This window comes from Agrobacterium pusense (assembly GCF_900102105.1).
In the GTDB taxonomy this organism is placed as follows: Bacteria; Pseudomonadota; Alphaproteobacteria; order Rhizobiales; family Rhizobiaceae; genus Agrobacterium; species Agrobacterium pusense.
Genome location: NZ_FNBB01000011.1, coordinates 57,672 through 159,062, shown reverse-complemented (window position 1 = coordinate 159,062; position 101,391 = coordinate 57,672). Strand labels below are relative to the sequence as shown.

Genomic DNA, 101,391 nt, shown 5'->3' with positions numbered 1-101,391 from the left:
CCAAACAAGCAACCAGCTCATTCCTTGATTTATTTAGAACGAAAGACTTCGTCGCCAGCAGCGCCGCCGCCCTCGTTCAGTGAGCGGACTTATAAATCCATCACCTCAAACAAGTCAACACACCTACCGTCAAAAAACTGACATTTTTGGTAAGTTGTTGAAATATATGAGGATAATTAGCCATTTATGCGAAAACCCACAGAATGCGCCAAATCCCGCGAGCGTTTTGCTGCGCACCGGCCATCTGCGCCTTTTAAAACGTCCGAGCCTTCCCGCGGCGACCGCCATTTTGCCGGTGGCATATCTTCGAAAGCGGCGTGGCCGGCTGTCAAACCGTCGTGTCGTGCATTAAAACAACAAGAAGACGCTCATATGCTACCCTAATACCAGGCTCCTTTGCATGACCAGAACACCAGCGCCAATAAAGACCGACTTACCTGAACTTCCCGTCAGCGCTGTTCTCGCGGAAATCGCAGGTGCCTTGTCGGGGGCGAGACGTGCGGTTCTCTCGGCCCCTCCCGGGGCGGGCAAAACGACGCTGGTGCCGCTTTATCTCCTACAGCAGAGGTGGCGGGGCGACGGAAAGATCATTCTTCTCGAGCCACGCCGGCTTGCGGCCCGCGCAGCGGCGGGACGCATGGCCGATCTCCTGCATGAAGATGTCGGTGACACCGTCGGATACCGCATGCGGCTCGACAATCGTATTTCATCAAAAACCCGGATCGAGGTGGTAACGGAAGGCGTATTTGCCCGGATGGTTCTGGATGATCCCGAGCTTTCCGATGTCTCGACGGTGATATTCGACGAATTTCATGAGCGCTCGCTCGACGGAGATTTCGGGCTGGCGCTGGCCCTCGACGTCCAGGCCGGTTTGCGTGAGGACCTGCGGATCCTCGTCATGTCCGCAACTCTCGACGTTGAACGCATCAGTGCGCTTATGGGTGGCGCTCCGGTCATTCAAAGTCTTGGAAGGACCTTTCCGATCGACATTCGTTACGAGGAACGCTGGCAGGGCATGCCGGTCGATGAAAAGGTGGCAAGGGCGATTAGGGAAGCCCATGCATCGGAAACAGGGTCCATTCTGGCCTTCCTGCCCGGACAGTCGGAAATTACCCGGACGGCTGCAAGGCTGGAAGGACATTTCCCCGACGATACGGATATCATCCCACTTTACGGCAATCTTTCTCAGAAGGAGCAGGACGCCGCGATCAAGCCGGCAGCCTCCGGGCGACGGAAGATTGTCCTTGCAACATCGATAGCGGAGACCTCGATAACCATCGATGGTGTGAGGGTCGTGGTCGACAGCGGTCTGCAGCGGTTGCCGGTTTTCGAACCGGCGACCGGCATCACCAGGCTTGAGACCGTGCGGGCATCACGCGCCTCGGCCGATCAGCGCGCCGGTCGCGCCGGCCGAACCGAGCCCGGTGTTGCCATTCGCCTCTGGCATCAGGGGCAGACGGCAGCACTCAGTGCATTTACGCCGCCGCAAATTTTGGCGAGCGATCTTGCCGGCCTTGCGCTCGATCTTGCCCATTGGGGTGTTCATGACCCCTCGTCTCTCGCCTTTCTGGACGCGCCACCTGAGGCTGCCCTCAAAGAATCGGTCGCACTCCTGAAAAATCTTGGCGCCCTTGATGAAAGCGGCGCACTGACGTCGCAGGGCCGCCTGATGCGAGGCCTCTCCCTGCCGCCGAGGCTCGCAGCGATGGTGATTGCAGCCGCAGGCGAAGGCTTGGGAAAAAAGGCGGCGATGCTTGCGGTCATGCTGACGGAACAGGGCCTGGGCGGAAATGATATCGATCTCGATGACAGACTGCGGCGCTTTCTTGCCGATAGAGGTGAAAGGGCGCAGGCGGCGCGCAAGCTGGCTTTCCGCCTTCTCGACACAGTCGGTGATATGCCGGCGGCAAACGACCTGCCGAGCGAGGCAGGACCGCTTCTGCTGCACGCATATCCGGACAGGATCGCGCTTCAGCGCGGCGCGCGCGGCCGGTATGTCATGGCGAATGGCCGCGGGGCTGAACTGGCTGAAACGGAGCGGCTGGCGGCGAGCCGAATGCTTGTTGTCGCTGACATTACGGGACGGGCCGCGCAGCCGCGCATCCTTGCGGCGGCTGGCATCGACAGGGCCGATATAGAAGAGCGTATGCCACATCTTATCGTTCAGCAGGATCAGCTGCTGTTCGACAAGGCGAGCGGACAGGCGCGGGCGCGCCGGGTAGTGCGTCTGGGCGCTATCATTCTGGACGAAACGCCCCTGCCCCGTCCCGACGGTGAGCAGGCAGCGCAAGCGCTCGCCAACGGCGTTCGGGATTTCGGCATCGGCATACTTCCTTTTTCGAAAGAGACCGCGCAATTGCGAGATCGGATCGGATTTCTGAATGCCAGCATCGGAGAGCCCTGGCCGGATGTCAGCGACGAGGCGTTGCTTTCGCGGCTCGACGAATGGTTCATCCCTTTTCAGCATGGCGTCCGGAGCCTTCAGGACATCCGGCCCGGCAGTCTTTCCGAAGGGATTCTGTCCCTGGTGCCACATGAGGTCGCCCGAGATCTCGGCAGGCTGGCGCCGACCCATTTCGAAGCGCCGACGGGCCAGCGGCATCCCATCCGCTATGACGCCAGCGAGCCGACGCTTTCCATTCGCGTGCAGGAGCTTTTCGGGCTGAAGGCGCACCCGGCCATTGCGCAGGGGCGGTTGCCGCTGCTCCTGGAATTGACGTCGCCGGCGCACAGGCCGATACAGACGACGCGTGATCTTCCCGGCTTCTGGGCGGGATCGTGGAAGGACGTGCGGGCAGATATGCGTGGTCGCTATCCGCGTCATCCGTGGCCGGAGGATCCCGCCGATGCCCTGCCGACCAGCCGTGCGAAACCGCGCGGAACGTGATGATGACAAGGGTAAAGGAGACGAAGGTGGCTGGCCATCCGATCGAAACCACCAGGCTTGGCCGCGCCAGCCGCAGGATAAGGTTGCAGACCATTGTGTGGCTTCGCTGGCTGGCGGTTGCGGGACAAACGGCGACGATCCTGCTTGTCGCCTTCGGGCTGAATTTTCCGCTGCCACTTTTGGCCTGCGGCCTTTTGATCGCGGCGCTGGCGCTCGCCAACCTTTTTCTCACGGCCCGTTTTCCCTCCACCTACCGGCTGGAGCCGTGGGAAGCGACATTGCTGCTGGCCTTTGACCTTTTGCAATTGACGGCGCTGATCTACATCACAGGCGGACTTTCCAATCCTTTCGCGCCGCTGATCTGCGTGCAGGTCATCATTGCCTTTGCCTCCCAACCGTTGAGGCATTCCCTCATTCTCCTCGGCTTTGCCGTCATCTGCTCGACGGCGATCGCCTTTTCGCCCTTTCCGGTTCCCTGGTATCCCGGTGAGGTCTTGCCGATCCAGCTTCTGCTGCATGTCGGCACCTGGGTGGCGATCATTGCCACCACGTCTTTCGCAGCTTTTTATGCCTATCGCGTTTCCCACGAAGCCAATCAGCTCGCGGATGCGCTGGCTGCGACCGAACTGGTGCTGGAACGGGAAAAACATCTTTCACAGCTCGACGGCCTGGCGGCCGCCGCAGCGCACGAGCTGGGTACGCCCCTTGCGACGATCAGCGTCGTCGCCAAGGAGATGGAGCGGGAACTTGGGGATGATGAGAAATATGGCGAGGACATAGCGCTGCTGCGCAGCCAGAGCGAAAGATGCCGCGACATTCTGCGTCGTCTCACCTCCCTGTCCGCCGACAATGAGGAGCACATGCGCCGCCTGCCGCTTTCATCGCTGATCGAGGAGGTAATGGCGCCGCATCGCGAATTCGGCATTCGTCTGGAACTGGTTGAAAAGAACAATCGCGCCGACGAGCCGGTCGGAATCCGCAATGCCGGCATCATCTACGGCCTTGGCAACCTCATTGAAAATGGCGTGGATTATGCGCGCGAAAAAGTCACCGTAACGGTGGATTACGATCATCAGAACGTCGCAGTCATCATTGAAGACGATGGGCCGGGTTATGCCCATGACGTGCTTGCCCGTATCGGCGAGCCCTATGTGACCGAACGTCACAATGACACACGTGCAGGTGGGCTCGGGCTCGGGCTCTTTATCGCCAAGACCTTGCTGGAGCGCTCCGGCGCCACCGTCGCGTTCGAAAATCGCGGTACAAGCGGAACCGGCGCGCGGGTCACAATCGTCTGGCCTCGGGCGCTCATGGAGGATAAAAGAAGCCGTTGACTTTACCATTCACGCTGAAGCGGCAATAAGAACAAGAAAAGCTGATGACGTTGCCGGAAGGCCGGAGACATGAAGACAGAAGACCAGACCTCATCCACAAGCGCGCCGGCGGACGATATCGATCCTATCGGACCTGACAAATCTCTGCTGATCGTTGATGACGATGGCCCTTTCCTGCGGCGGCTTGCCCGGGCCATGGAGACACGTGGCTTTATTGTCGACACTGCCGAGACCGTGAGCGAAGGCATCGCGCGTTCCAAGGCTGCGCCGCCGAAATATGCGGTTGTCGATCTGCGGCTTGCGGATGGCAACGGGCTGGAGGTGATCGAAGCCATCAGGCAGAACCGCGACGACACGCAGATCGTCGTTCTGACCGGCTACGGCAATATCGCCACCGCTGTTACCGCCGTAAAGCTGGGGGCGCTGGACTATCTGGCCAAGCCTGCCGATGCCGACGACGTGTTCAACGCCCTGACGCAGCGCAAGGGTGAAAAGACGGAAGTGCCCGAAAACCCGATGTCAGCCGACCGGGTTCGGTGGGAGCACATTCAGCGCGTTTATGAGATGTGCGAGCGCAACGTCTCGGAAACGGCGCGGCGACTGAACATGCACCGAAGGACGCTGCAGCGTATTCTCGCGAAGCGCGCGCCCAAATAAGCGCCTATTCGCCAAAGCTGCGCCCGGTGGTCCATTCCGCCAGCATAAGCCGGGTCGCAGCGGTTCTGGAAAAATCCAGCATGACAGATTTGCGGGTCGCCGGCGGCAATTTATGTTCCGGCGCGTCGCGAAGCATGTGAGCGCCATACCCATCCGACAGTATCAATCCGCATTCCTCCGGGAATATATCGGTCGGAACTTCCGGATGGGTGGCAAAAAACAATCGATCGCAATGCAGGCGGTATTCCGGCCATTTGCGATCGACGCGGAAATCCTCGATCGAGGATTTGATCTCGATGATCCAGATTTCACCCTTGACCGACAGGCTGATGAGATCTGCCCGTCGCCCGCTTGCAAGCGGCAGTTCCGGCAAGACCGAGTGGCGCATTTCGTGCAACAGCACCTGCACGCCGCGGCGCACCAGCATCGCCTTGTCCGACTGGCGGCCGTCGATTAACGGATTATTGTTGGTAACGGAAAGAATAGTCATGGATAAAGGCTGCTGAAGCGTTTGGCCTATTGTTGCAAAAAAGGCAATCAACCGGCAATTTTAAATGCGGTGCCGTTTCGCGGCTGCACAACGGCTTGCCAAGAGCGGCTGAATGGAAAATAACCGATTTATCCTATTAAGCCTACTCCTTCGCACAATTTGGCGAATTTTCCGCGAGAACGACATGCGCATCCGTACCCCATTGACCATACTCGGTCTGACGGCAGCACTGGCACTGGCCGGCTGCGCCGAAACTACCTCCCAATCCGCCACTCCAACGTCAGGCAAGATCGCAGCCTCCGTACCGGTTGCTGATCCCGTTCCGGCGAAAGTCGAGACGGTGCAGATCTTCAATGATGTTTATGGTCCGGTGACCGATGCGGGCTATGCGCTGCCGGCCATTCCGATCAACCGTGTGAATGAGAAGTACCGTCGCCAGATCGTCGAGTTCCAGACCAACGAGCGTCCCGGCACGATCATCGTCAATACGCGCGATCGTTTCCTTTATTATATCCTCTCCGGCAACCGCGCCGTGCGTTACGGCATCGGCGTCGGCAAGGCTGGTTTCGCCTGGGCCGGTGAAGCCTATGTGGCCTGGAAGCAGGAATGGCCGATGTGGCATCCGCCAAAGGAAATGGCAGACCGCAAGCCGGAAGTGGCGAAATATGTCGAGGCCGGCATGGGCCCCGGCCTTTCCAACCCGCTCGGCGCGCGCGCCATGTATCTCTTTAACGAAAAGGGACAGGATACGCTGTTCCGTATCCACGGTTCGCCCGAATGGGCCTCGATCGGCACTGCTGCTTCTTCCGGCTGCATCCGCATGATCAACCAGGATGTGATCGACCTTTACAGCCGCGTCCGCCCAGGCCGCAGCACCAAGGTCGTCGTGATCCAGTAAGGGCCGCAACAGCAGATCAAGAAAAAGCCGCCGGGAAACGTCCCGGCGGCTTTTTTATTGATGAAAAGGGCGGAGATTACGCCGCCTGCTTTGCCTTCAGCTCGAGGCGGCGGCGGTGCAGGACCGGTTCAGTGTAGCCGTTCGGTTGCTCCCGGCCCTTCAACACCAGTTCGATAGCAGCCTGAAAGGCTACCGATCCTTCAAAGTCGGACGCCATCGGCAGATAGGCCGGATCGCCTGCATTCTGCGCGTCGACCACAGCGGCCATGCGCTTCATGGTCTCGACGATCTGCGCCTCTGTCACGACGCCGTGGCGCAGCCAGTTCGCCATGTGCTGCGCTGAAATGCGAAGCGTCGCGCGATCCTCCATCAGACCGATATTGTTGATGTCTGGTACCTTGGAGCAGCCGACACCCTGATCGACCCAGCGCACCACATAGCCGAGAATGCCCTGCGCATTGTTGTCGAGTTCACGCTGGACTTCTTCCGGCGTCCAGTTGGGACGCGGCGCAACCGGCACTGACAGAATGTCGGAAAGCTTCGCACGGCCGCGGCTTTTCAGCTCTTCCTGAACGGCGGCGACATCGACCTTGTGATAATGCGTGGCATGCAGCGTCGCCGCCGTCGGCGACGGCACCCATGCCGTGTTGGCGCCGGCCTTCGGATGCGCAATCTTCTGCTCCAGCATCGCTGCCATCAGGTCCGGCATGGCCCACATGCCTTTGCCGATCTGCGCATGGCCGGAAAGACCGCATTCTAGCCCGATATCGACGTTCCAGTTTTCATAAGCGGCGATCCAGGCGGCCTGCTTCATGTCGCCCTTGCGGATCATCGGACCCGCTTCCATGGAGGTATGGATTTCGTCGCCGGTACGGTCGAGGAAGCCTGTATTGATGAAGACCACACGATCCTTCGCTGCGCGAATGCTTTCCTTGAGGTTAACAGTGGTGCGGCGCTCCTCATCCATGATGCCCATCTTCATGGTGTTTGGCTGCATGCCGACAAGCTCTTCGACCCGCGTGAAAATCTCGTTGGCGAAGGCCACTTCTTCCGGCCCATGCATCTTCGGCTTCACCACATACATGGAGCCGGCCCGAGAATTCTGGCGTCGCCCGGAAGGGCCGACGTCATAGAGTGCAATGAGTGCCGTGACGACGGCATCCATGATGCCCTCGGGTACTTCACGCCCATCCCGATCAAGGATTGCCGGATTGGTCATGAGATGACCGACATTGCGCACCAGCATCAGCGACCGGCCCGGCAGCGTCAGCGCGGAGCCATTGGGCGCTGTATAATAGCGATCCGGGTTGAGGCGGCGTGTGAAAGTGTGGCCGCCCTTCGAGACCTCTTCCGTCAGGTCTCCACGCATCAGGCCGAGCCAGTTACCGTAAACCAGAACCTTGTCCTCGGCACCGACTGCGGCAACCGAATCTTCGCAATCCATGATGGTCGTCAGGGCGGATTCAAGAATGACATCAGAGATGCCCGCCCTGTCGCCCTTGCCGATTTCGGTCGAGGGATCGATCACGATTTCGGTATGCAGACCGTTCTTGCCGAGCAGGATCGTCGCGGGCTTTGCCGCTTCCCCGGTGAAACCCTTGAATTGCGTTTCGTCCTTGAGACCGGTCCCGCCATTGCTGGCAACAAGCTGCAGCAGCCCATCGACGATCTCGAAACCGGTGACATCAGACCAGCTGCCGCTCAAAAGCGGAACGGTTTCATCGAGGAAGTTGCGCGCCCAGGCGATGACCTTTTCACCGCGCTTCGGGTTATAGGCCCTGCCCTTTTCGGCACCATCGGCATCGGAAATGGCATCCGTGCCATAGAGTGCATCGTAAAGCGAACCCCAACGGGCATTGGCGGCGTTCAACGCATAACGGGCATTCATGACGGGAACAACGAGCTGCGGACCGGCGACGGTAGCAATTTCCGGATCGACGTTGTTGGTTTCCACCTTGAAATCAGGACCTTCCGGCAAAATGTATCCGATTTCCCTCAGGAATGCCTCGTATACATCGAAATCCGAGGGGGCACCGTTCTCTCGGTACCAGCCGTCGATTTTTTCCTGCAGCGCATCGCGCTTGGCGAGCAGTTCACGGTTCTTCGGAGAAAGCTCGTGAACAATGGCCGAAAAGCCTTCGAAGAACGCCTCGCTGTTTAGACCCGTGCCCGGCAGGACATCTTCAGTCAAAAAGGCATAAAGCCTGTCATCGATGGAAAGGCCGAATTTATTCGTGCGGCTCACATGCGCCTCCTCTATTCTGGAAACACAGATTGGACGCGGAGGCGGGCGCTCGTCAATTGCGGCAGCCAGCCAAATATTATTTCCTTTTTGGAAACAATGCAGCCGATAGTCGCCGTTTTCTACAAAAGCGCCTGGAGATCCTTGATGCGGTCATTCACCAGCCAGCCGTAATAATTTTCCTCCGGCAACAGTGGCTGTTCCCCGCCTGCGGCGCGCTGGCGGTTCTTTTGGGCCAGAATAGCAGCGCGCTGTTGCGACCCACCGACATTATAAAGCGTAGAGGTCACGCCCGGATTCTTCGAAATGTCCATATCGGCAATCGACCGGTAATCATCGATCGATTTGCGGATAGAGGCCGCCATGAAAGCCAGCGAGCGGTCGGGGTCCATGATGGCGGTGTAGACCGCGGTGGCGTCGTTCTCGTCCAGCTTCTCATAACCCGACGTTCTCGCCACCATGTCGGACAGCATCAGCGCCGTCAGCGGATTTATCTGGCCGAGGCCGAAGGTCTGGCCGGCATAAAAGGGCTGGAAGAACACAGCACTGAAACGGTTGTTCGGATAGGTCACGCCATCGACGGTCTTGCCGCGGAAACTGTCATCCCATACATCTTCCCGGCAGTTCCAGAGACTGTAGGAATCCTTCTTCGACTGGCATTTGGAAAATTGCGAATGCGTCAGAAACTGCGCAATCGTTTCATCCTTATAGCCGAAACGGAAGCTGCTACCCGCGTAAGAAGCTGCCTTGACGTAATAAGACTGCAGCCGGTCATAGGCATCGACATTATAAGTGTGTTCGCCAACGATCGCGCCGATCATATGGATCGGATCAATCCCGTAACGCCCGGCCGTCGACTTGATCTTGGCGATCAGCGCCTTGTCAGAAGACAAAAGATCGATGACCTTCTGGTATTTGCGCTCAAAAGACGTGTTGGACGCCTTGGTTCTTTTGGCGGAAGCACCGGGAACACCCGGTTGCTCGGCATTGCGATTGCCCGGCGGCACGACCGTTGCGGCCTGCACATAAGAAGACGCGGTGACGGTAAACGTCAAAGCAGCGGCAAATGCCAGAAGAGTTTTGCGCACGAGCGAATGCCTTTTCTCAAGCCTGCGGCTTCTGCCAGCGAAAGGTGCTGGAAAACCTGATCATTCCACTAAAACGGTTCCAACCGGAATGCAGCCCTTCCCATAAACAAAATGCGGGCTGAATGCGAGATGAGGCAGATAAAATAAAAGAGTGCGGCAAATATGGCCGCACTCTTCTTTCCTCGATCCCTGAAGTCTTCAGAGAATATAGCGCGAGAGGTCCGTATCGGCGGCGAGGTCGCCGACGTGTTTACGGACATATTCCTGGTCAATCTTGACGGCGGAACCGCCACGATCCGGCGCGTTGAAGGAAATTTCGTCCAAAACACGCTCCATTACCGTCTGCAGACGGCGGGCACCGATATTTTCGACCGACGAGTTGAGATGAACGGCCACATCAGCCAGAGCATCGATGGCGTCGTCGGTGAAGTCGAGATCCAGTTCTTCCGTCGCCATCAGCGCCTTGTACTGGCGGATGAGGCTTGCTTCCGTCTCCGTCAGGATACGGCGGAAATCTTCCCTCGTCAGTGGCTTCAGCTCAACGCGGATCGGCAGGCGGCCCTGAAGCTCAGGCAGGAGATCCGACGGCTTCGCCACATGGAAGGCGCCCGATGCGATGAACAGGATATGGTCGGTCTTGACCGGCCCATATTTGGTCGAAACCGTCGTGCCTTCGACGAGCGGCAGCAGGTCGCGCTGCACGCCTTCGCGCGAGACGCCGGCGCCCATGCCGCCATCGCGGGCCGCAATCTTGTCGATCTCGTCAAGGAAGACGATGCCGTCATTTTCCACCGACTTGACCGCTTCGCGCTGGATCATCTCATTGTCCAGCAGCTTGTCGGATTCGTCGCGGATAAGGTCGGCATAGGATTTCGACACCGTCGTGCGCACCTTCTTGGTGCGTCCGCCCATGGCTTTGCCGAACATTTCCGACAAGTTGAGCACGCCAATATTGGCGCCCGGCATGCCCGGGATTTCGAAACCGGGCATGCCCGATCCGCTATCGGCCACCTCGATGTCAATTTCCTTGTCGTCCAATTCACCATCGCGCAGCTTCTTGCGGAAGCTCTCGCGCGTGCCGGGTGACGCGGTTGAGCCGACCAACGCGTCGAGCACGCGCTCTTCGGCGCTCTGATGCGCCTTGGCCTGCACTTCGGCGCGCTTCTTTTCGCGCACGAGGCCGATACCAATCTCGACAAGGTCACGAATGATCTGCTCGACATCGCGGCCGACATAACCGACTTCGGTGAACTTGGTGGCTTCAACCTTGATGAAAGGCGCGCCGGCCAACTTGGCGAGGCGGCGCGAGATTTCCGTCTTGCCGACACCGGTCGGCCCGATCATGAGAATATTTTTTGGCATGACTTCGTCGCGCAGGCTCTCATCGAGCTGCTGGCGACGCCAGCGATTGCGCAGCGCAATAGCGACCGCCCGTTTTGCATCGTGCTGACCGATGATGTGGCGGTCCAGTTCCGAGACGATTTCCCGGGGAGAAAAAGTGGTCATTCTGTCCTCTCGGCTTTCCTGTTCCGGCCGGCCATTCGGCCCGGCCCACAGGACCCATTGGTGAGAAATACGCTTACTCGGCGTCGAGCGTTTCCACGACGAGATTGTGATTGGTATAAACGCAGATATCGGCGGCGATATCGAGCGCCTGCCGGGCCACGTCTTCGGCCGACTTGTCGGTATCCATCATGGCGCGGGCGGCAGCGAAAGCATAATTGCCGCCGGAACCGATGGCGATTGCGCCGTGCTCGGGCTCCAGCACATCGCCATTGCCGGTAATGGCAAGCGTGGTGGATTTATCGGCGACCAGCATCATCGCTTCGAGATTGCGCAGATATTTATCCGTGCGCCAGTCTTTTGCGAGTTCCACGGCGGCGCGCATAAGCTGGCCGGGATATTGCTCGAGTTTCTTCTCGAGGCGGTCAAGCAAAGTAAAAGCATCGGCCGTCGCGCCTGCGAAACCGGCAATCACTTCACCCTTGCCGATGCGGCGAACCTTGCGGGCGTTGCCCTTCATGACGGTCTGGCCGAGGCTCACCTGCCCGTCGCCAGCCATGACGACCTTGCCGCCCTTTCTGACTGTAATGATTGTTGTCATCAAACACCTGTCTGCCCTGCCGGGCCTGGAGTTAACGGGCCGGGTTGCGGCCCTTTCGGGTTCTATGTAAGTCTGGTTTTTGCGATTGCAATCATCGGGATCACACCGGGTTTTCCGCAGGTCAGCCAAGACGATGGAACAACTGGATATTTGTGTCCCGTGCTGATAAGGAACGGCGACATTTTCACGGAGCGGCCAAAATGGCAGAACGTAAAGGCGAGATTATCCGCAAGACCAACGAAACCTCGGTTTCGGTGCGTGTGGATATCGACGGCACCGGCAAATCGAAAATTTCCACCGGCGTGGGATTTTTCGACCATATGCTGGACCAGCTGAGCCGCCATTCGCTGATCGACATGGAGATCGAGGTTCAGGGCGACCTGCACATCGATGATCATCACACCGTGGAAGATACTGGCATCGCCATCGGCCAGGCGATCGCGAAGGCGCTTGGCGACCGGCGCGGAATTACCCGCTACGCCTCGCTCGACCTTGCCATGGACGAGACGATGACCAAGGCCGCCGTCGACATTTCCGGCCGGCCGTTCCTCGTCTGGAACGTCAATTTTTCCGCGCCAAAGATCGGCACCTTCGACACGGAACTGGTGCGCGAATTCTTTCAGGCACTCGCCCAGAATGCCGGCATCACGCTGCATATCCTGAACCATTACGGCGCCAACAACCATCATATCGCCGAAACATGCTTCAAGGCCGTTGCCCGCGTTCTTCGCACGGCAATCGAGATCGACCCCCGGCAGGCAGGCCGCGTTCCCTCGACAAAGGGCATGCTGGCCTGACGCCAAAGCCGTCAGGAAGCCCATGACAAGCTATCTCGTTCTGGAAGCCCCCAACGGGCCGGACAGGGACCACAAGACGACCCGATTCATTGCCGATCGTTTCGTCTGGCTGGCTCTCTTTGCGCCATGGTTATGGCTTGCGATCAACCGGCTGTGGCTGGCGACGGCCATCGTTGTCATCGCATTCGTTGCGGCCGGACAAGTCTCGATGTTAGCCGGATTCGAACCTGCCGGAATTCTTGTTGGTTTCACGATTGGGCTCATAACAGCGCTGGAGGGACGCAATTTTCTCGTCCGGCACCTGATCCGCAAAGGTTGGACGCTGAAGTCAGTCGTTTCCGCCCCTGATCTTTCGAGCGCCGAAGACATATATTTCTCCGGTCTCTCCGAAAACGCTGACGCCGAAGAACAGCTGTCGCACCCGGTCTGGACCCCTTCGCCGCAAAAGAGCGGCGGCAAAAACTTCGTCAACGATCCCGCCGGATCGTTTCTTTTCGACTTGAATGGAAGGCGCTGACATGCGTGTCGCGATCATCGACTACGGCTCGGGCAACCTGCGTTCGGCCACCAAAGCTTTCGAGCGTGCCGCGCGTGAAGCCGGCATCAACGCAACCATTGATTTGACCGACAAGCCGGATCACGTCGCCTCGGCAGACCGCATCGTGCTGCCTGGTGTCGGCGCTTATGCCGACTGCCGCGCCGGTCTGGATGCCGTTCCCGGAATGCATGAGGCGCTCCTTGAAGCCGTCGAGAAAAAGGCGCATCCCTTCCTCGGCATCTGCGTCGGCATGCAGCTCATGTCCTCGCGCGGGCTGGAAAAGACTGTTAGCACCGGGCTCGGCTGGATCGAGGGTGACGTGGTGGAAATGACGCCTGCCGATAAGAACCTGAAGATTCCGCAGATCGGCTGGAACACGCTGGAAATCCGCCACGCCCACCCGCTGTTCGACGGCATCAAGACGGGCGCGGATGGCTTGCACGCGTATTTCGTGCATTCCTATCATCTGGCGGCCAAGCACTCGACGGATGTCATCGCCACCACAAATTACGGTGGCGCGATGACGGCTTTCGTCGGTCGCGACAATATGGCCGGCGCGCAATTCCACCCGGAAAAAAGCCAGACGCTCGGCCTTGCCCTGATTTCCAATTTCCTGCGCTGGAAGCCCTGACATGATTCTTTTTCCCGCAATCGACCTTAAAGACGGTGAGTGCGTTCGCCTGAAACTCGGCGATATGGACCAGGCCACCGTCTATAATACCGACCCCGGCGCACAGGCGAAAGCTTTCGAGGATCAAGGCTTTGAATGGCTGCATGTCGTTGATCTCAACGGTGCGTTCGCCGGCCAGACGGTCAATGGCGCCGCGGTTGATGCCATTCTGAAGGCGACGAAAAACCCGGTGCAGCTGGGCGGCGGCATCCGCACGCTCGATCATATCGAGGCCTGGCTGAGCCGTGGGCTTGCTCGCGTCATTCTCGGCACCGTGGCGGTGCGCGATCCGGTTCTGGTCATTGAAGCCTGCAAGCGTTTTCCCGGCCAGGTCGCCGTCGGCATTGATGCCAAGGGCGGCAAGGTTGCGGTGGAAGGCTGGGCGGAAGCCTCCGAACTCGGCGTGATCGAGCTTGCCAAACGTTTCGAAGGCGCTGGTGTTGCCGCGATCATCTATACCGATATCGATCGTGACGGCATTCTGGCCGGTATAAATTGGGCCTCAACGCTGGAACTGGCCGACGCCGTCTCCATCCCGGTCATCGCGTCCGGTGGTCTCGCCTCCATCGACGACATCAAGCGCATGTTGCAGCCGGATGCGGCAAAGCTTGAGGGCGCGATTTCCGGCCGCGCGCTTTATGACGGCCGTATCGATCCGGCGGAGGCGCTCGCCCTCATCAAGGCCGCAAAGGAGGTACGCGTATGACCCTAAAAGCCCGCGTTATTCCCTGCCTGGACGTGAAAGACGGCCGTGTCGTCAAGGGCGTGAACTTCGTAGACCTGATCGACGCAGGCGACCCGGTCGAGGCAGCGAAAGCCTACGATGCGGCAGGGGCGGACGAACTCTGCTTCCTCGACATTACCGCCTCTTCGGATAATCGCGACACGATCTTCGATGTCGTTTCACGCACCGCCGATCATTGCTTCATGCCACTGACCGTCGGTGGCGGCGTTCGCGCCGTCGCCGACATCCGCAAGCTGCTTCTGTGCGGGGCCGACAAGGTCTCGATCAATTCCGCAGCGGTCAAGGATCCCGACTTCGTGGCGCAGGCGGCCGACAAGTTCGGCAACCAGTGCATCGTCGTTTCGATAGACGCCAAGCGGGTTTCGAAGGATGGGGAAGAAGGCCGCTGGGAAATATTCACCCATGGCGGACGCCAGCCGACCGGGATTGACGCCGTGGAATTCGCCATCAAGATGGTCGAACGCGGCGCCGGCGAATTGCTTGTCACCTCGATGGACCGCGACGGCACAAAGAGCGGTTACGATATCGGCCTGACGCGCAGCATTGCCGATCAGGTTCGAGTCCCCGTTATCGCTTCGGGGGGCGTCGGCACGCTGGAGGATCTGGTAGCAGGCGTTCGGGATGGCCATGCGACTGCGGTGCTTGCCGCTTCGATCTTCCACTTCGGCACTTATTCGATCGGTGAAGCCAAGAACTACATGGCCGAGCATGGCATCGCCATGCGTCTCGACTGATTGCAGGATTCCTCCATGAGCGCATTTTCCCTTTCCGATCTGGAGCGCATCGTCGCAACCCGCGCCGCTGCGTCTCCTGACGAATCCTGGACGGCCAAGCTGGTTGCGGCCGGCCAGGAGCGTGCGGCAAAGAAACTCGGCGAAGAAGCCGTGGAAGCCGTCATTGCGGCCATCGCAAAAGACCGCGACGGGCTGAAGAACGAAGCGGCGGACCTGCTTTACCATCTGCTGGTGGTTTTGAAGATCGCCGACATCCCGCTGAATGAGGTTTTCGCCGAGCTGGAGCGCAGGACCGGGCAAACCGGTCTTGCGGAAAAGGCAGCGAGGCCGACATCATGAAGATCGAGGCAGGCAGCGGGGAGAGAGGCATGCCGAGCACACTCGATCATTTCCGACCGGATGAATATTCGCCCTACCACTTCTTCAGTTCGGAAGAATGGTCGAAGTTTCGTGCCGACACGCCATTGACGCTTTCTGCCGACGAGGTCAAACGGCTGCGTTCGCTGGATGATCCGATCGATCTGGATGAGGTGCGGCGCATCTACCTGTCTCTGTCGCGCCTGCTGTCTTCCCATGTGGAAGCATCGCAGCTGTTGTTCGAGCAACGCAACCGCTTCCTCAACATGGCTGACGTCAACAAGACGCCCTTCGTCATCGGCATCGCCGGCTCCGTTGCCGTTGGCAAATCCACGACGGCACGTATTCTGAAAGAGCTTCTGGCGCGCTGGCCTTCCAGTCCCAAGGTCGACCTCATCACCACTGACGGATTTCTCTATCCGAACGAGGTATTGCGGCGCGAGAATCTGATGGAGCGTAAAGGCTTCCCGGAGAGCTACGATATCGGCGCGCTCCTGCGTTTCCTGTCGGCCATCAAGGCAGGCCAGCCCAATGTCAAGGCGCCGCGTTATTCGCACCTGACCTATGACGTTCTGCCGAACGAGTTCACTGTCATCGACCAGCCGGATATTCTCATCTTCGAAGGCATCAACGTGCTGCAATCGCGCGACCTGCCGGCAGGCGGGAGGATCGTGCCGATCGTTTCCGACTTCTTCGATTTCTCGATCTATATCGACGCTGATGAAGGCCTTATTCACAACTGGTATGTGAACCGGTTCATGAATCTGAGAAAAACCGCCTTCCGCGATCCTAATTCATTCTTCAACCGTTATGCCTCGATCAGCGAAGAAGCGGCGCTCAGCATTGCTGAAGGCCTCTGGCAGAACATCAACCTGAAGAACCTGCGGCAGAACATCGTGCCGACCCGCCCGCGCGCCGACCTTATTTTGCGCAAGGGCAAAAACCACCTGATCGACACGGTCGCGCTTCGCAAATTGTGAAAGATGCCGCGAAGGCGGCATCTTCGTCGCAGCGATTACAAGGCGTTATCAGGCAAGGTCTGGAATGCGCAGAACCTGGCCGGGATAAATCTTGTCGGGGTGCGTCAGCATCGGCTTGTTGGCTTCGAAGATGATGTTATTCTTCGCGCCATTGGCCTTGCCATATTGCGCTTCCGCAATCTTCCAGAGATTGTCACCCTTTTTGACCGTATAGAAGACCGGTTCTTTCGCCGGCGCTTCGGCCACTTTTAACTCGCCGGCCTCGACCTTGGAAATGCCGAGCGTGTTGCCGACCGCGATGACCGCCTTTTCGAAAATCGATTGATCGGCCACTTCGCCCTTCAGGACAACCTTGTCATCCACCACCTCGACCTGAACCTTGTCGGTGCCGAGATCGTGGGAAGCGAGTTCCTTCTTGACCGCTTCGACATCCGGCGCGTCGTCGCCGCCGATACCAAGCTTCTTTCCCGCTTCCTTGATGAAATTGAACAGACCCATAGCACCCTCCTTGGTTGTAGGGAGGCTTACCAGACGATATTTGAAGCTCTATGACAAGGGCGAGAGATTCGTCGCCTGATCGTCGCTTATTCGCCCGAAGGTTTGCCGCGCATCTTCTTGATATCGGAGCGACCGGACTTCGCCTTGAGGCGGCGCTCGACGGAGCCCTTGGTGGGTTTCGTAGCCTTGCGCACCGGCGGCGGGGGGGCGGCGGCTTCGAGGATCAGTTCCTTCAGGCGCTCGCGCGCATCCTCACGATTGCGCTCCTGGCTGCGAAACCGGCTCGCTTCGATCATCAGCACGCCTTCTTTTGATACGCGCCTGCCACCGAGCCGCAACGCATTGACCTTCACCCTTTCCGGAAGGGAGGGTGAATTCGCAATGTCGAAAAATAGCTGAACCGCTGTCGAAACCTTGTTGACGTTCTGGCCGCCCGGCCCGCCGGCCAGCACGAATTGCTCCGTCAGCTCCCAGCCGGCAATGGTGATGCGGTTATTGATGTAAAGCGGGTCGCTGGCCATGTTTTCTCTCCGCGCCGGTGATGCCACAGATCGTGAAAAATGAAAACAAGGACAAAACGAAAGAACCCGGCAAAAAGAAACCCGGCACTTGGGCCGGGTTCCCCTCCTCCTCATAAACGAGGCTTATTCATTCTGCCGCGAGCAAAAGGCCCGGTGCTGCGTCACGAACCTTGCTGTCGACGTGGTCTTCGAACTTGGTGAAGTTCGTGACGAACATCGAAACCAGCTTCTTGGCTTGCGCGTCATAAGCTGCACCATCGGCCCAGGTGGAACGCGGATCGAGGATCGCGCTGTCGACACCCTCAAGTGACTGAGGGACGGCGAAGCCGAAATTCGCATCGGTGCGGAACTGTGCGTTCTTCAGATCCCCAGTGAGAGCGGCGGTCAGAAGCGCGCGGGTGGCCTTGATGGGCATACGCTTGCCGATGCCGTAAGCGCCGCCGGTCCAGCCGGTATTGACCAGCCAGCAATCCACACCGTGCTTGCCGATCAGCTCACGCAGCAGGTTGCCATATTCGGCCGGATGGCGCGGCATGAAGGGGGCGCCAAAGCAGGTAGAGAATGTCGCTTCCGGCTCGGTCACGCCCTTTTCCGTACCGGCGACCTTGGCGGTGTAACCGGAGAGGAAGTGGTACATGGCCTGCTCCGGTGTCAGCCGGGCAATCGGCGGTAGCACGCCGAAGGCGTCAGCCGTCAGCATGATGATCGTCTTCGGGTGGCCGGCAATGCCCGTCTCCGATGCATTCGGAATGAAGTGTAGCGGATAGGCGCTGCGGGTGTTTTCCGTCAGCGAATTGTCGTTGAAATCAGGAACGCGGTTTTCGTCCAGCACGACGTTCTCGAGAACCGTGCCGAAACGGCGGGTCGCGGCGTAAATTTCCGGCTCGGCTTCCGCCGAAAGCTTGATCGCCTTGGCATAGCAGCCGCCTTCGAAATTGAAGATGCCGTGTTCGCCCCAGCCATGTTCGTCATCGCCGATGAGCGTGCGCGACGGATCAGCCGACAGCGTGGTCTTGCCGGTGCCGGAGAGGCCGAAGAAAACGGCAGAATCACCCTGCGGACCGACATTGGCCGAGCAATGCATGGGCATCACACCCTTGGCCGGCAGCAGGTAGTTCAGCACCGTGAAGACCGACTTCTTGTTTTCACCGGCATAGGACGTGCCGCCGATGAGAACGAGGCCGTTGGTCAGATCGCAGGCGATGACTGTTTCCGAACGGACACCATGACGGGCCGGATCTGCCTTGAAGCTCGGCAGATTGATGATGGTGAGCTTCTGCTTGAAGCCCGCCAGTTTTTCCTGCTTCGGACGGATCAGCAGATTGCGGATGAACAGCGAATGCCAGGCAAGCTCGGTGACGACGCGTGTCGGCAGAGCGTTTTCCTCATCGGCGCCGCCGATCAGGTCCTGAACATAGAGCGTCTTTCCGGCGGCATGGGCCAACATGTCCTGGCGCAACAACTCGAAGTTTTCCGGCGACAGCGGCTTGTTGTTGTCCCACCAGATGGTGTTCTCGGTGGACGCGTCGCGCACAACGAATTTGTCCTTCGGAGAACGGCCCGTATGCTGGCCGGTGACGGCGCGCAGCGCACCATCAATGGTCAGCTCGGCCTCGCCGTTGCGGATTGCCTCTTCGTATAGTTCGCTCTCATTGAGGTTATAAAAGACGCGGGAAGCCTTGCCCAATCCGAGTTGTGCAACTCCGTTGGCAGGATTATGAACCCCAATCTCGGTCATGACGCGTTCCTTGTTAATGACGATAAGGCCGTTGAAATTTTCACGGAAAATACGTGGCGCCTCTTGGAAACGCAAGAGCTGAAGTTTAAAAAACTTAGTAATTTCAATATATTAATCGATTTAAAAGATTTTATTTCTTTTTAAATCGGTTGAAGACGCATTAAAATTCAGCTGCGGCGTCTCTACGAAATCTCCTCGTCCTGCCCTTGCGATTTTGGGGTGAGTTTTCCTTTGCCACAATTTGTTCCACCTTTATACTCAAGAGAGTGGCTCGCGGCGCACAACCTGGCTGGGTGAATGTCGGGAGTTACGAGAAAATGACGATGGAGACCAACTACATGCAGACGATCGCGCTTGTCGACGATGACCGGAATATTCTCACTTCGGTATCGATCGCGCTCGAAGCCGAAGGCTACCGGGTCGAAACGTATACGGACGGCGCTTCCGCGCTTGACGGGTTGATCGCCCGTCCGCCGCAGCTCGCCATTTTCGATATTAAGATGCCCCGCATGGATGGCATGGAGCTTTTGCGGCGCCTTCGCCAGAAGTCGGATCTGCCGGTCATCTTCCTCACCTCGAAGGATGAAGAGATCGACGAATTGTTCGGCCTGAAGATGGGCGCGGACGACTTCATCACCAAGCCGTTCTCGCAACGCCTTCTGGTGGAACGCGTCAAAGCCATCCTGCGCCGCGCCAGCAGCCGCGAAGCATCCGCCGCAACCGGCAACGTTCTGAAGCCGACGGCAGACCAACAGGCGCGCACACTGGAGCGCGGGCAGCTCGCCATGGATCAGGAACGCCACACCTGCACCTGGAAGGGCGAACCGGTAACACTGACGGTAACCGAATTCCTCATCCTGCATTCGCTGGCACAACGTCCAGGTGTCGTGAAAAGCCGCGACGCGCTGATGGATGCCGCTTATGACGAGCAGGTCTATGTGGACGACCGCACCATCGACAGCCACATCAAGCGTCTTCGCAAGAAGTTCAAACTGGTCGATGGCGACTTCGATATGATTGAAACGCTTTATGGCGTAGGATATCGCTTCCGCGAAGCGGCTTGAACGAGCCGACTCACGCAGAAGGGACCGCCCGGTATGGGGTGGTAAGGACTTGAATACGTGTTGAAAAAAACGCCGGAAACCGTCTCGGACAGTGACGATGCCGAAGAACGCGGCAGCGAACGCCGCCATCGTATCCATCCGCTGACGATCATCCGGCGTATTTTCGGCAATGCGGTGTTTTCCAGCCTCACGCGCCGCATCCTGTTCTTCAACGTCGCCGCGACGGTGGTTCTGGTCGGCGGCATTCTCTATCTCAACCAGTTCCGCGAGGGGCTGATCGATGCGCGCGTGGAAAGCCTGCTGACGCAGGGCGAAATCATAGCCGGCGCGGTTTCCGCTTCCGCCTCTGTCGATACCAACTCGATCACCATCAATCCGGAAAAGCTGCTCGAATTGCAGGCGGGCCAGAGCATCACGCCCGCACCGAACGATGAGGATTTGAGTTTCCCGATCAATCCCGAACGGGTGGCACCAGTGCTGCGGCGGCTGATTTCGCCGACGCGCACCCGCGCGCGGCTGTTCGATGCCGATGCCAATCTGCTGCTCGATTCCCGACATCTTTATTCGCGCGGTCAGGTGCTGCGCTTCGACCTGCCGCCAGTAACGCCCGAGACGCAGACCTGGGGCGACTGGTTCACCAGCATGTTCAACCGCATGCTGCAGCCGAGCAGCCTGCCGCAATACAAGGAAGCGCCTGGCGGCGATGGCTCTATCTATCCGGAAGTGATGAACGCGCTGACCGGCGTGCGCGGCGCGGTCGTGCGTGTCACGGAAAAGGGTGAGCTGATTGTTTCCGTGGCCGTACCGGTACAGCGCTTCCGGGCCGTGCTCGGCGTTCTGCTGCTTTCGACACAAGCGGGCGATATCGACAAGATCGTGCATGCCGAGCGCCTCGCCATCATGCGCGTCTTTGGCATCGCCACGCTGGTCAACATCGTGCTGTCGCTGCTCCTCTCCTCCACCATCGCCACGCCGCTGCGGCGGCTGTCGGCGGCCGCGATCCGCGTGCGCCGCGGGGCGAGAACCCGTGAGGAAATACCGGATTTTTCGGCGCGCCAGGATGAGATCGGCAACCTCTCTATTGCGCTGCGTGAAATGACGACGGCGCTTTACGACCGTATCGATGCGATCGAAAGTTTCGCCGCAGATGTCAGCCACGAGCTCAAGAACCCGCTGACCTCGCTGCGCAGCGCCGTGGAAACTCTGCCGCGCGCCAAGACCGAAGAGTCCAAACAGCGCCTGACGGAGATCATCTTCCACGATGTGCGCCGTCTCGACCGCCTGATCAGCGATATTTCGGACGCCTCACGGCTTGACGCCGAACTGGCGCGCGCCGACGCCGCGCCGCTCGATCTTGATGTGCTGATGAAGGGTCTGGTGGATATATCCCGCCAGATAAGCACCAAGAAGAAAAGCGTGACGATCGACTATGTTGTCGACCGGAAAGCGGGCGCAAAGACCTCCTTCGTGGTGAACGGCCACGATCTGCGTATCGGCCAGATCGTCACCAACCTCATCGAGAATGCGCGCTCCTTCGTTGCCGAAGAAAGCGGCCGCATCACGGTACGCCTCTCCCGTCACAAGGATCGTTGCATCGTGCAGGTAGAGGACAACGGGCCCGGCATTCAGGCCGAAGATATCGACCGGATTTTTGAGCGTTTCTACACCGACCGGCCGGCGAGCGAAGGTTTCGGACAGAACTCCGGCCTTGGCCTTTCCATCAGCCGCCAGATCGCGGAAGCCCATGGCGGCAGCCTGCGGGCAGAGAACGTCGTCGACAAATATGGCGTGATATCAGGCGCGCGCTTCACTCTGTCGCTGCCGGCGGCTGAAACCCATGAACGCTGAACGCTTCAACCTGCACGCAACCGCGATCGTTGTTCAAAACACCGGCATCCTATTCACGGGGCCGTCGGGCAGCGGCAAAAGCGAACTCGCCTTCAGCTTCCTGACGGAGGCGGAACGGTGCGGATTGCCGGCCGCATTGATCGCGGACGATCAGATTTTCGTGTATCGCGATGGCGAGACCATCATCGCCGAACGGCCGGAAGCCATCGCCGGCCTGTTGGAATTACGCGGCAGCGGCATTGTTTCGCTTAAAAACATTGCGCGCGCGCCACTACATTTCGCCGTCACGACAGTTGTTTCACCCGAAAATCCAAGACTTCCCGAAGATGACGAGATGTTATCGCTGCCGTGCGGCGGGCATCTTCCGCTTCTGCGTATTCCGCTTTCAAGTCTCATGCCCTATGGAAAATTTGCTGCACTTGCTCAGAATCTTTTCAAAACGAATGTGAAGTGACGATGATTCGGGCGATTTTAGGCTTGCGATTCGCATTTTCCTCATCAAGATGAAATCCCACCGATGGACAGGATTGCCGCGTTGCGATAGTCGGCAATGAGAGTGCGTGTGCAAGGGAGCATTTCATGATCGGACTAGTGCTTGTCACCCATGGCAAGCTGGCTGAGGAGTTTCGTCATGCGTTGGAGCATGTCGTCGGTCCCCAGAAATTGATCGAGACGGTCTGTATCGGTCCCGAAGACGACATGGATCAGCGCCGGCAGGATATCATCGACGCTGTCGCGCGCGCCAATGACGGCAATGGCGTCATCATCCTGACGGACATGTTTGGCGGCACGCCTTCCAATCTTGCGATTTCGGTCATGAATAACGGCAATGTCGAAGTCATCGCCGGGGTTAACCTGCCGATGCTGATCAAACTTGCCGGCGTTCGCAGCGAAGACAATATGGACAAGGCCCTTCAGGACGCATCCGATGCCGGCCGCAAATATATCAACGTCGCCAGCCGCGTTTTAAGCGGCAAATAAGAAGTCAGCCCATGTCGCCACTCTCCCGGGAACTACCGATCATCAACAAACGCGGTCTCCATGCCCGGGCATCAGCGAAATTCGTTCAGATGGTTGAAGGCTTCGACGCGACCATTACGGTTTCGAAAGACGGCATGACCGTCGGCGGCACCTCGATCATGGGTCTCATGATGCTGGCGGCCAGCCCCGGATGCAGTGTCTATGTCGAGGCGAGCGGCAATCAGGCCGAAGAGGCGCTCGCCGCACTTGAGGCCCTGGTCGCCGACCGGTTCGGCGAAGAAGCCTGAGCCGGCGCCATATAAAGACATAAAGACTTCTTTATATCATTATTGCCAGATCGCTCGTGGCCTGCTAAACCGCTGCTACGTAAAAAGCCGGGCCGCAATGTGCGGCGCTTCTGATCTGGAGAATCTCATGAGCCTTGAGAAGGACTACATCGTCGCCGATATCAACCTTGCCGCATTCGGCCGCAAGGAACTCGACATCGCCGAAACCGAAATGCCGGGCCTGATGTCCTGCCGCAAGGAGTTCGGTGAAAGCAAGCCGCTGAAGGGCGCCCGCATTTCCGGTTCGCTTCACATGACGATCCAGACCGGCGTTCTCATCGAGACGCTGAAGGAACTCGGTGCAGACATTCGCTGGGCCTCCTGCAACATCTTCTCAACCCAGGACCATGCTGCAGCGGCCATTGCGGCAGCCGGCATTCCGGTCTTTGCCGTCAAGGGTGAGAGCCTGACGGAATATTGGGAATATACCGACAAGATCTTCCAGTGGACCGACGGCGGTCTCTCCAACATGATCCTCGACGATGGCGGCGATGCCACCATGTACATCCTGCTGGGCGCACGCGCGGAAGCGGGCGAAGACGTGCTCTCCAATCCCGGCTCCGAAGAAGAAGAAATTCTCTTCGCGCAGATCAACAAGCGCCTCAAGGCTTCGCCCGGCTGGTTCACCAAGCAGCGCGACGCCCTGAAGGGTGTCACCGAAGAAACGACGACCGGCGTGCACCGTCTCTACGACCTCAGCAAGAAGGGCCTGCTGCCTTTCCCGGCGATCAACGTCAATGACAGCGTCACCAAGTCCAAGTTCGACAACAAATACGGTTGCAAAGAATCGCTGGTTGACGGCATTCGCCGTGCAACCGACGTGATGATGGCCGGCAAGGTTGCCGTGGTCTGCGGATACGGCGATGTTGGCAAGGGTTCGGCCGCTTCGCTGCAAGGCGCCGGCGCCCGCGTGAAGGTGACCGAAATCGACCCGATCTGCGCACTGCAGGCCGCCATGGACGGTTTCGAAGTCGTTCGCCTGGAGGACGTTGTTTCCTCCGCCGATATCTTCATCACCACGACAGGCAACAAGGACGTCATCCGCATCGAGCACATGCGCGAGATGAAGGACATGGCGATCGTCGGCAATATCGGCCACTTCGACAACGAGATTCAGGTCGCATCGCTGCGTAACCTGAAGTGGACGAACATCAAGCCACAGGTCGACATGATCGAGTTCCCGAAGGGCAACCGCATCATCCTGCTGTCCGAAGGCCGTCTTCTGAACCTTGGCAACGCCACCGGTCACCCCTCCTTCGTCATGTCGGCCTCCTTCACCAACCAGGTTTTGGGCCAGATCGAACTCTTCACCAAGCAGGGCGAATACAAGAACGACGTTTACGTGCTGCCGAAGCACCTCGATGAGAAGGTCGCACGCCTCCATCTCGAGAAGCTTGGTGTGCGCCTGACTGAACTTTCCGACGTTCAGGCAGATTATATCGGCGTCTCGAAGCAGGGCCCGTTCAAGGCAGACCACTACAGATATTAATTTCATGGTTAATATCCACTGAAATTACACAATATCTAGATGCCGCGCGCTTGACAAAGCGCGCGGCATCTTTTTTGCGCGCTCCCTTTTCGCAGATTTATGAAGGCGGTATTGTCATCAGACTTGATTCGGACGCACCACAGGGCGGTGCGGACGAAATGGGATGTCTTGTCGAAGATGCGGCACATAGGACGGAGACAGACCGGGGATGTCGGTTCAAAATTCGGATCTGCGCGAGCAGACAGTTCAACGCGTTGAAAACACGCAAGCGGGCGTGGCATTGAGCGCACAGACTCTGGTGCGTTTTGGCGCATCTGCGGACGGAAAACCGGTGTTCACTTTTCCTGGAAACGCTCTGGCACGTTGCCGGCTGGCAATCCGTGCGATCCGGACCGGCTTTTCACGGCTTCCCTTCCTGCTTTCCGGCACGTTTCTGGCCGGTTCAGCCACCGTAGCGCTGGCGCAGGATGGACTTGCGGCCAAAGCCGGCGCTCGGCTGTTTTCATCAGGTGAAACCATAACCTATTCGCTTTTCGTGGGTATGCTTTCCGCGACGCTGTTTTCAGTCGTCTGGCTGGTGCGCCAGCGCGGCAATATAGAGGCGGAGAGCAGCGAATTTCGCCAGGCGCTTGCCCAGTCTCACCACAAGATCGCCAAATACGAAGCGCTGATTTCCGACAAGAGCCGCCGCATCGTCATCTGGGATGGCGCAGAAAACCGTCCGGAATTTCTGGGGCAGCTGCCGGCCGAGACAGGCGTGCCGCAGGCGGACCAGGATTTTCTGGCCTTTGGCCGCTGGCTGAAACCGGCATCCGCCAGTCAGCTTGAGAAATCCATTGAGAAACTTCGTAGCCACGCACAGAGTTTCGATCTCACCATCGAAACGCATCGCGGCGAAGTTATCGAGGTTCAGGGCCGGGTTTCCGGCGGCAATGCCTTTGCACGCTTCATCGCCCTCAACAATCTGCGTGCGGAGCTCGCCGAACTGCAGGTGGAGCGTGAACGGCTGATCGCTTCCGTCTCGACTTTTCAGGAACTTCTCGATTCCATCGAGCAGCCCGTCTGGCGTCGCAATGGCGAAGGCGAACTTATCTGGGTGAACCATGCCTATGCACAGGCAGTGGATGCGCGGAACGCTGAACAGGCCATTCAGGAGAAACGAGAACTTCTGAACACGGTTACCCGGCAGAAGATACGCGCGGCCGCGACCCCGGAATCGCCCTATCACGACCGTATTTCCACGGTGGTTGCGGGTAATCGCAGTTTCTTCGATGTCGTCGACATCAAAACGGCGGGCGGGTCTGCCGGTATCGCCATCGATGCCACCGAGGCCGAAACCATCAGCGAGGAACTGAAGCGGGTTCTGAAGAGCCACGCCGAAACGCTGGATCATCTGGCAACGCCCGTCGCCATTTTCGACGGCCGGCAGCGGCTGCAATTCTATAATCAGGCTTTTGCGACCCTGTGGGGCCTCGACCTGGTGTTCCTCGAATCCGGGCCTGACAATTCAGAGCTTCTCGACAGGTTGCGCACCGCCGGCAAATTGCCCGAGCAGCTCAACTGGAAGAACTGGAAGGAGACGGCGCTCTCCGTATACCGTTCGCTCGATACCAAGACCGATCTCTGGCACCTGCCCAACGGGCAGACACTGCGGGTGATTGCCACGGCTCATCCGCAGGGTGGCGCAACCTGGGTTTTCGAAAACCTGACCGAGCAGGTCGATCTGCAAATGCGCTACAACACATTGGTGAAAGTGCAGGGCGAAACCATCGACCATCTGGCCGAGGGGGTCGCCGTGTTCGGTGCGGACGGTCGTATTCGCCTGTCGAACCCGGCATTCCGGGCGCTGTGGGGCGTGACTGCCGAACAGGCCGAAACCGGAACGCACATCCGCGCCATCGAAACCGCCTGCGCACCATCCTACGACGGGCCGGACGGCTGGCGCGCCTTCAGCCAGTTCATCACCAGTTTCGATGATGAGCGGCCATCCCGGCAAGGCACACTGGAACTGCTTTCCGGCCTCGTCCTCGATTATGCGATCATTCCGTTGCCGGATGCGCAGACCATGCTGACCTTTGTCAACATGACGGACAGTGTACGGGCTGAGCGCGCCCTTATGGAAAAGAACGACGCTCTTCTCAAGGCAGATGAGCTGAAGAATGATTTTGTGCAGCATGTTTCCTATGAGCTGCGTTCGCCGCTGACAAACATTATCGGCTTCACCGATCTCCTGAAGACCCCGGGCCTTGGGGAATTGACGGAGCGGCAGGCGGAATATCTCGACCATATTTCCACATCCTCCTCGGTCCTTCTGACGATCGTCAATGATATTCTCGATCTTGCGACCGTCGATGCCGGCATCATGCAACTCAATTATTCGGATAATGACCTGAACGAATTGCTCGAAGATGTTTCGGTGCAGATCGCGGACCGGCTGCAGGAAAGCGGCATTTCACTTCAGATCGTCGCCCCGGCTCATCTCGGCAGCCTGGTGGCAGACCACCAGCGCCTGAAGCAGATCCTCATCAAGCTCCTGACCAATGCGATCAATTTCGCGCCGGAAGGGTCTTCAGTTACGCTTTCCTGCCAGCGCAGCGAAGGTGACTTCATATTCTCTGTGGCGGACAAGGGACCGGGCATCCCGGAAGACATGCTGAAAACGGTCTTCGATCGGTTTTCGACCCGCGGCAATGGCGGCCGGCGAACCGGCGCCGGGCTTGGCCTTTCCATTGTCGAAAGTTTCGTCAGTCTCCACCACGGAACGGTTAGCATAGACAGCCGGCCCGGCAACGGCACCACCGTCACCTGCCGCATTCCTTCCGCCACGCGTCCGCATTCCATTGCCGCAGAATGAGCGAAAATGTCTTTCCGATCACTATTCCTCTTGCGGGGGAAAAGGACACCATCAGGCTCGGTGAAGACCTCGCGCTGGCGCTGAAGCCCGGCGATTGTCTGGCGTTGGTCGGCGACCTTGGCGCCGGTAAATCGACGCTTGCCCGCGCCTTCATCCGGGCGATGGCAGACGAGCCGGATCTCGAGGTTCCGAGCCCCACCTTCACCATCATCCAAACCTATGCCACCCGCATTCCGGTCGCCCATCTCGACCTCTACCGGCTTTCGGATGTTTCCGAACTGGATGAGCTCGGCATCGATGAGATGCTGGAGGATGGCATCTGCCTGATCGAATGGCCGGATATAGCAGGAGAGATTCTGCCACCCGGCCAGACCGTAACCCTGACGTTGACGCATTCCGGTGAAGGGCGGATCGCCTCCATCGAGGCTCCGGCAAATCCGAAAGCGCGGCTTGAGCGGGTTTTTGCCATCCGGGAATTCCTCGTCAGAAATGGCAGAGGTGACGCGGTCCGCCGCTTTCTGAGCGGCGATGCTTCCACCCGTGCCTATGAGACCATCTCCAACGATGGCCCGGACCTTATCCTGATGGATTGGCGCCGCCCCTTGAAAGGCGCCATCGTCGCCGACGGCAAGACCTATGCGGAGATTGCCCATCTCGCCCAGGATGCCCGCTCCTTCGTGGCGATCGGTAATTATCTGCGGAATCGCGGCTTTTGCGCGCCGGAGATCATCACGGCGGACATCGACCAAGGCATTCTCCTGTTGCAGGATCTGGGGCGAGATGGAGTGTTAGCCGCCGATGGCGCCCCAATCGAGGAGCGCTATCTGGAAAGCGTTGCCTTTCTGACGGCACTTCATCAAGCGTCACAACCCGGTCCCCTGCCCGTGGGTGATGGCAGCACCTATGAGGTTCCACCCTTTGACCGGCAGGCGATGAAGATCGAGGTCTCGCTGCTGGTGGAATGGTATCTGCCCTATAAGCGCGGCAGGCCACTGTCCGATGGCGAGAAGCAGGAATATTACGCCATCTGGGACGCTCTGATCGACTCGCTTGCAGATTGCGAAAACGGGCTGCTGCTGCGCGACTTCCATTCGCCAAATATCCTCTGGCAACAGCAGAACGCCGGCATACGACAGGTCGGCCTGATCGATTTTCAGGACGCGATGATTGGCCCGACCGCCTATGATCTCGCTTCCATTGTTCAGGATGCCCGGGTTACAATCGAGCCCGGATTGCAGGCACGCCTGCTTTCGCATTATCTCGAGAGCAGGCGGCACACGCCTTCTTTCCATGAGGCTGCTTTTCTCAAGGCTTTCTCCATCATGTCGGCGCAGCGCAACTGCAAGCTTGCCGGTATCTGGGTCAGGCTGATGGAACGGGATGGCAAACCCGGTTATATGAAGCATATGCCGCGGACGTTCCGCTATCTCGCCGCAGCGCTTTCGCATCCGGAACTTGCGCCGCTCAGAGACTGGTGCCTGCGCATGGGCATGGACTTTAACAACTGAAAGACGGTTGACCACGATGACGATCAAAAACGCGATGGTGCTGGCCGCCGGGCTCGGTACTCGGATGCGCCCGATCACCGATACGATCCCGAAGCCACTCGTACAGATCGCCGGCAAGCCAATGATCGATTATGTGCTCGACGCTCTTGTGGAAGCCGGTGCCGAAAGAATTGTCGTCAATGTGCACCACCACGCCGAGCAGATGGTCGCCCATCTTCAGCGCCGCGCCGATGCCGAAATCCTGATTTCCGACGAACGCTCCCAGCTGATGAATTCCGGCGGCGGTCTCGCCAAGGGTCTGAAGCTTCTGGAACCCGGCCCGGTCTTCGTCATGAATGCCGATCTCTTCTGGATCGGTGAGCAGCTGCACGTGGCCAGCAATCTGCGCAAGCTCGCACAGTTCTTCGATCCCGGTCGGATGGATATGGCACTGCTCTGTGTCGACATGGATCGGACCACCGGCCACAATGGCAAGAGGGATTTCAACCTCGCCGGGGACGGAAGACTGACCCGCCATCGCGAGGGCGATACGAACCCCGTCGTCTATGCCGGCGCCATCGCCATGGACTCGCGGCTGCTTGACGATGCACCCGCGGACGCTTTCAACCTGAATATTTACTTCGATCGCGCGATTGAAAAGGCCCGGCTTTACGGGCTGCCGCTGGATGGTCACTGGATTACCGTCGGCACGCCGGAGGCCATAGACGATGCTGAGAACATCATCCGGCAATTCAGGGAAAAACGCTCTGCATGACGGGCTCCCACCACGCAAAGCGCGTTCTGACGATCGCTGCGGGAACACCGTTCCTCAAAACGCTTGCGGAAACGCTGTGCGACGGAAGACTGGCGGCAGGCTATCGATATGACCCGGCCGATCCCCTGTCGCTTGCCAAGGTGACGATATATGTGCCGACGCGGCGTTCGGCCCGCGTGCTGCGCTCGGAATTCGTCGATCTTCTTGGCGGCCGTTCCGCCATTCTGCCGCTCATCCGGCCCCTTGGCGAAACGGATGACGACAGCGGTTTCTTCGATGTCGAAAACCCTGAGATCATGGATCTCGCGCCGCCGATTTCCGGCACCGGCCGACTGATCGAACTCGCGCGTCTCATCCTTGCATGGCGCAACAGCCTGCCGGACGCCATCCGGGCGATCCATTCCGATTCGCCGCTGGTCGCCCCCGCCAGCCCGGCCGACGCGATATGGCTCGCGCGTGCGCTGGCAGAGGTGATCGACGCGATGGATACGGAAGAAAAAGATTGGGAAGCACTTCAGCATCTCGATACCGGTGATCACGCTCAATGGTGGCAGCTCACGGCCGATTTTTTAAAGATCGCCAGCATCTTCTGGCCCGCCCGGCTTACCGAACTCAACAGATCTTCGACCGGACGGCACCGAAACGCCATCCTCCGGGCAGAAGCGAACCGAATTGCCACATTGCCGGACACCGGTCCGATCATCGTCGCTGGCTCGACAGGCTCCATTCCGGCCGCCGCCGATCTCATCGCCGCGGTTGCAGCTTTACCGCAAGGCGTGGTGGTGCTTCCGGGGCTTGATCTTGCCATGCCGGAAGAGCAATGGCAGGCGATCGCCGAGGACCCCACCGATCCTTCGAGCCGCACTCACTCCCAATACGGGCTTTATGTCCTGCTGCAGAAACTGGGCATCCTGCGTGACGATGTGGTTCCGATCGGTGTCCTCGATAACGATCTGGAAAAGCGCGCCGCGGTATTTTCGGCAGCGCTTGCGCCGGCCAAATCCACCAGTGACTGGAACCGATGGCGTGAAGACCGGGATTCCGCAATTTTTAACGATGCCTTTGCAGCGGCCACGCTGATTGAAGCTGCCAACGAGCGCGAAGAGGCCACCGCCATCGCAGTGGCGCTCAGGCTTGCGCTCGAAGCACCAGCCTCGGAACGGCCTTCGCAGGCGGCCCTGATAACACCCGACCGCGGGCTGGCGCGGCGCGTGGCAACGGAGTTGCAACGCTTCGGCATCGAAGCCGACGATTCCGCCGGCACGCCGCTTTCGGCAACGGCCCAGGCCGGCCTCACGCAACTCGCGCTGGAGGCGATCCTGAGACCCGGAGACCCGGTGCCGATCATTTCCCTTCTGAAACACCCGCTCGCCCGTTTCGGGCTCTCGAGCGAAGCTTTCACCAGAGCTTCGAAGGCGCTTGAGCTGATTGCGCTGCGAGGCGGCCGCGTCGAAACTGAAGTGGGCAATCTGGAAACGGTTCTTGACACCCAACTCCTTGCGCAACGCGAGGACAGACATCCGCCCGCCTGGCGGCTGGCCCTGCCTGACGGAAGCGTTGACGCCGCGCGCGATCTGGCGCGACGAATTGCAATGGCCACAGAGCCGCTGCGCTCCGCCTTCGTCCGCCGCGACCGATCTGGCCGGGCCTTTACCGACAGGTTGCCTCTTTCCGACTGGGCGGAACGGACCGGCCGCGTGATGGAAGCCATCTGTGGGGATGAAAATACAGATCTTGCCGCTCTTTGGTCCGGCGAGGCCGGAGACAAGCTTTCCAGCCTCTTTGCCGAACTGATGGAAAGCGGAGATATTCTCGACGCGGACGGTCCGCAATGGATCGATATATTCGCGGCGCTTGTGGCAGGGGAATCAATCAAGCCAAGATCGATGCGCCATCCGCGCATCTTCATCTTCGGCGCGCTGGAAGCGCGGCTGCAAAGTGTCGATACGGTCATCATCGGCGGTCTCAATGAAGGCCTCTGGCCGGGCCAAACGGCGAATAATCCGTTTCTTTCCCGCACCATGAAGACTGCGATCGGGCTGGAGCCGCCGGAACGGCGTATCGGCCAGCTCGCGCATGACTTTGAGATGGCCAACGGCACGCGACACATTTTCTACACCCGGGCGCTCAGGCAGGGCTCCACGCCTGCCGTCGCCTCACGCTGGCTGCAAAGGCTGCTGGCCCTGGGCGGCGAGGATTTTGCCAAAGTCCTTAAAAAACGTGGCGAAACATATCGTCATTGGGCGGGTCTGATGGATGAGAGCATCGAGCAGGAGGCGGCAAAGCGCCCTTCCCCGAAACCGCCAGCTGAATTGCAGCCGACGCGTTACTCCTTCAGCGAAGTGGGCCGCCTGCGCCGCGACCCCTATTCGATCTATGCGCGGCGCATCCTGAAGCTCGACGCGCTTGACCCGTTCAACCGCGACCCGAACGCAGCCGATCGTGGCACGCTCTACCACACGATCATCGAGCGCTATTCCCGTGAGGGGCACATTCCCGGTACGTCGGCCTCGCTTTCGGCCATGCAGCGCATTCTCGACGAATGTTTCGATGCTGAAAACCTGCCTCCCCATGTGGATGTGATCTGGCGACCACGTTTTGCAGCGGTGGCGCGCGCCTTCATCGACTGGGAAAAAGAACGTCATCCATCCATTCGTCACAGCTTTTTCGAGGCGCGCGCGGGCCAGGAAATCGTCGAAGCAGGCATAAGGCTCACCGGCGTCGCCGACCGCATCGACATCAAGACAAACGGTCAGGCGGATATTATCGACTACAAGACGGGGCTCGCGCCTTCCGTCAACCAGGCGCGGGCGCTGCTTGATCCACAGCTTGCGCTGGAGGCGGCGGCCTTGATGCGCGGCGCCTTCCGCGAGGCCGGTTCACCCACGCCTGAAAACCTCATCTATGTTCGCCTGCGGCCGGGCGAGCGTTTTTTCGGCGATCAGGTCAATAACGAACATTCCAGCCGAAGCGGGAAAAGACCGCCAAAATCGGCAATTGAGCTCGCGACGGAATCGATAGGACAGCTCACCAAATTCGTTCATTCGCTGCGCAACGGGGAAAACGGCTTCGCCTCGCGGCTGGTGCCGGAAGAACAGCAATCCTACGGCGGGGAATATGATCACCTCGCCCGCGTTTCGGAATGGTCGACGGCAGAACCGGGAGACGGCGATGACGATTGATCCCTTCGATGCCGGTCCTGCCGCCGACACACCTGAAAGCTGGATCGACTGGACCAGCGCCCGGCAGCGGCTTGCTTCCGATCCCGCCAGCTCCGCCTGGGTGTCGGCCAATGCCGGTTCCGGCAAGACCCACGTACTGACCCAGCGCGTCATCCGCCTGCTTCTGGCTGGCTGCCGGCCTTCGGCGATCCTCTGCCTCACCTATACCAAGGCTGCAGCATCGGAAATGTCGAGCCGCGTCTTCGACCGTCTGGCGGAATGGGCTACTTTGCCGGATTCCGATCTCAAGGACCGCATCGCCGCCATCGAAGGCAAGGCGCCGGATCGCATCAAGCTCGCCGAGGCTCGCAGGCTCTTCGCCAAGGCGCTGGAAACACCGGGCGGTTTGAAGATCCAGACAATCCACGCCTTCTGCGAGGCATTGCTGCACCAATTTCCGCTGGAAGCCAATGTCGCCGGCCATTTCTCCGTTCTCGACGACCGCGCCGCAACCACGCTGCTGGCTGAGGCGCGCCGTTCGCTCCTGACCGCGGTTTCGACGGAAAGCGATGCGGACCTGGCGCAGGCGCTGGCCTATGTTCTCGATCTCGCCGATGAAAGCGGGTTGGAAGCGCTGCTTTCCGCCATCATCGCCAATCGCAGTGCCCTGCGGGCCTTCCTTCTGGATGCCAAACAGTCAGGCGGCATCGATGCCCGGTTGCGGCAGGCGATGCAGATTGCAGATGGAGAGACCGAAGAAACTGCCGCGGCCGCTTTCTGGCCTCTGCCCGGCCTCTCCGGCCTCGCGCTCGATACGTACCTCACCCTTGCCGACGAGGTGGGTGGATCACGCGTCATCGATGTCGCCTATGCACTCAGGGAAGCAAAACGACAACCAGACCCCGTGCGGCGGATGGAATTCATCGAAGCCGCCCTGTTGACGGCCAAGGGCGAAAAGAAATCGGATGCCTATGTCATCAACAAGGGCATGCAGAAATCCGCCCCCGAACTTCTCGACGCGCTGACGTTGGCGCGGGACCATGTCGTTGCCTGCCGCAACCGTTATCGTCTGGTGCGAATGCTGGCGGCGACCAAATGCGCCCTTGTTCTGGCGGAAAGGCTGATCGGTGATTTCGAAGACCTGAAGAAACAGCGAAGCCAGCTCGATTTCGAAGACCTGATCGAGCGCGCGGCCAACCTCCTCAACCGCGATACGGCGGGTGCGTGGGTGCATTACAAGCTGGATCAGGGCATCGACCATATTCTGGTCGATGAGGCGCAGGACACGAGCCCGGTGCAATGGTCGATCATCCAGTCGCTTGCGGCGGATTTCTTCACTGGCGAGAGCGCCCGCATGGGGCGGCGTACGCTGTTTGCCGTGGGCGATGAAAAACAGTCGATCTATTCATTCCAGGGCGCGCGGCCGGAACGGTTTTCGCAGGAGCGCGAAGAGACCAAGAGACGGGTCGATTCGGTCGAACAGGCCTTTCACCGCATTCGCCTGCCGCTATCCTTCCGATCCACGGAGGATGTGCTGGCGGCTGTCGACCAGGTGTTTTCGGACCCGAATAACGCAAGCGGCCTCAGTGCCGATAACGAGCCGGTGGAGCACCGGTCCAACCGCGCTGGCCATCCCGGCACCGTGGAAGTGTGGGATATGGTGGCACCGGAAACCACCGAGGACGAAGAGGATTGGACAGCCCCCTTCGATGCGCTGCGGGAAAGCGCGCCGGCCACCATAATTGCCCGCCGGATCGCCGCGCGCATCGCCGATATGATCGGACGCGAGACCATCATCGAAAAAGGCGTGGAGCGCGCAATCGAACCGGGCGACATTCTGGTGCTTGTCAGAAAACGTCATGCCTTCGTCAATGCACTGACCCGGGAGCTGAAACGGCGCAAGAACATACCCGTTGCCGGCGCTGACCGCCTTCGTTTGACCGACCACATTGCCGTGCAGGACCTTCTGGCGCTCGGTCATTTCGTTGTCCTGCCCGAAGACGACCTTTCCCTTGCCGCACTTTTGAAAAGTCCACTCTTCAACCTGACGGAAGACGACGTTTTCGACATTGCCGCCATGCGATCGGAAACGGAGAGCGTCTGGAAACGGCTGCAAATCCTTGCGCAGGAAGATAATAACCATCTTTCCAGCGTTACCGCCAAGCTGGAAGGTTTTATCGCGCTTTCTAAAACGGCCACCGTACATGATTTCTTCGCAGCGGTGCTTACACTGCATGACGGACGCAAGAAATTTCTCGGCAGGCTTGGCAACGAGGCAAGCGACGTTCTGGATGAATTCCTGTCCTTCGCGCTGGATCACGAAAGGACCGGCCTGCCCGGCCTGCAGGCCTTTCTCTCCGTTCTGGAAACTGACTCACCGGAGGTGAAGCGGGAGCAGGACAAGGATCGCGGCGAAGTTCGCATCATGACCGTGCACGCCTCCAAGGGGTTGGAAGCACCCGTCGTTTTTGTCGTCGATGGCGGTTCGAAGGCCTTCAATCACAGCCATGTGCCTAAACTGCGTTTTGTCGAAGCGGGTGAAGACGCCTTCCCGGTCTGGTTGCCCGGCAGCGGATTTTCAAACCACCTTATCCGATCGGACGAAGAGCGGCTGAAGACCGTCGCCGAAGATGAATATCGGCGGCTGCTTTATGTGGCCATGACGCGCGCCGCCGATCATCTCGTCGTCTGCGGTTATCGCGGCCAGAAGGAAAATCCCGAATGCTGGCATGCCATCGTCAAAAAGGCGCTTGCCAACAACGAAGACCATTGCAAGCCCCAGCTTTTCACGGCGGATGTTGAGGAATGGCAGGGGCTTGTCTGGCGCAAATCCGAACCGCGCTCGACACCTGTCCCACAAAGGCCGTCGGAAACGCCGCAGCAGGAAGACTATGCCCTTCCGGCGGGACTTCTTACCCCTTTGCCTGCCCTGCCCTCTCTACCGAGACCGCTCAGCCCTTCCGGCGCGGGCACCATCATCGATGACGGTGCGGATGATCTCGCCGTGCGCTCACCACTGTTCGGGGGGAAAGCCGAGGTCTCTTCATTGGCGCTGCAGCGCGGACGGTTGGTGCATCGCATGCTTCAGGCGCTGCCCGATTTTCCGGCGGTCGAACGGGAAGAGGCGGCGCGCCGTTATGCTGAACGCGCGGCGCGGTTCTGGCCTGTTACCGAGCGCGAGCAATTGGTACGGGCCGTTTTGCGTGTCATGTCCGAACCCGCGGTTCAGCCGGCCTTCTCTGCCAACAGTCGCGCGGAAGTGTCGATCATGGGCACGATGGCCCTCGGCCGGCAGCAATATGCCGTCTCCGGCCGCATCGACCGGCTGGCGGTCGAGGGAGATCGCGTCATCCTGATCGATTACAAGACCAACCGAGTGCCGCCCCGCGAAGCGCGTGAAATACCCTTCTCCCATACGGCGCAGCTTGCCATTTATCGGGAAATTCTGGCACCGCTTTATCCCGGCAAGGAATTTGTCTGTGCGCTGATTTATACGGAAAATGCTGCCTTTATAACGGTTGGCGACGATGCGATGAGAGAGGCCCTTGCCGCAATAAAGACAAAGTGAGATACCGGGGCATTGAAATTTCGACGCGCCCGCATCACATCGATAGTGGAAAAGATTTACTGAAAGGAGAGCCAGATATGGCTACCGTAAAAGTCGATGCCGCCAACTTCCAGTCCGAAGTCCTTGAATCCTCCGAACCCGTCGTGGTGGATTTCTGGGCCGAATGGTGCGGCCCGTGCAAGATGATCGCGCCGAGCCTTGAGGAAATTTCCTCCGAGTTGGCCGGCAAGGTCAAGGTCGCAAAGCTGAATATCGACGAAAACCCGGAACTGGCCGCTCAGTTCGGCGTTCGGTCCATCCCGACGCTCGCCATTTTCAAAAGCGGTGAAGTGGCTGACATCAAGGTTGGCGCTGCTCCCAAGACAGCGCTTTCGGCCTGGATTTCCGGCGCCGCATAAGCAATATCAATGGAATGAAAGAAGCCCGGCAGCGATGCCGGGCTTTTTTATTGCGGCACCGTGCCGTTGAGGGCAAGTGCATTGCCAGCAAGGTAAAGCGAACCGCCGATCAGGATGCGCGGTGCCGGTCCTTCAGGGTCGAAGCGGCGCGACAACTCTTCCAGAGCATGTGTCAGAGACGATGTTGGCGCTGCAACGAGGCCAGCATCGAAGGCGGCATGGGCGAGTACCACAGGGTCGATCGCCGCATCCGTGCCGCCGATCGGCACGGTAAAGACATATTCGGCAATATCGGCGAAGGCCTTGAAATAGCCCACCGGATCCTTGGTGTTGATGAGGCCGGCAATGATGAAGAGCGGCCGCGGCGTCTTTTCCTCAAAACCCGCCATTGCCTCTGCAATCACTTCACCCGCACCGGGGTTATGGCCACCGTCGATCCAGATTTCCGCATCTTTCGGTGCCATTTCAGCGATTTTTCCAGTCAGGATGCGCTGAAGACGACCGGGCCATTCCACCGTGGTCATGGCCTTTTCGATCATCCGCTCCGTCACCTCAAAACCGGCAGCCTTGACGGCGCGGATCGCGGCGGCGGCATTGGCGAGCTGGTGACGGCCCGGGAGCCGTGGCAGCGGCGCATCCGTCAGTCCGAACTCATCCTGATAGACCATGCGGCCGAATTCTTCATGGGCGGAAAAATCCTGGCCATAGACTGACACGGGGCAACCGAGACGCTCCGCCGTGGCGAGAAGTGTTTCGAGCGCCGCATCATATTCCTGATGGCCAATGACGACGGGTGAGCCCTTTTTCATGATTCCCGCCTTTTCGGCGGCAATCAGTTCCACGCGATCGCCGAGATAAGCCTGGTGATCAAGCGAAATCGGCATGATGACGGAAACCGCCGGGTTATTGATGACATTGGTCGCATCGAAACGGCCGCCCAAGCCAACCTCAACGACCGCGGCATCGGCGGGCTGTTCCGCAAAAAGCACGAACATAGCCGCAGTCAGGATTTCGAAAACCGTGATTGTCTGACCTGCATTGGCAGTTTCAATGCGGCGCAGCGCGTCCGCAAATATCTCGTCTTTGACGTAACGGCCTTTATCGCCCGCCACGCCGATACGGTATCGTTCGTGCCAATTTACCAGATGCGGTGAGGTATGAACGTGGACGGAGAGCCCTGCAGCCTCGAGGAGGGCACGGCAAAAGGCAGTAACCGAACCCTTGCCATTGGTGCCGGCTACATGGATCACCGGTGGCATTCTGTTTTGTGGATTGCCGAGTTTTTCGAGAAGACGGGAAATTCTGTCGAGTGAAAGATCAAAGCCCTTGGGGTGGAGCTGCATTAGCTCTTCAATGATCTTTTCTGCCTCACCGATCGCGGGCTTCGTCATGTCTTCCGTTCGCCTTTCAGGCGTTTTGCTTGTCATTTGTCCGCCGCCCCAAAAATGAAATCAGGCAACGTATAACATCATCCCGGAGGCAATTTATGCCTCCGGGCGACATATTTTTTTTCTCAGGCCGAAACGGCCAGGGGGACGACGGCGTTTGCGTTGTCAGCGGGCGCCTTGGTCATGATTTTGAGCAGATTAGCCAGCGTGTCCGGGATTTCGCGACGATCAATGACCATATCCACCATGCCGTGCTCCAGCAGGTATTCCGAGGTCTGGAAGCCTTCCGGCAGCTTTTCGCGAATGGTCTGCTCGATCACGCGCTTGCCGGCGAAGCAGATTTCAGCGCCCGGTTCGGCAATATGCACGTCGCCGAGCATGGCGTAGGACGCCGTGACACCGCCCGTGGTCGGGTTGGTCAGAACCACGATGTAAGGCATGCCAGCTTCCTTCAGCATGTTTACCGCAACCGTGGTGCGCGGCAACTGCATCAGCGAAAGAATGCCTTCCTGCATGCGGGCGCCACCGGAGGCCGGGAACATGACAAGCGGGCAGCGCTCGGAGATGGCACGCTCAAAGGCCTTGACGATCGCTTCGCCGGCGGCGATGCCGAGCGAGCCGCCCATGAACTGGAATTCATGCACGACGGCGACGATCTTCAGGCCCTTCAGCAAGCCAACGCCGGCAAGGATCGTATCCTCCTGCTCGGTCTTCGCGCGGCTATCACGCAGGCGATCGGTGTATTTCTTGGAATCGCGGAACTTCAATGGGTCCTGCGCCACCTTCGGCTGCGGCAGAGCCTCATAAACGCCGCCATCGAAAAGATCCGCAAGACGCGCCTTGGCCGGCATCTTCATATGATAGCCGGACGCCGGAATGACCCACTTGTTGTCTTCCAGATCCTTGTGGAAGACCATTTCACCCGTTTCCGGGCACTTGATCCACAGGTTTTCCGGAACCTCCGGGCGGCGGCCGAGCATGGAATTGATCCGCGGCCGAACGTAATTGGTGATCCAGTTCAACTGTCTACTCCTGACTGGGCCGCGCGCTTATTCTGCAGCGGCGAGGCGTGATGCACGCACGCCCGTTGAAAGTCCTTTTACCAGCGTCGTAACGGCCGGCACGGTATCTGCGGTCGCCTGTCCATCCTTGGTCAGGCTGCCGGCAATCTGGTTGACGATGGCGGAACCCACCACCACACCGTCCGCCACGGCACCGATTGCCTTGGCATGATCAGCCGTCTTGACACCGAAACCGACACAGACCGGCAGTTCCGTATGCGCCTTGATACGACCGACAGCGCCCGAGATCAACGACGGATCGGGAAGCGCTGAACCGGTGATACCGTTCATCGAGACGTAATACACGAAACCTGAGGTATTTTTAAGGACGGTCGGCAGGCGTTTGCCATCGGTGGTCGGCGTTGCGAGACGGATGAAGTTGATGCCGCGCGCAAGCGCCGGAATGCAGAGCTCATCGTCCATTTCCGGCGGCAGATCGACCACAATCAGGCCATCGATGCCTGCCGCCAGTGCGTCGTCCAGAAATTTTTCGACGCCATAGATATAGATCGGGTTGTAATAGCCCATCATTACGATCGGCGTTGCATCGTCTTCCTTGCGGAACTCCCGAGCAAGATCGAGCGTGGTTTTCAGCGTCTGTCCGCCCTTCAGCGCGCGCTGGCCAGCGAGCTGAATGGCCGGGCCGTCCGCCATGGGGTCGGAAAACGGCATACCGAGTTCGATAACGTCGGCACCGGCTTCCGGCAGCGCCTTCATGATGCCAAGCGAGGTCTGGAAATCCGGGTCGCCGCCCATGAAATAGGTAATCAGGGCCGGGCGATTTTCCGCGCGCAGATCGGCGAAGCGCTTGTCCATACGTGCAGTCATGATCTTATACATCCATTCCAAGGAACTTGCTGACGGTGTGGACATCCTTGTCGCCGCGGCCGGAGAGATTCATCAGGATGATCTCGTCCTTGCCCATTTTCGGCGCACGCTTAATGACCTCGGCCAATGCATGGCTCGGCTCCAGAGCCGGAATGATGCCTTCAAGGCGGGTCAGCATCTGGAAGGCATCCAGCGCCTCATGGTCCATGATCGGCACATATTCGACGCGGCCGATGTCGTTCAGCCAGGAATGTTCAGGGCCGATACCGGGATAATCGAGGCCTGCGGAGATCGAATGGCCTTCCTTGATCTGACCATCTGCATCCTGCAGCAGATAGGTGCGGTTGCCGTGCAGCACGCCCGGCGAACCGGCAGTGATTGAAGCGCAATGCTCTTCGCCCGAAAGGCCCTTGCCACCCGCCTCGACGCCGACGATGCGGACGCTCTTGTCATCAAGGAAAGGATGGAAGATGCCGATGGCGTTAGAGCCGCCGCCAACTGCCGCAATGACCATATCTGGCAGACGGCCTTCCGCTTCCAGCATCTGCGCCTTGGCTTCCTCGCCGATAACGGCCTGGAAATCGCGGACCATTTCCGGATAGGGGTGCGGGCCCGCGGCAGTACCGATCAGGTAATAAGTGTCGTCGACATTGGTGACCCAGTCACGCAGTGCCTCGTTCATGGCATCCTTCAGCGTGCCGTGGCCGGCCGTGACCGGCTTTACCTCGGCGCCGAGAAGCTTCATACGGAACACGTTCGGGGCCTGACGCGCGACGTCCGTCGCGCCCATGTAAACGACGCAGGGCAGACCGAAACGTGCCGCCACCGTGGCCGAAGCAACGCCGTGCTGGCCGGCACCGGTCTCCGCGATGATGCGGGTCTTGCCCATGCGCTTGGCAAGCAGGATCTGGCCGAGGCAATTGTTGATCTTGTGTGAACCCGTGTGGTTCAGTTCTTCGCGCTTGAAGTAAATCTTCGCGCCGCCAAGTTCCGCCGTCAGCCGCTCCGCAAAATAAAGCGGGCTCGGACGACCAGTATAGTGCGCGCCGAGATGCTTGAGTTCCGCCTGGAACGCGGGATCGGTTTTAGCCTTGTCCCATTCCGCCTGCAAATCCAGAATGAGTGGCATCAGCGTTTCAGCAACGAAGCGACCTCCGTAAATGCCGAAACGTCCGTCCTCATCAGGACCAGCGCGAAAAGAATTGGGTGTTGGCGCGTCGTTCACTTCAAGCTCCCTTTGGGCCTTTCGACCAATCATTCACCACATCGAAAAAAGCGTCGATCATGGACAGATCCTTGACGCCCGGCGCGCTTTCGACGCCAGATGACAAATCTAGTCCGCTCGCCCGGGTTTCTGCCAGAGCCTCGGCGACATTGTCCTTGTTCAGTCCCCCGGAAAGCATGTAATCGATGCTTCCGTCAAGGGAGCGCAGGATGGTCCAGTCGAAGGAAACACCGTTGCCGCCCGGAAGCTCCGAACCAGCGGGCGCCTTGGCATCCAGCAGAAAACGATCGGCTATCCCGTTATAAGGGCCAATTTTGGCAAGATCAGCGGCATCGCGAATGGAAATCGCCTTCATGACCGGCAGGCCGTAAAGCGCCTTGATGGTCAACAGCCGCTCCGGGCTTTCACTGCCGTGCAGCTGCAGAATGTCAGGTTTTACGAGATCGACGATTTCATCGAGATAATCATTATCGGCATTGACGGTGACGGCGACCACCTTGGCTGCGCCACGGGCGGCTTCGGCCAGCTTACCGGCTAAATCGGGCTCGATGTTGCGTGGACTTTTTTCAAAGAAAATAAAACCGACATGCGACGCGCCGCGCCTGATGGCGCGCTCCAGCGCTTCCGGTGTCTTCAATCCGCAAATCTTGATATCCGGTTTCATATCCGCGACCTGACACGAAATGCGACGAGAGTCGAGCCAAATCGCATCCGTTATTGATGGAATGTTTCACGTGAATCCAGATGGCGATTGACGCCCTAAGTTTCAATCGAAATCGATGGCGTGGAGTTTGAAGCCATTACGTTTCAGCCAGTCCTTGGCTTCATCGGTGTGCGGGCAGAGTTTTTCGCACAAAGCCCAGAATTTCGGTCCGTGGTTCATTTCCCTCAAATGCGCGACCTCGTGGGCGGCGAGATAATCGATGACCTTTTCCGGAGCCATGACTATGCGCCAGGAAAAGCTCAGGTTTCCATCATGGGAACAGGAACCCCAGCGGCTGCGTGTATCCTTCAAGCTGATCGATCGCACCGGCCGGCCGGCCGCTCTGGCATGAACGGCCACAAGCCGCTCCAGGTCGGCCTTCGCCTCCTTTTTCAGGAAGGCCGCTATCCGCCGTCTCAGATGCTCGGGCGCGCCGCTGACTTTCAGAACGGGCGCGCCATCGGCGTCTTTCGCGACATGCGTCAGGCCGCGCAGGCTGCCCGTATGGTCAATACGGTGGGCTACTCCCCTGATATCGATGGTCGTGCCGGAACGCAGACCGTCATCAGGACTGAACTTCGGAAGCCTGCCTTCCAGCCAGCCCTGATGTCTCTCGAGAAAATCATCCACCTGGCGATGATGCAGACCCATCGGGATCGTCAGCTTCAGCGCCCGGCCGCCCGGCTCGATGCGCAAGGTAATGCGCGTCGCCCGCGGGTTCTCCCTGACCGTGATCGGCACCTGCCGGCCTGCCACCGAGACGGTGCGCTGGCTCGGCACGACCTTCTTTGGCGCCGGGGACTTCAGGGATTTTCTGAGGAGCGAAAACATGAAGCCTTCATAACCGATTCGTCCATCCCTTGGCCACGCAAATGCGCGGCGTCACCTACCGTTCTGCCGTTAGGTCGTCTTGTGTTTACCAATGAAATCCAGCATACGCGGCACGATTTCCTTGCGGAAGCGCGAACCGTTGAAGACACCGTAATGCCCTACATCCGGCTGCATGTAGTGCGCGCGTTTATGTTCAGGGATGTTGCGGCAGAGATCGTGCGCTGCCTTTGTCTGGCCGACGCCGGAAATATCGTCATTCTCCCCTTCGACAGTGAATAATGCGACCTTGCGGATGGCAGCGGGATCGACCGCCCTGCCCCGATGCAGCATGTTTCCCTTCGGAAGCGCATGGTCGATGAAGACGGTTTCCACCGTCTGCAGATAAAATTCCGCCGTCAGGTCCATGACGGCCAGATATTCATCGTAAAATTCGCGGTGTTTTTCGGCGGAATCGCCGTCATTCTTGACCAGGTTGAGGTAAAAATCCTTGTGCGCCGTCATGTGCCTGTCGAGGTTCATGGACATGAAACCCGACAGCTGCAGGAAGCCCGGATAGACATTTCGGCCGAAGGCTGGCTGCGGCCACGGCACCTGCATGACGACATTGTCGCGGAACCATTCGATCGGCTTGGCCTTGGCGAGACCGTTGACGGCGGTGGGGTTGATGCGCGTATCGATCGGTCCGCCCATCAGCGTCATGGAAGCGGGTGCAAACACATCGCCATCCGCCTCCATCAGGGAAACGGCAGCCAAAACAGGCACGGATGGCTGGCAGACAGCAACCACATGTGCGCCCGGCCCGATCTCGCGCAGCATCTCGATTATATAGCTGATATAATCGTCGAGATCGAAAGTTCCTTCGCTCACCGGCACCGTACGGGCATCGGCCCAATCGGTGATATAGATATCCGCAGATGGCAGCAGGGCCTCCACTGTCCCCCGCAACAGGGTGGCGTAGTGACCGGACATCGGAGCCACCAGCAGTATCTTCGGATCGAACTGACGGGGCGTATCGAACTCTCTTTCGAAATGAAGAAGATTGCAAAACGGACGAGACCAGACGACCTCTTGAGCAACATTTATGCTCTGGCCATCGACAATCGTGTTGCCGAGACCGAATTCCGGCTTCGCATAACGGCGCGTCAGGCGTTCGAAGACCTCAAAGCCGGCATCCAGGCTCCTTCCCAAAGCGGTGCTGGAAAGCGGGTTTAAAGGATTGTTGCAGGCCTGGCGCATCATATCGGCACCGGCACGCAGCGGCGCCATGGCCGCATGGTTCATTTCATAGAGGTGGTAGAACACCGATGACGCCTCCCTCGCGATCACGCTCTTTTTTTCAACCATAGCAGCTTTTCGCAGGTGCACAAAATCGAAGGCGCCGGCGGTTTCCCGCCAGCGCCTCACTTTCCGTTGAACGCCGTTTAATCAGATGTCGGCGACGAAGGTCTGCTTCTGGGAACCGAGACCCTCGATACCGAGTTCCACGACATCGCCAGCCTTCAGGTAACGCGGCGGCTTCAGGCCCATGCCGACGCCGGGAGGCGTGCCAGTGGAAATGACATCGCCGGGATGCAGCGACATGAACTGGCTGAGATAGGAGACAACGTGGGCCACGCCGTAAACCATGGTCTTGCTGGAACCGTCCTGCATGGTCTGGCCGTTGACCTTCAGCCACATTCCGAGGTTCTGCGGGTCGGTGATTTCGTCCTTCGTCACCAGCCACGGGCCGATGGGGCCGAAAGTGTCGCAGGACTTGCCCTTGGTCCACTGACCGGCGCGCTCCGTCTGGAAGGCGCGCTCGGAAACATCGTGCGAAACGCAATAACCGGCGACATAATCGAGAGCATCCGCTTCGGAGACATATTTGGCGGTCTTGCCGATGACGACGCCAAGCTCGACTTCCCAGTCGGTCTTTTCCGAACCGCGCGGGATGACGACATTGTCATTCGGACCAACGATGGCCGAGGTGGCCTTCATGAAAATGACCGGTTCCGGCGGTACGGTGGCACCCGTTTCAGCGGCATGGTCGGAGAAGTTAAGGCCGATGCAGATGAATTTCCCCGTTCCCGCAACGCAGGCGCCGATGCGCTCTTGGTTCAGCACCGGAAGTGTGCCGACATCGATCGCGGCGATCTTTTTGAGACCCTCGGGAGAAATGGCTTCGCCGCCGATATCTTTGACATGGGCGGACAGATCGCGGACTTTTCCTTCCGCGTCGAGGATTGCAGGTTTTTCCTGGCCGGGCTGGCCGACACGCATCAATTTCATGGAACTCTCTCCCGGTTGTCAGACAAGGTGATGCATATATGAACGATGCATTCATACTTGTCACCCCTTGACTGCGCCAAGTTTCGAAAAATACCTTTTCCTTCCCGTCAATCAAAAGGACATGGCCCGTGACGAACAGCAATAACCGGCAATCAGAATACCCCGTTGATCCCCTCTTCCTCGATCGCTGGTCTCCGCGCGCCTTCGATGGTCACGCCATGCCGGCGCAGCATCTGATGACCATTCTGGATGCGGCGCACTGGGCGCCCTCCGCCTCCAATCATCAGCCGTGGCGGTTTGTCTATGCACACAAGGACAGTAAAGACTGGCCGCTCTTCGTGGAACTGCTGATGGAGGGAAACCAGCGCTGGGCAAAAAACGCCTCCGTGCTGCTTTTCGTCATTTCCCGGGACCACAATATCTCGCATGACGGCGAGAAGAAACCGTCAGCAACCCATTCCTTCGATGCCGGCGCCGCCTGGTTTTCACTTGCCATGCAGGCGCACCTGCTCGGTTACCATGCCCACGGCATGGCCGGCATATTCAAGGACAAGATCGTCGAAAAACTGAATGTACCGGAAGGCTACAAGGTGGAGGCAGGGGTCGCCATCGGCACGCTCACCGACAAGTCCGTTCTTCCTGATGATCTGGCTGAACGGGAGGTGCCAAGCAAACGCCTGCCCCTTTCCGATGTTGCCTTTGAAGGTCGCTTCACCGGTAAGGCTGACTGATCTCCATTATCCGCATAAAATCAAAAGGCCCGGCGGAGATTACCGCCGGGCCTTTTGTTAAAGTTTCGTTTCACGTGAATCGTTACGCGAAACATTCCCCAAATTTAAATATCCAGGTTAGCGACGCTGAGTGCATTTTCCTGGATGAAGTCGCGGCGTGGTTCGACTTCGTCACCCATGAGGCGGGCAAACAGGCCGTCGGCATCAGTCGCGTCACTTACCCTTACCTGCAGCAGCGAGCGAACGTTGGCATCGAGTGTGGTTTCCCAAAGCTGCTCGGCATTCATTTCGCCAAGACCCTTGTAGCGCTGCATGGAGAGACCCTTGCGTCCGGCAGCGAAAATCGCATCCAGAAGCGCGCGCGGGCCGGCCAGCTCCATCGTGCCATCCTTGCGTTGCAGAACCGGCGGCGTGGCGTAGATATCACGCGTGCGGGCTGCAAGCTGATCGATATGCCGGGCATCGGCCGAACCGAGCAGGCCCATATCCAGCGTCGAGACTTCCTTGACGCCGCGCACCATGCGTTCGAAGCGCAAACCGCCGTCTTGCAGCACAGTGCCGGACCAGCCGCGTTCGGTCTCTTCAGCAATCATGTCGAGACGCCGGGCCACTTCGGCAACGGTTTCCTCCGCACGCGCTGCGTCGGCGGAAAGCTCGGGGTTGAGTGCGCCGGCAATGGCCGCCTGCTCCACGATGGAACGGCTGTAGCGGGAATGCAGCCCGTCGATCAACGAGCGCATGCGCAGCGCATCCAGAATGACTTCGCGAAGATCGGCGCCAACACGCACTTCGCCAGAGCCGAGCGTCAAAGATGCTTCCTCGATACCCATGGAAATCAGGTACTCTTCTAGAGCTTTTTCGTCCTTCAGGTACTGAACGGATTTACCGCGCGTCACCTTATAAAGCGGCGGCTGGGCGATATAGAGATGGCCGCGTTCGATCAGTTCCGGCATCTGCCGGAAGAAGAAGGTCAACAGCAGTGTACGGATGTGGGCGCCATCGACGTCAGCATCCGTCATGATGATGATCTTGTGGTAACGCAGCTTATCGGCGTTGAACTCGTCCTTGCCGATGGAGGTGCCGAGCGCCGTAATCAGCGTGCCGATTTCCTGGCTGGACAACATCTTGTCGAAACGGGCGCGTTCGACATTGAGGATCTTGCCGCGCAGTGGCAGGATCGCCTGGGTTTCGCGCGAGCGGCCCTGCTTGGCCGAACCGCCGGCGGAGTCACCCTCGACGAGGAACAGTTCTGATTTTGCCGGATCGCGCTCGGAGCAGTCGGCGAGCTTGCCGGGCAGAGAGGCAATATCGAGCGCTCCTTTGCGGCGTGTCAATTCGCGCGCCTTGCGGGCGGCTTCTCGGGCGACAGCGGCTTCAACCACCTTGCCGACAAGGATTCTCGCGTCGGATGGATGTTCTTCGAGCCAGGTGGAGAGTGCTTCGTTGACGAGGCTTTCGACAACCGGACGCACTTCAGACGACACAAGCTTGTCTTTCGTCTGCGAGGAAAACTTGGGATCTGGCACCTTGACGGAAAGGATGGCCGTCAGACCTTCACGGCAGTCCTCCCCCTGAAGGCTTACCTTTTCCTTTTTCAGGATGCCGGAGGTTTCAGCATAGGAGGTGACCTGGCGGGTCAGCGCGGCGCGGAAACCTGCCATATGGGTGCCACCATCGCGCTGCGGAATGTTGTTGGTGAAGCAAAGCACGTTCTCGTGGTAGCTGTCGTTCCACCAGAGTGCGACCTCAACCGTAATGCCATCCTTTTCACCCTTGATGGCGACCGGCTTATCAACCAGCGGCTTCTTGGCACGGTCGAGATACCGGACGAAGGCCTCGAGGCCGCCATCATACAGCAGTTCTTCCTGCTTGACGTCGGAATGGCGCTTGTCGGTGAGGAGGATGCGCACGCCGGAGTTCAGGAATGCGAGTTCGCGCAGGCGATGCTCCAGCGTTCCATAATCATAGTCGGTCATGGTGAAGGTTTCAGGGCTTGCTAGGAAGGTGACTTCCGTGCCCGAACGGCCTTCATATTCGCCGATAACGGAAAGCGGCGCGTCGGCGACACCATGAGTAAAGCCAATCTCGTGCACCTTGCCATTGCGGCGGATGCGGAGCTTCAGCCAGACGGAGAGCGCGTTGACCACCGAAACGCCGACACCGTGCAGACCGCCCGACACCTTATAAGAATTCTGGTCGAACTTCCCGCCCGCATGCAGCTGGGTCATGATGACCTCGGCGGCAGAAACGCCCTCGGAGGAATGGATGTCAGTCGGAATGCCGCGTCCGTTATCGGTCACCGTCACGGAGCCGTCGGCATTCAGGGTCACCGTCACCAGGTCGGCGTGGCCCGCAAGCGCCTCATCGATGGCGTTGTCGACGACTTCGTAGACCATGTGATGTAGGCCGGAACCGTCATCGGTATCGCCGATATACATGCCGGGCCGTTTGCGCACGGCATCAAGGCCCTTGAGGACCTTGATCGAATCGGCTCCATATTCCGCGTTCGCGCCGACTTCGCTTGACGATGTTTCGGTCATAAGTACTCTTTCCAAAGTTTTCCTGGCCAGGTTTCAAGTGAGAGGGCCTGAAGCCAGCGAATCACTCAAATCCGACATGCGACTATAGAAATTCTATACCCAATCCCAAAGGCCGCATGCTTCAGGATGCTGCATAAAGCAGGGGATAGAGGGGTTTCAATCGCAAGAACGGCTTTTTTGCAGCACGGCTGACAGTTCCTCTACCACACTCGGCGGCAGCTTGCGAATATCCCGTGCCAACCGGTTGGCGAAAGCCGTATATTGCGGCGGCAGGCCGACTGTGTCGATCATCACCTTCGGGTCGGATGAGCCGGCAAGGAAGAACAGTTCCTCGGCCTCGTCCCAGATGATGTTGAAATATCCGGCAATGCGCTGGAGGAGATCGAAGCTCGGCTTGCCGCGCTTGCCATGCTCAAGCGCTGAAAGGTAGGCCGGAGAGACGCCAATGGCGGCGGCCATTTGCTTCTGCGTTACACCCTTGCGCTCACGAAGCTGCCGCACGGCCAGCGCAAAGGGCGTCATGACTTTTCACCTCGCCGGCGCGAAAGCCGCACATAAAGCGCGCCATCGCCGCCGTGATTGGCCGACGCATCCTCATAGGAGGAAATCAGGTGGCGATATTCGGGTTTGGAAAACCACATGGGCACCGCCCTTTTCAAAGCCCCGTCACTGCCAATCGATCGACCCTTGCCGGTAATGACCAGCACATGTCTTAGACCCCGCTCATGCGCGCGCAACAGAAAATCGAGCAATACGGCGTGGGCCTCGCTCTGGAACATGCCATGCAGATCGATCCGTCCTTCCAATGGCAGGCGGCCGCGGGTCAGCTTACGCTTGACCGGTTTTTCCATCGGCTGGTGGATTTTCGGCTTTTTATCCGGAGCTGGAGGTGGCGGCTCAGCCGGCTCCGCAAGGATGCGCGGAAAGGTGTCTTTACCGGTCAGAGAAACATCTGGTTCCCCCGCAGGGTCCTCCACGTCATCGAAAGCCAGCAAGTCTTCGAGCCTGCCGGAGATCGGCCGTGTGGTTTTTGCGACCTTTCCCCACAGAACGCGTTCTTCCTTGCCGAGCTTGCGACTGTTCTTCATCGCCGATACCTCTGCGCAGCAACCCGCGGTATCAGTATATAAAAATCTGCCTCATTGCGCACCGTGCCGGCAAGTTCTCCGGCTTCGAAACCCGAACCGGTAAAGATATCGCCGCGGGCGGGGCCAATGATGGCCGACCCGGTATCGAGCGCCAGCATCAGCCGCGCAAAAGGCTTTCCATCATCGAGATGGGTAAGCGACGGCGAATGGATGAAGAAGGGAAGCCCGAACGTGTGGATGAGCCTGTCCACAGCAAGCGAGCGCCCGGCGACGAGCGGTACTTTTGCGGCGGCCACCGGTCCCATATCCTCGTCGGCAACATCCGCCTCCCGGAAAAAAATGTAGGAGCGGTTATGCCATAGTACTCCATCCACCTGATCGGGATGGTCAGCGAGCCACTTGCGGATCGTCTGCATCGACACGGTTTTCGGATCGAGTTCTCCGCGATCGAGAAGCAGACGTCCGATCGGTGAAAAAGCATGGCCTGCCTTGGCCGCATAGGTAATGCGCTTTATCGCACCATCGGGAAAAACCAGACGTGCCGCGCCCTGCACATGGACAAAAAACAGATCGACCTTCGATTTCGCCCAGGCGATCTCAAGCCCCCTGCCCTCCAGATAGCCTTCATCGATCGCGCGGCGATCGGGGAAACAGGAAATCCCGTCTTCATCCTGCCTGCCGAAAGCATAGGATGTATCGAAGCCGACGGGCCGATTGGTACCGTCGATATCCACTAATTCGGGTGGTCGGCGGTAAATGGGATAACGCCAGATGTCGTCAGGTTCAGACGAGACTTCCAGTTCAGGCTCGTAGAAGGCGGTCACAAAACCGCTTTTTCCCTGCGACGGAAAAATCCTGAAAGGAACACAGTTGGTTTCAAAGAACCGACGCGCCTGTTCGGGACTGTCTGCCTCGCATTTCTCAGCGACCTCCAGCAGCGACACCAGTTCCGCCGCCGTGACGCCGAGTGCGCCAGTGCGATAGGGTTTTGCGCTCCGAAGATGTGACAGAATTGCGGTCATTGCCGGAAAAAGGCTAGCGGGATCGTCTTGCCGCCACCCGGGCAGGTCGCTGAAAGAAACTTCTTCGATCGAAAAGGGCGCGGTCATTGCTCGGATTCGGTGGCGATCAGCTTCCAGTTCGGATCGCGTGAGCGGATATCGCGCGAGAAGGTCCAGATGTCATCCACCTCCGCAACCGCATCCGGATCACCATCGACCAGCTTGCCATCCTTGTCATAGGTCGCCGAGATGAGCTGGCTGACGATCCGGAGCGTTATCTGCACCTCGGAATCGCGAATACCCGCCTGGGTGATATCGGCTTTCTCAATGCCAACAAAAGTCGATTTCACCACCTCGCCGCGGCCTTCCCTTTCGGAAATCGCTGCGTCGAAACCTTCAAACACCTCTTTGGACAGCAGGTTCTTGAGCGTCTTGCGGTCGCCATCGGCAAAACCCATCACGATCATCTCGTAGGCCATGCGGGCGCCGTTCAGGAATTCCTTCGGGCGGAAGGACGGATCCTTCGTCATCACCTCACGCAGGGAGGCATTGAGTGCGCTGTCTGCAGGCGCCAGTGCATCCACCTCGGCGAAGCGGTTTTCATCTTCCGCCTCGGCGCGCTTCGGCAGTGTCACGACCTTGTTATCGTCAGTGACGGGACCCTTCGTGACATCGCGCGGGCTATAAGGATCAAAAGGCGGCTTTTCATTGCCCGTGCGACGACCAAGGACGCTGCGCAGCTGAAAGAAGATCAGCACCGCTGCAACGAGAAAAAACAATGTGATAAAGTCGCTGAAGCCCATCTTTTACCAAAACCGCCATTTAAATTCGAAAACCACACCATCATATAGTCTGCATCTTACCATCATTCAAATATGCAGATTCAATCATCGGTGTCCCGGGAACCGGCAATCTGCCAGAGATGCACACGCAAGGCTAGAAGATGCGTTTTTCCTTTCTCCCAATCATCGTCCTGATGATGCCCATCCTTGAAATTGCCGGTTTCATTATTGTCGGCAAGGCAATAGGCCTGTGGCTGACACTGGCTCTCGTCCTGTTCACGTCTTTCCTGGGATTGCTCATATTGCGCCTGGGCGGTCTCGGCATGGTGAGAAATCTTCAGGATGCGGGCCGCACGGGCGCACAGCCTGCGGACGAACTCGTCAATGGCGCGATGCGCGTCGTGGCGGGCATCCTGTTGTTCATTCCGGGTTTCATCACCGACATTCTCGGCCTCCTGCTTCTGTCGCCGGCCATTCGCCGGTTTTTCTGGAAAGCCTTCGGACCGCGCGTCGTCGTGGCTGGTTCATTCAGACAGCCCGGCGCCCGGCCGGGCGATTATTCCGGTTTCAGCAATGGCCCGGGATCTCATGGCAATTCGAAGGTGGTGGATCTGGACGAAGAGGAGTTTCACCGCGACGGGCCGAAAGACTCTCCCTGGTCGAACAGGCCCGATGATCGCGACCTGCCCAAGCCCTGACGCCGCGTCGATCGCATGGCGACGACCCGATCACGAAGGGTTGTAAGCCCGGAGTCGAAATGATAGACCGCCTTCCACGAATTCACGCCGCGAGGAACCGTAATGACCGCTGAAAATGGCGCACAGGGCGCAGCTAGCCCTTCTCTCAACATTCTTGCCCAGTACATCAAGGACCTTTCCTTTGAAAATCCGGGTGCTCCTCGTTCGCTGCAGGCCCGTGAGAATGCGCCGTCGATCAACATCAATGTCAACGTCAATGCTAATCCGATTTCCGGTTCGGATTTTGATGTCGTGCTGACACTGAATGCCGAAGCCAAGGATGGCGATAAGGTTCTGTTTGCGGCCGAGCTGGTCTATGGCGGTGTCTTCCGCATCGCCGGCTTCCCGCAGGAACACATGCTGCCGGTGCTGTTCATCGAGTGCCCGCGCCTGCTCTTCCCCTTCGCCCGCCAGATCATTGCCGACGTTACCCGCAACGGCGGTTTCCCGCCGCTCATGATCGATCCGATCGATTTTGCGCAGATGTTTGCGCAGCGCGTTGCCGAGGAACAGGCAAAGGCTCAGGTTCAGGCTGTCCCGAACTAAGCAGCGGCCATCTTCCATTACAGACAAACAAAACCCGGGTTCTTGGCCCGGGTTTTTCTTTACGCAGATTTGCGATTTAAGTATCTGAGCAGGCTTCAGTTCTGGTACCGGTTCCAGATCGCCTTGTCCCCCATGCCGAGAACGAGTTTGCCGTGGGCGGCAACCGTCTCTGCATCCAGCCGCGATGGCAGGGGGCGGGGCCGTCGCAGGGGCTCCAGCGGAATGTCTTCCTCAATGACAATGGTCTCCTGCCTGGCGGCAGAGCCGAAGCCGAGCGCGGTCTGGCGGCCGCCGATCATTTCGATATAGACTTCGGCCAGAAGCTCGGAGTCAAGAAGCGCGCCATGCTTGGTGCGATGGGAATTGTCTATTCCATAACGGCGGCAAAGCGCGTCCAGCGAATTCGGTCCCATGGGGTGCTTGCGGCGGGCAAGCGACAGCGTATCCGTCACCAGATCAGCGGCGATCGGTTCGATCCCGAGACGGGCGAATTCCGCGTTGATGAACCCCATATCGAATGTCGCATTGTGCGCCACCCAGCGCGCACCTTCGAAGAAATCCCGAATCTTGTCGACAACTTCAGCGAATTTGGGCTTATCCTGCAGGAACTCGTCGGTAATGCCGTGAACGGCAAGCGCATCGGGATGAACCTTGCGATCTTCGGGATTGATATAAAGATGCAGGGTGCGGCCAGTCGGGAAGTGGTTGATCAGTTCCACGCCGCCGATTTCGATGATCCGGTCCAGCTTCGACTCCAGACCTGTGGTTTCCGTATCGAAAATGATCTCACGCATGCATCTCTCCACGGCGCGACTCAGCGGTCAGCTTCTGCAAAATGTCTCTTACCTGATCCCGGGCCGCTTCGACACCATTTCCGGAATCGATGATAAAATCGGCACGTCTACGCTTCTCCGCATCGGGCATCTGCCGGGCAAGGATCATTTCGAATTTTTCTTCGGTCATTCCTGGTCGTGACAGGACTCTTTCGCGCTGGATCTCTGGTGCACAACTCACCACAACGACTTTATCGACACGTTTTTCCGCACCCGTTTCGAACAGCAGCGGAATATCCAGAAGCGCAAATTTCCGGCTGTTTTTCCTTGCTTTCGACAGAAAGGTTTCCTGTTTTTTCCGAACCAGTGGATGGACGATTTCTTCAAGCCTTCTGAAATTAGCCGGATTCTTTCTCAAGATGTCACCGAGCTTTTCCCGGTCTACGACACCGGAAACGGTGGTGCCCGGAAAAGCTGCCTCGATCTGAGCGACGGCCTCCGCCCGATAAAGACCATGAACGACCTCGTCCGAGTCCAGAACCGGAACGCCTTCTTCGGCAAACAATTTCGCGGTTGTCGTTTTTCCCATTCCAATCGAGCCGGTGAGACCGATCACAATCATCAATGTTTCTCCATGTCCGCGATGATCAGAGAACGCAGGGTCTCATCCACCTCCGGCATTTTGCCGAACCATCGCCTGAACCCTGGTTTTGCCTGATGAAGCAACATGCCGAGACCATCGACGGTCGTGATACCCTGCTCTTCCGCCATCTGAAGGATCGGTGTTCGTAATGGCACGTAGACGATATCGGTCACCACCGCCTTGGCAGCGAGCTGCGAAAAATCGAGATGCGGCGCCTCAGCGCCATCCATACCGAGCGATGTCGTATTCACGAACAGCCCGGCGCCCTGCATGACCTCCTGCAGCGCTGCCTGGGGATGGGATAAGACGCGTGGGCCAAAACGATCAGCCAGTTCGCGAGCACGTTCGAGGGTCCTATTCAGGACGTGGATTTCCGCGATACCCCGGTCGCGCAGCGACTGAATGACGGCACGGCTTGCGCCGCCGGCACCAAAAACGACCGCCCGGTCCGTTTTGTCCCAACCGGGATGCCGCTCATCCAGGTTAGACACGAACCCGTAACCATCGGTATTGGTGGCATGGAGTTTACCCTCCTCCATCCAGATGGTGTTGGCGGCACCCAGTTCTTCCGCCAGAGCATCAGGACGATCCGCCAACCGGTAAGCGGCCTCCTTGTGAGGGATGGTGACGTTGCCGCCCACGGCCGTACCGGGCTTACCTTCCTTCACGGTTGCAATGAAATTCGCAAAATCGTCCGATGCGACCTCGACTGCCTCATAGTTACCGGTGATACCGAATTTCTTGAGCCAGTATGAATGAATGATCGGCGACCGGGAATGCTTGATCGGGTAACCAACAACGAAAGCGTTTATGGTTAATGTTTCACGTGAATCAGCCATCGATGACATCCAGGTCGCGCAGTTTAGATAAAAGCGGCAGAAGCGGCAGGCCGAGGATCGTGAAATAATCGCCTTCAATCGAAGTGAATAGCTGGATTCCCTCTCCCTCGAGCTGATAGGCGCCCACGCTGCTTAGAGCTTTTTCACCCACTCTCTGGAGGTGACGGGAGACAAATTCGGGGCTCAATGTTCGCACGGCAAGTTCAGCACTGGAAACCACCTTCCATATCACCTCCCTGCCGCGAACGAGGACAGCCGCGCTGTTCAAGCGGTGAACTTTACCGGACAATGACAGCAGATGTGCTTCGGCCTCGGCCATGGTCTTCGGCTTGTGATAAACACGCGCACCGAGTGCCATGGTCTGATCGCAGCCCAGAACCAGTGCGTCCGGATGAAGCGAACCGACGGCAAGAGCCTTGGCAGTCGCGAGTTGTTTTGCGACTTCCTCCGGGCTGGCGCCCGTACGTTCCAGCCGCTCATCGAGCGCGCGCTCATCAATATCCGCTGGTATCGCCGAAAATGTCAGCCCCGCATTGCGCATCAGCATCTGGCGGGATGCGCTGGACGAGGCGAGGATCAACTCTTGTTTCATCGAGTGTCTGCTCCTGATGTGCGATCCGGATTATCGCGTCCTTGGGCGAAGGGCAAGGATGGCAGCAGCCGTTTCCTCGATGGAACGGCGTGTGACGTCAATCAGAGGCCAATTGTTGCGGGCGCAGAGCGCACGCGCATATTTCAGCTCTTCCATGATCGTGGCGCGATCCGTGTAACGGCGGCTGTCAAATCCGCCGGTTGCGCCCAGTTCGCGGTTCTCGCGAACCTGCGATATGCGATCCGACGTCGCCACGAGACCGACAATCAGAGGCCGGGTGGCGGCATAGAGACTTTCGGGCAAAGGCACGTTGGGCACAACCGGAATGTTTGCGGCCTTTATACCCCTGTTGGCGAGATAGATGCTGGTCGGAGTTTTCGACGTGCGGCTGATGCCGATGATAACGACATCCGCCTCGTCATAGGTCTCCGGCATCTGTCCATCATCGTGATCCATTGCAAAATTGAGCGCTTCGATCCGCGCGAAATAATCCGCATTGAGGGCGTGTTGCGCACCGACCCGCCGTCTTGATGGCGCGCCTAGATAAGTCTGAAAGATGCCGATAATGGGTTCAAGCACGTTGACACAGGGCACGCCGATCGCGTGACAGCGCAAATCCAGGAATTCTGCCAGTTGCTGATCGACGATGGTGTAGAGGACAATGCCCGGTTCCTTGTCGATGAGGTCAATGACCTGCGCAAGCTGCTTCTGGTTGCGGATCATCGGATAGACGTGTTCCACCGGCATGGATGCGTGAAACTGTGCCGAGACCGCGCGGCCGGCAGACATGAGAGTCTCGCCTGTTGAGTCCGAAATCAGGTGCAGATGGAAGAAGCTTTTTTTGTTCTCCACGCTGTTTTTCTCCCGCTGTTGATAACCCGGGACAAATGTCCGAACGAGCCTGCGGGTCGAACCGCGCCGTGAATAAAGTGGTGTTTTTCCACAATCAGCAAGTGGCTTTCAACATGCTCCGGGCAGCCTGTGAATTGCTGGAAGAGTTGACACTTGTCCAACCCGATTCACAGCCTGTCCACAAGTCGAGAACTTTCCGATAAGAACATAATCCATTGAAAATTCGAGATAAATTACGATTTTTCCAGGTTTTTCAAGATCGCTGCCGAAATTTGTCCTACCACCGTGCTGAAAAGATGCGGCTGCGGCATTTCGACTGGAATGATTTTAATCCTTGCTACCCACAGACTCTAAGAAATAGAAAATCTTTTAAATCTCTTTGATTTTATTTTTTTAGAAGTTGGGTGTGATGAGCGAACGCAAGGTTATGACTGTTTTGAACGGGAAGACGGTCACGCCGCCGCCCATATGGCTGATGCGTCAGGCTGGACGCTATCTTCCGGAGTACCGGGAAACGCGGAAGAGCGCCGGAAGTTTCCTGGATCTCTGTTATAATCCCGAGTTGGCAACCGAGGTGACGCTTCAGCCCATTCGCAGGTTCGGGCTGGATGCAGCGATTCTTTTTTCCGACATTCTGGTGATACCCGACGCGCTTCACCGCAATGTGTCCTTCACCGAAGGCAGGGGCCCCGCCATGGACCCGATCGATGTCAGCGGTATTGAAGAACTCGATGCGTCTGATGTCATGGCGCATCTTTCGCCTGTCTTCGAAACGGTGTCGCGCCTACGCAGTTCATTGCCGGATGAAACGACGCTTCTTGGCTTTTGTGGCGCACCGTGGACGGTCGCGACCTATATGATTGCCGGTCACGGAACGCCCGACCAGGCGCCGGCGCGGCTATTCGGTTATCGGGAGCCCGCCGCGATGGAAAAGCTTTTGGCTTTTCTCGCTGAGGTTTCCGCGGATTATCTCGTGGCGCAGATCGATGCGGGGGCCGATGCCGTGCAGATCTTCGATTCCTGGGCGGGCGTGCTCGGCGAAAAGGAGTTCGAGAATTACGCAGTAAAACCGGTTGCCCGTATTATTGCTTCGGTGCGCGCGCGGCGTCCCTCCGCCAAAATAATCGCTTTCGCGAAGGGGGCGGGTTATCTTCTCAAGGACTATCGTCGTAAGACCGGTGCCGACGCGATCGGGCTGGATTGGTCCGTGCCGCTCAGCTTCGCCACGGATTTGCAGAAGGAAGGGCCCGTGCAGGGCAATCTCGACCCAATGCTGATGGTGGCGGGCGGGAGGGCTCTGCAGGATGGTATCGACGCCGTGCTGCAGGCCCTTGGGCAGGGTCCGTTGATCTTCAATCTCGGTCACGGCATCACGCCGCAGGCTGATCCGGACAATGTCACCCGGCTGGTCGAGCGGGTGCGTGCGGGTGGGACCGTGCCATGAATGACGAAAAACAGACTTCTGCGCGATCAGGAAACAGGGCCGCCCTGCGGGCTGGCGTCGGGCTGGGCGTGTTCCTCGCAGTCGTCGCCCTGTTCTTTTACGTGGATCCTGCCGATCTCTATCTCTGGATCAAGGCGTTTCACATTATTGCTGTGATCTCATGGATGGCGGCGATCTTTTATCTGCCAAGGCTCTTCATCTATCATACCGATGCGCCGGCAGGTTCGCAGCAATCCGAAACTTTCAAGGTGATGGAGCAGCGGCTGATCAAGGTCATCATGAACCCGGCGATGATGATAAGCTGGGTGCTCGGACTTTATCTCGCCTGGTCGGCCTACGGTTTTTCTGGTGGCTGGCTGCACGCAAAAATCGCTATGGTCGTGCTTCTGACTGCGACCCATGTTTATTTCACGCGTAGTGCGAAACGTTTCGCCCGAGATGAAAATACCAGGCCTGCCCGTCACTGGCGGTTGATGAATGAGGTTCCAACGTTGCTGATGATCCTCATCGTCATACTTGTGGTTGTGAAACCCTTCGGTTAGAGCGGTGTAACGATAAATTTCGCGGAATTCGTGCTTTCCTCTTGCAGCAGCGATGTTCAATCGCTATTTTCGGACCACTCATCTTCGTGGCATGTGAATTATTCAGTCATCTGCGGTCTTTCCCACAGCATCTGATTCGCGAACACGCCCTCCCCCGACATTACATTATTAAACGGTCTTCTCTTCATGGCTGAAATGAAGCTTCAGGAACTTAAGAGCAAATCGCCTACCGACTTGCTGACTTTTGCCGAATCCCTGGAAGTTGAAAATGCGAGCACCATGCGCAAGCAGGAGCTCATGTTCGCAATCCTCAAGGTTCTCGCGAGCCAGGACATCGAAATCATCGGCGAAGGTGTCGTTGAAGTCCTGCAGGACGGTTTCGGGTTCCTGCGATCCGCAAACGCAAACTATCTGCCGGGTCCGGACGATATTTACATCTCTCCCTCGCAGATCCGTCGGTTTTCGCTGAAGACCGGCGATACGGTTGAAGGACCGATCCGCGGTCCCAAGGAAGGTGAGCGCTACTTCGCCCTTCTGAAGGTCAACACGATCAATTTCGACGATCCCGAAAAGATCCGCCACAAGGTCCATTTCGATAATCTGACGCCGCTCTATCCGAACGAGCGGTTCAAGATGGAGCTTGATGTTCCGACATCCAAGGATCTGTCGTCGCGGGTTATCGATCTCGTCGCACCGCTCGGCAAGGGCCAGCGTGGCTTGATCGTTGCACCGCCACGTACCGGTAAAACGGTTCTGCTGCAGAACATTGCCCATTCGATCACGGCAAATCACCCGGAATGTTACCTCATCGTTCTTTTGATCGACGAGCGTCCGGAAGAAGTCACCGACATGCAGCGTTCGGTCAAGGGAGAGGTTGTATCCTCCACCTTCGATGAACCAGCGGTACGCCACGTACAGGTCGCTGAAATGGTCATCGAAAAGGCGAAGCGCCTCGTTGAACATGGCCGCGACGTCGTCATTCTGCTTGATTCCATAACCCGTCTTGGTCGCGCCTATAACACCGTCGTTCCCTCTTCCGGCAAGGTTCTGACCGGTGGTGTGGACGCCAACGCCCTGCAGCGGCCGAAGCGCTTCTTTGGCGCCGCCCGTAATATCGAAGAAGGCGGCTCGCTGACGATCATTGCGACCGCGCTGATCGACACCGGCAGCCGTATGGATGAAGTCATCTTTGAAGAGTTCAAGGGTACGGGTAACTCGGAAATCGTGCTTGACCGGAAGGTAGCAGACAAGCGTATCTTCCCGGCGCTGGATATTCTGAAATCTGGTACCCGTAAGGAAGACCTTCTGGTGCCGCGCCAGGATTTGCAGAAGATTTTTGTCCTTCGCCGTATTCTCGCGCCGATGGGAACGATGGACGCCATCGAGTTCCTCATCGATAAGCTGAAGCAGACTAAAAACAATTCGGATTTCTTCGAATCGATGAACACCTGAACCGGAAATTAGCCGGATTCATCTGAGGTCGTTAAAGCCGCATTCGTTTATTCGAATGCGGCTTGACTGTTTTGATCGAGGTGCGCCATGCCTTCCCCTGATACGATATATGCACTTTCGAGCGGTGCCCTCCCGGCCGGGGTGGCCGTCGTGAGGATCAGTGGACCCATGTCTTTCGCCATGCTGACAGCATTAACCGGACGAGAGCTTCCGGCATCACGAAAAGCCAGGCTGAGTTTGATTCGGAATCGAAACAATGAGACCATCGACCAGGCGCTCGTTATGTCGTTCCCGGCACCGCATTCCTTCACAGGTGAGGACTGCGTTGAAATCCAATGCCATGGAAGCCGCGCAGTCATTGCCTCGATTTTTGCTGAGTTCGAGCGGTTCCCGGATGTACGTCCCGCGGAGGCCGGGGAGTTTTCGCGCAGAGCCTTCGAGAATGGCAAGATGGACCTTCTTGAAGTCGAAGGTTTGGCCGACCTGCTTCAGGCTGAAACGGAGATGCAGCGTCGTCTGGCGGTTGAACAGAGTACAGGCAATCTTTCGGCTCTTTATGACGGATGGGCTCAGCGCCTGACGCGTGCGCGTGCGCTGATCGAGGCGGAGCTCGACTTCGCCGACGAGGAGGATGTCCCGGATTCCATATCTGGACAGGTATGGGAGGCGATGAGACAGCTGAAAGCGGAAATCGCCTCCCATCTGGAGGCCGGCGGAAACGGCGAGATTATCCGGGACGGTTTCAAGGTGGCGCTCATCGGAGAACCCAATGCCGGGAAATCCACGCTGCTGAATTCGTTAGCTGGCCGGGATATCGCCATCGTCACCGACATTGCCGGTACGACCAGGGACGTATTGAGCGTGGACATTAACCTTGAGGGCTATCTGGTACGAATATTCGACACGGCAGGCCTGAGGGAAACGTATGATGTGGTGGAACAGGAGGGGGTGCGGCGCGCTGTTTTGACAGCGGAGACTGCGGATCTCATTCTGGTGCTGCAAGATAACGATTCGTTACCGAAACAAACCATCGCATCACTGTCTGCAAAGCCGCATCTGCGCGTCAGGACCAAGGCGGCGTTGTCGTCGTCGACGCCTAGAGCTGAGTTCGATCTGTCGATCTCGGCGAAAGAAGGGATTGGTCTCGATGAATTGCGGTTCTTGATAAAGCGGGAGATTGAATCGCGATTGCAAGGGGTCCAGACTTTGATGCCCGCCCGGGCGCGCCATAAAAAACGACTTGAAGAGACGCTTAACTATGTTAGTGATGCGCTCGATTCTGAAGCCATGGACCTTGCTATAAGGTCGGAATATTTGCGGCTCGCAGCGACATCGCTTGGTCGTATTACAGGACGCGTCGATGTTGAAGATTTGCTGGGCGTCATCTTTTCAGAATTCTGCATAGGAAAATGATTCACGTGAAACATGGGCCGTGGACGCGCGGTTAGATCAGAACAGAGCGCAGATAGATGCACCAGTCATTTGATGTCGTTATTATAGGTGGTGGACATGCCGGCAGTGAAGCGGCCGCGGCTGCGGCTCGCCATGGTGCAAAAACCGCACTCGTGACCCATAAACGCGACACCATCGGTGTCATGTCCTGCAATCCAGCAATTGGCGGGCTTGGAAAAGGCCATCTCGTTCGCGAGATCGACGCCCTGGATGGTCTGATGGGGCGGGTGGCTGACGCTTCCGGTATTCAGTTTCGCATGCTCAATCGCAAAAAGGGTCCGGCAGTGCGCGGTCCCCGCACCCAGGCGGATCGCCGTCTTTACCGTGAAGCGATGCAGGGTGAAATTGCAAATATCGAGAATCTTACCATCATTGAGGGCGACGCTTTTGATATTGAGATGACGAATGAGCGAGTGGCTGCTGTCGTCATGGCGAATGGTAGCCGGATTCTCTGCGGTGCTGTGGTACTGACAAGTGGTACCTTCTTGCGTGGCCTTATTCATATCGGCTCCGAAAAGGTACCGGCCGGCCGTGTGGGTGAGGAACCGTCAATCGGCCTTTCCAACACTCTATCGCGGCTTGGCCTTCGCATGGGGAGACTTAAGACCGGCACGCCTGCCCGTCTGGACGGCCGTACAATCGACTGGAGCGGTATTGATCGACAAGGCGCAGACGAAGATCCTGTGCCCTTCTCCTTCATGACCGACAATATCGTGAATCCGCAAATCGAATGTGGAGTTACCAGAACCACATCAGCCGGGCACAGGGTCATTCAAGAGAATATCCATCTTTCAGCGATGTATTCGGGTCAGATCGAAGGCGTCGGTCCGCGTTATTGTCCGTCGATTGAAGACAAGATCACCCGGTTTGGCGAGCGTGATGGGCATCAGATATTTCTGGAGCCCGAGGGACTGGATGATCATACGATCTACCCTAACGGAATTTCCACGTCACTTCCGGCGTCTGTTCAGGAACAGTTCATCCACACCATACCGGGTCTCGAGCGGGTTGCGATCTTGCAGCCGGGTTACGCGATCGAATATGATTATGTCGACCCGCGAGAACTCAAGCCTTCCCTCGAGTGTCGCAAGATTGCGGGACTATTCCTTGCAGGGCAGATCAACGGCACAACTGGTTATGAAGAAGCAGCTGCTCAGGGGCTCGTCGCCGGCCTAAATGCCTCTCTTTATGCAAGCAACAGCGATCCGCATTATTTCAGCCGGACGGAGTCCTACATCGGCGTCATGATCGACGATCTGACATCCAAGGGTGTCAGCGAACCCTACCGAATGTTTACGTCAAGAGCGGAATACAGGCTGTCGTTACGGGTCGATAATGCCGATCTGCGACTAACGCCAGTCGGTCAGCGGGCGGGAATCATCGGTTATCACCGTCAAAAGCGATTCGATAATTTTATAGAAGAACTCGGTCGGGGTCGTGACTTGCTGAAGACCCTCACGATCAGCCCTTCGCAGGCAGCAAAGCAGGGATTAAAGCTCAATCAGGACGGACAACGCCGCTCCGTTTATGAATTGCTTGCCTATCCTGATATGTCGCTTGATGTCCTCAAACAGCACTGGCCCGAGTTAGGTACGCTTCCCGAGAAAATTGCGGATGTGCTGCAAATCGAGGCTGGTTACGCTGTGTATATGCAGCGCCAGAGCGCCGATATCGTGGACATCAAACGGGACGAAGACCGAAAGATTCCTGACGATTTCGATTTTCAAAGCCTGTCCGGCCTTTCCAATGAGTTGAAACAAAAGTTGGAAAAGGCCCGTCCAGAAAACATTGCCCAGGCCGCACGTGTTGACGGTATGACGCCGGCTGCGATATCGCTGCTTCTCGCCCTTCTGCGGAAAAACTCTTCTACGCAGAATGAAAAATTGCGTCTGCACCAATAGCGAGTCGGATTATGAAGATAAACGGCCAGAGTGTTTCACGTGAAACACAGGAGAAGCTCGAGCATTTTGTCGAGCTCTTCAAGAAGTGGAATAAGACCACCAATCTGGTGGCCCCCTCCACTCTTACAGAACTCTGGAGCCGCCACATTGCCGACAGTGCCCAGATATTTCATCTCTCTCCTTATCCTCAAAGATGGGTGGATCTGGGCAGCGGTGGGGGTTTTCCCGGTGTCGTCACTGCCATATTCCTCTCTGAAATTGGCGGCGGCTGGGTCGATCTGGTGGAAAGTAACAATAAGAAGGCCGCATTTCTCCGGATAGCGCTAAAGGAAACCGGCGCGCGTGGAGCGGTTCATCCCGTGCGAATTGAGAATGCACCTGCCATTCTCGAGACGTGCGATTCTGTGTCGGCCCGCGCACTGGCGGAGCTGGATTTGCTTTTCGACTATATTTATCCCTGGGCCACAAAAAATCCGGATCTCAAGGCATATTTCAATAAAGGCCGGGATTATGAATCCGAAGTGCAGAAAGCACATGGTCGCTGGCAATTTGATCTGGTAAAACATCGGAGTGCCATTGAGGCAGATTCTGTTGTTCTTGAAATCAGCAACCTCGCTCTGAGGCGCTGACAAGCTGGCCAGGTGCGGCATGACTTTGGAAAAAAACCGGATTATCGCAGTAGCAAACCAGAAGGGTGGGGTCGGTAAAACAACGACTGCTATCAATCTGGCCACAGCGCTGGCAGCCATCGGTGAGCGGGTATTGATAGTTGATCTGGACCCGCAGGGTAACGCCAGCACCGGGCTGGGGATCGACCGGCGAGAGCGGAAGCTCTCCTCTTATGATCTCCTGGTCGGTGATCACAATATTGCGGAAGTCGCTGTCCCGACGGCCGTTCCAAATCTCGATATCGTGCCATCGACGATGGATCTGCTTGGTTTCGAGATGCAAGTTGCTACCGTTGCCAATCGAGTCTTTCTTCTGCGTGAAGCGATGGAGACGACAGAGGCCAGAGGCTACTCCTATATCCTTGTCGACTGCCCCCCGTCCTTCAACCTCCTGACGATGAACGCAATGACGGCCGCGCATTCCGTGCTGGTGCCATTGCAATGCGAGTTTTTTGCGCTGGAAGGCCTTAGCCAGTTGCTCGATACGGTCAGCCAGATAAGAGGGTCGGTCAATCCGCAGCTCGATATCCAAGGGATTGTTCTGACGATGTTCGATGCACGCAATAATCTGGCGCAACAGGTTGTCTCGGATGTCAGAACGCATCTCGGAGAAAAGGTTTACCATACGCTCATTCCGCGCAATGTTCGCGTTTCCGAGGCCCCATCTTATGGTAAGCCGGCAATTCTTTATGATTTGAAATGTGCTGGTAGTCAGGCCTATCTGCAGCTCGCATCGGAAGTGATCCAGAGAGAGCGTTTGCGTAAAGCCGCCTGACGTCTGCCGCAATCTATGGAGTGATATCTTATGAGTGATGATCTTTCCAAGCGCCGGCTGGGACGTGGTCTCGCGGCCTTGATCGGTGAAATGGACCAGCCTGTGCCCGTGGGTGAACCCCAGCGTACTGTCAGCGCTGATCGCACCATTCCGATAGAGTTCATTGCTCGTAGCCAACGGAACCCACGTCGTCACTTCGATGAAAATGAGTTGCAGGATTTGGCCGCGTCCATTCGGCAGCATGGCATTGTTCAGCCTGTGGTGGTGCGGACGGTCGGGGTGAATCGATACGAGATTATTGCCGGTGAAAGGCGCTGGCGCGCTGCGCAGTTGGCTGGTTTTACCGACGTGCCTGTTATCGTTCGTGATGTGGATGATCGAACGGCGCTCGAGTTGGCCATCGTTGAGAACGTCCAGCGCTCAGACCTCAATCCGCTGGAAGAGGCGATGGGTTATGAGCAGCTGATCGCGGAACACGGTTACACTCAGAACGATCTCGGTGAGATTATCGGCAAGAGCCGAAGCCACGTCGCCAACAGCCTTCGGCTATTGAAACTTCCGGACCCGGTACGCGACATGCTCGCGGATGGGTCGCTTTCCGCAGGTCATGCGCGGGCGCTTGTTTCCACTTCCGATCCGGCGAATCTCGCACGCATGATTGTTTCCAAGGGCTTGTCGGTCCGTGATGCCGAGAGGTTGGCTCAGAACGACATCAAATCGCAGGGCGAAGCTACGGAAAAGCGCCCTGCCGCGGAAAAAGATTCAGATACGGTCGCACTGGAGCGCAGTCTTTCTGATGCCCTCGGTCTCGACGTAAAGATTAACCACAAGGGGGGATCCGGGCAAATCCGTATCGCTTACCGCACGCTCGAGCAACTTGAGGCAGTGTGTCGCTTGTTGGAAAATAAACAATAAGTACCTGTTTTAATTGAAAAATACCCGCCTTTGGCGGGTATTATCGTTATGGCGACCGCCTAAAAATCTATTGCGCGGCCCTTTATTTCGTAGTCGCCGAAACGAACCGGTTCGGCGCCGCCGCGGCCACCGGTTTCCGGCGGTAACTGTAGATCTGCCTGTTGTTTGCGCCGTTCTTCTGCTTCTTTCAGGGCCCGCTCAGCCGCGGGCGATAGCCGCCTCCGCTGCTCCGCGCCGTTGTCGTTATCCGCATCCTGCATGAGAAACCCTCCCTATAACGGGATATTGAAATATGTTTGCCGTTTCCCAGATTATATACCCATAGGGATTTTTTAAACCCCGGAATAATCCGGCGATGAGAATTCCGGCCACGACAGGGAGATTTCAGCGGATGAACATGATGCGCACGGCAATGCTTCTGGCCTTCATGACGGCATTGTTCATGGGCGTCGGTTTTCTGATCGGGGGCAAGGGCGGCATGATGATTGCTCTCGTCATGGCTGCCGGCATGAATCTTTTTTCCTACTGGAATTCAGATAAGATGGTTCTCTCGGCCTATCATGCCCGGGAAATCGATGAGGCGAATGCGCCTGAGTTCTTCCACATGATCCGCGATCTCTCACATAATGCCGGTCTGCCCATGCCGAAGGTCTATATTTATGACAGCCCGCAGCCAAACGCCTTTGCGACGGGAAGGAACCCGCAAAACGCCGCTGTTGCTGCTTCAACGGGTCTGCTGGAGCGTTTGACGCCCGAGGAAGTGGCCGGTGTGATGGCGCATGAACTGGCGCATGTGCAAAACCGGGATACGCTGACAATGACAATTACCGCTACGCTGGCGGGTGCGATTTCCATGCTCGGCAACTTCGCGTTCTTCTTTGGCGGCAATCGGGAAAACAATAATAATCCTCTCGGATTCATCGGCGTCCTGGTTGCGATGATCGTCGCACCGCTTGCCGCAATGCTGGTCCAGATGGCGATCAGCCGAACTCGCGAATATTCCGCCGACCGGCGTGGCGCTGAAATCTGTGGCAATCCTCTCTGGCTTGCATCGGCGTTGCAAAAGATTTCCGGCATGGCGCAACGCATCCACAATGACGACGCGGAGCGCAATCCGGCAACAGCGCATATGTTCATCATCAACCCGCTCTCGGGTGAACGTATGGACAACCTTTTCTCCACGCACCCGAATACGGAAAACCGGGTGGCGGCATTGCATGCGATGGCACAGGAGTTTTCCCCGCGAGGATCGACGCCGCCGCCATCGGGTGATAGACCTCAGTGCAAATCGGGTTCGGTTCCCAAGACAGGCTGGGGACGGGGCAATGAAAATGAGCGCAAGGGACCTTGGTCTTGACATCAGATATTCAAAATAAGCCGTCACGGTCCAAAAAACCGAGGTTGGCGCAAGGCAGGGGCCGTGAAGACGGCCCTTCGTCTTTCCAGGACAAACCCGGTCTTCCTGCGCGCATAGCTGCCGCCCGCATATTGGCCGCCGTTCTGGAAAAGAAAACCTCGCTGGACGGTATGCTGGACAGCGAAAATGGCAATCCTGTTTATCGCGCGCTGTCGCCCGCGGACAGAGCGCTGGTGAGAGCCATCGTCAATAGCGCGCTTCGTCACCTCCCTCGGATCGAAACGGCGCTGTCAATGCTGCTGGATGGCCCGTTGCCGCAGGGTGCGCGTTCATTGCACCACATTCTCGTCGTTGGCGCGGCGCAAATGCTCTACCTTGATGTCCCGGATCACTCGGCCGTCGATCTCGCTGTCGAGCAGGCGCATCGTGATCCACGCAACAGGCGCTTCGTAAAGCTGGTCAACGCGGTTCTGCGACGGCTGGGTCGTGAGAAGGCCGAAATCGAAAAGGCCGTCGCCGGTGTGTCGGTCCTGCCGGACTGGTTCTACGCAAGGCTGGTTTCGGCCTATGGGCATGAGGTGGCGCAACGCATCTCTGCCGCGCAGCTCACACCCTCTTCCATCGACCTCACCGTCAAGGCCGATCCTGCCCTCTGGGCTGAGAAGCTGGGCGGAACCGTCATGCCGAATGGCAGCGTGCGCCTGGGTGAATTTGAAGGCCAGATACCTTCTCTCGAAGGTTTTGCGGAAGGCGCCTGGTGGGTGCAGGATCTTGCGGCCAGCATGCCCGTGCGATTACTCGGAGATATCTCAGGCAAGCGTGTTGCCGATCTCTGCGCCGCTCCGGGCGGCAAGACGGCCCAGCTTGCACTTGCGGGTGCGAAAGTGACGGCGCTGGATCAGTCTGGCAATCGTCTTCGTCGCCTGAGGGAAAATCTCGACCGGCTTGGCCTTCAGGCCGAAACGGTTGAGGTCAATATGTTGAAGTATCAGCCGGAGCAGCTTTTTGACGCTGTTCTTCTCGACGCACCCTGCTCTTCAACCGGGACATTGCGCAAACATCCCGATGTTTGCTGGACGAAGGACGAGGCCGATATTGCCAAGCTGGCTGCTCTGCAGGGCCAGATGTTGCGGCACGCGCTGACGCTGGTTGCACCAGGCGGTATCGTGGTGTTTTCCAATTGCTCGCTCGATCCTTCCGAAGGTGAGGCGATGATTGCCGAAGTCCTGGCGGAAAATCCCGATGTAGAACGTGTCGCCGTCCACAGTGAGGATTGGCCGGGAATGGAAGCGGCGATCAACGCCGAGGGTGACCTTCGCACCACGCCCGACATGTTCGGGGGGGTCGATGGGTTTTTTAGCAGTGTCTTGCGTAAGAAGTAGAAAAAAGCCAAGCTTTCGCGAATCATTGGATAATTGTCGATAACGTTCCGGTCATCACGGTTCACTGATAAAAACAAAACATGTGAAACGGGAAACACAGCTTGTTAGGGTCCTTTGCAGGCAGCATGAATGCCGCCGGTCTTCTTTCGCGGATGGCGTATCGCCATCTGTGTGTCGGCCTCACGCCGTTACGTCTGCATGTTTCACGTTTTGCCAATCGTGCGCCGGATGGGCTGGTTGCGGCACCGACGGATCTTCGGGCAATCGATCCCTATTTTGCCGAGGAGTTGCTGCGCGGCCGTATCGCGCTTGCCGGCCGTGTCATGGAAACCGGTGGCCACTCGCCTTTTCAGGTGGAATATCCTTCGCTTGTTTTTGAAGAGCGGCTGCATGCGTTTAGCTGGCTGCGCCACATCCGTTCCGACAGATCGAGCGAGGCATGCAGGAAGGCCCGCCGTATCGTCGCCGAATGGATGGCCATCCATGGCAAAAAGCTTGCGGGGGTTGCGTGGGCTCCGGAAATCGCGGCGCAGAGATTGATCGCCTGGCTTTCCCACTCGCCCGTGGTCCTGTACGAAGCAGATGCGGGGTTTTATCGCCGGTTTCTGAAAAGCCTGGTCTTTCACGTGCGCTACCTTGAGAAAATCGTCAGGCACGCGCCGGATGGGGAGGTGAGACTGCGGATCAGGATCGCGCTTGCCATGGCTTCTATCGCCATGCCCACCCGGATGTCGCGGATCGCGCGGCACGGAATGAAGCTGGCTCAGGAAATGGAGCGGCAGATCCTGCCCGATGGCGGGCATGTCTCCCGCAATCCGCGCGTGATGTTGGATCTGCTGCTCGACCTTCTGCCCCTTCGACAAAGCTATATCAATCTCGGCCATGACCTGCCGTCCGGGCTGGTTCCTGCGATAGACCGCATGTTTCCAGCGATACGGTTTTTTCGGCACCAGGGCGGCGATCTCGCCTTGTTCAACGGCGCGACGGCCACGCTCGCCAATGAGCTTGTTTCGGTGCTCCGTTATGATGAGACAGCGGGCCGGCCTTCCAAGGTGTTGCCGGATGTGAATTATCACCGCCTTGCCGCGGGCGAGACGGTGGTTATCGTGGATACGGGCTATCCTGGCTCGGCCGAGCTTTCACGTAACGCGCATTCGGGCTGCCTCTCTTTCGAGATGTCATGCGGAAAAAACCGCTTCATCGTCAATTCCGGGTTTCCGCGAAATGCGGCGCCTGAATATCAACGGGCTAGCCGATCGACCGCTGCTCATTCCACCGTCACGCTCGCCGACACGTCTTCATGCAGACTGTCGCGGTCCAGATTGCTCGGACCGATCATGGTTTCCGGTGTCAGCCAGGTCGATAGCCGGCGCGAAACGGGTGCAAACGGCAATGATGTCCTATGGGCGGCGCATGACGGATATCTTCACAACTTCGGCTGTTATCACGAACGGGAGATAGAGCTGAATGCCGCTGGCACCAAGATAAAGGGTCGTGACCTGCTAAGGGCCGATCACAATGCCGCAAACGCGCAGACCCAGTCGGTCTCGGCGGTTTCGCGTTTCCACATCCACCCCCATATCCAGCTGCACCAGCGGGATGATGAGTCAATTTATCTTGAGGCCGCGGACGGAACCACTTGGCTGTTGACGGCACCGGGGTTGGAGCTTTTCGTGACCGAGGACGTGTTCATGGCCGATGCGTCCGGCATGCGGCCATCGCAGCAGATCGAGCTACCGTTCAATCTCGCCAATACGCGGGAGATTCGTTGGCTTATTGAGCGTCAGGCCTGAGCCTTTCCCCCTGGAATTCGGCAAAAATACCCTAGTTTTTATCCTTCGACGTCCCCGCTGTTTATTCTTGCGGTAAGCTGTGTTAACGCGGCGGCAATTGCTGGAAAACCCGTTCCAGCCTGTCCTCCCCGTTTAACGGAGTATTTTCGATGGCCGTCGTATCCAAAAAAATTCCCGCTCCCGACAAGGTCAAAATTCGCACGGCGCTGCTCTCCGTGTCCGACAAGACCGACATTATCGAGCTGGCGACAGTTCTGTCCAAACTCGGCGTCAAGCTGCTCTCGACGGGCGGAACGGCAAAGGCTATTGCCGATGCGGGTCTGCCGGTGACGGATGTCTCCGAGGTGACCAATTTTCCCGAGATCATGGATGGCCGCGTCAAGACCCTGCATCCCAACGTGCATGGTGGGCTTCTGGCAATCCGGGATGATGCCGAACATGTGGATGCGATGAAGGCTCACTGTATTGAGGCGATCGATCTTTCTGTCATCAATCTTTATCCGTTCGAGGACGTTCGCGCCAAAGGCGGCGATTATCCGACCACGGTGGAAAACATTGATATTGGTGGTCCGGCCATGATCCGGGCATCGGCGAAGAATCATGCCTATGTGACCGTGGTGACCGATCCGTCCGATTATCCTGATCTGGTTGAAGCCCTGCAGGCCGATGACGGACAGACAAGCTATGCGCTGCGCCAGCGCTTCGCCGCCAAGGCCTATGCCCGCACGGCTGCTTATGACGCAATGATTTCAAACTGGTTTGCCGAGGCGCTCGCTATCGAAACCCCTGATTACCGCGCCATTGGCGGCGTGCTGAAGGAAAAGATGCGTTATGGCGAAAACCCGCACCAGAGCGCCGGTTTTTATCTGACCGGAGAAAAGCGGCCTGGCGTGGCAACAGCGACGCTTCTTCAGGGCAAGCAACTGTCCTACAATAATATCAACGACACCGACGCCGCCTACGAACTGGTTGCGGAGTTCCTGCCGGAAAATGCGCCGGCCGTTGCAATCATCAAGCACGCCAATCCCTGTGGCGTCGCGACCGGTCCGACGCTTGCAGAAGCCTACCGGCGAGCGCTGGCATGCGATTCCGTCTCGGCCTTCGGCGGCGTCATCGCTCTCAACCGCACGCTTGATGCGGAAACGGCGGAAGAGATCGTCAAGCTTTTCACTGAAGTCATCATCGCACCTGATGTTACAGAAGAAGCAAAATCGATCATTGCCCGCAAACCTAACCTGCGACTTCTGGCAGCCGGCGGCCTGCCTGACCCGCGCGCGGCCGGCATTACCGCAAAGACGGTTTCGGGCGGCCTTCTGGTCCAAAGTCGCGATAATGGCATGGTCGAAGATCTGGATCTCAAGGTCGTCACCAAGCGCGCGCCGACGGCGCAGGAACTTGAAGACATGAAGTTTGCCTTCAAGATCGCCAAGCACGTGAAATCCAACGCCGTCATCTACGCCAAGGACGGCCAGACAGCGGGTATCGGCGCCGGCCAGATGAGCCGTGTCGACTCAGCCCGTATCGCGGCTCAGAAGGCCGAAGATGCCGCCAGGGCTCTCGGTCTGGCTGAACCGCTGACCCGTGGCTCTGCCGTCGCTTCGGAAGCCTTTTATCCCTTTGCCGATGGCCTGCTTGCGGCGATTGCCGCTGGCGCGACTGCCGTTATTCAGCCCGGCGGTTCCATGCGCGATCAGGAAGTGATCGACGCTGCCAATGAGCACGATGTTGCGATGGTCTTTACTGGCATGCGTCACTTCCGCCATTAAGCGCAATATGATCAGAAATGAACAAGGCCCGAAGAATCGCTCTTCGGGCCTTTTTTGTTTCACGTGGGACAGTGGCGTGAGGGCTCAGGTCACTGCGCCGACCTGCCAGGGCACGAATTCATTATCGCCATAGTCGTAGATCTCGCTGACAGTCTTGTTGCCGGAGGCCACCGCTATGATGTGTTCGAAAATTCTTTCGCCGGATTCTTCGATTGTTTCGTTCCCAGTAACGATCTCGCCGCAGTTCAAATCCATATCTTCCTTCATGTGTTCATACATTTCGGAATTTGTGGCGATCTTGATGCATGGCGCGGGTTTGAAGCCGGAAACCGAGCCGCGGCCGGTGGTGAAACAGATGACGTTACAGCCGCCGGCAACCTGCCCTGTCACGGCAACAGGGTCGTAACCGGGTGTGTCCATGAAGACGAAACCCTGCTCCGTTACTGTCTCCGCAAATTCATACACCGCCTTCAACGGCATGGATCCGCCCTTGGCGACCGCGCCCAGCGATTTCTCCAGAATGGTTGTCAGGCCGCCAAGCTTGTTGCCGTGAGAGGGGTTGTTGTTGAGTTCATCGCCGTTACGAGCCGTATAATCCCGCCACCAGTCGATACGCTGCAAAAGCTTTTCGGCGACGGCAGGGGTGATGGCGCGCTTGGTCAAAAGATGTTCGGCGCCGTAAATCTCCGGCGTTTCGGAGAGAACTGTGGTGCCGCCATTGCGGACGATGAGGTCGGAGGCATATCCGAGGGCCGGGTTGGCGGAAATGCCGGAGTATCCGTCGGAACCGCCGCATTCCAGCGCCACTTTCAGCTTTGAAAGAGGCTGTTCAGTACGGCGTGCGGCATTGACCATCGGCAGCATGGCCTTAATCTCGGCAATTGCCGCGTCGATCGTTTTGCGGGTGCCGCCATGCTGCTGGATTGTCATGGTGCGCAGCCGGTCGCCCTCCTCCATCTTGTAATGTTCGAGGATAGGCGCGATCTGGTTGGTCTCACAGCCCAAGCCGATCAACAGGATGCCACCAAAATTAGGATGGCGGGCATAGCCCTGGATGGTGCGGATCAGCAGACGGTAGCCTTCCGATTTTGTATTCAGCGCGCAGCCCCCGCCGTGGGTCAGCGCCACGACGCCATCGACGTTGTCGAAACCATCAAGGCCGCCCTGCTTGTTGAAATAATCGGCGATATAGCGCGACACGGTGGCGGAACAGTTCACAGAAGCGATGACGCCGATATAGTTTCTCGTTCCGACACCGCCGAGGCCACGGTCATATCCCATGAAGGTACGGCGCTCGGCCTCCGGCACCATGCCCTTCTCCTCAATGTCGACGCTGAACTGATGCGCGTGTTCGGAAGGCACCATGGCAAGATTGTGCAGGTGCACGTGCCGGCCAGGTTCGATGTCCTGGGTGGCGATGCCAATCACCTGTCCGTATTTCAGCACCTCATCTCCGGATCTGATGAATTTAAGGGCCACTTTGTGCCCGCGCCCAATCAATTCGAGCGCCGCCAGATCGCCCCTGCCCGTCGCGCCGCCCGCCGGGATGGACCGACGCGCCACCGCAACGTTGTCGTTGGCGTTCAGCAAAATGGTTGCCTCGGAATTCTCACTCACGGATGTTCCTCCTCCCGGTATATTGTCTGCTATGTTCCTGAATTAGTTTTCGACCCAGCGTCTCTTAGAACCTTCCAGATGGGTATGCATGGCGGCCTGCGCCAACAGCGGGTCTTTCAGTTCAAGCGCGGCGAGAATGGCCTCGTGTTCCTGAAGAGCATGGGTCCAGGTATCGCGGTCTTCAAACTTCACGCGGAGCTGGGCCGAAATGGGGCTATGGCGCTCATCGAAAAGGTTGGCCACCATTCGGGCTAAAACGCTGTTACCGGATTGCTCGGCTATTGTGACGTGAAACAGCCGGTCCTGATCCAGCGGCTTGCGACCGGCCTCTATTTCCCTCTGCATGGTATTGAGTATCTGGCGCAGGGTCGCGATCGCTTCATCGGTCATCCGGCTTGCCGCCAGCACGATGGTGGCACCCTCCAATGCGGCGCGCGCCTGCATCAGTTCGGAGGGGCTGTCGCCAAGCGATTTGGTGTGGTGGGTCGTCTGCAGCGCTTCCGCCGAAACATAGACGCCGGAACCCATACGAATTTCCACTGTGTTGTCTATCTCAAGCGCAATCAGGGCCTCGCGCAACGAAGGCCTCGATACACCGAGCTTCTGAGCCAGTTCCCGCTCAGCGGGAAGCCGCGTACCGGGCAGGAATTCACCCAGATCGATGAGTTCGCGTATCTGGTCCGCAATCTGCTGATAAAGCCTGCGCGGCTCCGCTATTTTGGCCTGACCACTCATGAGTTTTACGACAAGTCCTGTCCGAAGTTCATATTTGGCCTTACCGTAGCGCCAAGCGTATCAATACGCAAGAAATTACTTAAATACGTGAAATTACATGTTTTTTACCGAAGCAGTTTAGATATGAAATTTTCGCTATGAGTCCGGATTCGCAAATTGTCAGCTAATTGGCTTGACCATTTAAAAAAACCGGCCTAACCATTTGACCTGTTCATGACCCCGGTGGAGCGGGGATACGGGTGGGAGGTTTCCAGATGTCGCAGGGCGCATCGACAATTCGGGGCGAGTACTCGCCTGAGGAGATGGCGCGCGCGGAGCGTTCGGCCCTTCTGCGTCTCGAAAATATCAGCAAGGAGTTCCCCGGCGTCAAAGCCTTGTCGAATGTGCATTTCGATCTGCGCAGAGGCGAGGTGCATGCTGTCTGTGGTGAGAACGGGGCGGGAAAATCGACGCTGATGAAAATCATCAGCGGTGTGTACCAGCCAAGTGATGGCACCATCCTGCACAAGGGCGTGAAGGTGCAATACGCCTCCCCGCTCGAGTCCGAAGCTGCCGGCATCGCCATCATCCATCAGGAACTCAATCTCGTTCCGCATCTTTCCGTCGCCGAAAACATCTATCTTGCGCGCGAACCGCGTCGCGGTTTCCTGGTTGACCGCAAGAAGCTGCGCCTCGATGCCAAGCGCTGTCTCGACCGGCTGGGTGTCGATATCGATCCGGATCAGATCGTCCGCGGCCTCTCCGTCGCCCAATGCCAGATGGTGGAAATCGCCAAGGCGCTCTCTCTTGATGCTGAAGTGCTCATCATGGATGAGCCGACCTCTTCTCTGACGGAGCAGGAAACCCGCCTTCTCTTCAAGGTCATCAGAGACCTCAAGGCTTCCGGCGTCGGTATCGTCTATATTTCTCACCGTCTCGACGAAATGGCCGAGATCGTCGATCGTGTGACGGTCTTGCGCGACGGACGTTATATTTCGACCGACGACTTCGCCTCCATCACTGTTGATGACATCGTCACGCGTATGGTCGGGCGTTCGCTGGAGGATAAATTCCCCGAGCGCACGTCGCGCCCGACGGAGGATATCATCTTCTCCGTCGAAAGGCTGACCCGCAATGGCGTGTTCAACGATGTCAGTTTTTCGCTTCGGCGCGGCGAAATCCTGGGTTTTGCCGGCCTTATGGGTGCAGGTCGAACGGAAGTCGCGCGGGCGATTTTTGGGGCGGACCCGCTCGATGCCGGCAAGATCACCTTCAATGGGCGCGAGCTTTCGATCAGCTCACCGCAGGATGCGATTGAAGAAGGCATCGCCTATCTCTCGGAAGACCGGAAAAGCGACGGCCTCGCCATCAAGATGTCGGTAGCGGCCAATACGACGCTCGCCAATCTCGGCGAACTTTCCAACCGTTTTGGGCTGATCGACTTCAGGAAACACGACGAGGTCACCAAGCGATACGTCGACCTCTTGAATATCCGCACGCCTTCCATCGAGCAGACCGTGCGCCTGCTATCGGGGGGGAATCAGCAAAAGATCATCATCGGCAAGTGGTTGTTCCGCCAATCCCGTATCCTGTTCTTCGATGAGCCTACACGTGGCATCGATGTCGGTGCGAAATTCGCGATCTACAAGATCATGGATGAGCTGGCCGCCCAGGGCATCGGCGTCATTCTCATCAGTTCGGAACTGCCGGAAATTCTAGGGCTGACGGACCGCATCGCGGTTTTCCACCAGGGCCGGATCACGGGCGTGCTCGAAACCGCCAAGACCAATCAGGAAGAAATCATGCGGTATGCGTCCGGTTACGGCCGGGCCGCGCAGTGAGGAACGACATGGCCAATATTGCAGAACCCAAAAAGGGCTTCGCTGTCAGCGATCGCCAGAAGGACATCATCCAGAAATTTGCCGCGCTCGGCAGCCTGTTCGCCCTTGTCGCGGTGTTCTCCGCCACCAGCAGCGCCTTTTTTACCGTCAATAACGGCATGACGATCGCGTTGCAGGTCACGTCCATCGCTCTGCTCGGCATTGGCGCCACCTGTGTCATCATCACCGGCGGCATCGACCTTTCCGTCGGTTCGGTGCTGGCTCTTGCAGGGGTTGTTGCCGCTCTTGCGGTGAAGGAACTCGGCATGCCGGTGCCGGTCGGCATGTTGCTCGGCATTCTGACGGGTTCGCTCTGCGGGCTGATCAACGGGCTGCTGGTCACGCGCTTCAAGCTGCCGCCCTTCATCGCCACGCTCGGCATGATGCTGATTGCCCGCGGTGTGGCGTTGCAGATCACCGGTGCGCGCGCCGTGTCCGGCCTCGGCGAATCCTTCGGCGAACTTGGCAACGGCGCCCTTTTCCGCATCGTCAATATCGGTGATGACGGCTTTCCGAATGTCGTATTTCCAGGCATCCCCTACCCTGTCATCCTGATGGTGGTGATTGCGCTTGCGGTGTCCTTCATGCTCAACCGCTCGATCCTCGGCCGCCACATCTATGCCGTGGGCTCCAATGCAGACGCCGCACGTCTTTCCGGCGTCAACGTCGCCCGCGTCACCAACTTCACATACATCCTCTCCGGTACGCTTGCCGGGTTGACGGGGTGCGTTTTGATGTCGCGCCTCGTTACCGCCCAGCCTAACGAAGGTGTGATGTATGAGCTGGATGCCATTGCCAGCGCGGTTATCGGCGGCACATCGCTGATCGGCGGCGTGGGCACGATTTCAGGCACGGCCATCGGCGCCTTCGTCATCGGCATCCTGCGCAACGGTCTTAATATGAATGGCGTCTCTGCCTTCACGCAACAGATCATCATCGGCCTCGTCATTCTGGTCACCGTCTGGATAGACCAGTTGCGCAACCGCCGCTGATCAAAGGGCTGCGGACCCTTTCCGCAAAAAAGATCGGCAGGGGAGGCCCGGTATGCCGACATCACGGAGGAAGAAATGAAAAAAATTGCGACTGCCCTTCTGACATCCGCAATCGCGCTGTGGAGCGTTTCCACCGTGCAGGCCGGTGAAATCGCCGTCATCGTCAAGACCGTCAATTCGACTTTCTGGCAGAACGTCCAGAAGGGCGCCGATGCGGCCATGAAGAATTCTTCAGGCAACACCATGACCTTCCAGGGTCCAGCTGCGGAATCGGCCATTGCCGACCAGGTTAACATGGTTGAGAACGCCATCAACCGTAAGGTCGCCGGCATCGTGCTTGCACCTTCCGATCCGGACGCGCTGGTGCCTGCTGTCAAGAAGGCCTGGGAAGCCCGTATCCCCGTCGTTCTCATCGACTCGCAGCTCGCCAAGGGCTCTGAGCAATATTACCAGTCGTTCCTCGCGACCGATAACAAGAAAGCCGGCGAACTGGCAGCGCAGGCATTGATCGACAAGGTGGGCAAGGAAGGCAAGATCGCCGTCATGTCCTATGTCGCCGGGGCTGGTTCTGAAATCGGCCGTGTCGGCGGTTTCACCGATTACATCCAGATGAACTCAAACCTGAAGATCGTCGGCCCGTTCTACTCGCAGTCGCAGATGGCGACCGCGCTGAACCAGACGACCGACGTTCTGGCCGCCAATTCGGACCTGAAGGGCATTTTCGGCGCCAATGAGCCGACGGCCATCGGCGTTGGCCGTGCGCTCGCCCAGTCAGGCAAGGCCGGCAAGGTCGTCGCCATCGGCTTCGACGGCAACCAGGATCTGCAGAACTTCGTGAAGGACGGCACGCTCGCCGGAATCGTGGTTCAGGGCTCCTATCAGATGGGTGAAAAGGGCGTCGAAACCGTCACCAAGCTCATCAACAAGGAAAAGGTCGAGAAGTTCGTCGACACCGGCGTCGTTGTTGTCACCAAGGACAATATCGAAAAGCCGGAAGCAAAGAACGTTCTTTACTGATCAAGCGATGACGCGCCGCTTCACCGGCGGCGCGTCTTTCCAAAGGCAAGCTGGAAAGTCTCCGCGATGAAAGTCTCCGATACACGTAAATTGCCGCGCCGCGCCGTCGACGTTACCGTCATGGGTCTCGGTTGCGCCCAGATGGGCAATCTCTACCGCGTTACGCCCTATGAAGAGTCCAAGGGTGCGTTTGACAAGGCATGGGAAAGCGGCATGCGTTATTTCGATACCGCGCCGTTTTATGGATATACGCGGTCGGAGCGTCGCCTGGGGACCATGGTGACGGAGCATGACCGGAGCGAATATACGCTGAGCACCAAGGTCGGTCGCGTCATGGTTCCCGATGAGACCGTCGGCCCGGAAGAGGATGCCTATATTGTGCCGCTACCCTTCCGCCCGTTCTATGATTATTCCTATGATGGCATTCTACGCTCTTTCGAGGCCAGCCAGCAGAGGCTCGGCGTTCTGAAGCCGGATATTCTTTATGTGCACGATATCGGCTCCTACACCCATGGCGAAAAGCACCAGCATTACTGGGAGCAGCTGACCGCTGGCGGCGGCTTCCGGGCGCTTGGCAAGCTGCGTGAGGAAGGTTCAACTGGCGCTATCGGCCTTGGCGTCAACGAGTGGGAAATTGTCAACGACGCCATGGATGTCTTTGACATCGACGTCGCCATGCTTGCCGGCCGCTATACGCTGCTGGAGCAGCAGAGCCTTGCTTTCATGAACCGCTGCGCCGAAAGCGGTGTCGGCATCGTTGTCGCCGGTGCTTTCAATTCCGGCATTCTCGCGGGGAACCGCAAATTCAATTATGCCGATGCGCCTGCCGATATCCTTACGCGGGTTGATGCGCTGCAGGGTGTCTGCGAAGAAGTCGGTGTGTCGCTGCAGGCGGCTGCATTGCAATTTCCGCTGGCCCATCCGGCTTCGGTTACCGTCGTCTCGGGCGCGCGGAATGCGCAGCAGCTCGCTTCCAATATCGAATGGTTCGAACAATCTATTCCGCATGAGTTCTGGGCGGAACTGTACAGACGCGGTCTGATCGCCGAAGGTGCGCCGGTGCCGGGCGGAAAGGCCTGAGGCAATGTTTATCGACGCCCACCAGCATTTCTGGTTAATGAAGGACCGTGCCGGCCAATGGCCGCCGCCGTCGCTCGCCGCCATCTACCGGGATTTTCTTCCAGCGGATCTATCGCCATTGCTGGCCGCGGCCGGAATTTCCGGCACCGTGCTGGTTCAGACGATGGAGACGGCTGCTGATACGGATTTCATGCTGGCGCTGGCGGAAGAAACAGATTTCATCAAAGGTGTGGTCGGCTGGGTGGACATGAAGTCTCCCGATGCTGCAACGGAAATCGCCCGCCGGGCAAAACATCGGGCGTTCAAAGCCGTGCGCCCGATGCTGCAGGGCATGGAAGACGTGGCATGGATCGATGATCCGCTGCTCGATCCCGCCGTGGCGGCGTTGGTGAACCACGGCCTGGCGTTCGATGCGCTGGTCCTGCCGCCCAATCTGCCGCATCTCCTCGCGTTTGCCCGGCGTCACCCGCAATTGCCTGTTGTCATCGACCATGGTGCCAAGCCGCTGATTGCGACCGGCCACTACAGCGCCTGGCGCAAGGATATGGGCGCTTTGGCGGCTCTTCCCAATGTCCATTGCAAGCTCTCCGGCCTCCTGACCGAGCGCGGCGATCAGCGACCGGAAGCAGTGCGGCCCTATGCCGAAACCATTCTGGAGCTGTTCGGCGCAGACCGGGTGATTTTCGGCAGCGACTGGCCGGTTTTGCGACTGGCGGGCGATTATCAGGAATGGCTGGACTTCTGTCGCGATATTGTGCCGGCAGCGGACCATGCGGCAGTCTTCGGCGGTAACGCCATTCGTTTTTACTCCCTTTCCCACAGGTGATGCATGCTGGCGATTTTCTGCGACACTCCCGGTCAACTCAGCGCCAAGGATCTGCCTAAACCTGTGCGTGGCGAAGGTGAGGTGCTGGTGCGCGTCCGTCGCATCGGGGTTTGCGGTACGGATCTCCACATCTTCACCGGCAATCAGCCTTATCTCTCTTATCCGCGGATCATGGGCCATGAGCTCTCCGGTACGGTTGAAGAGGCGCCGCATGGCAGCCATCTGTCCGTCGGCGACGTTGTTACCATCATTCCGTATATTTCTTGCGGAAAATGCAGCGCCTGCCTGAAGGGCAAGAGCAATTGCTGCCGCAATATCGGCGTGCTCGGCGTTCATCGTGATGGCGGAATGGTGGAATATCTGAACGTGCCGCAGCAATTCGTGTTGAAGGCTGAAGGGCTGAGCCTCGACCAGGCGGCGATGACCGAATTTCTGGCTATCGGCGCGCATGCGGTGCGCCGTGGCAACGTCGGAAAAGGACAGAAGGTTCTTATCGTCGGCGCCGGACCGATCGGCATGGCGGTAGCGGTTTTCGCGGTTCTCGATGGCGGCGAAGTCACGATGATCGATGGCCGCACCGACCGGCTGGAATTCTGCAAGGAGCATCTCGGCGTCGCCCATACAGTGACGCTTGGGGACGGCGACAAAGATCGTCTTTCCGAGATTACCAACGGTGATTTCTTCGATGCGGTCTTCGATGCCACCGGTAATCCTAAAGCCATGGAGCGCGGCTTTTCCTTCGTCGGCCATGGCGGTTCGTATGTGCTTGTTTCCATCGTCGCGAGCGATATCAGCTTCAACGATCCGGAGTTCCACAAACGTGAAACGACACTGCTTGGCAGCCGCAATGCGACGCCGGCGGATTTCGAACGCGTGTTGCAGGCATTGCGGGAAGGGAAAGTACCTGAGGCGCTGATTACGCACCGTATGACGCTTGCCGACGTTCCATCGCAGTTCGCAGGGCTGACAGATCCGAAAGCCGGAGTCATCAAAGGCATGGTGGAGGTCGCATGACGCCTGAGACGCCCATCCTGCAATTCGGTACCAGCCGCTTTCTTCTCGCGCATGCGGACCTCTTTGTCTCGCAAGCGCTGGAAAAGGACGAGGCTATCGGTCGCATCGCGATTGTCCAGACAACCGGCAATGCGGAAAGCCTGAAGCGTGTCGCGGCGCTGAATAGTGGCGCGCCCTACCCCGTGCGCATTCGCGGCATCCGTGACGGGCGGAACGTGGATGAGGAAATTGAGGGCAAGGCTGTCGCGCGGGCCCTGACCTCGGCAACTGAATGGGCCGAAGTACGCCGCCTCGCCTGCGAAGCTGCTGTCATCTTGTCCAATACCGGAGACCGCGGTTATGAGCTTGATTCTGCGGATGGCGCAGATCTCGCGGCGGATTTTACGGCCGTCCCGAGGAGCTTTCCGGCGAAACTTTGCATTTTGCTGCTCGAACGTTTTCAGCGCAATCCGGAAGCGCCCGTGTCCATCTTTCCTTGTGAACTTGTGCCGCGTAATGGCGAAAAGCTGAAAGAGGCCATTCGCCGGCTTGCCGATGAATGGCAATTGCCGGCGAGTTTTGCCTTTTACCTGAACGAAAAGTGCCGTTTCGCCAATAGCCTGGTCGATCGCATCGTTTCCGAGCCTATCGATCCGGTAGGTGCAGTGGCGGAGCCTTACGCGCTCTGGGCGATCGAAAAGCAGGACGGGCTTGTCCTGCCCTGCAATCACCCTGCCGTGGTGCTGACGGACGATCTCGACCACTATGAAAAGCTGAAGCTCTTCCTGCTCAATCTCGGCCATTCCTACCTGGCGGAACGCTGGCTGCAGGATGCGCGGGCGAAGGACGAGACGGTGCGCCAGGCAATGGACGACAGTGCACTCGTCGCGGATCTGGAAACGTTATGGCGCGACGAGGTTCTGCCGGTCTTTATTGCTGAAGGCATGGGAAATGATGCGCAGGCCTATATCGGCGTGCTGCGGGAGCGTTTGTGCAATCCCTTCCTTGCCCATCGACTGGCCGATATCGCCGGTAATCACGATGAGAAGAAGCGCCGACGCTTTGCTCCGGTCATTGCCGCAGCGGACCGGCTGGGATTGAGCCTGCCGCAATCAAAGCTGCGTGCGGCGCTTGCCACAATCAGAAAGTAACGGAGTTTTTCATGCAGCGTATGGGAATGGTCATAGGCGTCAAGCCGGAGATGATCGCGGAGTATAAAAGGCTGCATGCCGCCGTCTGGCCGGAAGTTCTGGCGCTGATCAGCGATTGCAATATCCGTAACTACACGATTTTCCTGCGGGAGCCGGAAAACCTGCTGTTTGGCTATTGGGAATATCATGGCACCGATTTCAGCGCCGATATGGCGAAGATGGCGGCCAGCCCCAAGAACCAGGAATGGTGGTCTTTTACGATTCCCTGCCAGAAACCGCTCGAAAACCGCAGGGACGGCGAGTGGTGGGCTATGATGGAAGAGACCTTCCACCACGACTGAACGATTTCCATAGGCACTGACCGCGAGTAAACGGCCATGACAAAAATTACTGATCTTCGTGTTTTCGACCTGCGTTTCCCCACATCCCAGAGCCTGGACGGCTCCGATGCGATGAACCCCGACCCGGATTATTCGGCGGCTTATGTCATTCTCGACACGGATGAGCCGGGTCTTAAAGGCCACGGGCTGACCTTCACCATCGGCCGGGGCAACGATATTTGCTGCATGGCCATCGAAGCGATGCGTCACCTCGTCGTCGGCACCGATCTTGCCACGGTCACTGAGAACCCCGGCAAATATTGGCGGCATCTGACCAGCGACAGCCAGCTGCGCTGGATCGGCCCCGACAAGGGTGCGATGCATCTCGCCACCGGCGCCGTTGTCAACGCGGTGTGGGATTTGCTGGCCAAGAAAGCCGGTAAGCCTGTGTGGCAACTGGTGGCTGATATGAGCGCTGAAGAAATCGCCGATATCGTTGATTACCGTTATCTCACTGACGTGCTGACCCGGGACGAGGCGCTCGCAATTCTCAAGAAAGCCGAAAGCGGCAAAAAGGAACGCATCGAGACGCTGAAGAGCGAAGGTTACGCCTGCTATACGACTTCCGCAGGCTGGCTCGGTTATGACGACGCCAAGCTGCGCCGTCTTTGCCAGGAAGCCATCGATGCCGGTTTCAACCATGTGAAGATGAAGGTTGGACGTGATCTGGAGGATGACATTCGCCGTCTCACCATTGCCCGCGAGGTGATCGGCCCCGACCGTTATCTGATGATCGATGCCAATCAGGTGTGGGAAGTGGACCAGGCAATCGAGTGGGTGAATAAGCTCGCCTTTTCCAAGCCCTTCTTCATCGAAGAACCGACCAGCCCGGATGATGTCGCCGGCCATCGCAAGATTCGCGCAGCCATTGGTTCAGTGAAGGTGGCGACGGGCGAAATGTGCCAGAACCGCATCATGTTCAAGCAGTTCATCGCTGAAGGCGCGATCGATGTGGTGCAGATCGACAGCTGCCGTATGGGTGGCCTCAACGAAGTGCTGGCGGTGCTGCTGATTGCCGCCAAATACAATCTGCCGGTCTGGCCGCATGCCGGCGGCGTCGGGCTTTGCGAATATGTGCAGCACCTGTCGATGATCGACTATCTGGTGGTTTCAGGCACCAAGGAAGGTCGCGTCATCGAATATGTGGATCACCTACACGAGCATTTCATCGAGCCCTGCGATATCAGAAACGCCGCTTATATGCCGCCGAAACTGCCGGGTTTCTCCATCGAAATGAAGCCGGAGTCGATTGAAACCTACACTTTCGAGGGATGATCGAAAGAGAGCAGCGCCGCTTGAAGGCGCTGCCACTCAGCGTCGTTACCCGGAAGGCCGAAACGGATGTCGTCTGGCCTTTCATCGAAAATGCGCACGAGTATCCCGAGACGGCCGAGATGGTCGAACAGGGCCTTGGCACGCTCGTCCCGCACCAGTGTGAACAGAGGCGTGCCGCCAACCCCGTTCAGACCCGCTTTTTCCAAAAGGCGATTCATGCACCGTGCTTCATCCGCGAGACGCAGCCGCATCGCAGATTGCCACGTTCCATCCGCCAGGGCTTCCGTTGCAATGTGCAGCGCCGGGCCGGAAACCGCCCATGGGCCGAGCCTCGCCTCCAACCCCGCAGCGATATCTGGGTGCGCAATTGCAAAACCAAGCCGGATTCCCGCCAGGCCATAAAATTTGCCGAAGGAACGAAGGACGACCAGAGCATGCCGATCAACGCTATCCGCAAGGCTCTCGGCGCCTCCTGTTTCGATGAAGGCTTCATCCACCACCAGCAGGCCGCCGTTTCGATGCATTGAATCGGCGAGCCGCAAAAGAGTTTCGCGATCGATGATACGTCCGTCGGGGTTGTTGGGATTGACCACCACCACGTAGTCGTGAGCGATCAGGTCGCTAACATGCTCCACTTCCCTCATGGTCAGCCCGGCCATGCGTGCGGTGCGGGCATGTTCCGCGTAGGCAGGTGACAGCACCGCGCCGCTCTTGGCGCCCCGGGCAAGTGCGGTTTGAGCCAGCAGCGGCATGAGCATCTGGGTGCCGGGCGATAGCGTGACATGTCGGGCGGAGGGTGCGCCGAAATGGAGTGCGGCCAGCCGTTTCAGATAGTCGGCCGTCTCAGGCTCCGGCAGGCGAGCGAATGCGCTGGCGGGAACGGCAGAATACGGATAGGGATGCGGGTTGATTCCGGTCGAAAGGTCGATCCACGGTTCAGACGCGTCTGGAAAGATCAGGCGCGCTCTGCCGAGATTGCCGCCGTGGCGGATCGCAGCCTGTGCCATTTCTGATATTGTCTCGCCCATGTTCCTCGCTCTCGCTTTCCTGTCGCTCGTGATCGAACGCCTGACCGGTTATCCGGACTGGCTGTTCAAACATATCGGCCATCCTGTCACCTGGGTCGGTTCGCTTATCGCGCTGCTGGACCAAAAATGGAACCGGGACAGCGCGTCATTTTCACGGCGCAAGGTCGCCGGTGTTGTGGCGCTGGTTGTTTTTGTCGGGCTGACGGCGATCCTTGCATGGTTTGCGCAATCTGTTCTGCTTTTCCTGCCCTTCGGACTTCTGGCGGTCGCCATCCTCGGTGCTTCGCTTCCGGCACAGAAAAGTCTGGAGCAGCATGTGGAGGCGGTTGCGACTGCGCTGGAGCGTGAAGGAGTTGAGGGTGGCCGCAAGGCTGTCTCGATGATCGTCGGCCGCGACCCGCAAAAGCTGGATGAGGCGGCGATCTGCCGGGCGGCGATCGAAAGTCTCGCCGAGAACTTTTCCGATGGCATCGTCGCCCCTGCCGTCTGGATGGGGCTTCTGGGCCTGCCAGGTGGTGCGGCTTATAAGGCGGTCAATACGGCCGACAGCATGATCGGTCATCGTTCGCCTCGCCATGAAGCGTTCGGCTGGGCTTCGGCCCGGCTTGACGATTTCATCAATCTGCCCGCTTCGAGATTGAGCGGCAGCCTGTTTGTCATCGCCGCATTTTTTGTCGAGGGCGCGTCGCCAAAAGCGGCCATTGCCGCGATCCGTCGCGATGCGCGCCACCACCGCTCTCCCAATGCGGGCTGGCCGGAAGCGGCGCTGGCCGGCGCGCTGGGTTTTGCGCTTGCCGGACCGCGTTCTTACGGCGGACAGATGATCGAAGCGCGTTTCATGGGGGACGGCGGAAGGTCTGCGCTGGTCGCCGGCGATATTCGCACGGCGTTGCGGCTGGCACGGATTGCGGACCTGTTGCTGATCGGCCTATTCGGGCTTCTGGCGATCCTTATCGCGCTATAGCCAGCAGCCCGTCGAGATCGAGGTGCTGTTCCATATGCGCAGCCAGACGGTCGAGAACCGCATCCACCTGCGCATCATAGTTCAGGTCGGTGCCGCACCCGCCGAGACGCTCCAACCATGCGCCGCGCTGGCTATCATGAGCAAAAAGGCCGTGAATATAGGTGCCGAAGACACGGCCGTCGGGTGAGATGCTTCCATCGTAATGCCCGTCGATCGTCGAAAACACCAGATTGCCTGCTGCTCCCGTGGTTTCCCCGACATGCATTTCGTAGCCGGATAAACCAACACCATCAAAGCTCACGCCTTGAACGGAAACGAGTCGCTTGTCACCCGTCAAAACCGTGTCGACATCAAGCAGACCGAGCCCGTCGACAGTCGCAGGTGGTCCCTCGATACCGTCAGGATCCGCAACGGTTTTTCCGAGCATCTGGTAGCCACCGCAAAGGCCGAGAACGTAGCCGCCGCGGCGCACATGCGCCTTTATGTCGATGTCCAGACCCGCATCTTTCAGCACGGCGAGATCGGCAATGGTGGATTTCGAACCGCACAGCAAAACCAGCCGGCAACCGGCGGGAATGGTCTCGCCCGGCCGCACGCGGATCAGTTCCACGTCCGGCTCCATGTCCAGAGGGTCGAGATCATCGAAATTGGAAATGTGCGGCAGGATCGGCACGGCGATGCGGATCTTTGCGCCGGGTTTTCGCTCAGCCGGGCCGGAAAGACCGAGCGCGTCCTCAGCCGGCAGTTTCGTGGCATCGGAGAAATGCGGCAGAAGGCCTATCGAGGCCCAGCCTGTCCTTTTCTGAATTATCCGCATGCCGTCCGAAAACAACGCGGGATCACCGCGAAATCGGTTGACGATGAAACCTTCGATCATCGCCGCATCGTCAGGTTCGAGGACGGCTTTGGTACCGACAAGGCTGGCGATGACGCCGCCGCGGTCAATATCGCCGATGAGGATCACAGGCGCGTCAGCAGCTCTCGCAAACCCCATATTGGCGATATCATTGGCACGCAGATTGATTTCGGATGCGCTGCCCGCCCCCTCCACCAGCACAAGATCGGCCTGTTGTTTCAGGCGGTTGAAGCTATCCAGCACGCGCGGCATCAACCCGGCTTTCAGGTGCTGGTAATCGGCTGCTCTGGCATTGCCGGCGATTTTGCCCTGAACCACCACCTGTGCCCCGGTCTCGCTCTGCGGTTTTAGAAGAACCGGATTCATGTGGACAGAGAGGGGTACGCCAGCGGCCCGCGCCTGCAGCGCCTGTGCTCGGCCGATCTCGCCGCCGTCGGCGGTAACGGCCGCATTATTCGACATGTTCTGTGGTTTGAACGGCATGACGGACAGCCCGCGCCTGACGAAGGCGCGGGCTAGACCGGCCACCATCAGCGATTTGCCGACATCCGAGCCGGTTCCCTGAAACATCAGAACCCGTGCGGCCATGTCAGAATTCTATCCCTGGCTGTGCTTTCACGCCCGCCTTGAAATGATGTTTTACCAGCGTCATCTCCGTCACCATGTCGGCGGCGTCGATCAGCGGTTGCTTGGCATTGCGGCCGGTGACGATGATGTGCAGATCGGGCCGGCGGCTGGCCAGCGTCGTCACGACCTCGTCAAGCGGCAGGTAATCATAACGCAGTGCGATATTCAGTTCGTCGAGTATCAGCAGGCGGATCGTCTGGTCAGCCATCAGTGTCACGGCTTCTTCCCACGCCTTCGCGGCAGCGGCAACATCGCGCTTCAGATCCTGCGTATCCCAGGTGAAGCCTTCACCCATGGTACGCCACACCACCTTGTCACCGAACAGAGCCAGCGCCTGCTGTTCGCCGGTCGACCATGCACCCTTGATGAATTGCACGACGCCGACCCTGCGCCCGATGCCGAGCATACGCAACGCAAGGCCGAAGGCGGCCGTGGACTTGCCCTTGCCGGGGCCGGTATTGATCATCAGCAGACCTTTTTCGATGGTCTTTGCCGCGACTTCGGCATCCTGCACCGTCTTGCGGTTGACCATTTTCTGCCGATGGCGCTCGGCTTCGTTGTCGCTGATGTCGCGTGTCATCGCATATTCCTTCTTCACTCCAGCAGCCGGGAACTTATCCCTGCCCTTCGGAGCGGCGACTATACCCAATTTGCCGCACCCGGCAATGCGCGAGCCACAGGGGCGGCATTGACCCCAAAGCCCGTTCGGCCTAAGGGTAAGGAACTGACGGTCTTTCCCCGGCAACGGGAAAAGCTAAGAGGGAACACGGTTCCACCCTGAAACGGGTCATTCCGTGGCTGCCCCCGCAACTGTAAGCGGCAAGCCCGCACCGTAAAGCCACTGGACCAGAGAGACGGTTCGGGAAGGCGGTGTCCGGGCGCTCATCGAGCCGCAAGCCAGGAGACCTGCCGCTTCAGGAAAACGTCTACCGGGCGGGGTGCTCCGGTCAGTCGATGACGTCGAACAGCCGGTCTGTGCCTGTGCGCATACCGTTTTCGATATCCGCACCCCAAAGAATTTGACTTGGCGCGGGAACGATACGGTTTGGATATTTCAGCGACATCTTCATTTGCTGGTGGAAACGCGCAGGATGAAACGGCGTCCGGTGTGGTCGTTTTCGTTTGCCGAAGCTGTCGCGACGAAGCTGATCCCAGCGCCGAGCCACGTGCCGGCTCGCGTCTTGCCGAGGCCGTCACCGCAGCGGCGGAAGCGTCCGGCGTCGCGGTCCGTTCCGTCAATTGTCTCGCCAACTGCAAACGTGGCCTCAGTGCCGTGCTGCGCAGCGCCGATGGCTGGTCCTATGTGTTTGGTGGGCTGACACCTGACGATGCAGGGCACCTGCTGACCGGCGCGCGGCTTCTTTCTGCGTCTTCAGATGGCCTGATGCCCTGGCGCGGCCGCCCCGAACCATTAAAGCGCGGCATGGTGGCGCGCATTCCCCCATTCGATTTTACCGAGGAGAGATCATGAACAACCATCTGGACCGCGTTCCCTGCACCATCGTCACCGGTTTTCTGGGGGCGGGAAAAACGACGCTGTTGCGTGGTCTTCTGGAAAAGCTGGACGGCAAGCGGCTCGCAATCATCGTCAATGAATTCGGCGATATCGGTATCGACGGCGAAATCCTGAAAGGCTGCGGCATTGAAAGCTGCCCCGAAGAAAACATCGTCGAACTGGCCAACGGCTGTATCTGCTGCACGGTGGCTGACGATTTCCAGCCCGCGATCGAACAAATTCTCAGCCGCCAGCCGAAGGTGGAGCATATCCTGATCGAGACCTCTGGTCTTGCCCTGCCTAAGCCGCTGGTCCAGGCTTTCCAATGGCCGGCCATCAAGAGCCGCGTGACCGTGGACGCCGTCGTGGCCGTGGTGGATGGCGCCGCCCTTGCTGAAGGAAAGGTCGCGCACGACATGGAGGCGCTCGCTGCTCAGCGGGCCAATGACGAGGCGCTTGATCACGATGATCCGGTTGAGGAAGTTTTCGAGGACCAGGTCGCCTGCGCCGATCTCATCGTTCTCACCAAGGCCGATCTCCTTGATGAAGCCGGCCTCGACAAGGCGAGGGCGCATGTGCTCGAACATCTGCCGAAGGCGGCGAAGATCGTTGTGGCCTCCAATGGCGCCATCGACCCCGCCGTGCTGATCGGTCTTGGTCTTGCCGTTGAAGAGGATATCGAAAACCGCCGCACCCACCATGACGGTGAACTGGACCATGAACACGACGATTTCGACAGCTTCGTCATCGACCTGCCGGCCGTGGCCGATCCGGAAGCACTGGCGGCGCGCATTGCCGAAACGGCTGCGGCTGAAAACGTCCTGCGCATCAAGGGCTTTGTCGAAGTTTCCGCCAAGCCCATGCGTCTGCAGGTGCAGGCGGTCGGAAGCCGGGTCAATCATTATTACGACCGCCCCTGGGCAGCGGGCGAGCAGCGCCGCAGCCGACTGGTCATTATCGGCGAAAAGGGCATCAATCGCGAAAAGATCGAACAGATGCTGGCCGCCTGACGATGCATATTCTTGCCACCACATCCTCGTCTCTTGACGATCTGATCGAGCCGGTTGACCTCAACCAACCTCGATCGGATGTGGTGATGCTGTCGTTTTCGACAAGCGATCTTGCCGGGCTTGAGCAGGCGTGGCGACAGGCGGACAGTGTGCTCCCCAGCCTGTCCGCCGCAAACCTCGCCGAGCTTCGCCATCCCATGTCGGTTGACCTGTGGATCGAAAAGACAGCGGAGCATGCCACGGTCATCCTTGTCCGAATCCTCGGTGGAGCGGAACGCTGGCGTTATGGAGTTGATCAGCTTTCCAGCATGGCGCGCCGACGTGGCATAAAGCTTCTGCTTCTGCCCGGCGAATGCAGTGAAAGGGACGAAAAGCTCGAAGCGGCGTCGACCGTGGACACACACATCCTGGCATCCGTCCTTTCCTTTTTCCGCGAAGGTGGAAGAGAGAATATGGGTCGCCTTGCCGGTGGCCTCGCCGCTCTGGCAAGAGATGACGCATGGCCGATGATAGAAGCTGAGCCATTGCCGAAAGCCGGCTTTTATCGGCCGGGGGTGGGGGTGTTAGGGCAAATGGAGGCCTGCTCTGGCTTCCCGGCTGCCGCGCCCGTTCTGCCTATTGTCTTTTATCGCTCCATGTTGCTGGCTGCGGATGCAGCGCCGGTGGATGCGCTCTTTCACGCGCTTTGCGAGCGCGGTTTCTCCCCGGTGCCGATTTTTGTCAGCGGCCTGAAGGATGGCGACGCCCTTCGCTTTCTCGAAAAGGCGCTGAGAGATATTCAGCCCGCTGCCATCCTTGCTGCGACGGCCTTTGCCAGTCAGAGCGATGCCGATGGCCATACGCTGTTCGATCGGCTTGGCGTTCCTGTTTTCCAGGTCGCCATGGCGACGACCCGCCGCGACGGCTGGGCGGCGAATGCGCGTGGACTAAACCCGTCCGATCTAGCCATGCATATTGTGCTGCCTGAACTGGATGGCCGGATTTTCGCAGGCGTGATTTCATTCAAACAGCCTCGGACCGATGGCGGTATCAGTCTCGTAAACATGCCGGAGGCGGATCGTGTCGAACAGGTGGCAAGCCGCATCGCGGCCTTCCTGCGTCTGAAAAATATCTCGCCGGAGGAGCGGCGCATTGTCGTTCTGATGCCGGATTATCCGGGTGCAGCCCCGGGGCGAACCGGTTATGCCGTTGGTCTGGATGTGCCGCAAAGCGTGCTCGAAATGCTGCGAGATCTTGCAGATGCCGGCTATTGGGTCGAAGATATTCCCGAAACGGCAAGGGCGCTGCTCGATCGCCTTGAGCAGCAGGAAGCGACGATCGATCTTGCGGACTATCGAGGTTTTCTTTCGGGTTTGCCTGACGATGCCGCGGCCTCCTTGAGTGCGACATGGGGAGCTGCGGAAAGTGATGAAGCTTTCGCCGATGGCGGGTTTCGTTTTCGCGTCGCGCGTTTCGGCCAGGTCTTCGTTGCGCTTGCGCCGGACAGGGGGCGCAATGAGGACCGCCGGGTTGACTATCACGATCCCGCCCTGCCACCGCGCCACGCGCTTGTTGCCTTCGGCGCATGGATGCAGCGCGTGGCATCCGCCCATGCCATCGTGCATGTGGGCGCGCACGGTACGCTGGAATGGCTGCCGGGCAAGACAGTGGCGCTTTCCCGCAAGTGCTTTCCGGAAATTCTCACTGGTCCGCTGCCGGTGATTTATCCGTTTATCGTTTCCAATCCCGGTGAGGCGGCGGTGGCGAAACGGCGTATTGCAGCCGTCACCATCGGCCATATTCCGCCGGTGCTGGTTAATGCCGGGCTTTCGCCGGAACAACTGGCGCTTGAACAGCTGGTCGACGAATATGCGCAGGCCGATGGGCTCGATCGGCGCCGGCGCAACCGGCTGGCGAAGCTGATCATTGAAAAAGCGCAGGACACCGGGCTTGCAACCGAGGCCGGCGTGAATACGAAGGACGATGCCGACGCCGCCCTCTCACGCATCGACGCCTTTCTCTGTGATCTCAAGGATTTTGCGATCAAGGACGGCCAACACATTTTCGGCCGCTGCGCCGAAGGTGAGGCTGATCCTCTGAGACTTCAAAGCGCCCGGGCCGAGAAGGCGGCCTTGCTTGCCGCACTCGATGGCCGGCACGTTGCTCCCGGTCCCTCCGGCGCACCGGCACGGGGCCGGATCGATGTGCTTCCCACTGGCCGCAATCTTTATGCAGCGGATCCGCGCACGATGCCGACGCCCACCGCTTTTGAACTCGGGCGCATGGCCGGCGAAGAGGTGCTCCGTCATCATCTGCAGAGTCACGGGGATTGGCCGAAACATCTGGTGTTCGATCTCTGGGGAAGTGCCAGTCTCCGCAACGGCGGCGAGGATGTGGCGCAGGCGCTGCACCTGATGGGAGCGCGGCCAATTTACGACGCCGGCACCGGCCGCGTGACCGGCATCGAGGTGCTGCCGCCGGCCAGCCTCGGCCGTCCACGCGTTGATGTCACGTTCCGCATTTCCGGTCTGTTCCGGGATATGTTTCCTGCGCTGATCGCGCTTCTCGATGCTGCCGCCAAGGCCGTGGCACGGCGTGAAGAAGCGCCGGGCGACAATCCGCTTGCGGAAGAGGCGGCTCTGCTCGGTCATATACCACCGCGGATTTTCGGCTCTGCGCCCGGCACCTATGGTGCCGGTATTGAGGAGAAGCTCGCCAGCGGCAAATGGGACGAACGCGAGGAACTGGGTAAAGCCTACTTAGATGCGGCAAGTTACGCATTCGGAGGTGCGGACGGGCTGGAGATTTTCGAGGATGCCGGATTTGCGCAGGCGGTGCGCCGGGCTGATCTTCTGGTTCACACCGGCGATGATCCCGGCCGCGATCTTCTGGACGGTTCTTCCGATGTCGCTTTCATTGGCGGCTTTTCCGCTGCCAAGGCTGTACTTGGAGGCGTTGCTGATATCGTGGCGCTAGATACGACCGATCCGGCGCGCCCACGGGCAAGATCGATGACACAGGCCCTGACGCGGGTGGTGCGGGCCCGCGCCGTCAATCCGCGCTTCATCGAAGGCCAGATGCGACATGGTCCACGCGGTGCGGCGGAGTTTGCCGAGACGGTGGACCGGCTGGTCGGCTTTGCCGAAACCACCAATGCGGTGTCGTCATCGTTGATCGAAGCCCTTTACGATGCCTATTTCGGCAATGAAGCGGTGCGCGATTTCATCCTGCGCGAAAACCCAAAGGCAGCGCGGGTGATGGCGGAACGTTTCTTGTCCGCCCGCCGCCGCGGCCTGTGGCACAGTCGCCGAAATGCGGTGGATGCGGAGCTTGAAATGCTGCTTTTGCCCCGTCCGGAAAGGGTCGGCGCGTGATGACGGCCTTATTCAATCCCGTTCAGCCAGTCAGCCGCCGCGGCGCATGCCCGGCTCTCTCTGCACCCATGCCCACCGGCGATGGTCTCCTGTCACGGATCGCATTCGAAGAGGATATCACGCCCCTTGAGATGAAGAGGCTTTGCGATCTTTCGGATTTCCATGGCAATGGCTTGATGGACATTACCGCCCGGGGCAGCCTGCAATTTCGCGGTCTGTCGCCCGAGAGCGCGCGCTTTCTGGAAAAAGAGGTTCTGGCGCTTGGTCTACCGCTTCGCGATGGGCTGGCGGTTGAGGTTTCGCCCTTATCCGGTCGCGACGAGACGGAAATTGCCGATGGCCGTTCTCTTGCAGACGAGATTCGCCGGGAGGCAAAAGCGCTGGGGCTTGCTGAAAAACTCGCCGCCAAAATGTCTGTGGTGATCGACGGTGGCGGATATGTTTCCATGGGAGATTTGCTCGCTGACATCCGCCTGAAAGCACAGCGTCTGGAAGGGCAGGTCTTCTGGCGCCTGTTTGTGGGCGGTCCGGAAAGCAGCTCGGTGGATGCGGGGCTGGTTGGCGCCGGCGCCGCAGCTGGTGTCGTCCTTGAATTACTCGCGCTTCTGGCAAAAAAAGGTCCGCTCGCCCGCGGTCGCGATCTGGATCGGAAGATGATTGAAGCGATCTGCGGTGATCATCTGGTGGATTGGGCCGGAAGCGAGGCATCCCCGTCCTTCTTGCCTTTGGGTTTGATGGCCGCAGGCGGGGCCGGTTTTGCTGCAGGCGTCGCGCCTGCCTTCAGTCAGATCAAAGCCGCTGATATAGCGCGTCTTTGCGAAGCGGCCGCCGTGCTCGGTATTCAGTCTCTTCGGCCAGCGATAAATCATAGCCTGCTGTTTTTCGGTTCCCAGCGCGCGTGCGGCGCACTACTTGCGAGTGCCGGAACATCGGGTTTCGTCACGGCTGCCGGCGACGGGCGATCTTCCATAGCAGTCTGTCCCGGCGCTCCCGGTTGCGCGTCGGCCTTTTATCCTACTCACGAACTGGCTTCCTTTGCGGCAGGCGCTTGCGCCCCGCTGCTCGACGGTTCCGTGACCCTGCATATTTCCGGATGCGGCAAAGGCTGCGCCCATCCCGCGCCGTCGCTTCTGACCTTTTCAGGTTCCGATAATGGCATGGCTTTTTCGATTTTTGGCCGCGCCGGTGATTCGCCGGACGGTATTTTACCCTTTGCACAACAAAGAGCGGCGCTTTCGCGGCTTGCCCGTCTTTATGAAAAAGAACATAAGCCCGGGGAAAACGCCGCTGGCCTGTTTGCCCGTCTGGGCAGGCAGGCAATTGTCGCGGCGCTTCGACAGGATGACCGATGACCGACTATGACTATATTCGCGATGGCAATGCGATCTATGAGCGCTCCTTCGCCATAATACGCGAGGAAGCGGATTTGTCCGCTTTTGCCGAGGATCAGGCGGACATCGCCATTCGCATGATTCATGCCTGCGGGCTGGTTGAGGCCGCCGCCCATTTCCGTTTCTCCCCGGATTTTGTCTCTGCCGCGCGTGGCGCACTCCTTGCGGGCAAGCCCATCCTTTGCGATGCGGAAATGGTCGCCCATGGTGTGACGCGCGCGCGCCTGCCAGCCGCCAATGCGGTCATCTGCACACTTCGTGATCCGCGCACGCCCGACATTGCGAGGTCCATCGGCAATACACGTTCGGCCGCCGCGCTTGATCTCTGGGCGGAGCACATGGACGGTGCCCTGGTGGCGATCGGCAACGCGCCAACAGCCCTGTTCTATCTTCTGGAGATGCTCGAAAAGGGCGCGCCTCGCCCCGCCGCCATCATCGGCATGCCGGTCGGTTTCGTCGGCGCAGCGGAATCGAAGGATGCGTTGGAAGTCAGTACGCTCAGCATTCCCTACGCCATCGTCAAGGGACGCATGGGCGGCTCGGCCATGACGGCTGCCGCCGTCAACGCGGTTGCGAGGGCGGGCCTGTGAGCGCGGCTCTTTTTGAACATCGTAAGGGGAAACTCGTCGGCGTCGGCACCGGTCCGGGCGATCCTGAACTGCTGACGCTGAAAGCGGTGCGTGCCATCGAGGCGGCCGACGTTCTGGCTTTCTTCTGCAAAAAGGGCAGTAGCGGCAACGGCCGTGGTATCGTCGAGGCCTTTATCCGTCCGGGCACGCTTGAAATGCCGTTGGTTTACCCCGTCACGGTTGAAAGCGACAAGAACGGTGAGGAATATCGCGATGCGATCGCCCTATTTTTCGATCAGTCGGCGAAGGACATTGCAGCACATCTCGAAGCCGGCAGGAATGTTGCCGTGCTCTCGGAAGGCGATCCGCTGTTCTATGGCTCCTATATGCATCTGCATCTGCGGCTTGCGCCGTCCTATCAGGCGGAAGTCGTAGCCGGCATCACCGCCATGTCCGGCTGCTGGTCCATGGCTGGGCTGCCGCTGGTGCAGGGAGACGATATTCTGAGCGTGCTTCCTGGAACGCTTGCAGAAGATGTTCTTTCTGACCGTCTTTCCGGCACGGACGGGGCGGTCATCATGAAAGTCGGGCGCAACCTGCCCAAAATCCGCCGTGCACTGGAAAAGGCCGGCAAGCTCGAGCAGGCGCTTTATGTCGAGCGCGGCACCATGGCCAACAGCCATGCAGTGCGGCTCATCGAGCGGGATGCTTCGCCTGCACCCTACTTTTCGCTGGTTCTTGTACCTGGCTGGAAAACGAGGCCCGGCCCGGGTGAAGCACCATGACCGGCAAGCTCGTCGTCGTCGGACTGGGTCCCGGTAATGCTGCACAGGTGACGCCGGAGGCGCTTGCCGCTGTCGCGGCATCCGACGATTTTTTCGGCTATATTCCTTATCTCGACCGGCTCTCGCTTGGTCCCCACCAGCGCCGCCATGCCTCCGACAATCGCGAGGAGATCTCCCGCGCTGAACAGGCCCTTCGGCTTGCGGCCGAAGGCGGCAGGGTCTGCGTGGTTTCCGGTGGTGATCCCGGTGTTTTCGCCATGGCGGCGGCCATCTGCGAGGCAATCGAAAACGGTCCATCCGAGTGGCGCGACATCGATGTTTCCGTCGTGCCGGGCGTGACGGCGATGCTGGCGGTGGCGGCAAGAGCTGGTGCGCCGCTTGGGCATGATTTTTGCGCCATTTCACTGTCGGACAATCTCAAACCCTGGGGAATCATCGAGAAACGACTGATCGCAGCGGCGCAGGCGGGTTTCGTGATGGCCTTCTATAATCCTGTCAGCAAGGCGCGGCCGCATCAGCTCGGCACGGCGTTTGACCTGTTGCGGGTGCATCTGCCCGGATCGGTGCCGGTGATCTTCGGCAGGGCGGCAGGCCGCCTGGATGAGCGCATACGGGTCGTGCCGCTATCGGAGGCGTCGAGCGACATGGCAGACATGGCGACCTGTGTCATTGTCGGTTCGGAAGAAACGCGTTTGATCGAACGTCCCGGAAAAGAACCGATCGTTTATTCGCCTCGTTTTTCGAAAAGAGAAAACTGATGGTGGATGGCGGTGAGCGCAGTCGCTATATCCGGCACCGTCACGCTTGTGGCGGGCGTGTCGTACGACTGCCTCGGCCGCTCGATCATGATAACCGGCAGATGGAGTTGTCTGGCCGCTTCGATCTTGCCGTAACTTGCTGCGCCACCCGAGTTTTTCGATATCACGACCTCAATGCGGTTTTCTTCCAGCATACGGATTTCGTCCTCCGTTGCGAAAGGACCGCGTGCAGTGATGTAACGCGCATCCGGCAACTTCAGCCGCGGTTCCACGGGATCGACGCTGCGGATGAGATAGTTGTGCTGGGGCGCGGCCTCAAAAGGAAGAAGCTCCTGTCGACCGAGCGCCAGAAACACGCATCTGCCTTGGCCGCCAAGCGCGACGACCGCCTGATCGATGCTCTCGACACTTTGCCAGTTATCGCCCGGCTGACGCTGCCAGGCAGGACGCGAAAGCCTGATGAGCGGAACGCCGGCGCGCTTCGACGCCTCCACGGCATTGGCGGAAATTCTGGCGGCATAGGGATGGGTCGCATCCACCAGAATATCGAAATTCCCGGCGCGGATGAAATCCGCCAGCCCCGCCGCACCGCCGAAGCCGCCACTGCGCATGGGTACGGGCTGTTCCACCGGGGAGATCGTGCGCCCCGCCATGGAGAGCAGGACGCGATAGGTGGAATCTTCGCCCAGCCGGCCGGCCAGGAGGCGGGCATCGGTCGTGCCGCCAAGAATGAGTATGGAGCGTGTCATGACCTCTGAATATTCCGGAACGGGCAAGGCTTCCACCGAAAAGGAAGCAACGCGCTGGCTTTCCATCGTCGGCATCGGCGAGGAGGGGCTTGACGGGCTCGGTAAAAATGCGCTGCGGGCAATCGAGGCCGCCGAAGTTGTCTTTGGCGGCAAACGTCATCTGGACCTGGCCGCTGCGTCCATTCGGGGCGAAGCACGGGCCTGGCCCGTGCCATTCGACGTGGAGATGAGGGACGTTCTGGCGCTGCGCGGCAGGAGGGTTTGCGTGCTGGCATCCGGTGATCCATTCTTCTACGGTGTGGGCGTCACGCTTCTGAGAAGCGTCCCTGTCCGAGAGGTTGCATCGTATCCTTCGCCTTCGGCCTTTTCTCTCGCGGCTTCCCGGCTCGGCTGGCCGCTGCAGTCGGTCGAGTGCGTTTCGCTGCACGGCCGACCCATCGACCTTTTGCGGCCGCATCTCCATCCCGGCACCCGCATCATAGCGCTGACGTCGGACGAGCGCGACCCGGTTTTGATCGCAAAATTGCTGTCTGCCTCCGGTTTCGGCCGGTCGGAATTCACTCTGCTCGAGGCTTTGGGAGGAGAACGGGAAAGATCGCGCCGCCTCCCGGCGAGCGATTTCGCCGTTGAGGACGTCAATGCTCTGAATGTCGTGGCAATTGACGTTGTTGCGGATCAAGGCGCACGTGTCCTGCCCTTTGCGCACGGACTTGACGATGGCCTGTTCGAACATGACGGGCAGATCACCAAACGCGAAATCCGGGCTGTGACCCTGTCCTCGCTGGCGCCACGCCGCGGCGAACTGCTTTGGGATATCGGTGCGGGTTCCGGCTCGATCGGTATTGAATGGATGCTGTCGCACCCTTCGCTCCGCGCCATTGCCATAGAGCAGCACCCGGCAAGGGCGGAACGCATAACGTTTAATGCCGACGTCTGCGGTGTTCCCGGGCTTGAGGTCATGATCGGTTCCGCTCCCGACGCTTTTGAAGGGTTACCCCGTCCGGACGCAATCTTCATTGGCGGCGGCGGCAGTGAAGCGGGTGTATTCGATGGGGCCGTGGGGGCATTGAAATCCGGGGGGCGTCTGGTCGCCAATGCGGTGACGTTGGAAATGGAGGCAGTTCTGCTGGCCGCGCATGCGAGGCTCGGCGGTTCGATCGTAAGGCTGGATGTGTCGCGGGCGGCGGCTGTCGGTTCAATGTCGGGGTGGCGTCCGGCCATGCCGGTGACCCAGTGGAGCTGGGTGAAGCCATGGTGATCGTGGCTGGCATAGGCTGCCGCAAGGGAGCGACGGCGGGGATGATCATCGCTGCCTTGCGCGCTGCCGAGCAGGATTTTGGCGTCAAGGCCGACCGTCTGGCAACTGCGCCACTTAAATCGCGGGAAGCCGGCCTTGCGGAAGCGGCGAAAACCCTTTCCCTGTCGCTCGAAATCGTCGCGCAGCACCGGCTTGACGCGGTTATCTCGAAAACGCTGACGTTTTCACGCGCAAGTTTCGAGCGGTCCGGTTTGCCGAGCGTGAGCGAAACCGCGGCGCTTGCGGCAGCGGGAGAAAATGCAAGACTGGTCGCGCCGCGGCTCGTACACGGCGATGTGACGGTGGCCATCGCAACCGCTGACGGTGCCGCCCCAGAGGATGGCGGCTGCGCGATCGAACATGGAGAACACGAATGACGGTTCATTTCATCGGTGCCGGTCCGGGCGCCGCCGATCTCATTACGGTGCGCGGGCGCGATCTTATCGCGGCGTGCCCGGTCTGCCTTTATGCCGGCTCGCTGGTTCCGAAGGCGCTGATCGACTATTGCCCGCCGGGCGCGCGTATTGTCGATACGGCCGCACTTTCGCTGGATGAGATCGAGGCGGAATTCATCGCGGCAGCAAGGGAGGGCAAGGACGTTGCACGGTTGCACTCCGGCGACCTTTCCGTCTGGAGCGCGATGGGCGAACAGATCCGCCGGCTGGAGCAGCTGGGGCTCGATTACAGCGTGACGCCCGGGGTTCCTTCCTTCGCCGCCGCCGCGGCAGCCTTGCAACGCGAACTGACGGTGCCGGAAGTGGCGCAGAGCCTTGTGCTGACGCGGATTTCCGGGCGTGCATCGAAGATGCCTGATGGCGAGACGCTGCAGGCTTTCGGTGCGACGGGCGCGACGCTTGCCATCCATCTTGCCATTCATGCCATCGGCAGGGTCGTGGAAGAATTGACGCCGCTTTATGGTTCCGATTGCCCCGTCGCCATTGTCGTGCGGGCGTCCTGGCCGGATGAGCGGGTCATTCGCGGTAGCCTGTTCGATATCGAAGGCAAGCTTGCGGCCGAGCCTATCGAGCGCACGGCGCTGATCTTTGTCGGCCGTGGTTTGGCCTCGACGGATTTTCGTGAAAGCGCGCTCTACAGTGCAGACTATGTACGCCGCTTCCGGTCTCCAAAGGAGGATGCGGCGGGCTGATGCGACGGGGTGGAGGCGGTGCGTCCCTTCAACGCGCCCTGACGATCGAAAACAAGGATATCCAGTGCTATGGTCGGCGTCCTCAGCGCCGCCGCCGCGGTCACCCAGGCTTTTTCCGCAACGATCGCGCCAAGATCGATAGCGTTGCGATCGGCCAGCTGGAAAGCATGGGCGACGGTGTTGGCGCTGCGAATGGCGTCAGCGAGTTCCCCATCGCCACCTGCCTCCCCTGCCAGCGCCGCCAGCGCATCGAGATCGGCAAGACCTTTTTTGGAGTGCACGTCGAGCATCCCCTGGGCGAGCTTCGTCATCTTGGCGACGCCACCAGCAATCGTTACCCGCTCGACCGGGTGGCTGCGCAGATATTTCAACATGCCGCCGATGAAATCCCCCATGTCGATCAACGCGGTCTCGGGCAGTTCATACAGCGCCTGTCCCGCTTTTTCAGAGGTGTTCCCGGTAGCGCCGAGCACGTGTGTGCAGCCGGTCGCACGCGCCACGTCAATGCCTCGCCAGATGGAGTGGATCCAGGCCGAGCAGGAAAAAGGGATAACGACGCCCGTGGTGCCGAGAATGGAGATACCCCCGAGGATGCCGAGTCTGCCGTTGAGGGTTTTCTCCGCAAGTTTCTCGCCGTCCCGAACGGAAATTTCGACTTCGAAATCAGCCTCCGCACCAGCCACCTCGTGAATGGCGGTTTCGATCATCTTGCGTGGCACGGGATTGATGGCGGGTTCTCCTGGCGGCAGGGGCAGTCCGGGCCGCGTGACGGTGCCGACGCCCGTGCCGGCCTTGAAGATGATACCGCTTCCCGGTTGACCGCGCCGCACCGTGCTTTCGATCAGCGCGCCGTGGGTAACATCAGGGTCATCGCCTGCATCCTTGATGACACCTGCGCGGGCGAAGTTTTCACCCTTTTCCTCGGTCGCGAGGGAAAATGCGGGCCTCGCGCCGCTTGGAAGTTCGACCTCGACAGGGTATGGAAACTCGCCGGTCAGAAGGGCGGCGCAGGCCGCCTTCGTGGCGGCTGCCGCGCAGGTGCCCGTGGTCCAGCCGCGGCGAAGGGTCTTTCCATCCGTTTCCATATGAATTCCTATAGCCGGGACGGCTTTTTCCGTCATCGTTAAAAAGCAGCCAAGAGAATGTCGATACCGCAGATTTTGAACAGTATTGCCGCAAAAAGTCCGGCCTTCGAAGCGGGGCACGTCTGGCTCGCGGGCGCAGGGCCGGGAGATGTGCGTTATCTGACGCTCGAAGTGGCGCTGGCACTCTCCCAAGCCGAGATCATCGTGCGTGATGCGCTGGTGAGTGACGATGTCGTGGCGCTCGGTCC

At 58.7% G+C, this 101,391-nt stretch carries 93 protein-coding genes and 1 riboswitch (1 of these 94 cut by a window edge); of the genes, 59 read left to right on the top strand and 34 right to left on the bottom strand.

From position 1 onward, the window contains the following. Window positions 1-400 precede the first annotated feature (400 nt). The 3 genes from hrpB to BLU28_RS21315 all read left to right on the top strand — a co-directional run bounded on the left by hrpB (window position 401) and on the right by BLU28_RS21315 (window position 4,878). Window positions 401-2,887, top strand: coding sequence for an ATP-dependent helicase HrpB (hrpB, locus tag BLU28_RS21325; protein ID WP_077987173.1), 2,487 nt, complete (start codon window positions 401-403; stop codon window positions 2,885-2,887). Window positions 2,888-2,913: 26 nt separating this feature from the next. Continuing rightward, window positions 2,914-4,221, top strand: a complete 1,308-nt coding sequence (gene actS, locus BLU28_RS21320; protein WP_077987186.1) for a two-component system sensor histidine kinase ActS — start codon at window positions 2,914-2,916, stop codon at window positions 4,219-4,221. Window positions 4,222-4,290: 69 nt separating this feature from the next. Continuing rightward, complete coding sequence (locus tag BLU28_RS21315) at window positions 4,291-4,878, top strand: ActR/PrrA/RegA family redox response regulator transcription factor (RefSeq protein ID WP_004444351.1); 588 nt, start codon at window positions 4,291-4,293, stop codon at window positions 4,876-4,878. Between the two features lie 4 nt (window positions 4,879-4,882). Here the strand turns inward: BLU28_RS21315 and BLU28_RS21310 are convergent, their stop codons facing one another. Then, a complete protein-coding gene (locus tag BLU28_RS21310) occupies window positions 4,883-5,368 on the bottom strand; it encodes an MmcB family DNA repair protein (RefSeq protein WP_004444350.1) in 486 nt (161 codons plus the stop codon). Between the two features lie 184 nt (window positions 5,369-5,552). Between BLU28_RS21310 and BLU28_RS21305 the strand changes: the two genes are divergently transcribed. Continuing rightward, complete coding sequence (locus tag BLU28_RS21305; protein WP_006700126.1) at window positions 5,553-6,266, top strand: L,D-transpeptidase; 714 nt, start codon at window positions 5,553-5,555, stop codon at window positions 6,264-6,266. 76 nt (window positions 6,267-6,342) lie between these two features. On the opposite strand, the gene BLU28_RS21300 is transcribed toward BLU28_RS21305, so the two are convergent. The 4 genes from BLU28_RS21300 to hslV form a co-directional block, all read right to left on the bottom strand. Beyond that, window positions 6,343-8,511: a malate synthase G gene (locus BLU28_RS21300; RefSeq protein ID WP_168247147.1), complete on the bottom strand. Its 2,169-nt coding sequence runs from the start codon at window positions 8,509-8,511 to the stop codon at window positions 6,343-6,345. Between the two features lie 119 nt (window positions 8,512-8,630). Further along, entirely contained in the window at window positions 8,631-9,596 is a 966-nt protein-coding gene (locus BLU28_RS21295; RefSeq protein WP_004444344.1) for a DUF1402 family protein, read from the bottom strand. A gap of 198 nt (window positions 9,597-9,794) precedes the next feature. Then, window positions 9,795-11,102, bottom strand: a complete 1,308-nt coding sequence (gene hslU, locus BLU28_RS21290) for an ATP-dependent protease ATPase subunit HslU (RefSeq protein ID WP_004444342.1) — start codon at window positions 11,100-11,102, stop codon at window positions 9,795-9,797. 73 nt (window positions 11,103-11,175) lie between these two features. Further along, on the bottom strand, window positions 11,176-11,700 hold the full coding sequence (hslV, locus tag BLU28_RS21285; protein ID WP_004444336.1) for an ATP-dependent protease subunit HslV: 525 nt from the start codon (window positions 11,698-11,700) through the stop codon (window positions 11,176-11,178). Window positions 11,701-11,900: 200 nt separating this feature from the next. On the opposite strand from hslV, the gene hisB reads away from it, so the two are divergent. The 7 genes from hisB to coaA are packed head-to-tail and all read left to right on the top strand — an operon-like array spanning window position 11,901 to window position 16,521. After that, entirely contained in the window at window positions 11,901-12,497 is a 597-nt protein-coding gene (gene hisB / locus BLU28_RS21280; protein WP_035208066.1) for an imidazoleglycerol-phosphate dehydratase HisB, read from the top strand. A gap of 22 nt (window positions 12,498-12,519) precedes the next feature. Next, entirely contained in the window at window positions 12,520-13,014 is a 495-nt protein-coding gene (locus BLU28_RS21275) for a DUF2628 domain-containing protein (protein WP_077987171.1), read from the top strand. Window position 13,015: 1 nt separating this feature from the next. Continuing rightward, the gene (gene hisH / locus BLU28_RS21270; RefSeq protein ID WP_004444331.1) at window positions 13,016-13,666 is read left to right on the top strand and encodes an imidazole glycerol phosphate synthase subunit HisH; all 651 of its coding nucleotides are present in this window, start codon (window positions 13,016-13,018) and stop codon (window positions 13,664-13,666) included. Window position 13,667: 1 nt separating this feature from the next. Beyond that, a complete protein-coding gene (hisA, locus tag BLU28_RS21265) occupies window positions 13,668-14,411 on the top strand; it encodes a 1-(5-phosphoribosyl)-5-[(5-phosphoribosylamino)methylideneamino]imidazole-4-carboxamide isomerase (protein ID WP_035208065.1) in 744 nt (247 codons plus the stop codon). Beyond that, the gene (hisF, locus tag BLU28_RS21260; protein ID WP_037090017.1) at window positions 14,408-15,184 is read left to right on the top strand and encodes an imidazole glycerol phosphate synthase subunit HisF; all 777 of its coding nucleotides are present in this window, start codon (window positions 14,408-14,410) and stop codon (window positions 15,182-15,184) included. The genes hisA and hisF overlap by 4 nt, the downstream gene beginning before the upstream one ends. Before the next feature lie 15 nt (window positions 15,185-15,199). Continuing rightward, window positions 15,200-15,523, top strand: coding sequence for a phosphoribosyl-ATP diphosphatase (locus tag BLU28_RS21255; RefSeq protein WP_004444325.1), 324 nt, complete (start codon window positions 15,200-15,202; stop codon window positions 15,521-15,523). After that, window positions 15,520-16,521: a type I pantothenate kinase gene (gene coaA / locus BLU28_RS21250; protein ID WP_004444323.1), complete on the top strand. Its 1,002-nt coding sequence runs from the start codon at window positions 15,520-15,522 to the stop codon at window positions 16,519-16,521. The genes BLU28_RS21255 and coaA overlap by 4 nt, the downstream gene beginning before the upstream one ends. A 48-nt stretch (window positions 16,522-16,569) precedes the next feature. Here the strand turns inward: coaA and lysM are convergent, their stop codons facing one another. From lysM to BLU28_RS21235, 3 genes are all read right to left on the bottom strand, one after another. Further along, window positions 16,570-17,019, bottom strand: coding sequence for a peptidoglycan-binding protein LysM (lysM, locus tag BLU28_RS21245; RefSeq protein ID WP_006700119.1), 450 nt, complete (start codon window positions 17,017-17,019; stop codon window positions 16,570-16,572). 86 nt (window positions 17,020-17,105) lie between these two features. Continuing rightward, window positions 17,106-17,540: an alternative ribosome rescue aminoacyl-tRNA hydrolase ArfB gene (gene arfB / locus BLU28_RS21240; protein ID WP_004444320.1), complete on the bottom strand. Its 435-nt coding sequence runs from the start codon at window positions 17,538-17,540 to the stop codon at window positions 17,106-17,108. A 127-nt stretch (window positions 17,541-17,667) separates the two neighbouring features. Continuing rightward, window positions 17,668-19,278 carry a phosphoenolpyruvate carboxykinase gene (locus BLU28_RS21235; RefSeq protein ID WP_077987185.1) on the bottom strand — a complete coding sequence of 537 codons (1,611 nt, stop codon included), beginning with the start codon at window positions 19,276-19,278 and terminating at the stop codon, window positions 17,668-17,670. Between the two features lie 338 nt (window positions 19,279-19,616). On the opposite strand from BLU28_RS21235, the gene chvI reads away from it, so the two are divergent. The 12 genes from chvI to trxA all read left to right on the top strand — a co-directional run bounded on the left by chvI (window position 19,617) and on the right by trxA (window position 37,229). Continuing rightward, complete coding sequence (gene chvI, locus BLU28_RS21230) at window positions 19,617-20,342, top strand: two-component system response regulator ChvI (RefSeq protein WP_006700117.1); 726 nt, start codon at window positions 19,617-19,619, stop codon at window positions 20,340-20,342. A gap of 57 nt (window positions 20,343-20,399) precedes the next feature. Beyond that, window positions 20,400-22,190, top strand: a complete 1,791-nt coding sequence (gene chvG / locus BLU28_RS21225; protein WP_004444315.1) for a two-component system sensor histidine kinase ChvG — start codon at window positions 20,400-20,402, stop codon at window positions 22,188-22,190. Further along, window positions 22,180-22,644 carry an HPr kinase/phosphorylase gene (locus BLU28_RS21220; protein ID WP_077987170.1) on the top strand — a complete coding sequence of 155 codons (465 nt, stop codon included), beginning with the start codon at window positions 22,180-22,182 and terminating at the stop codon, window positions 22,642-22,644. The genes chvG and BLU28_RS21220 overlap by 11 nt, the downstream gene beginning before the upstream one ends. Window positions 22,645-22,769: 125 nt before the next feature. Beyond that, complete coding sequence (locus tag BLU28_RS21215; protein ID WP_003505374.1) at window positions 22,770-23,171, top strand: PTS sugar transporter subunit IIA; 402 nt, start codon at window positions 22,770-22,772, stop codon at window positions 23,169-23,171. Between the two features lie 11 nt (window positions 23,172-23,182). After that, window positions 23,183-23,458, top strand: coding sequence for an HPr family phosphocarrier protein (locus tag BLU28_RS21210; RefSeq protein ID WP_004444304.1), 276 nt, complete (start codon window positions 23,183-23,185; stop codon window positions 23,456-23,458). A 127-nt stretch (window positions 23,459-23,585) separates the two neighbouring features. Then, window positions 23,586-24,986 (top strand): adenosylhomocysteinase, encoded by a 1,401-nt coding sequence (ahcY, locus tag BLU28_RS21205; protein ID WP_004444302.1) that lies wholly within the window; start codon window positions 23,586-23,588, stop codon window positions 24,984-24,986. Between the two features lie 208 nt (window positions 24,987-25,194). Next, window positions 25,195-27,840 carry a sensor histidine kinase gene (locus BLU28_RS21195; protein ID WP_060942448.1) on the top strand — a complete coding sequence of 882 codons (2,646 nt, stop codon included), beginning with the start codon at window positions 25,195-25,197 and terminating at the stop codon, window positions 27,838-27,840. After that, on the top strand, window positions 27,837-29,348 hold the full coding sequence (gene tsaE, locus BLU28_RS21190) for a tRNA (adenosine(37)-N6)-threonylcarbamoyltransferase complex ATPase subunit type 1 TsaE (RefSeq protein WP_077987169.1): 1,512 nt from the start codon (window positions 27,837-27,839) through the stop codon (window positions 29,346-29,348). Before BLU28_RS21195 ends, tsaE begins: the two co-directional genes overlap by 4 nt. A 16-nt stretch (window positions 29,349-29,364) precedes the next feature. Further along, window positions 29,365-30,102: a nucleotidyltransferase family protein gene (locus BLU28_RS21185; RefSeq protein ID WP_035208055.1), complete on the top strand. Its 738-nt coding sequence runs from the start codon at window positions 29,365-29,367 to the stop codon at window positions 30,100-30,102. Next, a complete protein-coding gene (gene addB, locus BLU28_RS21180) occupies window positions 30,099-33,284 on the top strand; it encodes a double-strand break repair protein AddB (protein WP_077987168.1) in 3,186 nt (1,061 codons plus the stop codon). The genes BLU28_RS21185 and addB overlap by 4 nt, the downstream gene beginning before the upstream one ends. Next, window positions 33,274-36,831, top strand: a complete 3,558-nt coding sequence (gene addA / locus BLU28_RS21175; protein ID WP_077987167.1) for a double-strand break repair helicase AddA — start codon at window positions 33,274-33,276, stop codon at window positions 36,829-36,831. The genes addB and addA overlap by 11 nt, the downstream gene beginning before the upstream one ends. Window positions 36,832-36,908: 77 nt before the next feature. Further along, window positions 36,909-37,229 carry a thioredoxin gene (trxA, locus tag BLU28_RS21170; RefSeq protein ID WP_003516334.1) on the top strand — a complete coding sequence of 107 codons (321 nt, stop codon included), beginning with the start codon at window positions 36,909-36,911 and terminating at the stop codon, window positions 37,227-37,229. Between the two features lie 47 nt (window positions 37,230-37,276). Here trxA and BLU28_RS21165 read toward each other — a convergent pair whose 3' ends face one another. From BLU28_RS21165 to BLU28_RS21130, 8 genes are all read right to left on the bottom strand, one after another. Further along, window positions 37,277-38,656 (bottom strand): bifunctional folylpolyglutamate synthase/dihydrofolate synthase, encoded by a 1,380-nt coding sequence (locus tag BLU28_RS21165; protein WP_175477718.1) that lies wholly within the window; start codon window positions 38,654-38,656, stop codon window positions 37,277-37,279. Between the two features lie 86 nt (window positions 38,657-38,742). After that, window positions 38,743-39,639, bottom strand: a complete 897-nt coding sequence (gene accD, locus BLU28_RS21160) for an acetyl-CoA carboxylase, carboxyltransferase subunit beta (RefSeq protein ID WP_006700113.1) — start codon at window positions 39,637-39,639, stop codon at window positions 38,743-38,745. Between the two features lie 27 nt (window positions 39,640-39,666). Then, window positions 39,667-40,506 (bottom strand): tryptophan synthase subunit alpha, encoded by an 840-nt coding sequence (gene trpA, locus BLU28_RS21155; RefSeq protein WP_004444282.1) that lies wholly within the window; start codon window positions 40,504-40,506, stop codon window positions 39,667-39,669. A 4-nt stretch (window positions 40,507-40,510) separates the two neighbouring features. Beyond that, a complete protein-coding gene (trpB, locus tag BLU28_RS21150; protein ID WP_035208049.1) occupies window positions 40,511-41,731 on the bottom strand; it encodes a tryptophan synthase subunit beta in 1,221 nt (406 codons plus the stop codon). Between the two features lies 1 nt (window position 41,732). Then, window positions 41,733-42,395 carry a phosphoribosylanthranilate isomerase gene (locus BLU28_RS21145; RefSeq protein ID WP_004444276.1) on the bottom strand — a complete coding sequence of 221 codons (663 nt, stop codon included), beginning with the start codon at window positions 42,393-42,395 and terminating at the stop codon, window positions 41,733-41,735. A 102-nt stretch (window positions 42,396-42,497) separates the two neighbouring features. After that, window positions 42,498-43,265 (bottom strand): M48 family metallopeptidase, encoded by a 768-nt coding sequence (locus BLU28_RS21140; protein ID WP_077987166.1) that lies wholly within the window; start codon window positions 43,263-43,265, stop codon window positions 42,498-42,500. 69 nt (window positions 43,266-43,334) lie between these two features. Next, window positions 43,335-44,567, bottom strand: coding sequence for a polyhydroxyalkanoate depolymerase (locus tag BLU28_RS21135; protein WP_168247151.1), 1,233 nt, complete (start codon window positions 44,565-44,567; stop codon window positions 43,335-43,337). Window positions 44,568-44,690: 123 nt separating this feature from the next. Further along, complete coding sequence (locus BLU28_RS21130) at window positions 44,691-45,533, bottom strand: fumarylacetoacetate hydrolase family protein (RefSeq protein WP_035208046.1); 843 nt, start codon at window positions 45,531-45,533, stop codon at window positions 44,691-44,693. Between the two features lie 128 nt (window positions 45,534-45,661). Here BLU28_RS21130 and BLU28_RS21125 point away from each other — a divergent pair, with 128 nt between their 5' ends. After that, window positions 45,662-46,264 carry a nitroreductase family protein gene (locus BLU28_RS21125; RefSeq protein ID WP_022555307.1) on the top strand — a complete coding sequence of 201 codons (603 nt, stop codon included), beginning with the start codon at window positions 45,662-45,664 and terminating at the stop codon, window positions 46,262-46,264. Window positions 46,265-46,368: 104 nt separating this feature from the next. Here the strand turns inward: BLU28_RS21125 and gyrB are convergent, their stop codons facing one another. The 5 genes from gyrB to BLU28_RS21100 all read right to left on the bottom strand — a co-directional run bounded on the left by gyrB (window position 46,369) and on the right by BLU28_RS21100 (window position 51,696). Continuing rightward, window positions 46,369-48,804, bottom strand: a complete 2,436-nt coding sequence (gene gyrB, locus BLU28_RS21120; RefSeq protein ID WP_004444267.1) for a DNA topoisomerase (ATP-hydrolyzing) subunit B — start codon at window positions 48,802-48,804, stop codon at window positions 46,369-46,371. Between the two features lie 156 nt (window positions 48,805-48,960). Beyond that, window positions 48,961-49,326, bottom strand: coding sequence for a helix-turn-helix domain-containing protein (locus BLU28_RS21115; RefSeq protein WP_077987164.1), 366 nt, complete (start codon window positions 49,324-49,326; stop codon window positions 48,961-48,963). Beyond that, window positions 49,323-49,892 (bottom strand): Smr/MutS family protein, encoded by a 570-nt coding sequence (locus BLU28_RS21110; protein ID WP_004444262.1) that lies wholly within the window; start codon window positions 49,890-49,892, stop codon window positions 49,323-49,325. Before BLU28_RS21110 ends, BLU28_RS21115 begins: the two co-directional genes overlap by 4 nt. After that, window positions 49,889-51,001 carry a murein transglycosylase A gene (gene mltA, locus BLU28_RS21105; protein ID WP_077987163.1) on the bottom strand — a complete coding sequence of 371 codons (1,113 nt, stop codon included), beginning with the start codon at window positions 50,999-51,001 and terminating at the stop codon, window positions 49,889-49,891. The genes BLU28_RS21110 and mltA overlap by 4 nt, the downstream gene beginning before the upstream one ends. Further along, on the bottom strand, window positions 50,998-51,696 hold the full coding sequence (locus BLU28_RS21100) for a Tim44/TimA family putative adaptor protein (protein ID WP_135856504.1): 699 nt from the start codon (window positions 51,694-51,696) through the stop codon (window positions 50,998-51,000). Before BLU28_RS21100 ends, mltA begins: the two co-directional genes overlap by 4 nt. 140 nt (window positions 51,697-51,836) lie before the next feature. Between BLU28_RS21100 and BLU28_RS21095 the strand changes: the two genes are divergently transcribed. Next, window positions 51,837-52,373 (top strand): FxsA family protein, encoded by a 537-nt coding sequence (locus tag BLU28_RS21095; RefSeq protein WP_022555304.1) that lies wholly within the window; start codon window positions 51,837-51,839, stop codon window positions 52,371-52,373. A gap of 102 nt (window positions 52,374-52,475) precedes the next feature. Further along, entirely contained in the window at window positions 52,476-52,958 is a 483-nt protein-coding gene (gene secB, locus BLU28_RS21090) for a protein-export chaperone SecB (RefSeq protein ID WP_022555303.1), read from the top strand. A 95-nt stretch (window positions 52,959-53,053) separates the two neighbouring features. Here the strand turns inward: secB and dnaQ are convergent, their stop codons facing one another. Genes dnaQ through BLU28_RS21065 form a run of 5 tightly spaced genes read right to left on the bottom strand, consistent with a single transcriptional unit; the run spans window position 53,054 to window position 56,657 of the window. After that, window positions 53,054-53,752, bottom strand: coding sequence for a DNA polymerase III subunit epsilon (gene dnaQ, locus BLU28_RS21085; RefSeq protein WP_077987162.1), 699 nt, complete (start codon window positions 53,750-53,752; stop codon window positions 53,054-53,056). Continuing rightward, complete coding sequence (gene coaE / locus BLU28_RS21080) at window positions 53,745-54,353, bottom strand: dephospho-CoA kinase (protein ID WP_037090046.1); 609 nt, start codon at window positions 54,351-54,353, stop codon at window positions 53,745-53,747. The genes dnaQ and coaE overlap by 8 nt, the downstream gene beginning before the upstream one ends. Beyond that, window positions 54,353-55,213: a shikimate dehydrogenase gene (locus tag BLU28_RS21075; RefSeq protein ID WP_077987161.1), complete on the bottom strand. Its 861-nt coding sequence runs from the start codon at window positions 55,211-55,213 to the stop codon at window positions 54,353-54,355. The genes coaE and BLU28_RS21075 overlap by 1 nt, the downstream gene beginning before the upstream one ends. After that, the gene (locus tag BLU28_RS21070) at window positions 55,206-55,805 is read right to left on the bottom strand and encodes a Maf-like protein (protein WP_077987160.1); all 600 of its coding nucleotides are present in this window, start codon (window positions 55,803-55,805) and stop codon (window positions 55,206-55,208) included. Before BLU28_RS21070 ends, BLU28_RS21075 begins: the two co-directional genes overlap by 8 nt. Before the next feature lie 30 nt (window positions 55,806-55,835). Continuing rightward, window positions 55,836-56,657 (bottom strand): pyruvate, water dikinase regulatory protein, encoded by an 822-nt coding sequence (locus BLU28_RS21065; RefSeq protein WP_077987159.1) that lies wholly within the window; start codon window positions 56,655-56,657, stop codon window positions 55,836-55,838. 409 nt (window positions 56,658-57,066) lie between these two features. On the opposite strand from BLU28_RS21065, the gene hemE reads away from it, so the two are divergent. The 8 genes from hemE to BLU28_RS21025 all read left to right on the top strand — a co-directional run bounded on the left by hemE (window position 57,067) and on the right by BLU28_RS21025 (window position 65,806). Beyond that, the gene (gene hemE / locus BLU28_RS21060) at window positions 57,067-58,101 is read left to right on the top strand and encodes a uroporphyrinogen decarboxylase (protein ID WP_044459682.1); all 1,035 of its coding nucleotides are present in this window, start codon (window positions 57,067-57,069) and stop codon (window positions 58,099-58,101) included. Then, window positions 58,098-58,643: a protoporphyrinogen oxidase HemJ gene (gene hemJ / locus BLU28_RS21055; protein ID WP_168247146.1), complete on the top strand. Its 546-nt coding sequence runs from the start codon at window positions 58,098-58,100 to the stop codon at window positions 58,641-58,643. The genes hemE and hemJ overlap by 4 nt, the downstream gene beginning before the upstream one ends. A gap of 186 nt (window positions 58,644-58,829) precedes the next feature. Beyond that, window positions 58,830-60,095 (top strand): transcription termination factor Rho, encoded by a 1,266-nt coding sequence (rho, locus tag BLU28_RS21050; RefSeq protein WP_004444236.1) that lies wholly within the window; start codon window positions 58,830-58,832, stop codon window positions 60,093-60,095. Between the two features lie 87 nt (window positions 60,096-60,182). Next, a complete protein-coding gene (mnmE, locus tag BLU28_RS21045) occupies window positions 60,183-61,508 on the top strand; it encodes a tRNA uridine-5-carboxymethylaminomethyl(34) synthesis GTPase MnmE (protein WP_077987158.1) in 1,326 nt (441 codons plus the stop codon). 56 nt (window positions 61,509-61,564) lie between these two features. Then, on the top strand, window positions 61,565-63,448 hold the full coding sequence (mnmG, locus tag BLU28_RS21040) for a tRNA uridine-5-carboxymethylaminomethyl(34) synthesis enzyme MnmG (RefSeq protein ID WP_077987157.1): 1,884 nt from the start codon (window positions 61,565-61,567) through the stop codon (window positions 63,446-63,448). Window positions 63,449-63,459: 11 nt separating this feature from the next. Further along, window positions 63,460-64,077, top strand: a complete 618-nt coding sequence (rsmG, locus tag BLU28_RS21035) for a 16S rRNA (guanine(527)-N(7))-methyltransferase RsmG (protein WP_077987156.1) — start codon at window positions 63,460-63,462, stop codon at window positions 64,075-64,077. A gap of 19 nt (window positions 64,078-64,096) precedes the next feature. Beyond that, window positions 64,097-64,891 (top strand): ParA family protein, encoded by a 795-nt coding sequence (locus tag BLU28_RS21030; RefSeq protein WP_006700257.1) that lies wholly within the window; start codon window positions 64,097-64,099, stop codon window positions 64,889-64,891. Between the two features lie 30 nt (window positions 64,892-64,921). After that, window positions 64,922-65,806, top strand: a complete 885-nt coding sequence (locus tag BLU28_RS21025) for a ParB/RepB/Spo0J family partition protein (protein WP_004444225.1) — start codon at window positions 64,922-64,924, stop codon at window positions 65,804-65,806. A 59-nt stretch (window positions 65,807-65,865) separates the two neighbouring features. Here the strand turns inward: BLU28_RS21025 and BLU28_RS21020 are convergent, their stop codons facing one another. Continuing rightward, window positions 65,866-66,066: a DUF1674 domain-containing protein gene (locus BLU28_RS21020; RefSeq protein ID WP_004444223.1), complete on the bottom strand. Its 201-nt coding sequence runs from the start codon at window positions 66,064-66,066 to the stop codon at window positions 65,866-65,868. Window positions 66,067-66,197: 131 nt separating this feature from the next. Between BLU28_RS21020 and htpX the strand changes: the two genes are divergently transcribed. The 4 genes from htpX to purH all read left to right on the top strand — a co-directional run bounded on the left by htpX (window position 66,198) and on the right by purH (window position 72,104). Continuing rightward, a complete protein-coding gene (htpX, locus tag BLU28_RS21015; RefSeq protein WP_077987155.1) occupies window positions 66,198-67,163 on the top strand; it encodes a zinc metalloprotease HtpX in 966 nt (321 codons plus the stop codon). Continuing rightward, entirely contained in the window at window positions 67,160-68,545 is a 1,386-nt protein-coding gene (locus BLU28_RS21010; protein ID WP_037090059.1) for an RsmB/NOP family class I SAM-dependent RNA methyltransferase, read from the top strand. The genes htpX and BLU28_RS21010 overlap by 4 nt, the downstream gene beginning before the upstream one ends. 125 nt (window positions 68,546-68,670) lie before the next feature. Beyond that, window positions 68,671-70,338, top strand: a complete 1,668-nt coding sequence (locus BLU28_RS21005) for a heparinase II/III family protein (RefSeq protein WP_168247150.1) — start codon at window positions 68,671-68,673, stop codon at window positions 70,336-70,338. 149 nt (window positions 70,339-70,487) lie between these two features. Then, the gene (purH, locus tag BLU28_RS21000; RefSeq protein ID WP_077987154.1) at window positions 70,488-72,104 is read left to right on the top strand and encodes a bifunctional phosphoribosylaminoimidazolecarboxamide formyltransferase/IMP cyclohydrolase; all 1,617 of its coding nucleotides are present in this window, start codon (window positions 70,488-70,490) and stop codon (window positions 72,102-72,104) included. A gap of 84 nt (window positions 72,105-72,188) precedes the next feature. Here the strand turns inward: purH and BLU28_RS20995 are convergent, their stop codons facing one another. Continuing rightward, window positions 72,189-73,721 (bottom strand): UxaA family hydrolase, encoded by a 1,533-nt coding sequence (locus BLU28_RS20995; protein WP_022557036.1) that lies wholly within the window; start codon window positions 73,719-73,721, stop codon window positions 72,189-72,191. Window positions 73,722-73,763: 42 nt separating this feature from the next. Further along, entirely contained in the window at window positions 73,764-74,456 is a 693-nt protein-coding gene (locus BLU28_RS20990; RefSeq protein ID WP_004444212.1) for a FadR/GntR family transcriptional regulator, read from the bottom strand. A 254-nt stretch (window positions 74,457-74,710) separates the two neighbouring features. Between BLU28_RS20990 and BLU28_RS20985 the strand changes: the two genes are divergently transcribed. The 9 genes from BLU28_RS20985 to BLU28_RS20945 all read left to right on the top strand — a co-directional run bounded on the left by BLU28_RS20985 (window position 74,711) and on the right by BLU28_RS20945 (window position 84,029). Further along, window positions 74,711-76,276, top strand: a complete 1,566-nt coding sequence (locus tag BLU28_RS20985) for a sugar ABC transporter ATP-binding protein (RefSeq protein WP_168247145.1) — start codon at window positions 74,711-74,713, stop codon at window positions 76,274-76,276. Window positions 76,277-76,284: 8 nt separating this feature from the next. Next, the gene (locus tag BLU28_RS20980) at window positions 76,285-77,307 is read left to right on the top strand and encodes an ABC transporter permease (protein WP_004444206.1); all 1,023 of its coding nucleotides are present in this window, start codon (window positions 76,285-76,287) and stop codon (window positions 77,305-77,307) included. A gap of 75 nt (window positions 77,308-77,382) precedes the next feature. Beyond that, complete coding sequence (locus tag BLU28_RS20975; protein ID WP_004444202.1) at window positions 77,383-78,324, top strand: ABC transporter substrate-binding protein; 942 nt, start codon at window positions 77,383-77,385, stop codon at window positions 78,322-78,324. Window positions 78,325-78,390: 66 nt separating this feature from the next. Further along, window positions 78,391-79,404, top strand: coding sequence for an aldo/keto reductase (locus tag BLU28_RS20970; protein WP_077987152.1), 1,014 nt, complete (start codon window positions 78,391-78,393; stop codon window positions 79,402-79,404). 4 nt (window positions 79,405-79,408) lie between these two features. Continuing rightward, window positions 79,409-80,230 (top strand): amidohydrolase family protein, encoded by an 822-nt coding sequence (locus tag BLU28_RS20965; RefSeq protein WP_077987151.1) that lies wholly within the window; start codon window positions 79,409-79,411, stop codon window positions 80,228-80,230. Between the two features lie 3 nt (window positions 80,231-80,233). Continuing rightward, window positions 80,234-81,244, top strand: coding sequence for a zinc-binding alcohol dehydrogenase family protein (locus BLU28_RS20960; protein ID WP_077987150.1), 1,011 nt, complete (start codon window positions 80,234-80,236; stop codon window positions 81,242-81,244). Next, entirely contained in the window at window positions 81,241-82,374 is a 1,134-nt protein-coding gene (locus BLU28_RS20955; protein ID WP_077987149.1) for a mannitol dehydrogenase family protein, read from the top strand. Before BLU28_RS20960 ends, BLU28_RS20955 begins: the two co-directional genes overlap by 4 nt. Before the next feature lie 11 nt (window positions 82,375-82,385). Further along, complete coding sequence (locus tag BLU28_RS20950) at window positions 82,386-82,715, top strand: L-rhamnose mutarotase (RefSeq protein ID WP_022557029.1); 330 nt, start codon at window positions 82,386-82,388, stop codon at window positions 82,713-82,715. Window positions 82,716-82,751: 36 nt separating this feature from the next. Next, window positions 82,752-84,029: an L-fuconate dehydratase gene (locus BLU28_RS20945; RefSeq protein ID WP_006700268.1), complete on the top strand. Its 1,278-nt coding sequence runs from the start codon at window positions 82,752-82,754 to the stop codon at window positions 84,027-84,029. Here the strand turns inward: BLU28_RS20945 and cobD are convergent. Next, window positions 84,011-85,057, bottom strand: a complete 1,047-nt coding sequence (cobD, locus tag BLU28_RS20940) for a threonine-phosphate decarboxylase CobD (protein ID WP_077987148.1) — start codon at window positions 85,055-85,057, stop codon at window positions 84,011-84,013. The genes BLU28_RS20945 and cobD overlap by 19 nt on opposite strands. Here cobD and cbiB point away from each other — a divergent pair. Continuing rightward, window positions 85,056-86,021, top strand: a complete 966-nt coding sequence (gene cbiB, locus BLU28_RS20935) for an adenosylcobinamide-phosphate synthase CbiB (protein ID WP_077987147.1) — start codon at window positions 85,056-85,058, stop codon at window positions 86,019-86,021. The genes cobD and cbiB overlap by 2 nt on opposite strands. Here cbiB and BLU28_RS20930 read toward each other — a convergent pair. After that, window positions 86,008-87,465: a cobyric acid synthase gene (locus BLU28_RS20930; RefSeq protein WP_077987146.1), complete on the bottom strand. Its 1,458-nt coding sequence runs from the start codon at window positions 87,463-87,465 to the stop codon at window positions 86,008-86,010. The genes cbiB and BLU28_RS20930 overlap by 14 nt on opposite strands. 1 nt (window position 87,466) lies before the next feature. Continuing rightward, window positions 87,467-88,084 (bottom strand): cob(I)yrinic acid a,c-diamide adenosyltransferase, encoded by a 618-nt coding sequence (gene cobO / locus BLU28_RS20925; protein ID WP_077987181.1) that lies wholly within the window; start codon window positions 88,082-88,084, stop codon window positions 87,467-87,469. A gap of 131 nt (window positions 88,085-88,215) precedes the next feature. Continuing rightward, window positions 88,216-88,432: riboswitch (cobalamin riboswitch) on the top strand. A 117-nt stretch (window positions 88,433-88,549) separates the two neighbouring features. On the opposite strand from cobO, the gene BLU28_RS20920 reads away from it, so the two are divergent. From BLU28_RS20920 to BLU28_RS20890, 7 genes are read left to right on the top strand one after another with little or no spacing between them, the layout of a single operon-like run. Continuing rightward, a complete protein-coding gene (locus BLU28_RS20920) occupies window positions 88,550-88,975 on the top strand; it encodes a DUF1636 family protein (protein WP_077987145.1) in 426 nt (141 codons plus the stop codon). Then, a complete protein-coding gene (gene cobW / locus BLU28_RS20915; protein ID WP_004444173.1) occupies window positions 88,972-90,009 on the top strand; it encodes a cobalamin biosynthesis protein CobW in 1,038 nt (345 codons plus the stop codon). The genes BLU28_RS20920 and cobW overlap by 4 nt, the downstream gene beginning before the upstream one ends. 2 nt (window positions 90,010-90,011) lie before the next feature. After that, complete coding sequence (gene cobN, locus BLU28_RS20910; RefSeq protein WP_077987144.1) at window positions 90,012-93,362, top strand: cobaltochelatase subunit CobN; 3,351 nt, start codon at window positions 90,012-90,014, stop codon at window positions 93,360-93,362. Then, complete coding sequence (gene cobG / locus BLU28_RS20905) at window positions 93,362-94,714, top strand: precorrin-3B synthase (protein WP_077987143.1); 1,353 nt, start codon at window positions 93,362-93,364, stop codon at window positions 94,712-94,714. The genes cobN and cobG overlap by 1 nt, the downstream gene beginning before the upstream one ends. Continuing rightward, the gene (locus tag BLU28_RS20900; RefSeq protein WP_077987142.1) at window positions 94,711-95,343 is read left to right on the top strand and encodes a precorrin-8X methylmutase; all 633 of its coding nucleotides are present in this window, start codon (window positions 94,711-94,713) and stop codon (window positions 95,341-95,343) included. The genes cobG and BLU28_RS20900 overlap by 4 nt, the downstream gene beginning before the upstream one ends. Further along, window positions 95,340-96,107: a precorrin-2 C(20)-methyltransferase gene (locus BLU28_RS20895; RefSeq protein ID WP_077987141.1), complete on the top strand. Its 768-nt coding sequence runs from the start codon at window positions 95,340-95,342 to the stop codon at window positions 96,105-96,107. Before BLU28_RS20900 ends, BLU28_RS20895 begins: the two co-directional genes overlap by 4 nt. Further along, complete coding sequence (locus BLU28_RS20890) at window positions 96,104-96,865, top strand: precorrin-3B C(17)-methyltransferase (RefSeq protein WP_004444163.1); 762 nt, start codon at window positions 96,104-96,106, stop codon at window positions 96,863-96,865. The genes BLU28_RS20895 and BLU28_RS20890 overlap by 4 nt, the downstream gene beginning before the upstream one ends. On the opposite strand, the gene BLU28_RS20885 is transcribed toward BLU28_RS20890, so the two are convergent. Beyond that, window positions 96,832-97,614 carry a cobalt-precorrin-6A reductase gene (locus BLU28_RS20885; RefSeq protein WP_060942443.1) on the bottom strand — a complete coding sequence of 261 codons (783 nt, stop codon included), beginning with the start codon at window positions 97,612-97,614 and terminating at the stop codon, window positions 96,832-96,834. The two genes, BLU28_RS20890 and BLU28_RS20885, sit on opposite strands and share 34 nt — an antisense overlap. On the opposite strand from BLU28_RS20885, the gene cbiE reads away from it, so the two are divergent. The 3 genes from cbiE to cobM are packed head-to-tail and all read left to right on the top strand — an operon-like array spanning window position 97,613 to window position 100,058. Next, window positions 97,613-98,872 carry a precorrin-6y C5,15-methyltransferase (decarboxylating) subunit CbiE gene (gene cbiE / locus BLU28_RS20880; RefSeq protein WP_077987140.1) on the top strand — a complete coding sequence of 420 codons (1,260 nt, stop codon included), beginning with the start codon at window positions 97,613-97,615 and terminating at the stop codon, window positions 98,870-98,872. The genes BLU28_RS20885 and cbiE overlap by 2 nt on opposite strands. Continuing rightward, on the top strand, window positions 98,866-99,288 hold the full coding sequence (locus BLU28_RS20875) for a cobalamin biosynthesis protein (protein ID WP_004444156.1): 423 nt from the start codon (window positions 98,866-98,868) through the stop codon (window positions 99,286-99,288). Before cbiE ends, BLU28_RS20875 begins: the two co-directional genes overlap by 7 nt. After that, complete coding sequence (cobM, locus tag BLU28_RS20870) at window positions 99,285-100,058, top strand: precorrin-4 C(11)-methyltransferase (protein ID WP_077987139.1); 774 nt, start codon at window positions 99,285-99,287, stop codon at window positions 100,056-100,058. Before BLU28_RS20875 ends, cobM begins: the two co-directional genes overlap by 4 nt. Here cobM and BLU28_RS20865 read toward each other — a convergent pair. Continuing rightward, complete coding sequence (locus tag BLU28_RS20865) at window positions 100,013-101,143, bottom strand: cobalt-precorrin-5B (C(1))-methyltransferase (protein WP_060942442.1); 1,131 nt, start codon at window positions 101,141-101,143, stop codon at window positions 100,013-100,015. The two genes, cobM and BLU28_RS20865, sit on opposite strands and share 46 nt — an antisense overlap. A 57-nt stretch (window positions 101,144-101,200) precedes the next feature. Between BLU28_RS20865 and cobA the strand changes: the two genes are divergently transcribed. Then, window positions 101,201-101,391, top strand: the beginning of a protein-coding gene (cobA, locus tag BLU28_RS20860; protein WP_077987138.1) for a uroporphyrinogen-III C-methyltransferase. The gene runs 598 nt beyond the window's last position; only the first 191 of its 789 coding nucleotides appear in the window; its start codon is at window positions 101,201-101,203; the stop codon falls past the right edge of the window.

Excerpts from the sequence above, each read along its gene's own strand:
- hemJ (WP_168247146.1), top strand. The coding sequence starts at position 58,098 with ATGAATGACGAAAAACAGACTTCTGCGCGATCAGGAAACAGGGCCGCC.
- mnmE (WP_077987158.1), top strand. The coding sequence starts at position 60,183 with ATGCCTTCCCCTGATACGATATATGCACTTTCGAGCGGTGCCCTCCCG.
- BLU28_RS21115 (WP_077987164.1), bottom strand. The coding sequence starts at position 49,326 with ATGACGCCCTTTGCGCTGGCCGTGCGGCAGCTTCGTGAGCGCAAGGGT.
- BLU28_RS20885 (WP_060942443.1), bottom strand. The coding sequence starts at position 97,614 with ATGACACGCTCCATACTCATTCTTGGCGGCACGACCGATGCCCGCCTC.
- cbiB (WP_077987147.1), top strand. The coding sequence starts at position 85,056 with ATGTTCCTCGCTCTCGCTTTCCTGTCGCTCGTGATCGAACGCCTGACC.
- BLU28_RS21315 (WP_004444351.1), top strand. The coding sequence starts at position 4,291 with ATGAAGACAGAAGACCAGACCTCATCCACAAGCGCGCCGGCGGACGAT.
- hslU (WP_004444342.1), bottom strand. The coding sequence starts at position 11,102 with ATGACCACTTTTTCTCCCCGGGAAATCGTCTCGGAACTGGACCGCCAC.
- ahcY (WP_004444302.1), top strand. The coding sequence starts at position 23,586 with ATGAGCCTTGAGAAGGACTACATCGTCGCCGATATCAACCTTGCCGCA.
- BLU28_RS21100 (WP_135856504.1), bottom strand. The coding sequence starts at position 51,696 with ATGGGCTTCAGCGACTTTATCACATTGTTTTTTCTCGTTGCAGCGGTG.
- trpA (WP_004444282.1), bottom strand. The coding sequence starts at position 40,506 with ATGACTGCACGTATGGACAAGCGCTTCGCCGATCTGCGCGCGGAAAAT.
- coaA (WP_004444323.1), top strand. The coding sequence starts at position 15,520 with ATGAAGATCGAGGCAGGCAGCGGGGAGAGAGGCATGCCGAGCACACTC.
- BLU28_RS21030 (WP_006700257.1), top strand. The coding sequence starts at position 64,097 with ATGACTTTGGAAAAAAACCGGATTATCGCAGTAGCAAACCAGAAGGGT.
- BLU28_RS21195 (WP_060942448.1), top strand. The coding sequence starts at position 25,195 with ATGTCGGTTCAAAATTCGGATCTGCGCGAGCAGACAGTTCAACGCGTT.
- BLU28_RS21215 (WP_003505374.1), top strand. The coding sequence starts at position 22,770 with ATGATCGGACTAGTGCTTGTCACCCATGGCAAGCTGGCTGAGGAGTTT.
- BLU28_RS21310 (WP_004444350.1), bottom strand. The coding sequence starts at position 5,368 with ATGACTATTCTTTCCGTTACCAACAATAATCCGTTAATCGACGGCCGC.
- hisH (WP_004444331.1), top strand. The coding sequence starts at position 13,016 with ATGCGTGTCGCGATCATCGACTACGGCTCGGGCAACCTGCGTTCGGCC.
- trxA (WP_003516334.1), top strand. The coding sequence starts at position 36,909 with ATGGCTACCGTAAAAGTCGATGCCGCCAACTTCCAGTCCGAAGTCCTT.
- BLU28_RS20930 (WP_077987146.1), bottom strand. The coding sequence starts at position 87,465 with ATGGCCGCACGGGTTCTGATGTTTCAGGGAACCGGCTCGGATGTCGGC.
- BLU28_RS21165 (WP_175477718.1), bottom strand. The coding sequence starts at position 38,656 with ATGACAAGCAAAACGCCTGAAAGGCGAACGGAAGACATGACGAAGCCC.
- BLU28_RS20875 (WP_004444156.1), top strand. The coding sequence starts at position 98,866 with ATGGTGATCGTGGCTGGCATAGGCTGCCGCAAGGGAGCGACGGCGGGG.
- hisB (WP_035208066.1), top strand. The coding sequence starts at position 11,901 with ATGGCAGAACGTAAAGGCGAGATTATCCGCAAGACCAACGAAACCTCG.
- BLU28_RS20980 (WP_004444206.1), top strand. The coding sequence starts at position 76,285 with ATGGCCAATATTGCAGAACCCAAAAAGGGCTTCGCTGTCAGCGATCGC.
- BLU28_RS21140 (WP_077987166.1), bottom strand. The coding sequence starts at position 43,265 with ATGTTTTCGCTCCTCAGAAAATCCCTGAAGTCCCCGGCGCCAAAGAAG.
- purH (WP_077987154.1), top strand. The coding sequence starts at position 70,488 with ATGGCCGTCGTATCCAAAAAAATTCCCGCTCCCGACAAGGTCAAAATT.
- BLU28_RS20955 (WP_077987149.1), top strand. The coding sequence starts at position 81,241 with ATGACGCCTGAGACGCCCATCCTGCAATTCGGTACCAGCCGCTTTCTT.
- htpX (WP_077987155.1), top strand. The coding sequence starts at position 66,198 with ATGAACATGATGCGCACGGCAATGCTTCTGGCCTTCATGACGGCATTG.
- BLU28_RS20890 (WP_004444163.1), top strand. The coding sequence starts at position 96,104 with ATGACCGGCAAGCTCGTCGTCGTCGGACTGGGTCCCGGTAATGCTGCA.
- BLU28_RS21275 (WP_077987171.1), top strand. The coding sequence starts at position 12,520 with ATGACAAGCTATCTCGTTCTGGAAGCCCCCAACGGGCCGGACAGGGAC.
- secB (WP_022555303.1), top strand. The coding sequence starts at position 52,476 with ATGACCGCTGAAAATGGCGCACAGGGCGCAGCTAGCCCTTCTCTCAAC.
- addA (WP_077987167.1), top strand. The coding sequence starts at position 33,274 with ATGACGATTGATCCCTTCGATGCCGGTCCTGCCGCCGACACACCTGAA.
- hisA (WP_035208065.1), top strand. The coding sequence starts at position 13,668 with ATGATTCTTTTTCCCGCAATCGACCTTAAAGACGGTGAGTGCGTTCGC.
- BLU28_RS21145 (WP_004444276.1), bottom strand. The coding sequence starts at position 42,395 with ATGAAACCGGATATCAAGATTTGCGGATTGAAGACACCGGAAGCGCTG.
- BLU28_RS20900 (WP_077987142.1), top strand. The coding sequence starts at position 94,711 with ATGACCGACTATGACTATATTCGCGATGGCAATGCGATCTATGAGCGC.
- cobN (WP_077987144.1), top strand. The coding sequence starts at position 90,012 with ATGCATATTCTTGCCACCACATCCTCGTCTCTTGACGATCTGATCGAG.
- mltA (WP_077987163.1), bottom strand. The coding sequence starts at position 51,001 with ATGACCGCGCCCTTTTCGATCGAAGAAGTTTCTTTCAGCGACCTGCCC.
- cobW (WP_004444173.1), top strand. The coding sequence starts at position 88,972 with ATGAACAACCATCTGGACCGCGTTCCCTGCACCATCGTCACCGGTTTT.
- hisF (WP_037090017.1), top strand. The coding sequence starts at position 14,408 with ATGACCCTAAAAGCCCGCGTTATTCCCTGCCTGGACGTGAAAGACGGC.
- cobD (WP_077987148.1), bottom strand. The coding sequence starts at position 85,057 with ATGGGCGAGACAATATCAGAAATGGCACAGGCTGCGATCCGCCACGGC.
- BLU28_RS20975 (WP_004444202.1), top strand. The coding sequence starts at position 77,383 with ATGAAAAAAATTGCGACTGCCCTTCTGACATCCGCAATCGCGCTGTGG.
- BLU28_RS20865 (WP_060942442.1), bottom strand. The coding sequence starts at position 101,143 with ATGGAAACGGATGGAAAGACCCTTCGCCGCGGCTGGACCACGGGCACC.
- cobG (WP_077987143.1), top strand. The coding sequence starts at position 93,362 with ATGACGGCCTTATTCAATCCCGTTCAGCCAGTCAGCCGCCGCGGCGCA.
- BLU28_RS21305 (WP_006700126.1), top strand. The coding sequence starts at position 5,553 with ATGCGCATCCGTACCCCATTGACCATACTCGGTCTGACGGCAGCACTG.
- BLU28_RS21070 (WP_077987160.1), bottom strand. The coding sequence starts at position 55,805 with ATGAAACAAGAGTTGATCCTCGCCTCGTCCAGCGCATCCCGCCAGATG.
- BLU28_RS21185 (WP_035208055.1), top strand. The coding sequence starts at position 29,365 with ATGACGATCAAAAACGCGATGGTGCTGGCCGCCGGGCTCGGTACTCGG.
- hrpB (WP_077987173.1), top strand. The coding sequence starts at position 401 with ATGACCAGAACACCAGCGCCAATAAAGACCGACTTACCTGAACTTCCC.
- BLU28_RS20945 (WP_006700268.1), top strand. The coding sequence starts at position 82,752 with ATGACAAAAATTACTGATCTTCGTGTTTTCGACCTGCGTTTCCCCACA.
- tsaE (WP_077987169.1), top strand. The coding sequence starts at position 27,837 with ATGAGCGAAAATGTCTTTCCGATCACTATTCCTCTTGCGGGGGAAAAG.
- BLU28_RS21110 (WP_004444262.1), bottom strand. The coding sequence starts at position 49,892 with ATGAAGAACAGTCGCAAGCTCGGCAAGGAAGAACGCGTTCTGTGGGGA.
- arfB (WP_004444320.1), bottom strand. The coding sequence starts at position 17,540 with ATGGCCAGCGACCCGCTTTACATCAATAACCGCATCACCATTGCCGGC.
- cbiE (WP_077987140.1), top strand. The coding sequence starts at position 97,613 with ATGACCTCTGAATATTCCGGAACGGGCAAGGCTTCCACCGAAAAGGAA.
- BLU28_RS21095 (WP_022555304.1), top strand. The coding sequence starts at position 51,837 with ATGCGTTTTTCCTTTCTCCCAATCATCGTCCTGATGATGCCCATCCTT.
- BLU28_RS20985 (WP_168247145.1), top strand. The coding sequence starts at position 74,711 with ATGTCGCAGGGCGCATCGACAATTCGGGGCGAGTACTCGCCTGAGGAG.
- BLU28_RS21130 (WP_035208046.1), bottom strand. The coding sequence starts at position 45,533 with ATGAAATTGATGCGTGTCGGCCAGCCCGGCCAGGAAAAACCTGCAATC.
- BLU28_RS21005 (WP_168247150.1), top strand. The coding sequence starts at position 68,671 with ATGAATGCCGCCGGTCTTCTTTCGCGGATGGCGTATCGCCATCTGTGT.
- BLU28_RS20965 (WP_077987151.1), top strand. The coding sequence starts at position 79,409 with ATGTTTATCGACGCCCACCAGCATTTCTGGTTAATGAAGGACCGTGCC.
- chvI (WP_006700117.1), top strand. The coding sequence starts at position 19,617 with ATGCAGACGATCGCGCTTGTCGACGATGACCGGAATATTCTCACTTCG.
- BLU28_RS21210 (WP_004444304.1), top strand. The coding sequence starts at position 23,183 with ATGTCGCCACTCTCCCGGGAACTACCGATCATCAACAAACGCGGTCTC.
- BLU28_RS20990 (WP_004444212.1), bottom strand. The coding sequence starts at position 74,456 with ATGAGTGGTCAGGCCAAAATAGCGGAGCCGCGCAGGCTTTATCAGCAG.
- hslV (WP_004444336.1), bottom strand. The coding sequence starts at position 11,700 with ATGACAACAATCATTACAGTCAGAAAGGGCGGCAAGGTCGTCATGGCT.
- BLU28_RS20960 (WP_077987150.1), top strand. The coding sequence starts at position 80,234 with ATGCTGGCGATTTTCTGCGACACTCCCGGTCAACTCAGCGCCAAGGAT.
- BLU28_RS21220 (WP_077987170.1), top strand. The coding sequence starts at position 22,180 with ATGAACGCTGAACGCTTCAACCTGCACGCAACCGCGATCGTTGTTCAA.
- rsmG (WP_077987156.1), top strand. The coding sequence starts at position 63,460 with ATGAAGATAAACGGCCAGAGTGTTTCACGTGAAACACAGGAGAAGCTC.
- rho (WP_004444236.1), top strand. The coding sequence starts at position 58,830 with ATGGCTGAAATGAAGCTTCAGGAACTTAAGAGCAAATCGCCTACCGAC.
- BLU28_RS21235 (WP_077987185.1), bottom strand. The coding sequence starts at position 19,278 with ATGACCGAGATTGGGGTTCATAATCCTGCCAACGGAGTTGCACAACTC.
- hemE (WP_044459682.1), top strand. The coding sequence starts at position 57,067 with ATGAGCGAACGCAAGGTTATGACTGTTTTGAACGGGAAGACGGTCACG.
- BLU28_RS21025 (WP_004444225.1), top strand. The coding sequence starts at position 64,922 with ATGAGTGATGATCTTTCCAAGCGCCGGCTGGGACGTGGTCTCGCGGCC.
- cobM (WP_077987139.1), top strand. The coding sequence starts at position 99,285 with ATGACGGTTCATTTCATCGGTGCCGGTCCGGGCGCCGCCGATCTCATT.
- BLU28_RS21020 (WP_004444223.1), bottom strand. The coding sequence starts at position 66,066 with ATGCAGGATGCGGATAACGACAACGGCGCGGAGCAGCGGAGGCGGCTA.
- BLU28_RS21255 (WP_004444325.1), top strand. The coding sequence starts at position 15,200 with ATGAGCGCATTTTCCCTTTCCGATCTGGAGCGCATCGTCGCAACCCGC.
- BLU28_RS21075 (WP_077987161.1), bottom strand. The coding sequence starts at position 55,213 with ATGGCTGATTCACGTGAAACATTAACCATAAACGCTTTCGTTGTTGGT.
- coaE (WP_037090046.1), bottom strand. The coding sequence starts at position 54,353 with ATGATTGTGATCGGTCTCACCGGCTCGATTGGAATGGGAAAAACGACA.
- addB (WP_077987168.1), top strand. The coding sequence starts at position 30,099 with ATGACGGGCTCCCACCACGCAAAGCGCGTTCTGACGATCGCTGCGGGA.
- gyrB (WP_004444267.1), bottom strand. The coding sequence starts at position 48,804 with ATGACCGAAACATCGTCAAGCGAAGTCGGCGCGAACGCGGAATATGGA.
- dnaQ (WP_077987162.1), bottom strand. The coding sequence starts at position 53,752 with ATGCGTGAGATCATTTTCGATACGGAAACCACAGGTCTGGAGTCGAAG.
- cobO (WP_077987181.1), bottom strand. The coding sequence starts at position 88,084 with ATGACACGCGACATCAGCGACAACGAAGCCGAGCGCCATCGGCAGAAA.
- lysM (WP_006700119.1), bottom strand. The coding sequence starts at position 17,019 with ATGGGTCTGTTCAATTTCATCAAGGAAGCGGGAAAGAAGCTTGGTATC.
- BLU28_RS20970 (WP_077987152.1), top strand. The coding sequence starts at position 78,391 with ATGAAAGTCTCCGATACACGTAAATTGCCGCGCCGCGCCGTCGACGTT.
- BLU28_RS20950 (WP_022557029.1), top strand. The coding sequence starts at position 82,386 with ATGCAGCGTATGGGAATGGTCATAGGCGTCAAGCCGGAGATGATCGCG.
- mnmG (WP_077987157.1), top strand. The coding sequence starts at position 61,565 with ATGCACCAGTCATTTGATGTCGTTATTATAGGTGGTGGACATGCCGGC.